Annotated in this window: 94 protein-coding genes; 79 read left to right on the top strand and 15 right to left on the bottom strand. The window is 52.2% G+C overall.

All coding sequences use genetic code 11. The features are described from left to right. Window positions 1-138: 138 nt before the first annotated feature. The 17 genes from CFI03_RS30075 (at window position 139) to CFI03_RS29995 (ending at window position 25,110) form a co-directional block, all read left to right on the top strand. Window positions 139-1,110 (top strand): ABC transporter permease, encoded by a 972-nt coding sequence (locus tag CFI03_RS30075; RefSeq protein WP_373312710.1) that lies wholly within the window; start codon window positions 139-141, stop codon window positions 1,108-1,110. 27 nt (window positions 1,111-1,137) lie between these two features. Further along, on the top strand, window positions 1,138-2,022 hold the full coding sequence (locus tag CFI03_RS30070) for a carbohydrate ABC transporter permease (RefSeq protein ID WP_201001937.1): 885 nt from the start codon (window positions 1,138-1,140) through the stop codon (window positions 2,020-2,022). 49 nt (window positions 2,023-2,071) lie between these two features. Continuing rightward, a complete protein-coding gene (locus CFI03_RS30065; protein WP_248762874.1) occupies window positions 2,072-3,661 on the top strand; it encodes an extracellular solute-binding protein in 1,590 nt (529 codons plus the stop codon). A 242-nt stretch (window positions 3,662-3,903) separates the two neighbouring features. Then, the gene (locus CFI03_RS30060) at window positions 3,904-6,165 is read left to right on the top strand and encodes an AraC family transcriptional regulator (RefSeq protein ID WP_349292501.1); all 2,262 of its coding nucleotides are present in this window, start codon (window positions 3,904-3,906) and stop codon (window positions 6,163-6,165) included. 125 nt (window positions 6,166-6,290) lie between these two features. Next, window positions 6,291-8,879 (top strand): exo-rhamnogalacturonan lyase family protein, encoded by a 2,589-nt coding sequence (locus tag CFI03_RS30055; protein WP_248762700.1) that lies wholly within the window; start codon window positions 6,291-6,293, stop codon window positions 8,877-8,879. 7 nt (window positions 8,880-8,886) lie between these two features. Continuing rightward, window positions 8,887-9,588 carry a YesU family protein gene (locus tag CFI03_RS30050; protein ID WP_248762699.1) on the top strand — a complete coding sequence of 234 codons (702 nt, stop codon included), beginning with the start codon at window positions 8,887-8,889 and terminating at the stop codon, window positions 9,586-9,588. Between the two features lie 34 nt (window positions 9,589-9,622). Continuing rightward, on the top strand, window positions 9,623-10,417 hold the full coding sequence (locus CFI03_RS30045) for a polysaccharide deacetylase family protein (protein WP_248762697.1): 795 nt from the start codon (window positions 9,623-9,625) through the stop codon (window positions 10,415-10,417). Window positions 10,418-10,456: 39 nt separating this feature from the next. Further along, window positions 10,457-11,725, top strand: coding sequence for an FG-GAP-like repeat-containing protein (locus CFI03_RS30040; RefSeq protein WP_248762696.1), 1,269 nt, complete (start codon window positions 10,457-10,459; stop codon window positions 11,723-11,725). 16 nt (window positions 11,726-11,741) lie between these two features. After that, window positions 11,742-12,848, top strand: a complete 1,107-nt coding sequence (locus CFI03_RS30035) for a rhamnogalacturonan acetylesterase (RefSeq protein WP_248762695.1) — start codon at window positions 11,742-11,744, stop codon at window positions 12,846-12,848. A 293-nt stretch (window positions 12,849-13,141) separates the two neighbouring features. Further along, window positions 13,142-18,220, top strand: coding sequence for an S-layer homology domain-containing protein (locus tag CFI03_RS30030; protein ID WP_248762694.1), 5,079 nt, complete (start codon window positions 13,142-13,144; stop codon window positions 18,218-18,220). Window positions 18,221-18,323: 103 nt separating this feature from the next. Beyond that, entirely contained in the window at window positions 18,324-19,136 is an 813-nt protein-coding gene (locus tag CFI03_RS30025) for a helix-turn-helix transcriptional regulator (RefSeq protein WP_248762693.1), read from the top strand. 82 nt (window positions 19,137-19,218) lie between these two features. Further along, window positions 19,219-20,178, top strand: coding sequence for a proline dehydrogenase family protein (locus tag CFI03_RS30020; protein ID WP_248762692.1), 960 nt, complete (start codon window positions 19,219-19,221; stop codon window positions 20,176-20,178). Between the two features lie 19 nt (window positions 20,179-20,197). After that, window positions 20,198-21,106 (top strand): sugar phosphate isomerase/epimerase family protein, encoded by a 909-nt coding sequence (locus CFI03_RS30015; RefSeq protein ID WP_248762691.1) that lies wholly within the window; start codon window positions 20,198-20,200, stop codon window positions 21,104-21,106. Window positions 21,107-21,234: 128 nt separating this feature from the next. Then, the gene (locus tag CFI03_RS30010; protein WP_248762689.1) at window positions 21,235-21,909 is read left to right on the top strand and encodes a DUF2238 domain-containing protein; all 675 of its coding nucleotides are present in this window, start codon (window positions 21,235-21,237) and stop codon (window positions 21,907-21,909) included. Between the two features lie 678 nt (window positions 21,910-22,587). After that, window positions 22,588-24,291, top strand: a complete 1,704-nt coding sequence (ilvB, locus tag CFI03_RS30005; RefSeq protein ID WP_248762688.1) for a biosynthetic-type acetolactate synthase large subunit — start codon at window positions 22,588-22,590, stop codon at window positions 24,289-24,291. A gap of 40 nt (window positions 24,292-24,331) precedes the next feature. Then, window positions 24,332-24,649, top strand: a complete 318-nt coding sequence (locus CFI03_RS30000; RefSeq protein WP_248762687.1) for a hypothetical protein — start codon at window positions 24,332-24,334, stop codon at window positions 24,647-24,649. Window positions 24,650-24,747: 98 nt separating this feature from the next. Then, window positions 24,748-25,110 carry an IDEAL domain-containing protein gene (locus CFI03_RS29995; protein WP_248762686.1) on the top strand — a complete coding sequence of 121 codons (363 nt, stop codon included), beginning with the start codon at window positions 24,748-24,750 and terminating at the stop codon, window positions 25,108-25,110. Window positions 25,111-25,141: 31 nt separating this feature from the next. Here the strand turns inward: CFI03_RS29995 and CFI03_RS29990 are convergent, their stop codons facing one another. The 3 genes from CFI03_RS29990 to CFI03_RS29980 form a co-directional block, all read right to left on the bottom strand. Next, entirely contained in the window at window positions 25,142-25,576 is a 435-nt protein-coding gene (locus CFI03_RS29990) for a hypothetical protein (protein WP_248762685.1), read from the bottom strand. A gap of 103 nt (window positions 25,577-25,679) precedes the next feature. Then, window positions 25,680-26,276 (bottom strand): restriction endonuclease, encoded by a 597-nt coding sequence (locus CFI03_RS29985; protein ID WP_248762683.1) that lies wholly within the window; start codon window positions 26,274-26,276, stop codon window positions 25,680-25,682. A gap of 290 nt (window positions 26,277-26,566) precedes the next feature. Further along, on the bottom strand, window positions 26,567-27,919 hold the full coding sequence (locus CFI03_RS29980; RefSeq protein WP_248762681.1) for a uracil/xanthine transporter: 1,353 nt from the start codon (window positions 27,917-27,919) through the stop codon (window positions 26,567-26,569). Between the two features lie 161 nt (window positions 27,920-28,080). Between CFI03_RS29980 and CFI03_RS29975 the strand changes: the two genes are divergently transcribed. From CFI03_RS29975 to CFI03_RS29960, 4 genes are all read left to right on the top strand, one after another. After that, entirely contained in the window at window positions 28,081-28,962 is an 882-nt protein-coding gene (locus CFI03_RS29975) for a LysR family transcriptional regulator (RefSeq protein ID WP_248762678.1), read from the top strand. A gap of 230 nt (window positions 28,963-29,192) precedes the next feature. Continuing rightward, window positions 29,193-30,803: a cellulase family glycosylhydrolase gene (locus tag CFI03_RS29970; protein WP_248762676.1), complete on the top strand. Its 1,611-nt coding sequence runs from the start codon at window positions 29,193-29,195 to the stop codon at window positions 30,801-30,803. A 141-nt stretch (window positions 30,804-30,944) separates the two neighbouring features. Beyond that, complete coding sequence (locus CFI03_RS29965; protein WP_248762675.1) at window positions 30,945-31,913, top strand: glycoside hydrolase family 25 protein; 969 nt, start codon at window positions 30,945-30,947, stop codon at window positions 31,911-31,913. Between the two features lie 92 nt (window positions 31,914-32,005). Further along, window positions 32,006-33,118 carry a GntR family transcriptional regulator gene (locus CFI03_RS29960; RefSeq protein ID WP_248762674.1) on the top strand — a complete coding sequence of 371 codons (1,113 nt, stop codon included), beginning with the start codon at window positions 32,006-32,008 and terminating at the stop codon, window positions 33,116-33,118. A gap of 41 nt (window positions 33,119-33,159) precedes the next feature. Here the strand turns inward: CFI03_RS29960 and CFI03_RS29955 are convergent, their stop codons facing one another. Next, complete coding sequence (locus tag CFI03_RS29955; RefSeq protein ID WP_248762673.1) at window positions 33,160-35,652, bottom strand: family 43 glycosylhydrolase; 2,493 nt, start codon at window positions 35,650-35,652, stop codon at window positions 33,160-33,162. Between the two features lie 183 nt (window positions 35,653-35,835). On the opposite strand from CFI03_RS29955, the gene CFI03_RS29950 reads away from it, so the two are divergent. Then, on the top strand, window positions 35,836-36,084 hold the full coding sequence (locus CFI03_RS29950) for a hypothetical protein (protein WP_248762672.1): 249 nt from the start codon (window positions 35,836-35,838) through the stop codon (window positions 36,082-36,084). Between the two features lie 83 nt (window positions 36,085-36,167). On the opposite strand, the gene CFI03_RS29945 is transcribed toward CFI03_RS29950, so the two are convergent. Further along, window positions 36,168-37,100 carry an ArsR/SmtB family transcription factor gene (locus CFI03_RS29945; RefSeq protein WP_248762671.1) on the bottom strand — a complete coding sequence of 311 codons (933 nt, stop codon included), beginning with the start codon at window positions 37,098-37,100 and terminating at the stop codon, window positions 36,168-36,170. Window positions 37,101-37,263: 163 nt separating this feature from the next. Here CFI03_RS29945 and CFI03_RS29940 point away from each other — a divergent pair, with 163 nt between their 5' ends. From CFI03_RS29940 to CFI03_RS29900, 9 genes are all read left to right on the top strand, one after another. Beyond that, complete coding sequence (locus tag CFI03_RS29940) at window positions 37,264-39,024, top strand: glycoside hydrolase family 2 protein (RefSeq protein WP_248762670.1); 1,761 nt, start codon at window positions 37,264-37,266, stop codon at window positions 39,022-39,024. A 400-nt stretch (window positions 39,025-39,424) separates the two neighbouring features. Beyond that, on the top strand, window positions 39,425-40,753 hold the full coding sequence (locus CFI03_RS29935) for an ABC transporter substrate-binding protein (protein ID WP_248762669.1): 1,329 nt from the start codon (window positions 39,425-39,427) through the stop codon (window positions 40,751-40,753). A gap of 79 nt (window positions 40,754-40,832) precedes the next feature. Next, window positions 40,833-41,726 carry a carbohydrate ABC transporter permease gene (locus CFI03_RS29930; protein ID WP_248762668.1) on the top strand — a complete coding sequence of 298 codons (894 nt, stop codon included), beginning with the start codon at window positions 40,833-40,835 and terminating at the stop codon, window positions 41,724-41,726. Window positions 41,727-41,730: 4 nt separating this feature from the next. Further along, on the top strand, window positions 41,731-42,555 hold the full coding sequence (locus CFI03_RS29925; protein WP_248762667.1) for a carbohydrate ABC transporter permease: 825 nt from the start codon (window positions 41,731-41,733) through the stop codon (window positions 42,553-42,555). Then, complete coding sequence (locus CFI03_RS29920; RefSeq protein WP_248762666.1) at window positions 42,552-44,291, top strand: family 43 glycosylhydrolase; 1,740 nt, start codon at window positions 42,552-42,554, stop codon at window positions 44,289-44,291. The genes CFI03_RS29925 and CFI03_RS29920 overlap by 4 nt, the downstream gene beginning before the upstream one ends. A gap of 84 nt (window positions 44,292-44,375) precedes the next feature. Then, a complete protein-coding gene (locus tag CFI03_RS29915; protein ID WP_248762665.1) occupies window positions 44,376-45,683 on the top strand; it encodes an ABC transporter substrate-binding protein in 1,308 nt (435 codons plus the stop codon). Window positions 45,684-45,695: 12 nt separating this feature from the next. Next, window positions 45,696-47,486: a cache domain-containing sensor histidine kinase gene (locus CFI03_RS29910; protein ID WP_248762664.1), complete on the top strand. Its 1,791-nt coding sequence runs from the start codon at window positions 45,696-45,698 to the stop codon at window positions 47,484-47,486. 15 nt (window positions 47,487-47,501) lie between these two features. Next, window positions 47,502-49,130, top strand: coding sequence for a response regulator (locus CFI03_RS29905; RefSeq protein ID WP_248762663.1), 1,629 nt, complete (start codon window positions 47,502-47,504; stop codon window positions 49,128-49,130). Window positions 49,131-49,262: 132 nt separating this feature from the next. Continuing rightward, the gene (locus tag CFI03_RS29900; protein ID WP_248762662.1) at window positions 49,263-49,814 is read left to right on the top strand and encodes a hypothetical protein; all 552 of its coding nucleotides are present in this window, start codon (window positions 49,263-49,265) and stop codon (window positions 49,812-49,814) included. 69 nt (window positions 49,815-49,883) lie between these two features. On the opposite strand, the gene CFI03_RS29895 is transcribed toward CFI03_RS29900, so the two are convergent. Genes CFI03_RS29895 through CFI03_RS29885 form a run of 3 tightly spaced genes read right to left on the bottom strand, consistent with a single transcriptional unit; the run spans window position 49,884 to window position 53,087 of the window. Then, window positions 49,884-50,933, bottom strand: a complete 1,050-nt coding sequence (locus CFI03_RS29895; RefSeq protein ID WP_248762661.1) for an ABC transporter permease — start codon at window positions 50,931-50,933, stop codon at window positions 49,884-49,886. Further along, on the bottom strand, window positions 50,908-51,918 hold the full coding sequence (locus CFI03_RS29890; RefSeq protein WP_248762660.1) for an ABC transporter ATP-binding protein: 1,011 nt from the start codon (window positions 51,916-51,918) through the stop codon (window positions 50,908-50,910). Before CFI03_RS29890 ends, CFI03_RS29895 begins: the two co-directional genes overlap by 26 nt. A gap of 2 nt (window positions 51,919-51,920) precedes the next feature. After that, window positions 51,921-53,087, bottom strand: coding sequence for a COG1470 family protein (locus tag CFI03_RS29885; protein ID WP_248762659.1), 1,167 nt, complete (start codon window positions 53,085-53,087; stop codon window positions 51,921-51,923). 181 nt (window positions 53,088-53,268) lie between these two features. Here CFI03_RS29885 and CFI03_RS29880 point away from each other — a divergent pair, with 181 nt between their 5' ends. Both CFI03_RS29880 and CFI03_RS29875 read left to right on the top strand, forming a co-directional pair. Further along, window positions 53,269-53,853: a sigma-70 family RNA polymerase sigma factor gene (locus CFI03_RS29880; RefSeq protein WP_248762658.1), complete on the top strand. Its 585-nt coding sequence runs from the start codon at window positions 53,269-53,271 to the stop codon at window positions 53,851-53,853. Beyond that, the gene (locus CFI03_RS29875; RefSeq protein ID WP_248762657.1) at window positions 53,850-54,620 is read left to right on the top strand and encodes an anti-sigma factor; all 771 of its coding nucleotides are present in this window, start codon (window positions 53,850-53,852) and stop codon (window positions 54,618-54,620) included. The genes CFI03_RS29880 and CFI03_RS29875 overlap by 4 nt, the downstream gene beginning before the upstream one ends. On the opposite strand, the gene CFI03_RS29870 is transcribed toward CFI03_RS29875, so the two are convergent. Then, window positions 54,604-55,455 (bottom strand): helix-turn-helix transcriptional regulator, encoded by an 852-nt coding sequence (locus CFI03_RS29870; protein WP_248762656.1) that lies wholly within the window; start codon window positions 55,453-55,455, stop codon window positions 54,604-54,606. The two genes, CFI03_RS29875 and CFI03_RS29870, sit on opposite strands and share 17 nt — an antisense overlap. 158 nt (window positions 55,456-55,613) lie before the next feature. Here CFI03_RS29870 and CFI03_RS29865 point away from each other — a divergent pair, with 158 nt between their 5' ends. The 4 genes from CFI03_RS29865 (at window position 55,614) to CFI03_RS29850 (ending at window position 65,067) form a co-directional block, all read left to right on the top strand. Continuing rightward, complete coding sequence (locus tag CFI03_RS29865; RefSeq protein WP_248762655.1) at window positions 55,614-56,981, top strand: MFS transporter; 1,368 nt, start codon at window positions 55,614-55,616, stop codon at window positions 56,979-56,981. Between the two features lie 131 nt (window positions 56,982-57,112). Continuing rightward, complete coding sequence (locus CFI03_RS29860) at window positions 57,113-63,733, top strand: S-layer homology domain-containing protein (RefSeq protein ID WP_248762654.1); 6,621 nt, start codon at window positions 57,113-57,115, stop codon at window positions 63,731-63,733. A gap of 172 nt (window positions 63,734-63,905) precedes the next feature. Further along, window positions 63,906-64,568, top strand: a complete 663-nt coding sequence (locus CFI03_RS29855) for an MgtC/SapB family protein (RefSeq protein ID WP_248762653.1) — start codon at window positions 63,906-63,908, stop codon at window positions 64,566-64,568. A 31-nt stretch (window positions 64,569-64,599) separates the two neighbouring features. Then, complete coding sequence (locus CFI03_RS29850; RefSeq protein WP_248762652.1) at window positions 64,600-65,067, top strand: nucleoside deaminase; 468 nt, start codon at window positions 64,600-64,602, stop codon at window positions 65,065-65,067. Window positions 65,068-65,145: 78 nt separating this feature from the next. Here the strand turns inward: CFI03_RS29850 and CFI03_RS31390 are convergent, their stop codons facing one another. Beyond that, window positions 65,146-67,350, bottom strand: coding sequence for an Ig-like domain-containing protein (locus CFI03_RS31390; protein ID WP_248762651.1), 2,205 nt, complete (start codon window positions 67,348-67,350; stop codon window positions 65,146-65,148). 353 nt (window positions 67,351-67,703) lie between these two features. Between CFI03_RS31390 and CFI03_RS29840 the strand changes: the two genes are divergently transcribed. The 13 genes from CFI03_RS29840 (at window position 67,704) to CFI03_RS29780 (ending at window position 82,766) form a co-directional block, all read left to right on the top strand. Continuing rightward, window positions 67,704-68,249, top strand: a complete 546-nt coding sequence (locus CFI03_RS29840) for an HAD-IIIA family hydrolase (protein WP_248762650.1) — start codon at window positions 67,704-67,706, stop codon at window positions 68,247-68,249. A 34-nt stretch (window positions 68,250-68,283) separates the two neighbouring features. After that, complete coding sequence (locus CFI03_RS29835) at window positions 68,284-68,754, top strand: GNAT family N-acetyltransferase (protein ID WP_248762649.1); 471 nt, start codon at window positions 68,284-68,286, stop codon at window positions 68,752-68,754. A 90-nt stretch (window positions 68,755-68,844) separates the two neighbouring features. Continuing rightward, the gene (locus tag CFI03_RS29830) at window positions 68,845-69,714 is read left to right on the top strand and encodes an AraC family transcriptional regulator (RefSeq protein WP_248762648.1); all 870 of its coding nucleotides are present in this window, start codon (window positions 68,845-68,847) and stop codon (window positions 69,712-69,714) included. An 18-nt stretch (window positions 69,715-69,732) separates the two neighbouring features. Next, the gene (locus tag CFI03_RS29825; protein ID WP_248762647.1) at window positions 69,733-70,278 is read left to right on the top strand and encodes a cyclase family protein; all 546 of its coding nucleotides are present in this window, start codon (window positions 69,733-69,735) and stop codon (window positions 70,276-70,278) included. 86 nt (window positions 70,279-70,364) lie between these two features. Further along, a complete protein-coding gene (locus tag CFI03_RS29820) occupies window positions 70,365-70,622 on the top strand; it encodes a hypothetical protein (RefSeq protein WP_248762646.1) in 258 nt (85 codons plus the stop codon). A 448-nt stretch (window positions 70,623-71,070) separates the two neighbouring features. Beyond that, window positions 71,071-72,003, top strand: a complete 933-nt coding sequence (locus CFI03_RS29815; RefSeq protein ID WP_248762645.1) for a carbohydrate ABC transporter permease — start codon at window positions 71,071-71,073, stop codon at window positions 72,001-72,003. An 18-nt stretch (window positions 72,004-72,021) separates the two neighbouring features. Next, complete coding sequence (locus tag CFI03_RS29810) at window positions 72,022-72,864, top strand: carbohydrate ABC transporter permease (protein ID WP_127497143.1); 843 nt, start codon at window positions 72,022-72,024, stop codon at window positions 72,862-72,864. 140 nt (window positions 72,865-73,004) lie between these two features. Beyond that, window positions 73,005-74,417: an ABC transporter substrate-binding protein gene (locus tag CFI03_RS29805; protein WP_248762644.1), complete on the top strand. Its 1,413-nt coding sequence runs from the start codon at window positions 73,005-73,007 to the stop codon at window positions 74,415-74,417. 72 nt (window positions 74,418-74,489) lie between these two features. Further along, the gene (locus tag CFI03_RS29800; RefSeq protein WP_248762643.1) at window positions 74,490-76,307 is read left to right on the top strand and encodes a sensor histidine kinase; all 1,818 of its coding nucleotides are present in this window, start codon (window positions 74,490-74,492) and stop codon (window positions 76,305-76,307) included. Continuing rightward, a complete protein-coding gene (locus CFI03_RS29795; protein WP_248762642.1) occupies window positions 76,300-77,901 on the top strand; it encodes a helix-turn-helix domain-containing protein in 1,602 nt (533 codons plus the stop codon). Before CFI03_RS29800 ends, CFI03_RS29795 begins: the two co-directional genes overlap by 8 nt. A 12-nt stretch (window positions 77,902-77,913) precedes the next feature. Next, on the top strand, window positions 77,914-79,755 hold the full coding sequence (locus tag CFI03_RS29790) for a hypothetical protein (RefSeq protein ID WP_248762641.1): 1,842 nt from the start codon (window positions 77,914-77,916) through the stop codon (window positions 79,753-79,755). Beyond that, window positions 79,756-80,916 carry a glycoside hydrolase family protein gene (locus tag CFI03_RS29785; RefSeq protein WP_248762640.1) on the top strand — a complete coding sequence of 387 codons (1,161 nt, stop codon included), beginning with the start codon at window positions 79,756-79,758 and terminating at the stop codon, window positions 80,914-80,916. Further along, a complete protein-coding gene (locus CFI03_RS29780; RefSeq protein WP_248762639.1) occupies window positions 80,907-82,766 on the top strand; it encodes a DUF2264 domain-containing protein in 1,860 nt (619 codons plus the stop codon). Before CFI03_RS29785 ends, CFI03_RS29780 begins: the two co-directional genes overlap by 10 nt. A gap of 198 nt (window positions 82,767-82,964) precedes the next feature. On the opposite strand, the gene CFI03_RS29775 is transcribed toward CFI03_RS29780, so the two are convergent. Further along, on the bottom strand, window positions 82,965-83,171 hold the full coding sequence (locus CFI03_RS29775; RefSeq protein ID WP_127497128.1) for a DUF1657 domain-containing protein: 207 nt from the start codon (window positions 83,169-83,171) through the stop codon (window positions 82,965-82,967). Between the two features lie 187 nt (window positions 83,172-83,358). Between CFI03_RS29775 and CFI03_RS29770 the strand changes: the two genes are divergently transcribed. The 7 genes from CFI03_RS29770 (at window position 83,359) to spoVAE (CFI03_RS29740) (ending at window position 88,110) form a co-directional block, all read left to right on the top strand. Next, window positions 83,359-84,219: a DUF421 domain-containing protein gene (locus CFI03_RS29770; protein WP_248762638.1), complete on the top strand. Its 861-nt coding sequence runs from the start codon at window positions 83,359-83,361 to the stop codon at window positions 84,217-84,219. Window positions 84,220-84,246: 27 nt separating this feature from the next. Next, window positions 84,247-84,732 carry a stage V sporulation protein AC gene (spoVAC, locus tag CFI03_RS29765; RefSeq protein WP_248762637.1) on the top strand — a complete coding sequence of 162 codons (486 nt, stop codon included), beginning with the start codon at window positions 84,247-84,249 and terminating at the stop codon, window positions 84,730-84,732. Between the two features lie 2 nt (window positions 84,733-84,734). Beyond that, on the top strand, window positions 84,735-85,754 hold the full coding sequence (gene spoVAD, locus CFI03_RS29760) for a stage V sporulation protein AD (protein ID WP_248762636.1): 1,020 nt from the start codon (window positions 84,735-84,737) through the stop codon (window positions 85,752-85,754). After that, on the top strand, window positions 85,751-86,101 hold the full coding sequence (gene spoVAE, locus CFI03_RS29755; protein WP_248762635.1) for a stage V sporulation protein AE: 351 nt from the start codon (window positions 85,751-85,753) through the stop codon (window positions 86,099-86,101). The genes spoVAD (CFI03_RS29760) and spoVAE (CFI03_RS29755) overlap by 4 nt, the downstream gene beginning before the upstream one ends. A 142-nt stretch (window positions 86,102-86,243) precedes the next feature. Then, complete coding sequence (spoVAC, locus tag CFI03_RS29750) at window positions 86,244-86,738, top strand: stage V sporulation protein AC (RefSeq protein WP_248762634.1); 495 nt, start codon at window positions 86,244-86,246, stop codon at window positions 86,736-86,738. A 1-nt stretch (window position 86,739) separates the two neighbouring features. Further along, window positions 86,740-87,753, top strand: a complete 1,014-nt coding sequence (gene spoVAD / locus CFI03_RS29745) for a stage V sporulation protein AD (protein WP_201001620.1) — start codon at window positions 86,740-86,742, stop codon at window positions 87,751-87,753. A 6-nt stretch (window positions 87,754-87,759) separates the two neighbouring features. Continuing rightward, entirely contained in the window at window positions 87,760-88,110 is a 351-nt protein-coding gene (gene spoVAE / locus CFI03_RS29740) for a stage V sporulation protein AE (RefSeq protein ID WP_015845598.1), read from the top strand. 57 nt (window positions 88,111-88,167) lie between these two features. Here spoVAE (CFI03_RS29740) and mprF read toward each other — a convergent pair whose 3' ends face one another. Further along, on the bottom strand, window positions 88,168-90,807 hold the full coding sequence (mprF, locus tag CFI03_RS29735) for a bifunctional lysylphosphatidylglycerol flippase/synthetase MprF (protein ID WP_248762633.1): 2,640 nt from the start codon (window positions 90,805-90,807) through the stop codon (window positions 88,168-88,170). A gap of 267 nt (window positions 90,808-91,074) precedes the next feature. Between mprF and CFI03_RS29730 the strand changes: the two genes are divergently transcribed. From CFI03_RS29730 to CFI03_RS29675, 12 genes are all read left to right on the top strand, one after another. Further along, window positions 91,075-92,031 carry an AAA family ATPase gene (locus CFI03_RS29730; RefSeq protein ID WP_248762632.1) on the top strand — a complete coding sequence of 319 codons (957 nt, stop codon included), beginning with the start codon at window positions 91,075-91,077 and terminating at the stop codon, window positions 92,029-92,031. A 4-nt stretch (window positions 92,032-92,035) separates the two neighbouring features. After that, window positions 92,036-93,280: a DUF58 domain-containing protein gene (locus CFI03_RS29725; RefSeq protein ID WP_248762630.1), complete on the top strand. Its 1,245-nt coding sequence runs from the start codon at window positions 92,036-92,038 to the stop codon at window positions 93,278-93,280. Further along, the gene (locus tag CFI03_RS29720; protein WP_248762629.1) at window positions 93,277-95,550 is read left to right on the top strand and encodes a transglutaminase TgpA family protein; all 2,274 of its coding nucleotides are present in this window, start codon (window positions 93,277-93,279) and stop codon (window positions 95,548-95,550) included. Before CFI03_RS29725 ends, CFI03_RS29720 begins: the two co-directional genes overlap by 4 nt. A 140-nt stretch (window positions 95,551-95,690) precedes the next feature. Then, window positions 95,691-96,215 (top strand): YqeG family HAD IIIA-type phosphatase, encoded by a 525-nt coding sequence (locus CFI03_RS29715; RefSeq protein WP_015845593.1) that lies wholly within the window; start codon window positions 95,691-95,693, stop codon window positions 96,213-96,215. Then, window positions 96,212-97,336, top strand: coding sequence for a ribosome biogenesis GTPase YqeH (yqeH, locus tag CFI03_RS29710; protein WP_248762628.1), 1,125 nt, complete (start codon window positions 96,212-96,214; stop codon window positions 97,334-97,336). Before CFI03_RS29715 ends, yqeH begins: the two co-directional genes overlap by 4 nt. Window positions 97,337-97,356: 20 nt before the next feature. After that, the gene (gene aroE / locus CFI03_RS29705; protein WP_248762627.1) at window positions 97,357-98,238 is read left to right on the top strand and encodes a shikimate dehydrogenase; all 882 of its coding nucleotides are present in this window, start codon (window positions 97,357-97,359) and stop codon (window positions 98,236-98,238) included. A 49-nt stretch (window positions 98,239-98,287) separates the two neighbouring features. After that, window positions 98,288-98,599: a ribosome assembly RNA-binding protein YhbY gene (gene yhbY / locus CFI03_RS29700; RefSeq protein ID WP_015845590.1), complete on the top strand. Its 312-nt coding sequence runs from the start codon at window positions 98,288-98,290 to the stop codon at window positions 98,597-98,599. A 31-nt stretch (window positions 98,600-98,630) separates the two neighbouring features. After that, window positions 98,631-99,221, top strand: a complete 591-nt coding sequence (gene nadD / locus CFI03_RS29695; RefSeq protein WP_127497098.1) for a nicotinate-nucleotide adenylyltransferase — start codon at window positions 98,631-98,633, stop codon at window positions 99,219-99,221. Beyond that, window positions 99,211-99,783, top strand: coding sequence for a bis(5'-nucleosyl)-tetraphosphatase (symmetrical) YqeK (gene yqeK, locus CFI03_RS29690; protein ID WP_248762626.1), 573 nt, complete (start codon window positions 99,211-99,213; stop codon window positions 99,781-99,783). The genes nadD and yqeK overlap by 11 nt, the downstream gene beginning before the upstream one ends. Before the next feature lie 3 nt (window positions 99,784-99,786). After that, entirely contained in the window at window positions 99,787-100,134 is a 348-nt protein-coding gene (gene rsfS, locus CFI03_RS29685; RefSeq protein WP_127497094.1) for a ribosome silencing factor, read from the top strand. After that, on the top strand, window positions 100,131-101,069 hold the full coding sequence (locus CFI03_RS29680) for a CvfB family protein (RefSeq protein WP_248762625.1): 939 nt from the start codon (window positions 100,131-100,133) through the stop codon (window positions 101,067-101,069). Before rsfS ends, CFI03_RS29680 begins: the two co-directional genes overlap by 4 nt. A gap of 4 nt (window positions 101,070-101,073) precedes the next feature. Then, window positions 101,074-101,835 (top strand): class I SAM-dependent DNA methyltransferase, encoded by a 762-nt coding sequence (locus CFI03_RS29675; protein ID WP_248762624.1) that lies wholly within the window; start codon window positions 101,074-101,076, stop codon window positions 101,833-101,835. 122 nt (window positions 101,836-101,957) lie between these two features. Here the strand turns inward: CFI03_RS29675 and CFI03_RS29670 are convergent, their stop codons facing one another. Continuing rightward, a complete protein-coding gene (locus CFI03_RS29670) occupies window positions 101,958-102,596 on the bottom strand; it encodes a thymidine kinase (RefSeq protein WP_248762623.1) in 639 nt (212 codons plus the stop codon). Window positions 102,597-102,746: 150 nt separating this feature from the next. Beyond that, window positions 102,747-102,968 (bottom strand): hypothetical protein, encoded by a 222-nt coding sequence (locus tag CFI03_RS29665; protein WP_201001600.1) that lies wholly within the window; start codon window positions 102,966-102,968, stop codon window positions 102,747-102,749. 318 nt (window positions 102,969-103,286) lie between these two features. Between CFI03_RS29665 and nrdI the strand changes: the two genes are divergently transcribed. The 7 genes from nrdI to CFI03_RS29630 all read left to right on the top strand — a co-directional run bounded on the left by nrdI (window position 103,287) and on the right by CFI03_RS29630 (window position 109,679). Continuing rightward, window positions 103,287-103,700, top strand: a complete 414-nt coding sequence (gene nrdI, locus CFI03_RS29660; RefSeq protein WP_127497084.1) for a class Ib ribonucleoside-diphosphate reductase assembly flavoprotein NrdI — start codon at window positions 103,287-103,289, stop codon at window positions 103,698-103,700. Next, complete coding sequence (nrdE, locus tag CFI03_RS29655) at window positions 103,633-105,717, top strand: class 1b ribonucleoside-diphosphate reductase subunit alpha (RefSeq protein ID WP_248762622.1); 2,085 nt, start codon at window positions 103,633-103,635, stop codon at window positions 105,715-105,717. The genes nrdI and nrdE overlap by 68 nt, the downstream gene beginning before the upstream one ends. Window positions 105,718-105,787: 70 nt before the next feature. Beyond that, the gene (gene nrdF / locus CFI03_RS29650; protein WP_248762621.1) at window positions 105,788-106,744 is read left to right on the top strand and encodes a class 1b ribonucleoside-diphosphate reductase subunit beta; all 957 of its coding nucleotides are present in this window, start codon (window positions 105,788-105,790) and stop codon (window positions 106,742-106,744) included. Window positions 106,745-106,903: 159 nt separating this feature from the next. Then, a complete protein-coding gene (locus tag CFI03_RS29645; RefSeq protein WP_248762620.1) occupies window positions 106,904-107,359 on the top strand; it encodes a GyrI-like domain-containing protein in 456 nt (151 codons plus the stop codon). 147 nt (window positions 107,360-107,506) lie between these two features. Further along, window positions 107,507-108,304 carry a PhzF family phenazine biosynthesis protein gene (locus CFI03_RS29640; protein WP_248762619.1) on the top strand — a complete coding sequence of 266 codons (798 nt, stop codon included), beginning with the start codon at window positions 107,507-107,509 and terminating at the stop codon, window positions 108,302-108,304. Between the two features lie 32 nt (window positions 108,305-108,336). Next, complete coding sequence (locus CFI03_RS29635; RefSeq protein ID WP_248762618.1) at window positions 108,337-109,020, top strand: YjjG family noncanonical pyrimidine nucleotidase; 684 nt, start codon at window positions 108,337-108,339, stop codon at window positions 109,018-109,020. Then, the gene (locus CFI03_RS29630; protein ID WP_248762617.1) at window positions 109,017-109,679 is read left to right on the top strand and encodes an HAD family hydrolase; all 663 of its coding nucleotides are present in this window, start codon (window positions 109,017-109,019) and stop codon (window positions 109,677-109,679) included. The genes CFI03_RS29635 and CFI03_RS29630 overlap by 4 nt, the downstream gene beginning before the upstream one ends. A gap of 61 nt (window positions 109,680-109,740) precedes the next feature. Here CFI03_RS29630 and CFI03_RS29625 read toward each other — a convergent pair whose 3' ends face one another. Continuing rightward, a complete protein-coding gene (locus CFI03_RS29625) occupies window positions 109,741-110,919 on the bottom strand; it encodes a GGDEF domain-containing protein (protein ID WP_127497070.1) in 1,179 nt (392 codons plus the stop codon). Between the two features lie 372 nt (window positions 110,920-111,291). Here CFI03_RS29625 and CFI03_RS29620 point away from each other — a divergent pair, with 372 nt between their 5' ends. The 3 genes from CFI03_RS29620 to CFI03_RS29610 all read left to right on the top strand — a co-directional run. After that, the gene (locus tag CFI03_RS29620) at window positions 111,292-112,422 is read left to right on the top strand and encodes a glycosyltransferase family 4 protein (protein WP_127497068.1); all 1,131 of its coding nucleotides are present in this window, start codon (window positions 111,292-111,294) and stop codon (window positions 112,420-112,422) included. 2 nt (window positions 112,423-112,424) lie between these two features. Next, window positions 112,425-113,693, top strand: a complete 1,269-nt coding sequence (locus CFI03_RS29615; protein ID WP_248762616.1) for a metallophosphoesterase family protein — start codon at window positions 112,425-112,427, stop codon at window positions 113,691-113,693. After that, a partial coding sequence (locus CFI03_RS29610; protein WP_248762615.1) for an AAA family ATPase occupies window positions 113,690-115,343 on the top strand: 1,654 nt, incomplete at its 3' end. The genes CFI03_RS29615 and CFI03_RS29610, both read left to right, overlap by 4 nt.

Genomic DNA, 115,343 nt, shown 5'->3' with positions numbered 1-115,343 from the left:
CCGGGTTTGCATTATCTTGATTTGCGCTTGCGGCAAGGCTTTTAAAGGGTTTTCTCAAAAATGTCCGATTGGCGGAAAGGCAAGGGAGGTTTAATAATGAGGTCATGCGATGCAACCCATACTTGGAGGTGACCTCAAATGAAGCAGGCGGCTGCTCCCGGCCAAGCAGAACGGATGCAGGCGACAACCATTCGTACAAGAACGCGACCTAACGTGCTGGCGAGACTCAAGAAAGACAAGTGGCTGTACTTGCTTTTAACTCCAGGCCTGTTATATTTCATTATTTTCAAATACGTACCCATGTGGGGCGTACTGCTGGCGTTCAAAAACTATCAGCCCTTCCTTGGCTTCTGGAAGAGCGATTGGGTGGGACTAGAGCATTTCCGGGTGTTCTTCACGAATCCCGAATTTTTCATGCTTCTGCGAAACACTTTAATACTTTCCTTGTACAATCTGGTGTTTTACTTCCCGGCGCCTATTATATTAGCTCTTCTATTAAACGAGCTGAGGCTGGCGTTTTTCAAAAGAATCGTACAAACTCTGATCTACATCCCGCATTTTATATCGCTTGTTATCGTAGCCAGCTTGACGTATGTCTTTCTGACGACAGAAGGCGGCGTGATTAACGAGTTTCTATTCAAGTATACGGGTGCCAAAATCGATTTTCTCGCCAGTCCGGACTGGTTCAGGCCAATGATTATTATGCAGACCATCTGGAAGGAAACCGGATTCGGGACGATTATTTTTCTGGCAGCGCTTGCAGGGGTGGATGTCGAGCAATACGAAGCGGCGATTACGGACGGGGCGAACCGGTGGCGGCAGCTTTGGCATATTACGCTTCCTTCGATCCGCAGCACGATAATTATTTTGCTGATTCTGAGGATGGGCGACGTGCTCGACAACGGCTTCGAACAGATCTTCCTGATGCTGAACCCGCTGAATAGGGAGTCTGCCGAAGTGTTCGACACCTATGTCTATATGATGGGGATCACGCAAGGGGCGTTCAGCTATAGTACGGCGGTTGGTTTGTTCAAAGCGGTTATTGGGGTCACGCTTGTGCTTGGAGCGAACTGGCTGGCCAAACGTTTCGGACAATCCGGCATCTATTAAAAGGCTGGAAGGAAGGAGGGATTAGCCGTGGCAAAACAATACAGAAGCGCATCCGGGACCGCATTCGATATAACGAACGTGATCCTGCTAAGCGTCATCAGCCTGCTGGCCGTGCTGCCTTTTATCTACATCATAGCGGGATCCTTCGCATCGGATGCGGAATTAACGAAGAGAGCCGTGTTCCTCATCCCGAAGACGTTCACCACCGCGGCTTACCAGTTTATTTTCTCGACCGATACGATTCTGCAAAGCATTAAGGTGTCTCTCTATGTAACGGTAGTGGGCACGGCAGTGAATCTGTTCTTTACGGTGACGATGGCTTATGCCTTGTCCAAGCGTAATCTGATGGGGCGAAATACGGTGCTTAACCTGATCGTATTCTCGATGCTGTTCGGCGGAGGACTTATCCCAACCTATCTGGTTGTCCGAGATCTTCATCTGCTTGATTCCTTTTGGGCCTTGATGCTCCCGGGCGCAATCAGCGCTTTTAACTTGATTATCGTGAAAAACTTTTTCCAGGAGCTGCCCGCCGAGCTGGAGGAGGCCGCCAGGATTGACGGATGTACCGAGCTGGGACTGCTGTGGAAAATCGTCCTGCCGCTTTCGATGCCGGTGCTTGCGACATTTACGCTTTTCTATGCGGTAGGGCACTGGAACAATTTCTATTCCGCCCTGCTGTACATCAACGATCCGCAGAAATGGCCGCTGCAGGTGATGCTCAGACAAATCGTACTGCTCTCGCAGACCGCCGCCGGCGACATCAATTCCATGGATCCGAATTTTGTGGCACCGCCGGATCAATCGATCAAGATGGCCGTTATCGTTATTGGCACCATTCCGATTCTGCTCGTCTATCCGTTCCTTCAGAAGCATTTCGCCAAAGGGGTCTTGATCGGTTCGGTCAAGGGGTAATACGGATTGCGATATAACAAATTAAAAATTAAGGGAGGCGTTGGTAATGATGAACAAAAAGACGCAGAAATGGGTAGCAACGGCAGCTCTCGGAACATTGGCCATAACAGCGATTGCGGGCTGCAGCGGCAACAAAGAAGATACGGCTAAGCCGGAACAATCGGCAGACGCGGCGGCAACCGCCGCAGCCACAACCGAGGCGGCCGCCGAGAAGCCGCTGGACATCAGCATCATGCTGCCGATCTTCAAGACGAATTTTCCTAAAGACGACGGTCCCGTAGTGACGGAGATCGAAAAGAAGACCAATACGAACATTCACCTGGAATGGGTGCCTAACGCCTCCTACGGGGACAAATTCAACATTACTCTTGCTTCAACGAAGCTTCCCGAAATTATATACGTACCAAGCTCCAAGGATCCCAGCTTTGTAAACGCCGTTCGTTCCGGCGCTTTCTGGGAGCTTGGCCCTTATCTGAAGGACTATCCTAACCTTAGCCAAGCGAATGAGGTTATCATGAACAATTCCTCGATCGATGGCAAAAACTACGGCATCTATCGCGGCCGCGCCCTTGGCCGCAACGGGATTGTCTACCGCAAGGATTGGCTGGAAGCGGTTGGCCTTCAGCAGCCGAAGACGATCGACGATTTCTATAACATGCTGAAAGCGTTTAAGGAGAAAGACCCGGACAAAAACGGCAAGGACGATACGTACGGCATGGTGCTGGTAAAATGGACCGGCGGCTGGGCAAGCGCCTTCGATACGATCAAGCTGTGGTTCGGCGCGCCAAACAAATGGGGGGTTGCAGACGGCAAGCTGGTGCCGGAGCATCAGACGCCAGAGTATTTGGAAGCTCTTAAATTTATGAAAAAGCTGTACGACGAGAAGCTGATCAACCAGGACTTTGCGGTATTCGACTCCGCGAAATGGGTAGATCCGGTCGTTAACGGCCAGGCCGGCGTTATCGTTGACGTAACCGATACGGCCGGACGGATTGAAGATAAGATTCACGCGGCGCTTGCCAAGGAAAACAAAGATAATCCGGATGCCCAATACATGGACAATATGATTGGCGTAACGGGAGCGGACGGCAAGCTGAAAGCGCTGCCGACATCGGGCTTCGCAGGCTTGCTGGCGATTCCGAAAGGGACGGTCAAGACGGAGGAAGAGCTGAAGCGCGTGCTGAAGTTCCTGGATCAAATGAATGATGACGATTTGACGACATTGGCCGGGTACGGTATTGAAGGCAAGCATTATACGCTGGACGGAGAATTTATCGTGCCTACCAAGGATGCTGCCCTGCTGGAATCCGAGGTGGAAGGCCTTAACCAGATGCTGCCGTTCATCCCGGCTGGCCGTGGGCGCGTCGTGCAGCAAACGCCGCTTCGTCTGCAAACGACGGAAATTCAGAAGGAAGCCGAGCAATACATTGTTGCCAACCCGGCTGAACCGTTTATCTCCGACATTTACTCGCAAAAGGGCCAGCAGCTGGACAACATCATCAACGATGCGCGCATCAAGTTTATCGTCGGTCAAACCGATGAAGCGGGTTTGATGGCGGCCTTCGAGACATGGAAGAAATCCGGCGGCGACGATCTGGTGAAAGAAATGAACGAGCTGTACGCAGCTTCCGCGAAATAAATAAACTGGCCGTTAGCACCCATCAAAATTCCTTCGGGAGGATGGGTGCTTTGGCATGACCGGAAAAAACTCTGAATTTCGTACAAAATAGTCTGATTTTCATGCTTCCCTTTTTTTGGAATCTATTATAAGGTCAACTTTATAACCGAAAGGAATGGGGGAATAGGATGCTCCATGGAAAGAAAATTTGGCGGAACCGCACGGATTCCGGCAAAGGACGCTTTTTTAGAAAAAGCTTAATTATGATTTTCATCGTTTCCGGCATTCCCGGACTTATTATCGGAGGACTTATCTATTGGATGGCCGGCGGCCGGGTAGAAAGCGAGCTGCTGCAGCTTCACTACCAGCAGATTGAACAACGTTCCGAGCAAATGGATGATCAGTTAAGCAACCTGGAGCTTCTGCTTTCCCACTGGGCATTCGACAACAAATTCGACTATAGCTTAAACGGACTTGATTTTGTCCGCGATTTCAAGAGAACCGACGATATAACAAAGACGCTGATCGCCATGCAGGGCTCGAACGCTTTGGTCAAGAAAGCCGAGCTGTTTGTTGGCGGGAAGAGCCAAGTATTGTTTAATCCTGAATATACGCCGCTGCAGGATCAGCAGGATTTAAGCCTATACAGCAAGCTGATACACGGTAAAAACCTGACTTATTGGACCCAGTGGGCGTTTGATTCCGAACATCCGGATCAGAAGGACCTGACGCTCGTGCACCATATTCCGGGCGGAAGTCCCAATCCGTTTGGCGTGCTGGTCTTCCGGTTTGACAGCGACAAGATTGCCAGTCTGCTTCAGACGATGACCCCGTATTACGAAGGCGAAGCGTTCCTGCAACAGAAATCGGGCGACCTTTTTGTTTCAGCAAACGGAAGCGCTTCCAATGATTCGTTCGTGGAGGCGCTGCGCGAGAAGATCAATGGCATGAAGTCGGAGAAAGGCTCCTTCTTCTTCGACTGGAAGGGTTCGACCTACACCGTGTCTTACGGCAGCCTGTCGCGAATCTCGGATGAATGGCTGTACGTCTCGGCCTCTCCGATCAACAGCATCATCGCGCCGGTGATGTTTATCTCCAAGCTTGTTATTACGGTAAGCCTGATCGCCTTGCTGCTGGCGGCTATGTTATCCTGGCTCGCTTCCCACCGGATCTATTCGCCGGTCAAGCGGCTCGCGAATTTGCTTGGAGGGTATTCCGGCGGAGCGGCATGGACGGGCAAGGAGGATGAGTTTGCGCTTATCGAGCAGCAATATCAGCATCTTCATAAGGAGCGGCTTGAGCTGAATTCGAAGCTGGCGGAGCAGCTTCCGCATGTGAAGGAAAGCTTCCTGCATCAGCTGCTGCAGGGTTATCTCTATGCGTATTCGGAGGAAGATTTGCTGCGCCGCATGGAAAAGTTCAAATGGGAGGTGCGAGGCCGTCATTTTGCCGTCTTGTTCATTCAGCTGAACGGTATCGCGAATATGGACGAAAAATTCCGCAGCGGAGACGAAGGGCTGATCACGTTTGCGGCCGTTAATATGATGAAGGAGCTGGCGTCCAAGCATTTCGAGCAAAGCGACACGCTGAACTTTCATGATTTAACGGCAGGCATTATGCTCTTTATTCCGGAAGGAGGCTCGTATAAGCAGGCGGTTGAAGCCTTCAGCGAGGAGCTGACGACTTCGGTGAACCGGATTCTGCGGATGAGGGTAACTATGGCGGTCAGCCGCCAGACTGCGTATATTTCCGATCTGCCGAACGAGTTCGAGCGGGTCAAGCAGGCGGTCAGCTACCGCAATTGCGATAATGCCAACCAGATTATCGATATGGAGCAGGGCGTGTTAGGCGGAGAAGCCTGGGCGGAGCCGCAGTATCCTTTTACCTTGGAGCGGGAGCTTATTCAAGCCCTTCGTACGGGCAAGGAAGAGGAAGCAAGCGAGCTGCTTAGCGCGTTTGTTGGAGCGTTATCCTGCGCCGGTGCCAAGGAAATCGACGTGCAGCAGGGGATGCTTCATCTGCTCGGCAATATCCAGCATGTCATCATGGTATCCGGGGTTAATCCGAACAGGCTGTTCCAGGGCGTTAATCTGTATGAGCAGCTTTCCCAAATCCGGGAGCCGAAGCGGATGCTGACCTGGTTCGGGGATAAAGTGCTTGCTCCTTACCAGAAGGAGCTGTCCTGCCGGGCGGGCTCCGAGGTTAAACGGCTGATCGAAGCGGCGATGATCTATATGCAGCAGCATTACAGGCAGGATATTTCGCTGGATAACTGCGCGGAACATATCGGCACCAATCCGTTTTACCTGAGCAAATCGTTTAAAGTGGTGACCGGAAAAAACTTCATCGACTATCTGACCGAGCTTAGAATCGAGAAGGCCAAGGAGCTGCTGCGTGAATCGGAGCTAAAAATCAATGACGTAGCCGAGCAGGTCGGTTATCAGCATAGCTACTTCAACCGGATTTTCAAGAAGCTGGAGGGCATGACGCCAACCAGCTACAGAGAGCAAAGCCAGCACCTGTAAGCAAGATCGTGCAAACGTTGCAATAATGTGCAAACCGTCGTGGAGCCCTTCCGCAATATTGTCTCATTGAGCGTTAATCCTCCAGCTTCTACAATGGGGCCAAACGACAAAGGAGATGAGGGCAAATGGCGGCTAAGATTCAGTTGCACAGCTTATCGTCAAATCAGAGTACAGAGCCGGTCGGGATGACGTGGGGAATTCCGTGGAAGGAAGGCGAGCTTGGGCGGGACGAGGCTTTGAGCCTTACAACCAGCTTGGGCGAGCCCGTGCCGATGCAGCACTGGGCGACCGCCTATTGGCCGGACGGAAGCGTAAAATGGTCCGCTCACGCAGCGGTAAGCGCTGACGGCGGCGCGGAAGCTTATACCTTGACGAAAGGGGAAGCGGCAGCTGCCCCTTTCACGGTTAAAGTGACGGAGACGGATGATGAGGTTCGACTGGATACCGGCGTCATCGTCTGTACGCTTGGCAAGCAGGGCAGCAGCTGGCTGCGCGGCATTACCCGGAACGGGGTAGAGCTATGCAGCGGCGGAGAGCTGGTCTGCATAAGAGAGAGCTCAAGCGAGGTATCCGGCGTCCGAACGGTCCGGCAGGAACCGTTTGAAAGCCGGGTGCACCGGTTAACTATTGAGCAGGAGGGTCCGATTCGCGCGGTTGTGAAGATCGACGGCAGGCACCGGAAAGCAGCCGCCGGTTCGCGGGAATGGCTTCCTTTTTCCATGAGGCTCTATCTGTACGCGGGACTTGAGACGATCCGGATTGTTCATACGTTTTTTTACGACGGCAACCCGAACGAGGATTTTATTAAGGGACTTGGCATTCGCTTTGCCGTTCCCATGAGGGGGGAGCAATATAACCGTCATATCCGTTTCTCCGGAGACAACGGACTATTCGCGGAATCTCCGAAAACCCTTCATACCCGGAGAACAAAAGGGAAGTACCGTGAGCTGTTCGAACGGCAGACTGCTGGCGGCAGAGTCGGCTTCGATCCTTCGGAGGATGCGTACTTCCTTGGTTTGCTGGATGACTCGGCGACATGGGACGGCTTCAAGCTTATGCAGCAGTCGTCCGAGCATTACCGGATTTGGAAAAGAACCGGCGAAGGCTGCAGCTGGGTAAAGGTCACGGATGGCCACCGGGCGGGAGGGCTTGCTTTTGTTGGCAGCGAAGGAGGAGGGCTTGCCTGCGGTCTGCGTCATTTCTGGAGAAAGCATCCATCGGGCTTTGAGATTCATGGGGCATCAGGAGACAAGGCTTCGTTTACCGTATGGTTATGGACGCCGGAAGGCGAGCCGATGGACATGAGGCATTACGATACGAAGACCCATGTGGAATCGTCCTATGAAGGGGCGGAGGAGCTGCGCGCAACGCCATACGGCATCGCCAACACGAATGAACTGACGCTTTGGTGTACGGAAGAAACGCCGGGGCCGGAGCTCCTGGAGTTCATGCGGCAGGAAACGGATCATCCGGCCCTGCTTATATGCGAGCCATCTTATTACCATGAAGCACGAGCTTTCGGCATATGGAGCCTGCCGGATCATTCGACCGAAGAAAAGCGGCAGCTTGAAGCGAGGCTGGACGGCATTATTGCTTTTTACCAGCAGGAAGTCGAGCAGCGCAAATGGTACGGATTGTGGGATTACGGCGATTACATGCACAGCTACGATGCGGTACGGCATGTCTGGAATTATGATTTGGGCGGCTGCGCCTGGCAGAACACGGAGCTTGCGCCCAACATGTGGCTGTGGATCATGTTTCTGCGAACGGGCCGCGAAGACATCTTCCGGATGGCGGAAGCGATGACCAGGCATACAAGCGAGGTAGACGTCTATCATTTCGGCGAATATGCCGGGCTTGGCTCGCGCCATAACGTGGTCCATTGGGGCTGCGGCTGCAAAGAAGCGAGAATCGGCATGGCCGGCTTGCACCGTTACTATTATTATCTGACGGCGGATGAGCGGATCGGCGATATGATGAACGAAACGAAAGACTCGGATTTTACAACCGTTAATCTTGACCCGATGCGGTATTACTTCCCGAAAGACGAGCATCCGACCCACATCCGGGTAGGTCCCGACTGGGCGGCCTTCAGCTCGAACTGGATGACGCAATGGGAGCGTTACGAGAGTGCGGCTTACCGGGACAAAATTCTGGTCGGCATTAACAGTATAAAAGGTGCCAATTACCGCCTTATCTCCGGCCCCACTTATGGCTATGATCCAAAGACCGGTGTCTTGACGCCGATGGGCGACGATAACTGGGGCAGGCATCTCGCGATTTGCATGGGCGGACCGCAGGTATGGTTCGAGCTGGCCGGCATGCTGAGGGATCCGGAATGGGAAGAGATGCTTGCGGAGCTTGGCGTTTATTACAACAAGACGCAGGATGAGAAGGATAAGCTGACGAAGGGCCAGATCAGCACAACGCATTTCGAGCATCCGGTGCTCAGCGCGGCGATTGTTGCTTACGGCGCTTATTACAGGAAGGATGAAGCAACGGCTCGGCAATGCTGGGACATTCTGCTTGGCAATCCGTTTGCGGCCGTGAATCTTCAGGAGGAGGCCGCGACGGTTGCTCACCTTGACGTTCTGCAGGAAATCGACTGGATGAATACGAATGAAGCAGCCCAATGGTCGCTGAATACGATTATCGCCTTGGAGCTGATCGCAGACCATCTGCCGAAGCTTCGGGAGCAATATCTAAGGAGTTGACTTGACGATGACAACAGCAACGACGGTAAGAAGCATGCTGATTCCGGCCGGATGGAGAATGATTTATAATAACCCGCTCTGCTCGGCTGAGGACGTATCGGATTTCCGGATGGAAGGGGATGCAGCCGTCACCTTCCCGATGGGGCGCATGCGCCTTGAAAGCACGCGTGACCCCGAAGAGGGACAATCAGCCAATCTGGTGTTCTGGTGCCCGGAGCAATTCCCGCCGGATTTCGTAGTCACGTGGGATTTCTGGCCGGTCCGCGAGCCGGGGCTAGCTATTCTATTTTTTTGCGCGGGGGGAATAGAAGGACAGGATTTATTTGATTCCGGATTAGCCGGTCGCAGCGGCATTTATGACCAGTATCATCACGGAGATATTAACGCGTTCCATGTGTCCTATTTCCGCAGGCGACACGCGGAGGAAAGAAGCTTCCATACCTGCAATTTGCGGAAAAGCTACGGCTTCCACCTCATTGCGCAAGGCGCGGATCCGATCCCGGACGCCGCGGATGCGGAGGGGCCATACCGGATGCAGCTGCTGAAGCAAGGGCCGTATGTGCAATTTGCCGTAAATGATCTATTGTTGTTCAGTTTTAAGGATGACGGTACCACTTGGGGGCCGCTGCTTGGGAAAGGCAAGCTGGGCTTCCGCCAGATGGCCCCGCTTATCGCGGAATACGCAAATTTGCAGGTGTATGCCCCGTAAGGGAAACATGCGATAGAAACGGGAGGTTAAAGCCATGGCGATTGTGATGTGTTTCCCGGAAGGAAGGCATAAGGCGCTGACTCTTAGCTACGATGACGGGCGGTTCGCCGACCGTCGTTTGGTCGATATTTTTAACCGGTATGGGTTAAAGGGCACATTTCATCTTAATTCCGGTCTGCTTGGAACAAACGACCGGATTGGTGCCGATGAAGTCAGAACGCTGTATGCCGGGCATGAAGTATCGGCTCATACGCTGACTCACCCGACAATTGCCCGATGCCCGAATGAGCAGATCGTATACGAGGTCATGGAGGACCGGCGTAATCTGGAGCGTATTGTTGGCTACACGGTCCGCGGAATGTCTTACCCGAACGGTTCCTATAACAAAAGAATCAAGGAGCTGCTGCCCGGTCTTGGCATCGAATATGCGCGTGTTGTTCCCAGCACGGGACATTACGGCATGCCGGATGACTGGCACGAGTGGCAGCCAACCTGCCATCATAACCGGGATCTGATGAAGCATGCGGAGGAATTCGCCGGACTTCAAAAATCGCAATATTTGTACCTCATGTATGTGTGGGGCCACAGCTACGAATTTGACAGCGACAACAATTGGGAGCTGATGGAACAGTTCGGACAATTTATCGGCGGTAATCCGGGGATCTGGTATTGCACGAATATGGAGCTTGTGGATTACGCGAAAGCTTTCGAAGGGCTGAAGTTTGCGGCTGACCTCAGCTTTGTCTATAATCCTTCCGCCATCAGCGTGTGGCTGAAGGTTGACGCCGAGACGGTGGAAGTGAAGGGCGGACAGCAGATTGCGTTGTAGTTAGCGTTATGGAATCTAATATTGTTGGGAGGCAAGAGGATGTCATCCGTATCCACTAAGGAGCCTTATTTGTTAAGCACCATAGATCTGCAAGCGGCGGGGGCAAACTGCAAAGTGCTGCTTGGCGACCTGAACGGCGACGGCCGGATGGAGCTGCTGCTGGTACAGCCGGATAACCGTCAGGATGTCCGATATATTCCCCATCAGGTGCAATGTCTGACCGCTTATGATCTCGAGGGCCATCTGTTGTGGCAGACCGGCAAGCCCGATCCCGGAGCAGGACGCCATGGCTCGGATTATCCGGCGCAAATTGCGGATATCGACGGGGATGGCAGGCTTGAGGTGCTTTGCGTCATGGATGACCGGCTGCATATCCTGAACGGGCAAGACGGCTCGGTTCAATCGACCCATGAGCTGCCTGATCCGCATGCCCACGACTGTATCATTGTTGCAAATCTTACAGGTGGCACGCATGCCGGCGATCTTATCTTGAAGGACCGTTATCACCGTCTGTGGGCGCTGGACCGTGAGTTCAAGCTGTTATGGACGCATGAGGGGAATCCGGGCCACTTCCCGTGGGTCTACGATCTGGATGGCGACGGAAGGGATGAGGTTATGGCCGGCTACGATCTGCTCGATCATGACGGCAAGCTGCTGTGGAGCTGTCATGATCTGGACGATCACGCCGACTGCATCTGGGTAGGGGATGTGAACGGAGACGGAGAGCCCGAGCTTGTCATCGGCGGCAGCGTAACGGTTATGTACGACCGGCATGGCAAGGAGCTGTGGCGTTATGAGGGGTCCGTTGAATCGCAGCATATCGCGCTGGGCCGGTTCCGGACCGATCTGCCGGGTCTGCAGATCGCCGGGCTGGACCGGCTTGTCCGGGAGGATGACGGCAAAGGCCTGGTCGGCAAGGACGCTTTGTTCCTGTTGGACAGCGAAGGCAAGGAGCTGTGGAAGGAAGACCGGAAGACGCCGGGCTGGCTGACCATTATTGAACCGTTAAGGGGCTGGACGGAGGATGCGCCGGACTATATTCTGGCTTACCGGCGCGGAGGAGGCGTATTCCCAACCTTGTACGACGGCTCTATGAATCCGGTGATCGAATTTCCATCCGAAGGGTATGCCGTACACGCCGACTTATGGGGGAGCGGCACGGAGCAGGTTATTATTTATTCGAATGATACGGCCTCCATTTATTCCAGCAAACAAATGAAATTGAGCGACTGCGTAACCGATTCTCCGCTGCCGCAGCCCAAACGGCTGTCCAGCTCAACCTTGTATCCCGGCGGAGAAATAAAGTAGAGGAGCTAGAAACGAAATGACGCGAAACTATCGATTTGATTTTGGCACAGGCACCCCGGCCGAGGGCTATACGAAGATTACGCCGCAATCCGTCTATGATTCCTTTACGGGATACGGCTTTACCCGGACGGACCGGATAAATGCGAAGGACCGCGGCGAACCGGGAGCCTTGCGCAGAGATTTCTGCATCCCGCTCGATACGGCTTTTTTGCTCGATGCAGAGGACGGCATTTACCGCGTCTCTGTCCTGCTGGGCGATGAAATTGCCGAGACCGAAACAACGATCAAAGCCGGTCAGGGACGCCTGATGGTGCATAAGCAGCGGACAGCTCCGGGCAGCTTCTCCCGGATCAGCTTTTCGGTATGGGTAACCGGCGGGCAGCTAAAGCTCTCATTCTCCGGGCTTGCGCCTCGCATTAACGCGATGGAGGTGGAGCCGGCGCCGCAAGCCTGTACGCTATTCTTAGCGGGAGATTCGACGGTTACGGACCAGCCGGATGACGGTTATCCGTACGCGGGCTGGGGGCAGATGCTTCCGATGTTCGTGAAGCAGGACGCGGCCGTAGCGAATTATGCCTTATCCGGCCGCAGCTCCAGAAGCTTCATCAGCGAAGGCGTGCTGGATCAAATTTGGAGCCGCATAAAGCCTTACGATTATTTGCTTATCCAGTTCGGCCATAACGATCAGAAGTTTGACGAAGAACGGCACACGGAGCCTTTTACCACTTACAAGCAGACTCTGAAGACTTATATCGACGGAGCGAGGGAGCGGAAGGCGATTCCGGTTCTTGTCACTTCCGTGCAGCGCCGTTTCTATGAAGAAGACGGCACGCTCCGTGATACTCACGGGGATTATTTGACGGCGGTCAGGGAGCTGGCAGCCGAAGAGGAAGTACCGTTAATCGATTTGGCGAAGGCTAGCAAAGCCTTATTTGAAGTACTAGGCCCGGAAGAGACCAAGAAGCTGTTCATGTGGCTGGCCCCCGGGGAATTTATGAACTTCCCGGACGGCACGGAGGATAATACGCATTTCCAGCAGCTAGGCGGAATCGAGATCGCGAGACTGGTCTACGAGGAGTTAAAGGCGCTGAAGCTGCAGCCCCTCTTGCTTTATTTAAGGTAACAGGATTTGAAATTTTTGAAATTCAACAAGTTTTGACAAAAATATCTCGAAAAACGACTAGAGTTAAGAAGAAAGTTGGTTGCCAATTGATGGGGAAAACAGTACAATTGGGGCAATGAAACCGCTTTCTTCTTTTTTGTTCGGAGAAGTCCCGCTGGATTTCATATTTTTATGCGTTTCATGAAACGGGTTTCATGAAACCGGTTTCCAAAACAAGGGGGGAGCTCGCAAGTTTTGCCAAGTATCATCCGCGTTTGATCGTACTCTAATCTATTTAAAGGAGCGAAAAGAAAGTGCGGAAAAAACCGATTGTTTGGCTTTTACTGCTGTCATTAGGTGTTTCCTTGTTCAACTTTACGCCGATTCCCAAGGTGTCGGCAGCTTCGGCTATCGATTTTCAAGATCATTTTACGGATGGGGATTATTCGGCTGATCCGGAGTGGACGGTTACTTCCGGTACATGGGCGGTAGCGGACGATCCGGCTGACGCAAGCAATAAAGTGCTTAGCCAGACCGATACGGGCGAAGGCATTATTACGACGGGAGATAACTGGACGGATTCCACGGTATCCATGCGGTTCTATACGGGAGCCGGCGGTGCTTATCCGGGCATATTGGCCCGCGTCCAAGACTATAAAAACTTTTACTATTTCCAGATGCAGGCTGCAACCGGGCTTACTCTGACCAAACGGGTCAATAATACGGATGCAACGATTAAAGGCTCCACCGCTTATACGCTGAGCAAAAATACTTGGTATACGCTGAAGCTTGTGCTTATCGGCAACTCAATGAAAGCTTATATCGTGGAGAACGGAAAGGATAAGCTTCTGTTTGACGCAGTCGATACAACGTTTGCGAGCGGGAAGATCGGCATCCGCAATAAATGGCAGTCGGTTCAAGTGGATGACGTTACGGTTACGGATATCCCGGCAGCTAATCAGGCCGTCATTCAATCGGATGCGAAGACCAATTCCTCGGTTTCCTTGAAATGGGATGCGGTTGAAGGAGCGAGCAGCTACAATGTATACCGTTCCACAACTTCCGGAAGCGGTTACAGTTATGTGGGCAACACTACCGCAGCCAGCTATACGGATACAGGTTTGAGCTCGGATACGGATTATTACTACAAGATCGCTTATTTGTACGGGGGGCTTACCGAGTCCCAGTGGTCGCCGGAATTTACCGTGAAGACAGTAGGGGTAGCGCCGGCTGCGCCAGCCAGTCAGACCGCGACGGCGGTTAACTCTTCGAAAATCAATCTGAGCTGGGCTGCCGTTGCCAAGGCAACCGGCTACAAGGTGTACCAGTCTTCGAATGGCGGTACGTCTTATGAGAACATTTACGACGGGACCTCATTAAGCTTCCAGGCTACAGGCCTGACAGCCGACAAGGCATACAAGTACCAGATTACGGCGTACAATGCCTTTGGCGAATCGGCGCCAGCATCCGTCCAAGCCACGACCTATGCGTTTGACGCGCCGGCTAACTTCAAGGCCGCATCCGCAACGGATTCCTCGGTCACGCTGACCTGGGATGCATTGCCGGGAACAGCCGTTGCTTATTCCGTCAAGAGAGCCGCGAGTGCTACGGGAACCTTTGCCGAAGTGTACAACGGTACGGATACAACCTTCACCAATACCGGATTAACGCAGGGCACGGGTTACTTCTATACCATTAGCGCAGTCGTAGACGGCGTTTCCTCCGCCGTATCCGATTTGCTTGGGGTCAGCGCGGTGCGTACATCCTTAACTCCGGGCGCGCTATGGGCAGATACAACCGGCAATCCGATAGACGCTCACGGTGCAGGCATGATGTACGACGAGAAAACGAAGAAGTATTACTGGTATGGGGAATACCACAAAGGCGGATGGCCGGCTGCAGGCGTCCGGGTATACTCTTCTACGGACCTCATGAACTGGAAAGACGAGGGCATGGCTCTTACGTTAATCAATTCGATGGATGATTTTACGAATGACCCTCTGATCTCCAAGCTCTATGAAGGCAGAACGGATACCGTTAACATCTGGGCGGATATCCGTAAAGGACGAATCGTTGAACGTCCGAAAGTCATATACAACGATGAAACGAAGAAATACGTCATGTGGGCTCATATCGACGGAGATAAGGATCCTTACAACAACAGCGCCAATTACGGCAAAGCTCAAGCGGGCGTGGCCGTAAGCGATTCGCCAACCGGTCCGTTCGTCTACCAGCGAAGCTACCGGATGGATCAGGCTCCTGCCGGCGAAATCGACTACCAGCCGGGCAACCCGGGAATGGCAAGGGATATGAACCTCTTCAAGGATGATGACGGTACCGCGTACTTGATTTATTCGAGCGAAGAGAACCTGACGATCTACATCTCCAAGCTGATGCCGGATTATCTCGATGTAACCGGCTGGCATAAAGACGGCAACGTGGACGAGAACGGAAACGCTGTACGCGATACTTCGTACAAAGCCGTAAACGGAGTTGACTATGTGCGGGTATTCCCGGGAGCCCAGCGCGAAGCACCGGCCATGTTCAAATATAACGGCCATTATTACTTAATTACTTCCGGCGCTACAGGCTGGTCTGCGAACCAGAACAAATATACGGTAGCGGATCATATCTTTGGACCATGGGCTCCAATGCAGGATCCGTTCGTCCGTACGTCGGCCAGCGACCCGGACCCGACGAAAGCTTTTAATACGCAATCGACGTATGTGATTCCGGTTGATCCGGAGAACGGCAAATTTATTTACGTAGGCGATATTTGGAACGGCGGCAACTTTGCCAATGACGGCGCCAAATATGTATTCCTGCCAATCGAGTTCGGAATGGGAACGGATATTGCGATTAAATGGTATGCGAGCTGGACACCGGATCTTCTGAATGCAATGGGTCAAGTGAACGTGACCACCAAATTCCCTGAAGCGGTTAAGCTGGGGGAAGTGCCTAGCTTGCCAAGCCAGGTTAACGTCTTGGGCAAAACGGGAACCGTATCGACTCCCGTAACCTGGTCTATTAATTCTCATGCCCTTACGGCAGCTGACTTCGCGAAGCCGGGTCCAATTACGGTTCAAATGACGCTGCCGGAGTATTACAACAAGGTGCAGAGCGTCAAGATGTACGTCGTGCCGGACAACGCGCTGTATTTCGTAAACGCAGGCGGTTACGCGACATCCGATTACAAGCTGCTCGCCTCTTACATGCAGGGCACGCTGGCGAACAAAACGGTAATCGAGCAAGCCTATAATGCAGCCGATGCTTCGCCTTGGGGTTATCTTGGCACAGACTCGCTGCCTTCCGGTTCGGCTGACGGGGATATTTTCTCAACGGTTCGTTACTTAAACGGCGGCAACGTATCCAATTCTCCGAAGGGTACGGACCTTGCTTATCAATTCTCCTTGGAGAACGGTTCGTATGATGTGTATCTGGGCTTTAACGATCCGTGGACGAATACGAGCAGAAAAGCAAACCTCCTTCTCAATGACGAGAATAAAGGCGCCGTTACGTTTACGCCAAGCAATACGATGGCATTTACCGGCGTAAATATTACGAGCGGATCGCTGAAAATAACGGTAAGGAATACGGCTGCGCAGGACCCGATGATCAGCTGGATTATGATTGTCGATCCGGATTTGACGCCAGCTGCGGATACAACAATGGGCCTTACGGCAGCAGCGGCATCTTCGACCAGTGTGAAGCTTGCCTGGAACAAAACGACCGGTGCGCTTGGTTATAACCTGTACCGTTCGGACAGTGAAGACGGCACTTTCACGAAAGTGTACAGCGGTACGGCCGGCACTTACACCGACAGCAGCCTTCCTTCGGAGCATACCTATTTCTACAAGGTTGGCGTGATTGACGGAACGGGCACGGAGTCGGCCTTGTCCACCGTGCAAAATGTTACGATTGCCCGTACGGTGAAAGAAATCGCGGATGGTATTACGGCGATTACTGCTCCAGCCAAGGACGCCACGACGATGACGCTGCCTGGAGTGCCTGCAGGTTATTCTGTTGCCATCTTGTCCTCGGACAACGAAGTGATCGGAACGGACGGCGTTATTACTCCGCCGGCAGCAGAAACTACAGTCAATCTGGTGCTTCGCGTAACAAGAACATCGGATAACACGACAGCGGACACGGCTTCCATTGCAGTGATTGTACCGGCCAAATCGAGCCAAAACAATTCCGGCAGCGGCAGTAATTCCAGCTCCTCAACCGGTCTGACACCAGTTGTTACAACGGATCTGGCAAGGCTTACGGTGAACGGAGTGATGGATTCGTCTACCAAAGTCGCGAAAGGTTCCGTAACAAGCGCCGACCTGACGAAAGCCTTCACGCTTGCCCCGGTACTGCGGGACGGCAGAAAAGTAGTTGAGATTGAACTGCCGCAAGTGGCAGGAGCGGAAGCGTATGAGCAGCAAATTCCGGCCAGCTTGCTTGGACAACTCGAAGAATCGCAAGAGATTCGGGTAAAAACGCCATTTGGCAGCGTAACGCTTCCGGCAGGCATGTTTACGTCCGCGCAGCTTGGTTCCGCCCAAAACGTAACTCTTCATATGGGGTCTTCAAGCTCTCTGGCGGAAGGAAAGCCGGCTGTTGATATTCATTTGCTGGCGGACGGCAAGCCGCTTGGCTTCCATAATGACCATGTTCAAGTTCTTGTAACCATTCCATACACGCCTGCCGCAGGCGAAAATCTGGATCATCTCGTCATCTTGTACGTGAAGGAAGACGGCACGACAGAGTCTGTACCAAGCGGCTATTATGATCAGGCAGCTGGCGTTATGGCGTTTACAACGACGCATTTCAGCAAGTATGCCGTTGCGTTCGTGCACAAGACCTTTATTGACCTGGCTGCCGTACCTTGGGCCAAAGCGCAAATTGAAGCTCTGGCATCCAGAGGAATCATTAAAGGCACTTCGGCCCAAACCTATTCGCCAAATGCGGCGATTACGAGAGCAGATTTCATTCAGCTTCTTGTATCCACGCTTGGTTTGACAGCCGAAGTAGATTCAAACTTCGCGGATATCCATACGACCGATTATTACTATCAGGCGGCAGGCATTGCGAAGAAGCTTGGCATTACGAACGGCATTGGCGAGAACCGTTTTGATCCGCGCGCAAGCATCAGCAGACAGGATATGATGACGTTGACAGCCAAGGCGCTGGTTGCGGCTAATAAGCTGTCTGCGATGAACGGTACAGCAGCTGATATCAGCGGTTATGCGGACGCCGATCAAGTAAGCGCGTATGCGGCAGAGAGCATCGCTACCCTTGTTAAGAACGGCATCATACAAGGGTCGGGAAGCCAATTGTCCCCTCTGGCGACAACAACAAGAGCGGAAGTTGCCGTTATGCTGTATAACATTTACAAGAATTAGAGATTAAGCGAGGACAATTCGGGAGCAGTCATTCTTCCGGGTTGTCCTTTTCTATGCAAAGGCTGATATAATAATGCTAGATTAAAGGAGGTGCTCGATACGTATGCCGGATGTCGTCTTTTACCGAGAACAGGCACTTCCGTTTCTTGAGGCTAAGCGATGCAGGAAGAGTGATTTTGCCTACCAGAAGCATTTCCATGAAGAGTATTCCATAGGGCTGATCGATACCGGGGAGACCCACGCATGGTGTGACGGAACGATGCACCGGGTGGAGGAAGGGCGCATGATCAGCTTCCCGCCAATGATGCTTCATGCCTGCCATCCGGAAGAAGGAGCGGACTGGAGCTACAAAATGCTGTTTATCAAGCAGGATTGGCTTCAAGGGCTGAAGCAGCGGGAGCTTGACCGGCTGCATATTCCTTTTCTGCTGGAAGAGGGCAAGAACAAGGCATGCCGGATCCGCATCAACCGGACTATGGAAGCTTTAGCGGGTGAAGGATCTCCTCTTGAGATCGAAACCTCGCTGATCGAGCTTATCGAGGCGATAGTTAGCTGGAATGCTTCCGACTTTGCGCATCAGCGCCGCAGAACCAGACAAGACCGTAAATACGTCAATCTGGTCAAAGAATACCTGCATGAGCATTATACCGAAAAGATTACTCTGGACGAACTGGAGAAGATGACGGATATCAGCAGATTTCATCTGATCCGGTTGTTTAAGCAATCGAGTCATCTGCCGCCTCATGCTTATCAGAACCTGCTACGGATTAATCACGCCAAGACGGAGCTTATGAAGAACCGGCGGGCGATAGCGGATATCGCGGCGGAAGCGGGCTTTTATGACCAAAGCCATTTCTCCCGCACGTTCAGCAAGATTGTCGGAGCTACGCCGCAGAAGTACGCGTTATCGCTGTAGCGAGAGCAATTTTATACAATACGGTCACTCTCTTATCTCTTAAAATGATTGCAATTCGGGAAAAGGGAGTGGCATCATCAACATGAATCAACATTTGGAATTGGAGCAGCAGTTAACAACAGCCTTAAAATCTATCGCACGCCGTTTGGATTTGAAAGCTTACGTGGAGCAGAACCCGCAGGTCAATCAGATTTTGCGTCATGCTGCGTTAAGGTATGTGGCGGGAGATCGTCTTCCGGAAGGATTGGAAGCCGGAAAAGAGATTTTGAGAAGGGGTTATTCTCTTTCTATCGAATACATTGGTGAGAATACATCGGATGCCAAGGAGTGCGAACAAGCCGCGGCGGAGATGAAAGCGCTTATTCAGCAATTGAAGCAGTCGGGACTTCCGGGGCGTGTATCATTTGATCTGTCGCATATCGGGTTAATGATAAGCCCGTCGCTTGCTTATGCCAACTTGACCGAGCTGGCCAGACAGGCGGAAGGAACGGAGATTGAGCTGTTCATCAGCATGGAAGAGTCGGGGAAAACGGATCCTATTTTATCCGTCTACAAGCAGGCTGCGGCCGAGTACTCCGGCATCGGCATTACCTTGCAGGCGCATCTCAACCGAACGCCGGCGGATTTGGCGTCGCTGACTTCGCCCGGCCGGGTCCGAATCGTAAAAGGGGCTTATCAAGAACCGGATCATCTGTCGCTTGCACGGTCTCCCGAGCTGAATGAGCGTTATTTGAATTTAGTTGAATTGGCAATCCGACAAGGCCATCAGGTCTCCATCGCTACCCATGACGACGCGATTATTAATGCCGTACGGGATAGAGGCTTGTTATCAGGCTCTCAAGCAGAGCTTGAAATGTTGTATGGCATTCGTCCGGAGCTGGCTAAACGGCTGCAAAGCGAGGGGAATCCGATTCGCATTTATGTTCCGTACGGCCGCGAGTGGTACCTGTATTTATGTCACCGGATTGCGGAATATCCGCCTAACCTGTATCAGGCTGTCATTGATATGGTAAGCGGTCAGGGAGTGAACAACAACTACTAGTATGGGAGCGTGAACGTAAATGGCATCTAACTTTCATCTGAACGACGGTTCTTCGCGTCCGCCAAGAATGGATATCCAGCAGTCCTGGTGGGCGATGATCGGCCTTGGCGAGAACGGCAGGGAATGGACGATGGAGGAGAAGTTCGAGAAGATTGCCGAAGCCGGCTTTACCGGCATTAGTGCCACAATGCCGCCAGAACGGGAATACGAGCAGTGGCACCGTCTGCTGGACAAGCACCGGTTCAGCTTCAGCACGATTGCTTTTCCGGCGAACGTAAAGGACATCCTGGATACGCTTGAAGCCGCCAAACATTTCGGCCGGGTTCAATACATCAATTCGCAGGTCATGGATGCCTTTATTATTGGCGATGAAGCCGTACAATTGCTGGAAGGACTCCTGGAAGCGTCTTCGGAAGCGGGTATACCGCAATTCATCGAAACCCACCGGGGAAGAATCACGCAGGATCTGCTTCGGACGACCGATTACGTTAGAGCCTTGCCGCAGTTAAAGCTCATTATCGATCTGTCCCATTACGTTGTTGGCGGTGAATTAGACGGCACGCACAGCCGCTCGGAAGCCGAGTTTGACGTGCTGCTTCAGCGGACGGCCGGAATCCATGGCCGGATCTCCAATGGTGAACAGGTTCAAGTGGATATGGTTAACGGCGACCATCCGATGGTTAAGCATTTCAAACGCTGGTGGCGCAAAGGGATGTTGAATTGGTATGCGAATGCCGTGCCTGGGGACATTCTTTCCTTTATCCCGGAGCTTGGTCCTCCAGGTTACGCGATTACGAGAGTGGTCGAGAATGGCCGCGAGGTCGAGACAACCGACCGCTGGCAGGAGGCTTTGCTGCTGAAGCAAATCGCCGAGGAATTATGGAATGAAGTTGTTGCCGAAGCGTCCAATCCGCAAGCCATACGGTAAAAGACATGAACGGCCTGCTATTCGGGTTTTTGCAAGAGGAGAGGGGCGACCCTCTCTTTTTTGCTATATAACTTGTGCCATTTGGGGAAAGATAATCCTCATCATGACGAGAAAGAGGTTGCACCCTCATGACAGACAAGTCCAAATGGCTGCGAAGCCATCTGATTCCGTTAAAACAGAATAGGCTCTTGCAGATCACGATAGCCGTGTTGGCCGTATTCTGGATCATCATGGCGATCCGTCCGTCAGACTGGAAAATATGGGCGGTCGAAAATTCGCTTCTGGTCGCCTTTGTTATTGTTCTGATTGTGGTGTACCGGAAGTTTCCGCTTAGCAATTTATCGTATTTGCTTATCGCAATCTTCCTGGCGATGCATGCTTACGCCGCGCATTACACGTATCAGGATACGCCGATCGATGAATGGCTGAAGCAGCTTTTTCATATCAAAAGAGGGTTCTATGACCGGATTGTCCACTTCGCCTTTGGCCTAATGATCGCCTTTCCCGTACGGGAGTCGGTTCAATATTTTCTGAAGCTGCGCAGGAAATGGCCAGCCTATATCGTGACTTTTACGATGATTATGACGGCAAGCGGTTTATACGAGCTGCTCGAAATGTGGTCCGCTTATCTGTTTAACAAGAAGATGGCTGCCAAGTATATCGGGCTTGAGGGCGATCCGTTTGATTCGCAGAAGGATATGACGTCGGCGCTTGCCGGAGTACTGATTGCTATCGTTATATTTCTGATTCTGCATAGAACGTTGAACCGCAGGAACAATAAGATCGGGAAAAATACGGATTGAAAAGCCGATTTTGATATGCTATGATGTGCAAAAGCAAAAGCGCAGAAGAGAATAACATGCAGGCGGCTTATGTTCAGAGAGCAGGGGGAATGCTGAAACCTTTGCCTTAAGCGTTGCATGAGGTCATCTCGGAGCTGTTGACTGAAGGCTGAAGTTCAGCTGCGTAGGCTCAACCGGATTGGCACACGTTACCGTGCAGCAGGTAAGCGGAAGCTTATCTCATGAGACCGGATTTGCAAGAACGCCGGTGAACCAGGGTGGTACCGCGAAGATAACCCCTTTCGTCCCTAGGCAAGTTCAGCTGTATGCTGACGCCTGTGGAAGAAAGGGGTTTTATGATTTTCATAAAAGAAGCGTGGAAGAGAAATAGCGGCATGCGGCTTATGCACAGAGAGCAGAGGGCTTGGTGGAACCTTTGCCGTAAGCGATGGACGCGGTCATCTCGGAGCTGTCGACCGAAAGCTGAAGTTCAGCCAAGTAGGCTCGACCGGAATTGCACACGTTAACGTGCAGCAGGCAGGAGCATTCCTGCCTCTTGAGACCGGATTCGCGAGAATTCCGGTGAACCAGGGTGGTACCGCGAAGACTAAACCCCTTTCGTCCCTTATGGCCTTGCAGCATTGCTGTGATTAGCCGGGGAAGAAAGGGGTTATTTTTTATTACGGGAGGCTGCCCATTATGGAACAAACAACAAAAACCTGGATGACTGGCTCGGAAGCATTGCTGCAAGGATTATTGGATGAAGGCGTGGATACGGTATTTGGTTACCCGGGCGGGAGTGCCTTATATATTTACGATGCGATGACGCAAAATAAAGCGTTCAAGCATATCCTTACCCGCCATGAGCAAGGCGCGGTTCATGCCGCCGACGGTTATGCGCGTTCCACCGGCAAAGTTGGCGTATGCATCGCAACTTCGGGACCGGGAGCGACGAACCTGGTAACCGGCATTGCAACGGCGCACATGGATTCCATTCCGATGGTTATCATTACGGCAAATGTCCCTACGTACATGATTGGGACGGATGCTTTCCAGGAGGCCGACATTATCAGCATTACGATGCCGATTACGAAGCATAGCTATTCGGTACGCGATGCGGCGGATATTCCGCGGATTCTGCATGAAGCCTTTTATCTGGCGAGCACGGGGAGGAAAGGGCCGGTTCTGATCGACATTCCGAAAGATATTTCCAATGCCAAGCTGGAGTATGAGCCGTATACGGCGAAGGTTAGACTCCGCGGGTATGAGCCTGAGCCGGCCATTGATGCAGAGCGTGTAGACGAATGGATGAAGGCGATGGCGGAAGCGGAAAGACCGGTTATCATTGCCGGCGGGGGAATCGTTCATGCGAATGCTTCCGAAGAGTTTATCCGGTTTGTTGAGCGGATGCGCATCCCGGTTGTAACAACCCTGCACGGACTTAGCGGATTTCCGAGCGGACATTTTTATGCGCTGGGCATGGCGGGCCATCACGGCAATTACGCGGCGAATATGGCCATTCAACAGGCCGATCTCATTATCTCTCTCGGCTCCCGGTTTGATGACCGGCTGACGATGAAGGTAGGGGGCTTCGCTCCGCAGGCCAGAAAGATTGTCCACATTGATATCGATCCGGCGGAGATCGATAAGATTATTAAAGCGGATATCAGCATCGTAGGCGATTTGAAGGAGATTCTTGCTTACGCCTTTACGGTGGCCGCACCTGCGAAAACTGAAGGCTGGATGGAGCAAATCAAGCAGGATCAATCTCGGCACCCGCTGCGCTACAACGATTCGGATAACGGGCTGAAGCCGCAATATGTCCTTGAGATGATTCATCAGACCTCCCATGGCGACGCGATTATTTCAACGGACGTAGGCCAGCATCAAATGTGGACGGCGCAGTTTTACAAATTTAATCAGCCGCGTTCCCTCCTGTCCTCGGGAGGACTTGGCACGATGGGCTTCGGTTTTCCGGCTGCGGTAGGTGCACAGATCGGCAATCCAGACCGGCTGGTTATCTCGATCAACGGCGATGGCGGAATGCAGATGTGCGCTCAGGAAATGGCGATTTGCGCGGTGCAGCAAATTCCGGTGAAGATCGTCGTTCTGAATAACCGGGTGCTTGGCATGGTAAGACAGCAGCAGGAGCTTATGTACGAGAACCGGCTGAGCCAGATTGATTTGGCGGGAAGTCCGGATTTTGTAAAGCTTGCGGAAGCTTACGGGTTAAAAGGGCTGCGCGCTTCGAATAAGGCGGAAGCGGACGCCGCCTGGAAGGAAGCACTGGAAACGCCGGGTCCTGTGCTCGTAGAGTTCGTTATTCCGATGGACGAGAACGTATACCCGATGGTTCTCGGCGGCACAGCCTTGGACGAAATGATTTTAGGAGATTTCGAGTAAAACTTCTCCCTTGCACTTACGTATAATGGGTATCACATACTTGCAGGATGTATTAAAAGAGCTGAAACCTGCCAACAATGGACAATACGCTCTTCATTTGTTTTACGGGAACAGCCTCCCAGTCAGTGAAACGACGGAACTGAACCGGTTCCAGAATTCAGACAATCGGATCACCGATGCGCTGATTAAAGTCCAGTTCTGGGATCATGATCAGGAGCGGAATGTCAAATGGGCGAAGGCGATTGGCATCAAGAACTTCCCGATGTATGTGATTGTGGACGCGGAAGGCATAGTTCTGGAGACTCCGTATCTCAGTCAGGTGAAGGAGTTCTTATCCGGGAAACTGCTGCATGAGTAATCTTTCCATTAGCCTGTTGACATCATTAACTGTATACATTATTATAACAGTAACAACTTAAGTTACAGTTACTTACTTCAATTAAGGCGGTGATGACCATGAGTATTGCAGTCAGCGATTGGGTGCAAGGTCAAACGATCAGCGGTGAATTTGTATTCGGCTATGTCGAGCATATCGACGTGGAACAAAATGTTGCAAAGGTTCATGTTGTAAAATCGGATAACGAGGATTCAGCCGGGCGTATGGCGCTTGCTAAGGTTCATCATTTGAGACAGCAGGCGGAGTGGGCTCCGGACGAGGAGGATATCCGCAGCTTGATCGATCTCGCTCTTGAGGCGCAGGATCAAGCCTGGTTCATGGAACTCAGCGGCCAGTTGAAGGACACGGCGCAAGGCGATTCGAAAAACCGCAAGTGGTTGTGGAACAATAACGGATCCCGTTTATCCCATATATTTGAGTAAAAATGAAAGGGTTCAAGTTCGCCGATTCGGCTTACTTGAACCCTTTCATTAATTTGAGCAGCGGATGATTTTTGCCGATATTGCCGAAAGGCAGGTTAGGCAAGGAACTCATGGCTGGCGCCGATGTTTTTTTCGCGGCAGTCGTTTTTCCGGTTGGCTTGCTTTTGCTAGTACTTTTGTTTGAACCTTTGCTTTTGCTAGTACCTTTGCTTCTTCCGTTGGTGACTTTCCCTTTGTTGCCTTTATTGCCGCTATTGCCATTAGTACTGCTGTCGCTGTTATTGCTGTCTTCCCCATTAGCTTGGTTTTCGGTTTCTCTCCCCGTTTCCTCCAAATCCGCCTCGGATGTCGTTGAGCCGTTGCCGTTGCCGACTTGAATGGATTCGGGAGCGATTTGTTTGACAAATCCAAAATGGATAATGCCGCTGTTATTTACGATAATGACCTTACCGATACAGTTAAACATGCAAGACTCGCATCCCCTCGCCGCGGAAGCTTATCTCATAGTTTATGGACAAAATGCCGAATCCGAATGGGTGTTTTAATAGGGGATAGAGCCTTTTTATGGCTCATGCATAGTCTGGTGTCACTGGGGAGCACAAAAGCAGTTCATCTTCCAATTTGGATATGCTTTGAATCCACAGTTCAAGAAATGCCTTTCCATCAATTAACCTCACATTGACCTCGTCTGCATATCTAATGGCAAAATCACTGTAAGAGCATGTCGAAATGATTGCTGCTTTTTGTGCCTGTTGTTTAATCATTTGACTATGTATAATAGCGACAGGCTCAAAATTAAGCTTTGCATTGGGATCGTAGCACTTAACTTGAATAAGTTCTATGCCGTCATTCGTGTAATGCAATATGTCTACCCCTCCATCATTGCTGGAGGGTGTCACGGTACATTTTCCTTTGTACAAAACTTCTAAGGTTTTTGCGACAAAGCGTTCGAAGTCATAAGGTGTATCTACTAACTTCCCTTCTTCTTTTTTAAATCTTTGATACATTCCGGCTAATAGAATATTATATACATCTTCTTTTGAATTAAGAAATTCGCTCAGTTTATGTTGATGTAATTGATCCTGTTTGTTTTTAAGGGAATAGAGGTGAAAAGCATAATAACCAATTCCAAATAACGTTAAGACTAGCAATGTTTCAGGAACCAAAACGAATCATCTCCTTTTCTTCGTTCTAGTATTAACAGAATAAGAGAAATTCATAATATAAATAAGGTTCAATTGATAGGTTATAGGCAAACGGAGTATTTTGATGATTCTGGAGAAGCGTTAGCGTTCGCTTTTGTGAAGGGATTCCAACCTTACCAACTTATTTCAAGGAATTCCTGAGCAATGGCGATCGGAAGAACATTAAAATACGCAGGTTGCTGTATAACCAGAAAAAAATGGACTGTGCCATCGTCATTTTTACGACTTATGGACAGTCCTTATTGATTTAATTATTGCCGCTGCATAACGATTTGTTGTGTAGGAGATTCCTTTTCCGCAATGAATGATTTACCTTCGAGTTTATTCCATTGGATGGCATTCTCCAGAATGATGACTAGGATAACTCCGATTATAAGTCCGTTAGAGAGAATTGGCGTCAGAAGCGGAGGAAACTCCGCAAACGCCGAAGCCGGAATATTCATGATGCTGATACCGGTCAGAACCGGAAGCGCAACCCGGTATATGGTCTTGGCATTAAACGTTGTTCCCTGGAAGGAACGGATCGCGGTACCGAACATCTGCAGATAAGCGACGAACAACACCGCATTTCCGACGGACAACGGCAGCTTAGCCAGCCAGCCCCCCAATGCCGGGAAGATTCCGACGATAATAAACATCGTTGCTCCGGCAATAAGCGCGGCACGGCGCAGTACCTTCGTATTTTCGAGAAACCCGATCGACGACGCGAAGGTTCCGAAAGGGATTAAGCCTAGACAACCGGCCAGAATCGAGAAGCCGTTCGTGAACAGGATCGAGCGCACGAACTGTTTGTTGGTTGCTTCCCGTTTGAAAAGCCTTCCCGCCGCCGTCAAGCTCGTAAGCGTATTGGTCATATTGACGAGCCCGGCAAGCAAGCCCACCATAATAATGCCAGGCTCAAAGCCCGGGGCTCCCCACGGCAGCCAGTGCCAGATGCCGATGCCTCCGCTTGCGGTTTCCATGCGGCTCTGACTTCCGAAAAAGATGGCGTAAGCAATCCAGCCTACAATAATCCCGCCCAGCAGGGAGAATTGTCCCCATTTCCCTTTGCCCTTCAAATGAATAAATGCAACAACGATAATAATAAACAGGGATAAGCCAGCCAGCTTCAAATTCCATTGGCCGCCTTGATCGTATCCGATCATCCCTTTGAAGAACGTATTGGCAAGCTGGAAGGTAAGCAGCAGCAGGAACACGCCCATAACCATCGGCGTAAAGATACGCCGCAGTACGTTCAAGAAGCCGCATAACGCAAGTATAATGACTACGCTGCTTGAGATAATAAAGCCGCTGCTAAGGCTTGCCGCCACCGTGCCGATATCCAGTCCCATCGCGGGTGCGGAAGCACAGATGCTGAGCACAAGCCCCCACCAGACGCCGGCCGGACCATCCATTAGCGCATAACGGTGCCCCCATACCGCCTGAACAATACAGAGCAGTCCGGTCAGGATAAAGGAGCGCTGCATCGAAGCCGCAATATCTTCCGGCGCAAGTCCAAGCGCATGGCCGATCGAGAGCGGCACCATAACCGTGTTGGTAAATATAAAGAACAGCCACTGCATGCCGGCAAGCAGTACGGTGAAGCTATCTTTTGATTTCAACATTACTATTCCCAGCTTTCTTCAAAATTTCCGTTCAATCGAGCTTCGTTTTTCTCCCGAATGCTTCGTATATGGTATCATGAGCATAACTATATTAAAAATATTAAATAAATTGCGAAAGCATATGAAAATCATATAGCAGACGTACGGGTGGGAACAAGAAAATGGATATTAAACAATTGCGATATTTTATAGCCCTTGCGGAAGAGCTTCAGGTGACATCGGCGGCGCAGCGTCTGCATATGTCGCAGCCTCCGCTCAGCCAGCAGCTGAAGCTGATGGAGGAGGAGCTTGGCGTGTCGTTATTTATTCGCAGCGGCCGCCAGCTGGAGCTGACGGCGCCGGGCAAAACGTTATATGAGCATGCTCTTACGATCACAAGGCTGCTGGAGGAAGCGAAGGAAGAAGTGAAGGAATCGGGTCTTGGGCTTCGGGGGAAGCTGTCGATCGGAATCAATACGTTGTCGGATGAACGGCTTCCGGTCGTGCTTAGCGCCTTTCGCCAGTTGTATCCGAAGGTTACGCTCAAGATTCAGCAGAATGAGACCAATACGCTGACGAAACTGATCAAGGACAAAGCCTTGGATCTGGCGATCGTCCGGCTTCCGGTCAGCCTGGAGGAATTCGATCACGTTATTCTTGGCGCCGAGCCTTTGTTTTTCGTGACCGGAGCGGCGGGAGATGAGCAGCTTGATAAGGTAACGTACGAATGTATCGCCAAGCACCCGCTTGTTCTCCCGAGTACCGAAGGGTTAGGGCTTTATCACTTGATCCTCGATCAATTCCACTCGCGCGGACTATCGCCCGCGATAATAGGAGAATGCTCGGATATCGGCATGCTTGTGGAGCTTATCGCTTCGGGCTTTGGCGCTTCGATTTTGCCGCGTACCTCGGTGAACCGTTATCAGAATCACCGTATCCGGGTTATGCCAATCGACGGGCCGGACGTTACTTCAAGCTCGGCGATTATTTGGCTGAAGCAGCATTATTTGAGCAAAGCCGCGCAAAAGCTAATTGATCTGATTGCCGGGCGCTTGCTCCCTTAGGAACATTCCCTTCCAGGACGGAAGGTTTTTTTTGTTAATCGGGTTAATTTTTCAAACCCTGAAAACCGTACAAATGAATCTGAAAAATAGCCAATGCTTTTTGCCGGACGGGTCGTTATATTAGTGTTTGTAATCGATTTCATAAAAGGGAAAGGTGCATACGAAGCAAGAAGCACCACAATTGGCCGGATAGGCCGCTAAGGCGACATTTCTATTAAGGAGGCTTGTTAATGAATTTGAAAAAAGTACTGACCTTGACCGTGACGGCATGTCTTGCGGTGGGAATGATGGGCTCCATCAAGGTACAGCATGCGGATGCGGCTATCGGAGCAAGCGATTTTCTGAAAACAAACGGCAAGCAGATTAAGAACAACAACGGCAACGGCAGCGTCGTCAGTCTGCACGGCACCAACCTTGGCGGCTGGATGATGGAAGAGAACTGGATGTCTCCGCTTGGCGGCACCGACGAGTGGACGGTCCGGGGAACGCTGATTAACCGCTTTGGTTCCTCCGCGGTGGATTCGTTGAAGGACAGCTATCAGGATTTGTGGATTCAGGCAAGCGACTTGGACACGATTACAAATATGGGTCTCAACTTTATCCGGGTGCCGATTTATTGGGAGAACATGATGAACCGCGACGGTACGATGAAGTCGGATGCCGTATCGTTCGGCAACCTGGATTGGCTTGTATCTAACGCGCAATCCCGCGGTCTGTATGTGCTGCTTGATCTGCACGGGGTACCGGGCAATATGAACGGCTGGCAAAGCGGCGGTCGCGAAGGCGCAAACGAGCTTTGGAGCAATACCACTTACCAAAACTGGGTTGTGCAGCTGTGGCAGCGGATTGCCGCACACTACAAAGGCAATCCGACCATTGCCGGCTACGATCTGCTCAATGAACCGGTTAGCAACAACGGCAGCCTGTCGATCAGCCAAATGTACGACCGTCTGTACAAAGCCGTCCGCGCGATCGACCCGGATCATATGATTTACGTGGAAGCTTTTGGCTACTGGAACAATATCGAGGCTCCGTCGACATACGGCTGGACGAACGTGGTGTACGAGGTGCACAGCTATGACTGGAACGATACGGACTGGAATAGCCAGAACAACAGCATCAACCAGTGGTTCTCCGATATGATCTGGCATCAGAACAACTGGAATGTGCCGGTCTACTCCGGCGAGTTCACGTTGTTCACGCATAACGACTTATGGGAGAAATGGCTGTCCGGCCTGGATGCGCTTGACGTATCCTGGACCAACTGGTCATATAAAGTAACGAGCGGCGGCAATTGGGGCTTGTACCAGAACAATACGAACCCGTTCCCGAACGTAAGCAGCGACAGCATTGCAACGATGCAATCGAAGCTGGCCAAATTCACGACAAGCAACTTTACGCCAAATACGACCCTTATTAATATGTTCAAAGCTTACGCGAAGCTGAATGCGCCTTCCAGCCTGCAGGCAAAAGCCAACAATCTGTACGTTACGGCCGAAAATACCGGCGCCTCGCCGCTTGTGGCCAATCGTACTTCCGTTGGCACATGGGAGAAGTTTATCGTGGTAACGAACGCGGACGGCACGGTATCCTTCCTGTCGCTTGCCAATAATAAATACGTCAGCGCCGATCTCAACAACAACGGCAGGCTGATCGCGCAGGCGCAGGGTATTGCGGCTTGGGAGAAATTCACCAAATCAACCAATGCCGACGGTACGGTATCGTTCAAGTCGGTTGCCAACAATAAATATGTCAGCGCGGATTTGAACCTTGGCATGCTGATTGCCAACCGAGACAGCGTCAGCGGCTGGGAAGCCTTCAACCTGATGGCTGCGCCGTAATGCCGGAATAAATAAGGAATCTTTAGAAGGCCGCCCTCCCGCAGGGCGGCTTCTTTGTGCCAAAATGCCGTGTCCCATCTAGCAGCGCATGAATCTACTAATAGAAAGAAGATACAGGAATGACCCGAAGGAGGGGATGTCGTGCAAGGAAGAACAAAAGGATATGCCCAAGGCATTGACGTATCCCATTACCAGGGAACGATTGATTGGCCGAAAGTAGCGGGCGACGGCATAACGTTTGCCTTTGTCAAAGCAACCGAAGGAGAGAACTATAAGGATCCAAATTTTCTGCAAAATGCCAACGGAGCGGCAGCGGCCGGACTTCTGGTTGGGGCTTACCATTTTCTGAGGGCCTCCTCCTCGGCTGAGGCGAAACGGGAAGCGCAGTATTTTTACCAGACGGCTTCACAGGCTAACAACCTGCTATTACCTCCCGTAATGGATTACGAGACGAACTCGGGTAACCTTAGCGATGCCAGCATGAGCGCGGTAGCGAAAGCTTTTTTGGAAGAGACGGAACGGTTATTTGGCGTAAAGCCGATTTTTTATACCGGTAACGCCTTTGCTAACCATTTTGACGCCTCGCTGGGCACCTATCCGTTATGGATAGCCAGATACAACGCCTCTAGCCCGCCCGATGATGCCAAGGCTTGGACCAGATGGACGTTCTGGCAATACAGCGACGGAAGCTCGGGCGGTACCTTGCCTAGCGGGACCCGGAAGGTGTCCGGCATTAGCGGTAATGTCGATCTGAATGAATATGCGGGGACGGAAGACGATTTGCTTAGAGCCTATGCGCCGGAGGAGGAAAAACCAATGACAGAAGCTGAAAAACATCAAATGGAGGAGCTTCAGCAGCGGATTGCCGCGCTTGAGACTCATGTGAATATTTCGGGCAACCAAACGCCGCCGGACTGGACGAAGACTTCGACTTCGGCAGCCATGAAAGCGGGTATTATTACTTCGGTCAACGATAAAGGAATGCCGGAGTTTATTACGATTCAAATGCTGTATAACGCAGGATTGTGCAATGCGGAGCTGATCAAATTTTTCAAGGAGTTCAGCGCCGACACGCGCAAAGCAATCGAAGATCTGCTGAAGAAAAAATAAAGAAGGCATACAATCCCTTTCCGGAAGTCCGGAAGGGGATTTTTGTTGTTTTGCGGGGGGCTGGCACAGTATAGTAAAAGTGGTGAGCGCCCTTGAAGGATATTCCGTTATACAAACAAATTCAGGAAGCTATCAAAACCCAAATCTCGCTTGGTAATTTGCGTCCCGGTGACCGGATACCGTCCGAGACGGATTTGGCCGCGCAGTTCCATGTCAGTCTGATGACCACGAAAAATGCTTTGGCCGGTCTCGCGGAGGAAGGGATTGTTGTCCGCTCCAAGGGGAAAGGCACGTTTGTTGCCGGGCAAGCGCCGTACAAATTGTTTTCTCCGGCAGGTGAAGGAAGCGGGATGATGCTGGAGCCGGGGCTTAGGGCAAACCGCCACTCGTCCAGCAAGCTTATCGGGATGATTATTCCTTCTATGCGTACGAAGGTGGAACAGCGCCTTTTGGATGCTATCGAGAATGCGGTTAACGGCTATGGCTATACGCTGGTGATCCGCGTATCCAGGGGCAGCACCGCCAAAGAGCTGCAATCGCTTGAGGATCTTGGCGTGCTTGGCATCGGGGGGTTAATCCTCTTCTCCATAGGAGCATGGCATGAACGCCAGACAGTTATAAGAGCGGGGGAGCTCGAATGTCCGGTAGTCTTGATCGACCGTTATTACAATGATATGCCGGTCGTCAGCGTCTGCTCGGACAATAAGGCAGGCGCGCGAAAAGCCGTATCGTATTTGTTCGGGAAGGGCCACCATCGCCTTGCTCTGCTGACGCCGCCCGTGGAGCATAGCGTAATGGCCGACAGGCTTGCCGGCTTCGACAGCGCAGTGACGGAATGCGGGCTGAAGCCATCATCCGTTTTACGGTATACCGTTCCATACGAGAGGTTTAACGTTTCGAGGAAAGATGGGGCGGAGCTGATCCATCAATGGATGCTTATGCATCATGACAGCTTCTCCGGCCTTGTTGCTACGGATGTGGAGCTTGCCCGACTGGCTTATCATGCCTTGAAAAGGATAAACGAGGCGGCAAATAAACAATTGGTTGCGTTTGACGATACCGAGATTCCGGAGGTTGCTTATATCCGTCAAAATGAAGCCGCAATCGGCGCCAAAGCCGTCTCGCTGCTGATGGGCCATATCACTCGCGGAGAGCAGCTTCAAGGCAGGTTCGTTATACCGACTCAGCTGATTTTGCCCTCATAAATAAGGAGGAGGCAGACCTATGATGGTCTGCCTTTTTTGCGTTACGGGTTAACTTTGAAATTATCGAACCGCGTATGATTATTCATCGTGCGCAAGCCAACCTTCCCGTGAGTAAACGGATTGCCGCTGTTATCGGTATAGGTGATTCTCGGAGTTGCCATATCGTTTACGTAGACTTTTATCGTCGTTCCCGAAGCGACAACCTTCATATGATGCCAAGCTCCCGCCGCCAGCGATACGGGGGAAGAGGCGACGCCCGCATAGTTGTAATTCATTTTGCCCAAGTAGACGCCATCCGGTTTGATAAAAGCATAGTAGCCTTGAAGATAATCCGGGTTGTTAACCAGCACGGTGCCGTTGGACGGATTATTTACTCTTACCAGGATGCCGGCGTCCCCGGTCGTGTCGACGAGCTTGATATCCGATTCAACCGTATAGTCCGCCCAACGCTCGTTGCCGATCGTTGTTTTGCCGAATAAGCCTCCGCCGGCAGAGTCCAGCTCGCCCGAATTGACGGACCAGTTGCCTTCGAATCTTGTCCAGCCGTTATCGTTGCCGTCATTAAAGTCATCCGGCAGGCTGGTGACCGCATCGCCTCGGGAGAAGGTCATGCCAGAGAAGTCGAATTCGCCTTTAACGAACTCAAAGCGCAGCTCATGATAACCGGCTGTCAGATACAGCCCTTTTTTGCTTGAAGTTGTCCACGTTTCCCAGTCGCCGGAGCTTGGCACGCCAACGACGCCGGTCAAGTCGGTAGCGCCGTCCCATACGCGGTAGCTTGCGTCGGTAAAGGTTGTCGCAAGACGCACATCCAGATCGTAATAGCCGGTCTCCGCCACATTCACGCGGTATTTCAGCCATTCCCCGGTCTGATTCCAGCCCACGACATTTTTGCCTTCGGCTGCCGAACTGCGGATATCGACCGATCCGCTGCGGTAAGCACCGCCGATATTGTCGGCCGTCAAATCATGATAGGCCGTTCCTTCGGCTCCGTTCATGTAATGAACGGCTTCGATTTTGCCCGGAAGAGGCTTGTAGGCATTCCACGCGCTGCTTCCGTTCACTTTGTTGCTGAAGGCGGTATAACCAAAGTCCGCGTGGGCATCCGTTGTGGTATAGCCGATCTTGCCTCCGCCGATGCCGCTGACGGTCCGGGTTTGTTTTTTCATGCCGTCCACATACACGGTGAAGCTGGTGCCGACTTTCTCGACACGGATCTGATGCCACTTGGTATAGTCGTAGCCGGAAGGCAGCGCGGAATATTGCCAGCCCTGGCTGACGCCGCCAACCACAAAGTTCGTTTCCAGCCGGTTCAGGCTCCGGTTCAAGACGGCTGTTCCATAGTTGCTCTCATCGGTATAGGAGAAGACGGTGCCGTATACCGGATTGCTGCTGGTACCCTGCTTCATCTGCTTAGTATTGAATTCCGCCGTATAATCGCCGGCAGTGCCCGCGCTGGTAACCTGGCGGTACGTATTGGTGTTCCCGATCGTATCCTGCCACATCAGCTCTTGATTGTAGATCCCCCAAGTGCCGCCCCCGATATTGGTCCAGCCTGTTCCGATGGAGGTGCGGTTAAAGCGGTCTTCGAAATCCGCCAGCTCCGGATTTTGCTGGGAAGCCGTTGTTGGACCAAGGACCAGTAGCTTGTCTCCGTTCCAGGCGATGCGGTCCAGATTCATTTTGCGGCCCGGGTAGGTCACATTGCCATCCGATGCATGGCTGTGGTAAACCATGAAATCCGAATCCAAGTCAGGACCTTTGATCACGCTGTTATGGCCAAGCCCGACATTCGAGCCTTCCGTGTCGATCAGAACCGGGTTCTGGTTATCCGCCGGCGCGAAGCCGGTCGTTGGGCTTGCGCTGGTTGCGTAATTGACCCGGTACCCGGTGCTCCATACATGATTGCCCGTGTAGGTCATATAATATTTGCCGTTGCGTTTGAAGGTTGTGGAGCCTTCCGTCCAGCCTGCCATCGACAAGCCGGTGCTGACAGCGGCGCCAAAGGCCGTAGGGCTTGTCATCGGCCGTGCGTTAATCGTATTGGAGCCGGTCGAGTAGAAATACCATTTGCCGTCATCGTCAATAAAGACGTTGCCGTCGATTCCCATGCCCAGATTGCCCGTTGCAACCGTAAACGGACCTGTCGGACTCGTACTCTGCAGCACGTAATGACCGCCTCCGCCGGGGGAGGTGTACATATAGAACATGCCGTTCCAATAGACGACTTCAGGCGCGTACGCCGCTTTGGTAACCGCTTCCGTCGTGCACAAGCCGCGATAGCTCCAGTCTACGAGATTCGTCGAGGACCATACTTTAACGCCGCTCTGATCGTCGACGGTACTGACGTAAAGATAATAGGTGCCGTTAAATTTCAAAATATACGGGTCGCCTTCGCCATAGAAATCGTTGTTCGCCCAATGCCAGGAATCTGAAATCGTAATCGGATTGCTGTACGCGCTCACGTGAAGCGGCATCAGCATAACGGCTGCGGCCGCTCCGACGAGCAGGGTTTTCCATTTTTTCAACCTCATTCATCTCCTTACCTTATTATGATCAACGCTTTAGTAAGCGCTTTCAAAATGTAGTATAGCAAACGTATCTTGCAGTCTCTTATATCTAATTAGATATAAAATATAAAAGCCACTTACCCGCCTTACCATGACTGGGAGCTTTACCCGCAATCTCCATGGAATTATGGCGTGGAGCTTAGCGGGTTGACACTTGCCGATCAGAGAAGAGTACGGGAAGAGGAAATTCGGAGGCAGCCGTTTGCCGCAGACAATCCACCGCTGCGAATGAGGGTACGCGCACGCAGAATTCCGCAGTGGACGATGGAGATGAACTCCGCGGGAACGCCCCCGGTAAGTCCTGTTGCCAGCAAGGAACCGCTCGAAGAAATTGAACTGGTTCCTTATGGCTGCGCAAGGCTGCGGATTGCGGAATTCCCGGTTCTTCAGCGCTAGTCTATTTAAATCATCAGCATAAAAAAGCCGATCATCGGTAGTCCCTGTTTAACCGGGACTTGCCAATGATCGGCTTTTTTCTATTATTCGGTTCTGATCTTATCCTTGTAATAGACATTGACCATAATATCCTGCTTGTAGTTGCCGAAGTGTCTGCCGAACAGGCTGATTCCGCCGCAATGGCGGGCAGTCTCGAGAGAAGCAAGCTTAAAGCGGAAATCCTCGCCAAGCTTCAGGCCGACATCCTCGAGTGTGACCTCGGACAGCTTGACGCCATCGAGGAACGTACCGGTCGCCTGAACGGACAAGCTTTTGAGCAGACCGTTTTGAGTGCCAAGCTGCCACCAGGAAGGCGTCAGAGCTCCGCGTTTGCTGCCGAAGTCCCCCGGGCAAGTCCATATGCCAACCTCAATGTCATTGATGTAAAAGCTGATATCGGAAGGCCAATTTTCGTTGTACGAAGGGGCTTCCGAACAGAGCTCGAGCGAGATGTCCAGCTGGGAAGCCGCTTGTCCGGCATGCAGGTAATTCGGAACCCGGTATTCGACATAACCGCTGCCGAACCACAGATGCGACGCATTCATTCGTTCCGGATCGGAGAAGTACCTCGGATCATCCACAAGCCCGAGAATCTTGCTCTCCGATGCAAGGCCGCAGGTTGGCTTAACCGCATAATCCGAATATTGGCCAATTGGGATTTCCACCGTATATTTGGTTTCCTCATTCAACGCTTTTTCCGAAGAAGAAGTGCGGAGCTGCAGGGTAAGCGAGTCGATAGCAAGCGAGCACATTTTGGGGCTCCCCCGGGTTCCCGACAGGCTTTCGGTCATGATCAGGCCGCCTTCCTCCATCTTCTGAATATGCTTCGTTACGATTGCCGACGACAAGCCTAACGTTTCCGCGAGCTCTTTGATGCTCATCGGTCCGTTATTAAGCAGCTCGATCATCCTCACCCTCGTCTCCGATGAAAAACATTCGAGCATCGTCATATATTTGGTGCTGACTTGTATATGCACGCCGGTTTCCTCGCTTTCCGTTGTCTTGGCTATTATATAACCTAATTGTTAATAAAACAACTTTTTAGTTGACGGTTAATAGGGCAGGCGATAAAATAGGCAACAGATTCATATGGTTTTGTTAATATAACAACTAACTGGTTAACTAATGGAGGCGTAACAGATGACAAACTTGCCAAGAGCCGAATACCCTAGACCTCAATTCAACCGTAACGCATGGGAATGCCTGAACGGGGAATGGGAATTTGAATTCGACGATGCGCGCGTAGGCAGTGCAGAGGGCTGGCATTCGGGCAGCAAGAGCTTTTCGAAAAGAATCCAGGTGCCTTTCAGCTTCGAGAGCGAATTAAGCGGCATTGGCGATCCGAATTTTCACGATGTGGTATGGTACCGCAGAAAGCTGGAAATTCCGAAATCCTTCCAAGGAAAACGGGTTGTGCTTCACTTCGGCGCTGTAGATTACGAAGCTTATGTGTGGGTGAACGGCCAATTGGTAGCTTCCCATGAAGGCGGTCATACCCCATTCCAGGCTGACGTTACGGATGCTTTGCGGGCTGACGGCGACAACACGCTTGTGGTAAAAGCAGTCGATCACGGCACGGATGTATTCCTGCCGCGCGGCAAACAGTTCTGGGAAGAGAAATCCCGTTCGATCTGGTATACCCGTACAACGGGCATCTGGCAGTCCGTGTGGATGGAGGCGGTATCGCCGGTGCATCTTCGCAAAGTGAAGTACGTGGCGGATATCGATACGAATGAAATTCAGATCCGTTCGTTCGTCGGCGGATTTGCGCAAGGAATGAAGAATGTCAGCCTGTCGGTAAAGATCTCCTTTGCCGGAGAGGTTGTGTCGGAAGATACGTATCAAGTGCGTGCGGGAGAAGAAAGCCGGAAGATAAAGCTAAGCGGCTTGAATGACCATGGCATGGACCGGTTCTGGTGGCCGGAGCGTCCAAACCTATACGACGCGGAATTCGTGGTGTCAGTTGACGGTGCGGAAGTCGACCGGGTGACAAGCTACTTCGGCATGCGGAAAATCTCGCTCGAGAACGGCAAGTTTAATCTGAATAACCGTCCTTACTACAGCAAGCTTGTTCTGGATCAAGGCTACTTCCCGGACGGCAACCTGACGCCTCCATCGGATGAGGCGATCAAGCAGGATGTGGTGCTGATGAAGGAGATGGGCTTCAACGGCGCGCGCAAGCATCAGAAGGTCGAAGACCCGCGCTTCCTGTACTGGTGCGATAAGCTGGGGCTGATCGTATGGGGCGAAATGGCGAACGCTTGCGACTATTCCGAAGAGTACGTCCGCCGCATTACGAAGGAATGGCAGGAAGCGATCGACCGCGACTTTAACCATCCATGCATCGCGGTATGGGTACCGCTGAACGAAAGCTGGGGCGTGCCTAACATTCAGGTCGACGTTCGTCAGCAGCAGCATGCGCTTGCGATGTACCACCTGACCAAGTCGATTGATCCGACTCGCCTTGTCATCTCCAATGACGGTTGGGAAATGGTTGCAACCGACCTGTACAACATTCATGACTACGAGTGGAGACGCGAAGTACTGGAAGACCGTTATGGAAGCGTGGAAAAAGCCGTATCGGCTATGCCGGCTAACCGCCGCCTTAGCGTAGCGGGCTACGAATACGATGGGCAACCGATCATCGTCACCGAGTTCGGCGGCATTGCCTACAAAAAGAGCGATTGGGAAGGCTGGGGCTACTCCGGCGCATCGAACGACGAGGACTTTGTTGAACGCCTGCGCAACGTGATTCAGCCGCTTATCTTCTCCGGCGTAGTCCAAGGCTACTGCTATACGCAGTTGACTGACGTCGAGCAGGAGATCAATGGTCTGCTAACGTACGACCGCAAACCGAAGGTGCCGCTTGAGCTGATCAAAGCGATCAACGAAGGCAAGTAATCAGGCATCGGCGGCAGCTGGTTGATGTGATCGTCCGTTTTCCGCAGGAAATGGCCGAGTTTCGGCCAAAAAGGCACTTTTGAGCTAGCTTAACGATGCGTCGCATCGTAAAGGTCTGCGAAAAAGCCGGATTTCCGGCCAAAAAGGCATTATTGAGCTGGCTTAACGATGCCGCACATCGTAAAGACCGGCGCATCCGCCGCTTACTGACAAACCCCGGACAGAACGAGAAAATTCTCCCAGCTGTCCGGGGTTTTGCGTTCAGGCGAGGGGACATTTTTTTCGCAACGATCTAAAAATATGTCCATTCCTTCTAAAAAAGAGACATGGGCGCGTGATCCCCGGCCAGCTAGAATGAGTATCAGAAAGAACGACACACACATTCTAGGGGGAAGCGAACATGAAGAAATCGATGAAGCTTTTGGGTACTTCGCTAATCGCGCTTAGCCTTGTAGCGGCAGCAGGCTGCGGAAGCAACAGCAGCAATAGCAACAACGGAGGCAAAGACGCGGGAACAAACAACCAGGCAAACAGCGGCACAAACGCGGATGCGGGAAATAGCGGAGACGCGAAAGCGGAGAAAGCCGACATCCTGTTCTGGACACCGTTCTCCGGTGCCGACGGCGAGTTCATGAAGAAGATTGTAGAGAAATACAACTCTTCCCAAGACACGTACAAAGTGAAGCTCGTCATTCAGCCGAACGGCGAATACTACAAGCTTCTTGACGTAGCGATGAGCGCGGGCAAAGACCGTCCGGACCTGGCGATCATGCACGTTGACCAAATTCCGACTTACGTGAACAAAGGCCAGCTTCAGCCGATGGACGATCTGGCGGGGGCAGCTTCGATTAATAAAGCGGACTATGTAGAAGCTCCGGTGAACTATGAGACAATCGACGGCAAATGGTACGGCATTCCGCTCGACATCCATCCGCTCGTGATGTACTACAATAAAGATTTGTTCGAAAAAGCAGGAATTGCGGCTCCGCCAACCAACCGTGCCGAATTCGAATCCGACGTGGAGAAGCTGACGGACAAATCGAAAGGCGTATACGGCTACGTTGTTCCAACGCTCTGGCCGCAGCAATTTATTTTCCCGACGCTGGTATGGCAAAATGGCGGCGACCTGTGGAACGGTACGGATGTAGCCTACAACTCGCCTGAAGCGGTTGAAATGGTGCAATGGATGCGCGGCCTCGTAGACAAAGGCGTATCGCCGGGCAACGTTCAACAGGACGGAGAAAATACGCTGTTCCTGCAAGGCAAAAACGCGATTCAATTTAACGGTCCTTGGATGAAAGGCCAATTCGACGAAGCGGGCATCAACTACGGCGTAGCTCCGGTTCCGCAAATCGGCAAGGCAAAACAAGCGGTATACGCAGGCTCCCATAACTTCGTACTGCCTAAAGGCGTAACAGACGCAAACGTCGTGAAAGGCATCGGCGACTTCCTGAAATACGTATCGACCAACTCGATGGATTGGGCGGCTTCCGGCCAAGCGCTTGCTTCCAAGCCAATGCTGGAAAGCGCGGAATTCAAAGCTCTCGACATGCAAAGCAACGTGGCGAAATCGTTCGATTACGTTCAATTCGCGCCAAACGTCCTGAACTGGGGAACGATCTCCGATCCGATCTGGGGCGAACTGAGCAACGCGCTGCTTGGCAAGAAGGACGCACAAAAAGCGTTGGACGATGCCGTAGCGAAGTCCAGACAAGCGATGAAAAAATAAGCAACGGCAGGACGAAGAGGCTGACAACCAGCTTCTTCGTCCCTCTGTTTATACCTTTAATCCGAATGGAGGAGCTGTAATGGTCAAGAGCTCTTTGCAATCCCGCTTAACGTCAACCTTGTTCGTACTGCCGTACCTGCTCAGCTTTTGCGCTTTTCTGCTGATCCCGATTTTATACGGCATTTATATCTCGCTTCATAACTTCGAGCTGCTGTCGGATACGCATAAATTCGTAGGCTTCGATAATTACGTTAAAATCTTTACGCCCGGCTCTTATTTGTTCGAGCAGTTTACGACCGGTCTATGGAATACGGTGCAATTCGTTCTGTATTCGGTTCCGCTGCTGGTTGTTCTTGGCCTTGCGCTCGCTTTGCTGCTGAATCAGCTGCCGAAGCGGATCCGCGGGCTGTTCCGTACGTTTTACTTCATGCCATACGCGATATCCGGTTCGGTAATGGCCGTGATCTGGCTGATGATGTTCGATACGAACGCGGGCTTCCTGAACGGGTTGCTGGCCAAGCTTCATATCGATCCGGTTGCATGGCTGACGGATCTGCCGTGGGTGTGGGTGTCGCTCGTATTAACCACGCTGTGGTGGACGATTGGCTTTAATATGATTATTTTCACCAATGCGTTGAACGAAGTGCCGGAGGATTATTACGAGGCGGCTTCGATTGACGGCGCGAATGCGTGGAAAAGATTCGTCAGCATCACCTTGCCGTCGATCCGCCCGGTTATGCTGTTTATCATTATTACTTCGACGATTGCCTCGTTTAACGTGTACGCGCAGCCGTTCCTCCTCACGCGGGGCGGACCCGGCGACAGCACCAAGGTCCTGCTTATGAACGTGCTGGATGAAGCGTTTAAGGGCAAGCAGGTCGGTTCGGCTTCGGCGATGGCGATTCTGATGGCGCTTATCATTATTATCGTGTCGGCTGTCCAGTACAAAATCGCTTACGGAAGAAAGGAGTAGAAGCATGAAAAAAACATTACTTGTTCTCGTTGCAGTCATCATGGCGGTTATTTTCCTGCTTCCGCTCATCTGGATGTTGTCCACTTCCTTCAAGAACGATTTCGAGGCTCTTGCCGGGCAGATGAGTCTGATTCCGAAGAAACCAACGTTCGAGAATTACCTGGACGGGTTAAAAGGCAACCTGATGAACGTTCCGATTACGCGCTGGATCTCGAACTCCTTGTTCGTAGGCGCCGCGGGCACGGCGATTGTGCTGCTCTTCTCGTCAATGGCGGCCTACGCGCTTGCCCGCCTGCAGGATTTGCCGTTTAAAAAACTCATGTTCCCGATGTTTATCGGTTCGATGATGATTCCCGGCGTCCTGACGTTCCTGCCGATGTACATGGAATTTAACGCGCTTGGCTGGATTAATACGTACGCGGCGCTTATTCTTCCTTATTCGTCCGGCGCATTTGGCGTATTCCTGTTGTTCCAGTTTTTCACAGCGTTTCCGAAAGAGATCGAAGAGGCCGCACGGATCGACGGCGCAAACAAATGGCAGATTTATTCCCGCATTCTGCTTCCTGCTTCGGTATCCATTATGGTTACGCTCGCGATCTTTACGTTTATGGGCATTTACAATGATTTCGTATGGCCGCTTTATTCCACAACCTCGCCGGAGATGCGCACGATTACGGCCGGCATTGCGATGATGGCGCAAGGCAGCTATACGCAGGCATACGGCAAGCTGATGTCGATGACGGTTATTGCGACGCTGCCGGTATTCATCATCTTTATCGTAGGCCAGCGCTCCTTCGTTAAAGCCATTACGCAAGCAGGTGTGAAATGAACGCAAAACGATGGGCTGTCCTGACAGCAGCGGTGCTGCTGGTCGCGGCGGCTGGTATAGGAGTGTGGGCAATGAAAGATAACGCAAACGAAGCAGGCCGGATCGCAGCCGATTACAAAGGCCATGGCGGCACGTTCAAAAATACGCTGGCGGAGATCGATACGCCCGACCCCGCCGTTGTATACAAGGATGGCTACTATTACATGACGTTTACGCATAACGGCGCGGATGTCATGGTCATGAAATCCCGCACCATCGATTTCAAGCAGGCTGAGCGGAAGGTTGTCTGGTATCCGGACATCGGAACCAATTATTCGGCCGAGCTGTGGGCGCCGGAAATCCAGTTCATTCAGGGGAAATGGTACATCTATTTCGCCGCTGACGACGGTCAGAACGAGAATCACCGGATGTTTGTCTTGGAAGCGGACACCGATGACCCGATGGGGAGCTATACGTTTAAAGGCCAGGTGAAGGATGACACCGATAAATGGGCGATCGACGGACTTGCGATGGAGCTGAATGACAAGCTTTATTTTGTATGGTCCGGCTGGGAAGGCGATATTAACCTGCAGCAAAATACGTACATCGCACCGATGAGCGATCCGCTCACCATCAGCGGCCCCCGCGTTCTTTTATCCGAGCCCGACCTGGAATGGGAGAAAGCCGGAGGCCCTCCTTATATTAATGAAGGACATTCGATTCTCCATCATAATGGCCAGGTTCACATCGTGTATTCGGGCGCTGGCAGCTGGACGCCGTTTTACGCGCTTGGCATGCTGTCGCTGAAGGAAGGCGCGGATCCGCTGGTGGCTTCGAACTGGACAAAAGCGCAGGAGCCGATTCTGAAGATGGACGAGGAAGCCGGCGTTTACGGTCCGGGACATAATTCCTTCGTAACCTCGCCGGACGGCACGGAGCAATGGATCGTTTATCACGGGACTACCGCTCCAACGGACGGCTGGGGCAACCGGAAGGCTCGCGCGCAGAAGCTGGCATGGGATGAAGCGGGAAATTTGCGGATCGGAAAGCCGTTAAGTTTGGATACAGCCATTGAGGTTCCTGCGGGCATGGGGGTCTTCAAGGCGGCGGCTGCCTCTGCTGACGTAAGCTTTGACCTGATTCCTTCTACTATTCATACTACGGCACCTCTTCTTATTCATTATCGGAATGATACGGGCGAAAAGCTTCAAGCAAGCGTTAGCGTTAATGATGAACAAACCGTTGATGTTGTGCTTCCCGAAACGGATGGGACGGGTTACGCTTATGCCGACGTTTCGCTTGCGGCAGGCATGAATGAGGTTCATATCGCGATTGCCGGAGGGCAAGGCAAGATTGATGCCATTGAGCTCCCGAGATATGAAGCGGAGTATGCAGCTGCGGGAACGAAAGGCGAAGCGGAGGAGAATTTGTTCTCGTCAGCGGGAGGCAAAGCCGTGATTACGCCGGGTGAAGGAGAGGGTTTGCGTTTTGCCAACGTTCAAGTGCCTGTGAGCGGAGCTTATGAGATTAGGCTAGCGGGCGCTAACACCTCTGGCGATAACGCGGAGCTTCAAGTTCGCGTAGACAGCGGCAGTAAAGCGAAAAGGGTTGTTTTTCCAAACGGAAAACGCAACAATTACCAGATTCAATCGGTCATCTTGCAATTGAAGGTGGGCAAGAACGCCATTATACTTGAGAATGCGACAGCAGAAGTGCATATCGATTATATGGACATCTTGAGAAGTTCCGCGCAATAGCGATTACGCTTACGAAGCAAGAATTGATCAGCAATTCTACTAACATAACATGCATCACATCATTCTTTTTAGGAGGCGCTGGTCATGAGAGGCTTGTCCTTTCGTTCTTATCTTACAGCAGGCCTAAGCATCATCATCGCGGCAAGCCTTACCTTGACTGGCTGCAGCCAAAACCATAACGACGCCTCGGCATCCGCCGAGCCTAAAGCATCCGCTATCCAGCTTAATTATTGGACTCCCTTTAGCGGGGGAGATAATTTGTTTATGACCGAGATGGTCGATCAATTTAATAAAGAACACGAAGACATTCAAGTTGTCCAGATGAATTCCAGGCTGGACGACTATTACTCGCGGCTGCGAACGGCCATACTTTCCGGCAACGCGCCCGATGTGGCCATTATTCACGCAAGCTCCCTGCCTCAGTTCGTACAGAACGGTTACATTGAAGATTTATCCGGCGCGGCGCAAGAAGCGGGTCTGGATTGGAACGTATATAACAAAGCCGGGATGAAGGCGGTCTCTTTCCAAGGTAAGCCTTATGCCGTACCGCTGGATACCCATATGCTTGTCATGTATTACAACAAGACATTTCTGGAGCAAGCCGGTGTTCTTGACGCGCAGGGCAAGCCGGTGCTTCAAGGCGGGGAAGCCGGCTTTAACCATTTCTTACAGCAAATCAAGCAGTCCATCCCAAACGATGTCGCTCCGCTTGCCCAGCCAAGCACCCGGATCGACGCCGTATGGTTGTGGTGGAGTCTGTATAACCAGATTCAAGGCGGCGGGAAGTTCTATAATGCGGAAGGCACAAGGGCCGTGCTTAACAATCCGGCTGCCTTGAAGGCGTTGAACTATGTAGAGGAACTGTATAAGAGCAAGCTTATACCCCCTAATATACCGGATTCCTTCAAGCTATTTAATGAAGGAAAAGCGGCAGTTCTCATTACGGGCGTATGGGCAACCGGCGCGCTTGAGAAAAACGATGCCCTGAACTTTGGCGTTGTGCCGCTGCCAACGATCTATGATAAGCCCGCAGCCTGGGCGGATTCCCATACGCTGGCGATTCCGTCGCAGCATGATATGTCGCAGGAAAAGCGGGATGCGGCGATGCTGTTCATGAAATGGCTCGCCGAGCATGGCGCCAAATGGGCGGAAGCGGGTCATGTTCCAAGCGCCAGCGCGGTGATGGATTCGGATGCGTTCCAATCTCTGGATTACCGCAGCGATTATGCGGCCGCCGCCAATTCCGTCGCCTTCTGGCCGAAGCATACAAAGCAGCATAGCTTTATCGAAGTCATTATTCGGCAGTTCGAACGGATGATCTACGGTCAGCAGACACCGGTGCAGGCACTCCGGGCAACCGAAAAGCAAATCAATCTTGAGCTGTCGAAGTAAGCGGGGTGAGCGATGATGACAATCTATGGGCGCTTACAGCAATGGTTCAAAAATCTGGCGCTTGCCCGCAAGCTTATTCTCGTTAACGTGCTTCTTATCGTAGTACCGCTGGGAGTGATCGGTGCGTTATCCTTCTCGATCTTTGCCTCCAAGATGGAGGAGCAGGTCGGCAAGTATCAGCTTCAGATGCTGAAGCAGGTGACGCTGAATATCGATACGTATATGAATGAGCTGAACCGGCTGTCGCTAATGCCGTATCAATATCAGGAGATTCTGGATTTTCTCGCAACGTCCAGGAAGCCCGGCGAAGCCTTGTCCCTGCAGGAAATCGACGATTTGAACAACTTTGTCTCCAAAGTATTTCTGAACGGACGCGTTGATATTATGGGCATTTCCTTGTTCGGCGAGCATGGCGCTTCTTATGTCGTGCTGCCGGAAAGCCAATACATGACGACGTATCAGCTTGGCGGCAACACCGAATGGCTGGAGAAGGCTAAGGGCCGCTTCGGCCAGCCGACTTTTATAACAACCCATGAAGTTAAGTCGACAAGCGGGACGGCTTATCAAGTTTTCTCGATTGCCCGCGAGCTGAGGAGCTTCGACAGCGGAGATACGCTTGGTTATATCGTGATTGACATCGATCCAGCGGAAGTTCGCAAGCTGCTGTCTCAGGTCAGTCTGGGGAGCAAGGAATCGCTGTATATGACGGACAGTGCCGGAGATCTGGTGCTGCGCAAGGAGAAAACGGCCATTTATCCGGTTATCGAAGGCTTGTCGGACGAGGGCGTCTCCCATCATAAGGTGGACGGAAAAAGCCTGCTTGTCGCCCATGTCAGCTCGGAGGTAACGGGCTGGACCACCGTTGGCGTCGTACCGGTATCGGTGCTGATGAAGGACAGTCTCGTTGTCCGCAACTCGATTATATTGATCGGCGGCATTTGTATCGGACTTGCCGTGTTGCTGTCGGTTTTTATCGCGTTCAGGATTACGAGTCCGCTCCGGATGCTTCGGTCGCTTATGCGCAAGGTGGAGAGAGGCGATCTGAAGGTATCGTTCCCCGTCCGGCAATGGGACGAGGTTGGCCAGCTGGGCAATGCCTTTAACATGATGGTGTCTCATCTAAGCGAGCTCGGATACCGGCTGTACGAGACGGAAATCAGGGAAAAGGATGCCGAGATCGCCGCGCTCCAGAGCAAGATTAATCCGCATTTTCTGTACAACACGCTTGGTTCGATCTCCATGTACGCCGAGGTGGAGGGCAATAGGGAAGTGGTTACGATGACGAATAATTTAAGCCGCCTGCTTCGGTATTCGTTAAGCGGGCGCAAGGAAACCGTAACGCTGCGCGATGAGCTGGACCATGTAAAAGGGTATATGACGATTCAGAAGATGCGTTACGACGACCGGATTGATTTTCGCCTTGAGGTGGATGAATCGTTGCACGGCTGTCCGGTTATTCCGCTTATGATTCAGCCAATCGTAGAAAATGCCATTAATCACGGGCTCGATAAAGGGATTGGCGAAGGAAGGATTCAATTGTCCTGCTATCAGGATCAGGGGTTGCTGACGATCGTCATTGAGGACGACGGCATAGGCATGACCAGCGAGCAGCTAAGCGCGATGCGCAAGCGATTGGATAAAATCCATGACCTGGGAGGCACCTCCGGCAATGGCCTCATGAACGTTCATCGCAGAATTCGTCTTCATTACGGCGAGCAATACGGCCTGCAGCTGGAGAGCATGCCGTTCCAAGGATTAAAGGTCATCTTAACGATGCCAATCGCTTTTTCCATGACGGGATAGGGAGGAGACTGGCACATGCCAAGCATTCTGATTGTCGACGATGAGGCGATATTCCGCAGGGGGCTTCGTAAAATCATTGAGTCCTCTTCCGGCAGCTGGGAGGTTGCGGGCGAAGCGAAGGACGGGTACGAAGCTCTGGAAATGGTGGAGAGCCTCAAGCCCGACGTGTTATTAACGGATATCCGGATGCCCCGGATGGACGGGCTGCAGCTGATTCAAATCGCGAAGGAGCGGTTTCCGAAGCTGCTTGTTATCGTTCTTAGCGGCTTTGACGAATTTACGTATTTGCAGCAATCGCTCCGTCATGGAGTCAGGGATTATCTGATGAAGCCCGTGGAGCGGGAGGAGCTGTTCAGGACGCTGGGGAAGCTGGAGACGGAGCTTGCCAGGTCCCGGCAGCATGTAACCGAGCTGTATACGTCGGAGCCGGCCGATGCGCGGATCATCCGCCAGCATGTGAGCGAGCATCTGGTGGCAGGGCTGCTGAAAGGCTACGTGAACGAGACGGATCTGGCCTTGCTGGCGAGAATCGGCGTTACTTTCCAGGAGCCGTGTTTTGCCTGCATGATTATCAAGCTGGATAAAGATCTGCTCGACAAGGAGCGGTACGAGAAAGCGGACCCAAGCTTGTTCCAGCTGTATATTCAACAGATCGTCCAAGAGCTTTTGGACCAGCGTGCCAAAGGTTTCTCGTTTATTCTATCCGAGACCGAGGTTGTAGCGCTTGTTAATCTGCCCGGTCAGCCGGGGGCGGGAGAGCCGCTGCTTGCGCTGTCGGAAACCATTCGCAAACGCATGATCTCACTGTCGAGATTAACCGTAACGATTGGACTGGGCAGAACCGTGGGAGGAATCAAGGAAATTCCGCAATCGTTCCAGGAGGCGAAGATTGCCCAGCTGCACCGTTTAATCGTGGGCGGCGACCGCGTGATCAGCTATTCGCGCATGAAGGAAGGCGAAGAGGAGATGGCTTGGAGCTCGCTGCTTGAGCTTCCGCTTGAGCTTCTCGAGTCTTCGATTCAGGAAGGCAAGCCGGAGCGGACAAGACAATACGCGGCTTCGTTCGTAACGGCCCTCTGCTCGCAGGCGAGAAGTCCGGAAATGATTCACCAGCAGATTTGCAAGCTCCTGATTCACGGGTATGAGGAAGCGGAGAAGCTGGAGCTGACGCAAAGCTGGTTGGGCGACCGCACGATCCAGGCGGTGCTGCTGGAGATTTGTTCCCTCACTTCCCGCACGGAGCTGATCGAGTGCTGCTGCGCTTATCTGGAGAAGCTGGCCGCATGTATCTCGAACGGGCAGAAAAACTTCGACCAGGATCCCATCGAGAAGGTCATACGGTACGTGAACCAGCATTATCACGAGCCTTTATCGCTGACGCAAGTCGCGGAGAAGGTTTATCTGAACCCGGCCTACCTGTCGACGTTGTTCAAGCAGCGGACCGGGAGTTCGTTAGTCGAGTACTGGACGGAGCTTAGGGTTTCCGAAGCGAAAAGGCGACTGGTCTCCTCCAACGAAAAGGTAACGATGATTGCCGAGAGCACGGGCTTCGGGAATATCCGCCATTTTAACCGGGTATTCAAAAACGTTACGGGCTTTGCCCCCATTGACTATAGGGAACAAGCCAGATCGGTGAAGGTTTAGAGAATAAACAGCCTGCGGAACCGTTTATGTTCTGCAGGCTGTTTTGTTGTTCGCAGGAAGGCAGCTTTCCGCAACAAATCGATTTCCTTTGCGTCTGTAAAGTGGGATTATTTGGAGGGAGGCTGCGTCGTCTTGGGTATTAAATCAAAAATAGTGCTGTTCGGCTTCATCATAGCGTTATTCATTTGTACCTTAATCATCATTCGCCAAAGCGGCGAGCAAGGAATGGAGAGGGCCGCGCTTTCCATGGACCAGCCGATGGCAAGGATTGCTCATATCGAAAAGCTGGGGAAGAAGAACGCCATTGTGTTTTATGACTGGGGCACTAATCCGCAGTATTTCGGAATCGCGCGATTGAAGAAGAATATATTCGGCTGGCATTTGACTGGCGGTTCAACTTCAGCCGAGCCCAAGGAGCATAAGTTTGGCTGGTCTTTTAACGGTTTAAAAGGCGATGTTCCGCATTACGCAGGTATGTATTCGGGGAAAATCTATGATCCCCAGATTGCAAGCATGTGGATTAAGAGCAGGTCGAGCGGTAAGGAACTGCCCTGCCAAATTATTGAATACAGGGCCGGAGAGAAGTTCTGGTTCTATTTATCGGAGCAAGAAGAGGGGCCGGATACCGTTATCCTTGCGCGTTCACAGACGGGCGAGATTTTGGAGCAGTATCCCAGCGAATAAGGAAAAAAGCTTTCCCAACGCTTCTATTAATAGAGCGTAGGAAAGCTTTTTTATGTTTATGCGGTCTCGTTATGCCCGTGAACGGATTTCCTGGCGCATAAACAGCACATAAGAGATAGCAAAGCAGATTGCCGTCTCGGCAATCATACAAATAAGCTGCGGCCAGGACAGCAGAATGCTTTGCGTTAGGGGCAGAGGACTTGCTATCGCCCCGACAACCTGCTCGGTTGTCAGCGGGCCAAGCGACCTTACGCCAGGCATTAGCAGCGTGCTGGTGGCCTCCGAGAACAAATACGAAGGCGAGATCCGGTTAAGCAGAAGCATCCAGTTAAAATGGCTAATCTGCTCACCGATACCGGCCGAATCGGCAGGCGCAGTCGCTTTGTCAATCAGTCCGATAATCATGCTGTAGAACACCGAGAAGAAGATCCAAAGCGCAATACCCGATAACGCGGATGTAGCCGTCTGTCTGAAACGGATCGAGAAGATAATCGAAAGGCTCAGCCAGAACCCGACATACACAACGGCTACGACGAGGAAGCAAAGGACGCGAAGCACTTCCTCCGGTGTTGGCGGGTAACCGATAACAAACAGGCCAAGTCCCATGACAAGCAGTCCAAGAGAGAACAGAACCACAGAGATCAACAGCAGCGATGCCGTGAATTTCGCCAGAATAAAATCATCCCGGTATAAAGGCTGCGAGAGCAGCCTGCTTAGCGTTCCTTTGCTGCGCTCCGTATTGACGGCATCAAAGCCGAGAGCAATACCAATCAACGGCCCCAGAAACGAGACAAAGGTGACGAAAGTCGGCAGCGAGCCGTCCGAAGCGGTGAACATTTGCAGGAACAAAAAGGAGGTATCGGTCTGCTGCGATTTGACGCCCGCTTGAATAGCGGTCACTGCGGCATAGATGGAGCCAATGCAAGCCAGCGTAATAATGCCGATCAGAATGGTAAAGCGCCAGCTCCGCAGATGATCGCCAAATTCCTTCTGGACAAGCACCCAAAAGGGAGAGTAGTTGCGGCTTCCGCTTTCAGGCGTTTGATCCGGGCGGCTGTTTATTAATCGGCTGGTAAGCTTTTTCCAAAAGCCGTTATTGAATGCCGTTGCTGCGTTCAAGCTGTCCCCCTCCTTCGAAATAACGGTGATAAATATCATCGAGACCGTATTGCTTGCGGCGAATGCCGAACAAGGATGCCCCGCAGTCCAGCACGATTCGGGCCGCCTCCGAGGTTAGATCGCGCGTGCCCGTGATTACGGCGTCCAAAGGCAGAAAGCTGCTATAAGCATGATCCGAAACATCAGGACCTTTGTAGGTAAGAAGACCATCCAGCCCGGAGAGGCGTTCATCCAGTTCCTTGGACCACGGGGCTGCGGACAGCTCGACCGTGACGCTGCCGTCATCGTCCAGCTGTTTTGCCAGGGATTCGATGTTGCCCGAAGCAATCAGCTTGCCTTGAACGAACAAGCCTACCCGGTCGCATATTTGCTGAACCTGATGAAGGTGATGGGAGGACAGCAGGACGGTGAGTCCTTCGTTCCGGCTTAATTGTTCAATCAGCTCCAGCAGCTCGCGTACCCCTTCCGGGTCAATGCCAAGCGTTGGCTCGTCGAGAATAATAATTTCCGGCTTCTTGATTAGCACGTCGGCAATGCCAAGCCTTTGCCGCATCCCTCTTGAGAAAGCGCCAACCCTCTTGGTCAGCGTATGCTGAAGGCCAACCCGCTCAAGCAGCTCCAGTGCCTGAATCCTGGCATCCTGGATAGGAATGCCGTTTAGTCTCGCCGTTAGAAGCAAATTGTCAAGCGCCGTGCGGTCTTCATAAAAGCCTACATCATCCGGCATGTAGCCGACTCTTCGCTTAACCTCAAGCGGCTGCCTTGCCGGATCAAGCCCGCATACCCTGACTTTGCCGGAGCTTGGCTCCGTCAGCCCCAGCATCATCAGAATGGTTGTTGTTTTGCCCGCGCCATTGGGGCCGAGAAGTCCGTATACTTCCCCTCTGTGAATCGTCAGATCCAGCTGGCTCACGGCAGTTTGCTCGCCGTATTTTTTCGTCAGCCGGGACATTTCGATAATCGGTGCCTGGGCGAATGACTCCATTGTTACCGCCTCCCGAATTTACGGAATAAGCCGTAGATCGCCGCGATAACAGCCAGAATAATGACAATGCCGATCCAGCCCCAGAGGACCGAGGATTTCACGGCGACGCGGAATTGCGCGTCGGCGGATTTTTCCGGGGCAGCAGCATTCACGTTCACCACGTAGTCGCCTGCGAGTGCTTTTTTATCCGCTTTAATGGTGGCTTGAACATGGGCGGTTTCTCCCGGCTTGATGGAAGCAATGGTCGAAGGCTCGAAGGTGACCTCCCAGTCGGTTGGGCTTTCCGCGGTCATGGCCACTTGCTTAAGCTCCGCCGATCCTTTGTTCGTGACGACAAGGTCAAGCTTGCGCGTGGAGCCGGCGGTCACCTTTGTGCTTAATAGATCGTTAGGAGTGCTTAATGCCAAATCGTAAGTGCCGGTTACCACGGCTTCTACCGTTGTGCTGCCGTTTGTAGAGTTGTTGGAAGCGGATATAGGGATGTCGTAAGTACCGGCCTGAACCGATTGAGGCGGTTTTGCGCTAATCGTAATCGTCTTCTGGCCGTTGGCGTCAACCTCGACCGAGGTCACGCTGTTGCTTCCGTCGCTGAACGTCACATCCCAGCCGGCAGCGGCTTCGGCGGCAAGCGCGTACGTTTGTTTTTCGGCCGTGCGGTTGCGAAGCGTTGCGCTGAAGGTAAAGGTAGAATCCGAATGCCCCTGCATATTGGGCTGATCCGTCGTTAGCTCGGTCCGGAAGGTACCCTGCTCGGAGACTTGAACGGCAAGCGGCAGAACACTGCCGTCCGCATTCATTTGAAACTGGTATACGCCTTTGTTAATTTCGAGCGGAACATCCAGCTGCAGGTTTACCGTCTGCGATTCACCCGGTTTAACCGCGATTTTGCTTACGGTACGCCCTCCGGCCGTGAGCTCGTAATCCCACTTGTTGCCCTTCTCGTCGAACCCAAGATCCACCGTCTGAGTAGACGAGCCGTGGTTGATAATATCCACCGAATAAGCAATCGAATCCCCCGGCGGCGCGGACAATTGAAGATACGGCGTATACAGCTCTACCGCCGCTGCTGCCGAGACCGGCATTGCGCCTGCTCCCAAAGAGACGGCACCTAATGTCATTCCTAGCGCAAGCAAGTATTTAGCGCTTTTTTTGCGGCATGCTTGAAGCATGCGATCCCCTCCTGTAGCTCTGAAATTTGGACTGCATCGCCTTGAGGCGTACGTAATCGGTACGAACGGAAACGGAAATTGGATTTACGAACCTGAAAAAAAATTTATTTTTCCTCCGGCGAAAAATCTGGTACAACGTTAGGTAGATAAGGTTGATCCGGTTAACGGGGGAGGAATGGCGATGAGCCGCTTGGAGGATATGAGCGAGGTTCTTCGCGGTATGTGCGAAGGCGAGGTTGATGCCTTTGACCGGTTTTATGCCCGATATGCACCGCTTGTCATGCAAGTTGCGCTGCGTATGCTGGGAGAACGGATGGAGGCTGAGGATGTTTGCCACGATGTGTTTCTTGAAGTACTGAGGCGGGGGAAGGATTATAATCCCGGGCGCGGATCGATAGAGGCGTGGCTGGCGGTGATGACCAGGAGCCGCTGTCTGGACCGTCTGCGCAGAGCCAAACGGATCGCCGAGAAGGGAAAGCAGCTTGGGCAAGACGCCGCTAGCAGCAGAAGCTCGGAGGAGATTGCCCTGCGGCATTTGGAGCTGGAAGAATTAAGCGAAGCGCTTAAGAAGCTGCCTCGCAATCAAAGGGATGCTGTCGCATACAGCTATTACAGCCCGCACACGCAGAAGGAGTTGTCAGATGCCTGGAACGTTCCGCTTGGCACCGTGAAGTCCTGGGTGAGATACGGATTAAACAATATGCGGAAGCATCTGGAGCGAAGGGAAAGCGACCGGAATACCGGAGTAGAGGAGGGACGGAGATGAGCGGAAGGCCGGAAGAATGCAGAGTCGGATTTAGCGAAGAACAATGGATTGACTGGCTGCTCGGGAAGCTGCCTGGCGTGCTTTACGCCGAGATGGCTGATCATTTAAATAAATGCTTTGCCTGTAGAGAAAAAGTATCGGAATGGCAGTCTATTCTTGCGCCTGCCGCCGCACATGAAGGAGTCTCCGAAGCCGCGGAAGACACGCTTCCGCCGGACCGAATCCGCAGGAGCTTGAGATCGCATGTTCGTCGGCGCGGTATAATGAAACGGCTTCGGACCGGCTGGACGTCCCGCAGCAAATGGACGGCTGCGCTAGTCTCCGGTGTCATCGTAGTCGTCTGTGCTGCCTCGCTCTACGGAAGCATCCGGCAGCCGGTTGATCAACGCAATGATTACGTCGCCGCGCACGAGCCGGAAGCATTGGACTTTATAAATGCGCCAGAGACGGCCGGCTATAAAGTCCATCCGTTTAACAACGAACTTGGGGAAGGGTATATCTGGTTTAACAGCGACTCCGGCGAAATGCTGGTGCTGCTGGACGGCATGTTGTCGAGCCGCGATTACGACATCCAGGCATGGGCGCTGGAAGGCGGCAGCCGCGTCAATCTGGGTTTGCTCGAGCAGTCGGAGAAGAAGCATGCCCATCTTTATGTGAAAGCCGGGGCATTGGTGAACGCAAGCCAGCTTGCGCTTACGATCGAACCATCCGGCGGCAGCGTGGAGCCAACCTCGCCGGATGCATTCTTGTTTAAGATGGGGCATTAGCATCGGAATCGAGTAATAGCTGCTCCATCTTGGAGACGGTCTGTTCATCAGCCGGGAGGTTAACGGTGACGGTAAAGTGGGGGGAGTCCGATACGATAAAGGAAAGCTGGTTAAACTCGAGAGTTCCGGCTTTCGGATGATAATTAATTTTTTTCCCTTCCGGTCCGTTCAGCACGTCATGCTGCGGCCACCATTCCCGGAATTCGTCGCTTGTTCGCTGCAGCTCGTCAATCATCTCCAGCCACCAGGCGTCGCCCGGGAATTTGGCGTAACCGGCACGGAATTGGGCAAGCCTGTGCCGCGCATGCTTCTCCCAATTCTCCTTCAGGAGCTCCCGGACGCCGGGCAAATGGAAAGAACGCCATATGGTGTTGCGTTCCCGTTCCGACATGGATTCGAAGGGGCCGTATAGGAGATCTGCGGCTTTATTCCATGCTCGGATAATCAGTCGTTGATCGGTTATAAAGGCCGGACTTGTGCCTTGCTTATCAAGGAAGCTTTGCAAATTGCCGCCGATCACGCTCTCGTCCAAGGACGGGTCAGCCGGAACCTGCTGAATCGCCAGCAGGAACAAATGCTTCCGTTCGTCGGCATCCAGCCGGAGCGCGCGGCTGATGCAATCCAGTACTTGAGCGGACACCTGAATCGGCCGTGCCTGCTCCAGCCATGTATACCAGTCCACGCTTACGCCTGACAGCATAGCTACTTCCCCGCGTCTTAGCCCGGGTGTCCGCCTTCGCCCGCTGGCCGGCAATCCGGCTTGCTCCGGAGACAGGCGGGCTCTCCGCGTCTTCAGAAACTGCGCAAGCTCTTTTAATCTTACCGAGTCATCCATGCTTCAGAACCTTCTTCCTTCTTCCCGTTATGAACTGCTTATTCAAATCCTATCGTAGGAGAAAAACTCCTAGGATAAGCTCTCCTCTTAATCTCTTATCGGATTCATTATACACTCTATGGGAATTCGACATGAAGAGTAAGGTAGGGGAAAAGATAATGGAGAAAGCTTTGCAACAAGTATCAGGCAGAAGCCGGCTTCTGCTGCTCGGACTATCGCTTGGCTATTTTATGGTGCTGCTGGATATGACCGTCGTAAGCGTTGCTCTTCCGGCCATCCACGAGGATCTTGGGGGAGGGCTCATTGATCTTCAATGGGTCGTGAATGCTTATACGATCGTATTTGCAGGGTGTTTGCTGTCCATGGGAGTATTCGCAGACCGATTGGGGGCAAAACGGGTTTATATCGGCGGTCTCATCCTGTTCTTTGCCGCTTCGGCTGCATCGGCAATCGTATCGACTACAGGTGCGCTTATCGCCTTGCGGGCCATTCTTGGGATCGGAGGAGCGGCTTTGCTGCCGGCCTCGTTAACCTTATTGTCCCATAGCTACCCCGTGCCTGGAGAACGGGCCAAGGCTCTAGGAATATGGACGGCCGTTACGGGAGCCGCGATGGCGGCAGGGCCTGTGGTTGGAGGAATACTCGTGGATTCTTTTGGCTGGCGGAGCATTTTTCTGCTCAATGTACCGATTGCCGCAATAAGTCTGCTTCTGACTTGCATGCAGGCAGAAGAGACTCCTCGATCCGCGCAAAAAAGCTTTGACGCAGTCGGACAGGTAACCGCTTTGGCGGCCATAGCCGCGTTATCCTTCAGCTTAATGGAGGGACAGGACTACGGCTGGGGTTCTCCCGTCATTTTGGGAACGGTTGGTTTAGCGGCCTTGTGTATCATCCTGTTTGTCGTTATTGAAGCCAAAGGGCAGGCTCCGCTGTTTCCTTTAAGCTTGTTCAAGAACAGTACCGTTTCCACGGGGCTGATTACCGGAATGGTCATTAACGTAGGATTGTCCGGGGTGCTGTTTGCATGGCCTTTATACTTCCAGCAGAGCAAAGGATTATCGGCTCATGCGGCCGGCCTGTCCCTCCTCCCGATGATGCTGCCGCTGGCCTTTAATCCGATTCTGACCGGGCGGATCGTCAGCCGGATTGGAGCCCGGAAGCCTATGGCGGCAGGATTCGGCCTTGGAGCAGCAGGAACGCTGATTCCGGCATGGACCCATTCCGGCACAAGCTATGCATGGACTTTTATTGGCTTGCTGTTAATAGGCTTTGGAGTTTCTCTTGTCATTCCTTCGCTGATGGCGGCGGTGATGGCCTCCGTAGCGAGGGAACAGACCGGCGCGGTTTCCGGGGCGATTAACGCAAGCCGCCAACTGGGATCGGTTCTTGGCGTTGCCTTGGTTGGAGCGGTGCTGAACGGCAGCGAGTCGTTTCTTTCCGGCATGCAGGTTTCTTTTATCCTGATTGCGATATTGCTATTCGGGGGTTCCGTTCTGACCTTTGCCGTGTTCGGCAAGAGGAGATAAGCTGCCTATCGGCTGGCTAGCATCATAATATAACACCTAATATTCCCAATAATACACCTCGTCCTGTAAACCCTTACATTCTAAGATGGGAGATGCAACTAATCCTTGACGAGACTTATGGGGGAGTACGAATGGCACGAAGCAAGGCGATGCTGTCCGCATTAATGGCGCTGCTGCTGCTGTTGACGGCGTTTCCGGTATATGCGGCGGACAATGGCAGCAACGAAGCGGTTGCCGCGGTTGGCAGCGGGTCAGACAGCTATGTGCGGATCAAGAACAAATGGAAAAGCAATTATTTGTATGAGGGCTCGGACGGCGTTGTTCGTTACGGCTTTACGGCGATGGACAACGAGAGCTCCCATTGGCTGATTGAAGACAGCGGCGGGGTGAAGCGGATCAAGAACCGCGCGACCGGCCATTACATCACGATGGAGGATACGAATCAGCGGCGTGATCCTCTCTACAGCCGGAGCATTGCAACGAGCACAACTGCTGATCAATGGATCCTTGCGGATTCCAGCCGGGCCGGTTACGTCATTATCAAGAATGCCGGCGACCCGTCCGCGAACCTGGTTATTCACCAGGAGGACCAGCTAGGATTCGCGGAAGTGAGCGGCGATATCAATATCACGTTCGAAAGCCCGCAATGGGCGCTGGAGCCGGTTGATCCGGCAGGCGTTCCGGTACGAATCGTTAACCAGTTCAAGGCCGGGCAATATTTGTACGAGGATAAAGACGGCTTTGTCAAATTTGGCGCTGCCGGCGGTATCACCGATCCCATAACCCATTGGTATATGGAAACGGTTGAAGCTAAAGAAGACGGAAGCTCGGTAATCCGCTTAAGGAACCGCGCGACCGGGCATTACATTACGCAAGGCGATGAAGGCTGGATGCAGCTTAAAGCAATCGCGCAAGACGGCACGAAAAGCGAATGGACGATGGCGGCAGCATCAAGCGCTGGCTTCGTTACTTTTACTAACGTATTTGCGGCACAAGGAGAAACTCCGTTAAATTACGTGCTGAATACCCAGTTCCCGGATGATACCAATGTCCGTGCCAATGACTGGGCTCAGCCGGCATGGGGAAGCGCGCAATGGCGGATCGATATGGCGGCGGATGTTCAGCCCGTCCGGATAGCAAGCTATTCCGACGATCCTGCGGGAGCTTCTTATTTGTACGAGAATAACGGCGTTGTGCAATACGGAGCATTGGACAGCTCGAATGCCGGCAGTTACCTCTATCAATGGATTATGGAGGACTTTGACGGCAAGACGCTTATCCGCAACGTGGCAACCGGCCATTATATCCGAGGCGGGTCGGCTCAGCCGACGGATCCACTGACGGCGGATAAACCGGCAGCTATCGAGGCTTCTTACGAGTGGACAATAGCATCTTCAAAGATCTACGACGACTATAAGACGATTCAAAGCGCAAGCGGGGCCAATGTATATCTGCATAACGCGGATGCAACGGGCTCTGCCCAGGCAGGCACGGTGGATCCGGATACGAATCCGGCGCAATGGCTGCTAGCCGATCCATCGGCGGCAACGGACGGGTCTCCGCAGTTTGTGCGAATGATGAATGAATGGCAATCCATGTATTTGTACGAGGATTCCCAGGGCAATTTGAAATACGGCAATATTCGCGAGGACGATCAGCGCGATCAATGGGTTGTTGAGCGGTTCCAGGGCCGCAAGCGGATCAAGAACCGAGCGACCAACCATTATATCAATCTCCAAAATGTAACGGACGGCCATATCAAAGTATCCGACGTGGAGGATGACTGGAGAAGCGCCGTTTGGGTCATCGAGGATAAAGGCGGCGGCTCCAGGCTTATTCATAGCGTTCTGGACGCAAACGACGCAGAGGGCTCGCAAAAATACATCAACTTGCAGAACCTGACTAAATATGCCGAGTACGGCATTATTAATCCGAACTGGGGCAGCCCGCGCTGGCGCTTTATCAATGTGCCGGAAGCCGCGCCAAGCAATCTTCGGATCAAGAGCAAGTTGACCGGCGATTATCTGTACGAAGTGACGGAAGCCGGCGCGGATCTAGGCAAATTGAAATTTGCCTACGTTCCTGAATCCGATACCTCGTCGATCTGGTTCCCGGAAGACGCCGGCGACGGGGTTGGATCGGTTAGGCTCAAAAACCTCGCAACCGGCCATTACGTCTCGATGGAGGGCGTAGGCGGTTCGGTCGAGCAGGACGCGCCGGACTTCAAGCTGGTTGCGGAAAGCATCTATCCGCAATGGGGCAGTGCCAAGTGGTACCTGCAGGATAGCGCAAATGAAGGCTATATGAATATCAAAAGCGCATGGGCCGGCCACTTTGTCTATGAAGCGAGCGGGGACGATGCAGGGTATGCGAAAGTAAGCAAGCTTGTTGCGGGCAATGATGAAGGGCAGTTCGCGGCGGAACCGGTCGAAGTGCCGGAAGCGCCTCTGCCAGCCGTTCCCGTCCGGATCAAAAATGCCGCAACCGGCCAATTTCTTTACGAGAACCACGGCGGTGTCGTGCTGTACGGCAATACGGAGGCAGATAACGGCTACTCGCATTGGCTGCTTGAAGAAGATAACGGATCGTACCGTATCCGCAATCGCGTAACCGGTCATTACGTCTCGGTAGACGATAATTACCGGTACATCACGAGCGGAGCATTGGAAGCAGCTGCGGCAAAAGCGGATTGGTCCATCGAGCCGCAAGGCACGACCTATTTGATCCGCAGCTTATACGGCAGTTTTGACGATGAATACATCAATGTGCAAAATAGTGCGGGCTACGCGGAACGCGGCTTGTTCCCGGCATCCTACGGGACGCTGCAATGGAGCTTTGACAACGCGCCCGTTGACTTTAGGGCGCCGGTCATGGGCGATGAACGGAACGAAGTAACCGGGACTCCGATTTTTAACGATACCCGTTACATCACAATAACGGCCGGCGGCAAAAATCTCGCGGAATCAAACGGCACGGCGGTTGTAACGGCAAGCTCCGGTGCTGGTAATACAAGCGCGGAATGGCTGCTGCAGGACTACAACGGCCGCAAACTGATTAAGAACCGTGCAACGGGCAAGCTGCTGTCGCTGGACCTTTCTCTGAAGGATAGTGCGGCCGTAACGGATGCCGAGCAGTGGGTTTTGGAAGAACGCCTGGGGCATTTTGGCCTGATTAATGCGGCAGATAGGAACGGAGCCTTGCTTGTAGAAGGCAGCGGGTTGCAGTATGGCGAAGCGGCTTCTCCTGCCGTGTGGAGCTTTACTCCGGTGCATGACAAGGTTGTTTACGAAGCGGAGAACGCCTTCCACAGTCAAAGCATCTCCGCGGCAGCTTTATCGGAAGGTTATACGGGCACGGGTTATCTAGCGGGCTTGAGAAATAAAGACGACCTGATCCGCTTTGTTGTTAACGCGGAAGAAGCAGATGCTTACGAGGCTTCCATCCGTTACCTGGGAAGTCAATCCGGTACCCTGAAAGTAACGGTTAACGGTATTCCGTCTGCTGACGTAAACCTCCCTGCGGGTTCGAGCTGGAAGAACGCCGAGTTGTCGCTTGATCTTCGCGCAGGCGTAAATACGGTTACGGTACAGGGAGCATCAGGCAACAGCGGCTATTCCATTGATTCGCTTTCCATCAATCATGCGGTGAATCTGGCTTATCGCGGAGCGACAGTTCCTTACGTCACTTACGAAGCTGAGCATGCGGCTACCAATGCCGCGCTGATTGGACCATCCCGAGTGTACCGCGACATAGCCTCCGAAGCATCGGGCAGACAGGCGGTTTCGCTTAACGAGACTGGCGATTACGTAGAGTTTACTCTCGCACAGCCTGCCAACTCGATTGTCTTGCGTTATGCGATTCCGGACAGCGCTGACGGAAGCGGCCTGCAGGAAACGCTAGGTCTTTACGTAAACGGCAAATTTATGCAAAAGCTGAACCTGACTTCGAAATATGCGTGGGAATACGGCAGCTATCCGTGGTCCAATGATCCGAAGCAGGGCAGCGCTCATCGTTTCTTTGACGAGATTCATGCGCTGATCGGGGATGTTCCCGCGGGTGCAACGATCCGGTTGGAAAAAGACGCGGACAGCACGGCGGATTACTACGTGATCGATTTGGCCGACATGGAGCAGGTTGCGGATCCTTTGACGATGCCGGACGGCTTCCTGTCCGTTGCCGATTACGGCGCCACCGCCGATGACGGCGCGGATGATACGGCAGCCTTTAACGACGCTATGGCAGCAGCCAAATCCGCAGGCAAGGGCGTCTGGTTCCCGGCGGGTACCTTTGAGCTTCGCAGCAGCCTGCTGCATGTCAGCGACGTCACGATCCGCGGTGCTGGCATGTGGTATACCACGCTTCTTGGAGCTAGATTTATCGGCGATGGCGGACATACCGAGGTGTATGACCTGCTCGTTGACGGCGACTTGAATGTGCGCGATGACGAAGCAAGCACGCATGGCTTCGAAGGCGAATTCGGCCCAGGCTCCGTGATCCAGAACGTATGGATTGAGCATTCCAAAACGGGGCTTTGGCTGACACGTCTGAAAGGAGGCGCCGGCAATACGGACAGCTTGCATATGGTTGGTCTCCGCATGCGCAACCTGATGGCGGACGGCATTAATTTCTGCGTTGGAACGAGCAATAGCCTGCTGGAGCAAAGCGACATCCGTTATCCGGGTGACGACGGCATTGCGATGTGGTCGGCGGAAGGCGTAGCCAGCGTAAATAATACGGCTCGCTTTAACACCGTATCTCTTCCTTGGTTGGCGGATAATATGGTTATTTTCGGCGGCAAAGACAACAAGCTGACCGACAATATCGCCAAAGACACCATTACTAACGGTGCGGGCGTAGCCGTATCGACACGTTTCAATCCTGTGCCGTTCAGCGGTACAACGGTGGTTGAGCGCAATACGCTGATCCGCACGGGCAGCTTCGATACCGGCTACGGCGTGAATCTTGGCGCGATCTGGGTATTTGCAAGCGAGAAGGATCTGAATGGTACCGTATATATTCGGAATAACACGGCGCTCGACAGCACGTATGCCGGACTCCTTGTTCATGGCGATTTTAACGTGAGCGGCGTCTCCATCGAAAATACGGTTATCGACGGTACGGGTACAAACGGGGTAGAGGTTACTCCTAACGTAAAAGGCTCCGTTAACGCGGATAACATCATCGTTCGCGGCGAACGAATCTCCGTTTTGAACGATTCGAATCCGGGCTTTGCGTTCGAGGAGCAGAACGAGGGCTTCGCAAGCTTAATGAAGCCGTTCCGGTTCGCGGTAGGAAATGACAGCTTCGGACCATTCGAGATGGAGAAAAGGGCCTCGGAAGCGGTTCACGTCTATAACCGCAGCGGGGAAGACGTGACGGGAGAAGCGGTTATAACGACGGATAATAGCAACATTGCTTACCTGGAAAACGGGCAATTAGTGGCGGCACGTCCAGGGTATGCCCAAATCTCCGTCACTTATAACGGCACCAAGCGAGTATTTACGCTTCAAGTGACAGGCGTGGAAGACAGCGGCACAGGTACAAATCCGGGTAACGCTGGCCATGCAGACAGTAACGGAACGGATGTCATTACGGCAGTGTCGAAGCCGGAAGACAATGACCTTGCCTTGAAAAACAAAGTAAACGACGGACATTCCGTCGTAACGTTCGATATTAGTGCTTCAGCGGCATCAGGCAAAGCGGCTTTTACGGTAAAAGCATTGCTGGAGCTGGCTGGCTCCAAGCCGGATACGGTCTTGGTCGTGAAGAGACAGCAGGGAAGCTACACGTTCCGGCTGAAGCAGCTCGCTCAGATTTTGAAGGCTAACGGTATTACGGATACAGCAAACGCGATATGGACGTTCTCTATCCAATCGCCTGCGGCAGATCTGACAGCCCAGCTGAATAAAGATGCGGCAGATCAAGGCGTAACGACGGTTGGCTCTGCGCTCGACTTCAGCATCACGGTTCAAACCGGCGCGCAAACGGTTGTTATTACTAGCTTTGGCGGCGTTTATGTGGAAAGAGCCATTACGGTAGAAGGCGTGCAAGAAGCAGGCCAATTAACCGTATTGGTCTACGATCCGGCAACGGGTATGTTTAGTTCGGTACCTGCCCTTGTCACGGTGAAGGACGGAAAGACCGTTGTGACCATTAAAAGCATGGGCAACAGTGTTTATACCGCAGCAAAGCTTGAACGTACCTTTACGGATACGGACGGTCACTGGGCTAAAGCGGACATTGCTCTCCTAGCCGGCAAAGGCATTCTGAATGGCGTATCCGCAGGCAGGTTTGAACCGGAACGCGCGGTAACCCGCGCCGAGTTCGCCGCAATGCTGGTTCGCGCGTTGGGCATTCGCCAGATTGGCGAGGCACGTGCCTTCAAGGATGTTCCGGCTGGCAGCTGGTATGAGGAGACGGTGAAGCTCGCATCGGGTGCAGGCATCATTAATGGCTATTCGGACGGAACCTTCCGTCCGAATAATAAGGTATCCCGCGAAGAAATGGCCATGATGGCCGTCAAGGCCATGGAGCTGGCAACAAGCAGCAAGCTTGTTGCAGCAGACTTGAACTATAAGGATGCCGGAGAAATCTCCAATTGGGCATCCGATGCCGTAGGCAAAGCGACTGGTGCAGGTTTATTAAAAGGCATGCCGGACGGTTCGTTTGCACCGGCAGGCAGCGTAACCCGCGCCGAAGCGGCAACGCTTCTGAAGCGTATGCTGGTAGCGGCAGGATTGTTGAACGGATAATTCAATGAGCAAAAAAAGCGACTGTGCTGACACGCACGGTCGCTTTTGTTATAGTTGCAGGTACTAAAGGTGTTGCCAGAAGAAGGGAAATGGCGGCCTGCAAGGAACTTTTCTAAAAGGTGGGTGAATTCGTTTCAATAACAGTAATGCTGCTAGAAAAGGAGGAAACAACATGGAATACGGATTTTTATTGCGAATTGTTTTGGCGGGCGCGTGTGGGGCACTTATCGGATATGAACGAAAGAGCAGGATGAAGGAGGCAGGCATCCGAACGCATTTCGTAGTAGCAGCCGGAGCGGCGCTGATGATGTTAATCTCTAAATACGGTTTTCAAGACATGATTGGAAAAGGCGATATTGCGCTGGATCCGTCGCGAATTGCGGCTCAAGTGGTCAGCGGCGTGGGCTTTCTTGGAGCGGGAATGATCTTTATGCAACGTCAAACGATTAAAGGGTTGACTACGGCTGCAGGTATATGGTTAACTGCGGGCATAGGCATGGCGATTGGCGCAAACCTTTACATTGTGGGAATCGGCACAACGATTCTTATTCTTGCCGCGCAAAAGCTGCTGCATAGCAAGATTAATTGGCTGGCCGCGCCAAGGACGGAGCAATTATCGCTCCGTTTGCGCAACGAGCCGGATGCTCTGAACTATATTTTAGAGTTTCTCAAAGAGAGAAATATCTCGATTTTACATTTCCAAACGGAAAAGCTTGAAGACTCTTCTGAACTTGCACTGGACATTACCGTAAAGCTGCCGACAAACTTCGAAATCGAAAAAATGCTTCCACTAATTCAAGAAGTATCTTATGTAACCGTTGTTGAGATTCAATAGTTTTTTACATAAAGGAGAAGGAGAAATAAATATGACCCAAGACGAGATTTTTATGAGAGAAGCGATCAAGCTTTCCAAGCTAGCCGTAGAGAATGGCAATGAACCTTTTGGAGCGGTATTAGTCAAAGACGGAGAAATCGTATATTCCAACGAGAACCAGATTTATTCGGCAACGGATCCAACGTTCCATGCGGAAGCAGGCTTGCTGCGGAGATTTTGCGCAGAAACGCAAATAACCGATTTGCGGGAATACACCATGTATTCCAGCTGCGAGCCTTGTTTTATGTGCAGCGGGGCTATGGTATGGACGCAGCTCGGGCGTCTGGTATACGCGGCTAGCGATATGGATTTATGCGGCCTTTTGAATGAGAAGGGAAGTAAATGCTCGGAGATCGTCTTTGAACATTCGCATCATAAACCCGAGGTCCTTGGGGGCGTATTAAGAGAGGAAAGCTTAAGCGTATTAGCCGACTATTTCTCGCAGCATGCCAAAGGGTAACCCATATTCACTTATAAAAAAACCTGCTCAGCAGCTTCAAAAGCTGTAAGCAGGTTTTTTCGATTTAAAGAAACGCGGTTACTTCACGGAGACGCGAATGGAGGCTGTTTTACCTCCGAAGGCTGCTTTGATTGTTGCGCTGCCTTTGCGTACGGCTGTAATTTTGCCGTCCTTAACGGTTGCGATGGACGTGTTGGAGGAAGTCCATGTTGCGCTGCTCGTCGCGTTCACCGGGTTTCCTGTATAGTAGATGGCTTGCACGCTGATCGTCAGAGTGTCGCCGACCGACATCTGCACGGATTTACTGGAGAGCTGCAGCGATTTCAGCTTTGGCGTAACCGTGACCGGTACTTCAACCGTTTTACCTTGGTATTTGCCCGTTACTTTGGTTGTACCGACATCAATGGCCTTAATGGAGGATGAACCGTTTACCGTGGCAACATTTTCGTTCGCAGCAACCCAGTTCATTTTGGTACCGATGGAAACCTTTTTGCCGTCCTTGTAATATCCCGTGACCTTGATCGCCTTGGATCGTCCCGGATTCAGCTCAAGCTTCGTTGGCTCCACAACCATCTTTACGATTTCGTCTTCGATCTTAACGCGAACGGAGACGGATTTGCTCAGATAGCTGCCTGTTAAGGTTACGTTTGACGCTTCAAGACCTTTTAACGTCTTTTCCAGCAAAACGATATTGTCGGATGTCGTATTCCATTCGATTGCTTCGGAAATATCGGCTTCCGTACCATCCTCATAAACGACCTTAACGTTTGGAAGATTCGTTTCTTTGCCCAAAATAATACTCATGTCTTTAGCTTCGGCTAAGAGCTTGATAGGCTTCAAATGCACAACAAGCTTTACCGTGGCCTTCAGATCCTGCACGGTTCCCGTGAAGGTCGTCTCGCCAAGCTGCTTGGCAGTCCAGACGCCATCCTTAAGCTCGGCAATTTCATCGTTCGCAACAGTCCATTTCACCAGCTTCGAGACATCAACGCTGGAGCCGTCGAATGTGGTTGCCGTTACTTTCGGAAGCTCGCCTTCGATCCCTTTATAGCCGTCGATTGACGTTTTTTCCGCTTTTAGCTTAGTAATGCTTGGGTATACCGTCACATCGATACTGCGGCTTACGCCTCGGTAGGACACGGTAATCTTGGTCGTGCCAACCGCTTTCGGAATGACTTTGCCTTGATCCACGGTAGCGATAGTAATATCGGAAGACGTCCATGTGCCTACCGTTGTGATGTCCGAAGTGACGTTCGAATTGCTGAGTACCTCTGCTTTGATCTGGAGAGGAGCGTCCTGCAATTGCATATGGAATTCCTTCTCCGGAGCAATCTTGATGGACTGGTAAGGCGTACGGACGACAACCGTCAGCGTATCGGATACTCCCAGATAGGAGACTGTGACGGTTGTTTTGCCTGCGCTGACGGCAGTGAGGACGCCTTTGTTAACCGTAAGGATCTTGGTGTTAGCGCTTGTCCATTTGGCGTCGGTTGTTACATCCGAGGTTTCGCCGGATTTCAGTACGGCGTCTGCTTCCAGCTTGTAATCATCGCCGCCAATTTCAAGCTCCAGCAGATCGTTTGCCGCTTCCGGAGTAATTGCGATGGATTTGTAAGGCGACGAGATCGTCAGTTTAATAGAGTCCGACTTGCCTTTGTATTTCGCCGTGATCGTAACCGTGCCGGCACCAACAAGAGTGATGCGGCCGTCATCGACGGTAGCCACGGACGAGCTGGAGGTTGTCCATGTCGCATCGTCGGTAACGTTCTCGCCGTCTCCGTCAAGCGTAAAGACAAGCGATTGCCCAAGAAGCACATCGGTTAAGGCAGCGGGAGCTGCTTGTCCGTTTTGCATAATGGTAACCTGGTTGTATACGTAATCCGAAGTCGCTTTGATCGATAAGGAGAACCCTTTAAAGGTAGCGGTGATGGTGGCTGTACCTTTTCCAATACCGCTTAACACGCCTTTATCAACTTTGATTATGGAGCTATTGGATGATTTCCAAGTTACCTCGGTCGTTACGTCTTTTTTGGATGTTGCGCCCGAAATGGATGCAAGCACGGTAAGGTCAACAGTGCCGTCTTCGACGTACATTTCCAGCGATGATGTGCTTGGATTGTAATCCGACTCCGCGTAGCTCCATTCGATGCCTGTCACGGTATCCGTCGTCGCCGCCTGCGCGACTCCATCAAGACTAGTCATGACAAGCGTCATGGCAAGTACGGCTGCGAGCCAGCTACGGACCAGCTTGAACGACAGAATTCCTCTGATGTTTTCCTTCACTAATTCCCTTCCCTTTCCTTGGAAAATGTTTCTTGCTCTCTTTTGTTAACGGTATTGGAGAGGGAAAAATAAACCCTAACCGTTAAATTTACTATATATAAACATAAAGAAGAAACCGATGGCCGGCTTCTGCCTTATGGGAAACTGAATATGAACAAAGAAATAATTGGTATTTTGCTATAAGTCTCTTAACGAAAAGTGAGTAACTTTAGTTGCAGGAATATGGAAACATTTTGATTTTAAACTCGTTAAAGTGAAAATCCGTCAGCTATTCTTACCAGGATGGCAGGATAAGTTTTCCGCTTTCCGAATACGTAATAGAACAATATGTGAATGAATGAGGTGGTAGTAGTTTGTCGTTATTCAATAAGTTACAAGCTGTTTTCATAGATAGAGACGGGACGATTGGAGGCACTGACGAAGTAACCTATCCAGGTGCATTTCAATTATTCTCTTATACAAAAGAGTCTCTGGATACGCTCAAAAACGCCGGTGTACGAATATACTCGTTTACGAATCAACCTGGAATATCGCGTGGAGAGGGTTCGATTGCGGATTTTCGGAACGAACTTTATTCATTTGGTTTTGATGACGTATACATATGCCCGCATCAACATGAAGAAGGGTGTTCATGCCGAAAACCTTCACCCGCATTACTTATTCAGGCGGCGCGAGAATACGGTCTGGAGCTGGGGAATTGCGCTGTAATAGGCGATAGGTGGACAGACATGCTTGCTGCCCATAGAGCAGGATGCGTGAAAGTATTAGTGACAACAGGCTCCGGTGAAAAGGATTTATCGAAATTCCAATCCAACCAATTTTTTGGCGAATGGCTTGGGGCTGCCCCCGACTACGTGGCTGAAAATTTATTAGATGCTGTCAACTGGCTGTTAAAATAAAGGATCAATCGATGGAGATTGGAGGAGGTCTGATTTGAAATTAGAAGTTTTATCATTGGATAGATCTCATATTCCAGATGTGAAATTTTTATTAGCCGGTTACTTGAATTCCTCCTCTAACGGGATAGATGAAATCGAACCCTCACCGGAATTGCTCGAACAATGTGATCAAATCCTGATCAGGCTTCTTCATGACGACGCTGCCTTTTGTTTTGTGGCAACGCAAGAACATGAATTCCTTGGTTTTATCGTTCTTTCTTGGAGTTTTTCAATCAGCAAAGGGTATCCCGCATTGCGTATTGAAGCTTTATATACATCATCCAAGCATAGAAAAAGAGGCGTAGGCAGGAGACTTTTACAATACGCAATTGATTTAGCCGCATCCAAAAATGCAGCACGGCTGCAGCTCGAAACAGACGAAGATAATGCACCAGCTCGTGCTTTATATAATCAACTTGGATTTACGTTAATCCAAGGCAAGGATGTGTACATGTCTTTTTTCTGAAGTCCACCCTGCAGAAGTTGAACTGGAACTGTCGGATGCTAGCAGCATACTCCTGCTATTCTAAAGAGGAAGGGAGGTCATAGCGAAAATATGCTGGAGCATTTAAACGGAGCGTTAGACTATATCGAACAAAATCTTGCTAACGAGATTGATGAGCAAGAGATCGCAAAGCGTGCTTTTTGTTCCGTGTATCACTTTAAGCGAATGTTTGCTTATTTGGCAGGTATACCTCTACAAGAATATATCCGTCGCAGACGTCTGACGCATGCGGCGCTGGATTTGCAGGACAAAACCGTTAAAGTAATCGACATCGCTGTAAAATACGGTTACCATTCGCCGGACTCTTTTACGCGGGCCTTTCACAATCTACACGGCATCACGCCAACGGAAGCGAGAATGGCTAACCGCTCATTAACCTCATATCCTCCAATGACCTTCCGAATATCGATAGGAGGCAGTGAGCCGATGAGATACCGAATCGAGCAAAAGGAAGCATTGCAGCTAATTGGAGTAAGTAACCGGGTTGTGGCAATTGATCATGGAGAACATCCAGGCGTAGAACAGGTCTGGAAGTCTACAAGCGAGAGAACGTATACCCGGCTTAGGTCGTTAAACAATGCAGAGCCGCAAGGAATTTTGCATGTAAGTTTCGCTGAAGGTGGTCGCACGCAACGCGAATACGATTATTACATGGCGGTTGCTTCCACTGAACAATGCCCAGAGAACTTGTCTCATTTGATTGTGCCGGCTATGACTTGGATTATATTTGAGGTAAAGGTTCCTTGGGAGAAGGAAAAGTGGCATCGTATTTACGGAGAATGGTTTCCTTCCTCCGGCTACGAGCAAGCTGAGGGGCCAATGATTCAGGTAGGGCCAGACATAGAGGTGAGCTTGGAGAAACAGGTATTTACCGAGGAAATAGATGTAGAGTTATGGATACCGATCGTTAAAATCAGCTAAAAGGAGCAATCAGCAACGGTGAAAGTCATTGATTTATCTTTACCAATAGAAGATGGTATGCCCGTATATCCCGGCGATCCGGAGGTCCGTGTCAAGATTGCACATACTTATGAGAGTCACACCTGGGAATTGCGGCATCTCTCCATGGGCAGCCACTCCGGAACACACGTGGATGCTCCGTCGCATATGCATGCCGGTGCGGCCACCTTGAATGAGCTGCCGGTGGAACGATTTTTTGGTGCTTCGCGTTTAGTTCGGGTTGGAGACTCGGCATGGCCGGAAAAGCGAGGGTTATTTTTCTGCGAGCCGGCAGGATTGGATTGTTTTGAACGCCTTGCCTCTCTGCGGCCCCCGTTTGTTGGCGGTGAATTGACGGAAGAATTGGAGCGGGCATTGCTCGGGATTAACATCATAACTTATACGGGGCTGCAGGGACTGGATCGTCTTCCCGTTGAAAGTGACTTTATGTTTTACGGGTTTCCGCTGCGGATTGCGGGCGGCGACGGGTCGCCGGTTCGGGCAGTTGCCGTAATAGAAACGGGAGAGAAGGAGGGGCAGTCATAAGGACAGCTCCTCTTTGTTTAGAAAGGCTGGACAGACTAACCTGTGGTATTCTGAAGTTAATATTCAATAAAAGGAAGGGAAATAGGATGAATCAAGATAATCCGGTTATCATCCTGATTCAAATCGCTGTCCCGCTGGTTTTGACCTTTTTGTTAGTCTACAAGTACATCGATTTCCGTACCAAAACCACGCATTTTGTCTGCCCGGCATGCCGTAGTTCATTTAAGTTATCCAAAAAGGATTTCGCGGTTGCCTTAAAGACGGGAGTACTCAACGAACGGATCGTTACTTGTCCCGTTTGCGGTTATAAAGGCAGTATGCCGATTGTAAAGGACCGAAGCTAGATCATCTAGCGGGATATTAAGAGTTTCCCCTATAAAACAGCCCGAGGCTGCCCCATCATGGGGCAGCCTCTTTTGCTAACGAAACGGCATATCGCTATTCGCTCCATATAGGAGACTTTCTATTTCTAGCTACGAAACTACGCATTGTTATTCCCGGATTTTTCCCTGTGTTTAGCCTCGAAACGCCTCAATAGCGATACGTAGTTTCATTAGATCAGCAAAACCGCTGTTTTTCGCTAAATAACGTTACCACGTTTCGTTAGAATCCCCAAGCCTACCCTGATCCCCGGCCGCCCCCAAAAACGCAACGTTCAGCGACTCTCCAGCCAAGAAGTCAATTCTAACAAGAAAAAAGTAAAAATAACGGCATAGGTCGCGCTTTCTCATTCTCTATAATAAAAACAACTTCACTACTTCCTACTATTCTAAGAAATTCGAGGTGCTTAAGATGGAGACTTCACCGCAAGTGATGGGCAAGCTGGAGAAGCCGAAAAAAGTACGCTCGCTGCAAAGCGGAGAGACACTGGCCGGATGGCTGTTCGTGAGCCCGATGCTCATTGGCGTATGTATTCTCGTTCTTCTTCCGATTGTTGCGACAATCGTGCTCAGCTTCGCCGACTGGAACTTTGTTCAGGGCTGGAAAGGGATTGATTGGGTAGGCTTCGGAAACTTCAAGAAGCTGTTCCATGACGATCAGTTCATCCGCTCGGTTCGCAATAACTTTGTCTTCCTGCTAGCCGTACCAATCTATATGATCATTTCCATGGTGCTCGCCGTTATCATTGACCGCCATGTTTACCTGAAAAGCTACTTTAAGGTCGCTTACTTCATGCCTTACATTTCCAGCATCGTTGCCGTAGCGATCGTGTGGCAGGTCTTGTTCCAGCCGTCTTACGGCCCGATCAATCAGATTCTGCATACGCTCGGAGTCAGCAACCCGCCGAAGTGGATCGCGGATCCGCATTTCGCGCTTGCTTCCATTATGATGATAGTCGTATGGACATCGATTGGCTTCAACATGATTATTTACATCGCGGGTCTGCAGTCGATTCCGAAGGATTTGTACGAAGCCGCCGATATCGACGGGGCAAACGGCTGGATCAAGTTCGCGCGAATTACGTTCCCTTTGCTGTCGCCAACCTCCTTCTTCCTGCTTGTAACCGGCATCATCTCGACCTTTAAAGTATTCGACATTATCGCGGTTATGACGCAAGGAGGACCAATCGGCTCCACATCGCTGATGGTATGGTATTTGTACGATACGGCCTTCGTGAATCTGAAAGTCGGTTATGCTTCATCAATCGCTGTTATGCTGTTTATCTTCGTCCTTCTCATTACGTTCGGACAATGGTTTGCGCAGAAAAAATGGGTTAATTACTAACGGAAGGAGACCAACCTCATGGAGACATCTAACACAGCTTTCAACTGGCGCAAAGGCGTTCTTACCGTCCTTATGTTTGCCGTCAGCATCTTGTTCCTGCTTCCGTTCATCTGGATGCTTGTTACTTCGTTCAAGATCGAGAAAGACGTCTTTGTTTACCCGATCGAATGGATTCCGCGCCACTGGCACGCCATCGAGAACTATAAGGAAGTATGGGTAGGGGACTATCCCTTCTGGAAATATTATTTGAATTCCATCAAAATAGCAGTCATTACGACCTGTATCTCGGCGCTGTTCTCATCGCTTGCCGCCTACGGCTTCTCGAAGATCAAGTTCAAGGGCAGCAATTTCGTATTCCTGATCGTGCTTGCGACTTATATGGTGCCAAGCCAAGCGATTCTGATTCCTCAATTTATTCTGTACCGTCAAATCGGCTTGTTCGACAGCCATTGGGGCTTGATTATCCTTAGCAGCTTCAGCGTATTGGGAACTTTTATGCTGCGCCAGTTCTTTATGGGGATTCACCAGGAGTTTATCGAATCTGCTAAAATAGACGGGGCCAACCATTTCCGGATCTACTGGAGCATCGCCTTCCCGCTGGTGAAGCCGGCCGTTGCGACCTACGCGATTCTTCGTTTTATCTGGACCTGGAACGATTACCAGAACCCGCTGATCTTCCTTCGCACGGACCGGCTGTTCACGATTCCGCTGGCTATGCAGAAGTTCACGTCGCTCAGCGGCGAGTTCTACTCGCTAATCATGGCGGCTGCCGTATCGGCGATCCTGCCGCTCCTTATCATCTTCATCATCGGTCAAAAAAGTGTTATCGAGGGTATCGCATTAGGCGGCGTAAAAGGGTAACCGTCATGAAAGCGTTAGCAAGAAAGTCGAATTTGTTGCAATTTAGGTAAAGATAGTTTCATCCTTACCGGATTGCCGCTCACTATAATGAAAACTATCAACATCCTATAACCTTGCATTTCAGAGAGGGGCATTTAGAAATGAAAAAGAGATGGGCATCGGGATTGGCGATTAGTTTATTGCTTACAGGAGTTCTCGCAGGCTGCGGAAACTCCAACAACAATGATTCGGGCAACAAGAACGCAAGCGCGGCTCCTTCGACGGAAGCAAGCACGAGCGCTGGCGGCAGTGCTAGCGGAGATCCGGTCAAACTCCGCCTCTACACGTACGGCACGGAGCAAGCGTACAACTGGAAAGCAACGCTCGATGCTTACCATGAGAAGAACCCGAACGTAACCGTTGAGCTTGTACAGCTGAGCGAAAAAGGCGACACGCAGGAATCGATGAAAAAGCTCGATCTTGCCGTAGCATCCGGCGAGCAAATCGACGTGATGATGTTTAGCGACGCGGCGGGTTACGCGCAGCGCGTAGCGCTTGGCATGGCAGCTCCGCTTGACGACTTCCTTGCGAAAGACGGCTATAAGGTAGAAGAGGATTACAAGGTTGATACGCACCTGAACGGCAAAGTGTACTCGCTGCCGGGCAAATTCAATCCTTGGTACGTGCTTCTGAACAAGGACAATCTGGATGAAGCGGGACTTGCGGTTCCGACGGACTGGACTTGGGACGAATACGCGGACTACGCGAAAAAGCTTACCAAAGGCGAAGGCGCGACCAAGCGTTACGGCACTTACTTCCACGGTCCGCAAAACGGCGGCTGGATGGAATACCTGAAGCTGATGATGGAGAACCAGCCAACCGGATCCGAATTCCTGAAAGCGGACGGTACGTCCAACCTGGATGATCCTAACTTCAAGAAGACGCTTGAGCTTCGCGTAAAAATGGAGAAAGAGGATAAGTCCTCCGTTCCTTACTCGGATATGATCTCGCAAAAGCTGGCTTACCGTAACCAATTCTTTAACCAATCGGCTAGCATGCTGACAATCGGCTCCTGGATGAATACGGAAATCGGCGGTACGGATACTTTGCCTCTGACATTCCATGTAGCGGTTGCACCATTCCCGAAAAACAATGCAAGCGACCAATCCGGAATTACGCCGGTTACGACGGACTATGTAGCGGTATCGGAAAGCTCCAAGAACAAAGAAGAAGCTTATAAATTCGTTCGCTGGTACACAACCGAAGGCCAAGTCGTTCAAGGCAAGAACATTCCGGCTTGGAACGGCGTAAGCAACGATCAAGTAGCGGGTATTATCGATACGATTCTTGCCGGCACGAAGAACCCTGAGCTTGTTGACAAGGAAAGTCTCGTAAACACGCTTGTGAACTCGAAAGCAACGGAAATTATCGCTCCTGCTTCTTATCAAGCCGAAGTGTACAAAGCAATCAACGAAGAGTACGAGAAGCTGATTCTTGGCAACCAAGACGTCGATACGACCGTTGCCAACTCCAAGAAACGCGTGGACGAAATTATTGCGGCGAACAAAAAATAATAAGGTATAATAAATATCCAAAGGGGACGGGAGTTACTGTCCCCCTTTTCTATCTAAGGGGGACTTCACGCGATGTACCGCATCAGGTCTTATTTTCATTCCATCCGAGGAAAGCTTTCTTTAGTAGCGGTTATATGCATTCTCATACCAGCCGTTCTAACGATGCTAATCTACAACTCGCTAACTCGTGAAGCCGTAGAACGCCAGGCGAAGGAAAATGCGACGGATTCCATGCAGCTCGTTAACGGCTCGATCAATAATCTGTTTCAAGGCATGCTCAACACGGCGAATTATTTGCAGGCAAACGCGGATATGAAAGCAAGCTTTATCAAAATGCTGAATACGGATTTGGATCCGTACGAGAAGTTTACGGCAACGAGCCGGATTATGCAGCAGCTTGAGACGTTGACTTATATAGGGGAGAAGAGCTACATCACCATTATTCTCACCAACGGGGAGACCTTTACGAACTACTCCAAGGATGAAATGGATCCGCTTACTTTCCAGAAGGAGTCTTGGTTCAACAGCCTCAAGCAGCTGACGGGGCTGCAGTCTTATTGGGTGAGTACTTCTCCGACAATTTTTCCTTATGACCGCATAAACAGCCCGTATCAGATCTCCGTTGCAAGAACGCTCCGGTTCGACAGCACCCGGATTTACGGATACGTCATCGTGACGATGATGGAGAACAAGTTCAGCAAGATCCTGGGCAGCCTGACGGGCAGCCAGGAGGTCGTCCTTGTAGACGGCGACGGCAAGATTTTGTCATCGCCCCAGCTGGAGCAAGTGAACGGGAAGTTCGAATACAGCAAGCAGATGGCGGAACGGGATCCACGCGTCGCTTCGTCCATTATTAAAGACGAAGACAAGAAGCTGCTGCTGACAACGGCGGATCTTTCCTTTAATGACTGGCATCTGGTAGCAACGGAGCCTTATCAGGATGCGATCGTGAACATCAGCTCGATTTTTAACCGGGTCTTTTTATTCCAGATCGTATCGTTTATCGCCTTTCTCGTGGTGCTGCTTCTATTGATGAGACAGCTGACCAAGCCGCTGATCAAGCTGGGGAAGGTAGCTTCAAGCGTCCAGCGGGGCAATCTGGAGGTTCGATCCAGTATACGCGGCGCCGACGAGATCGGCAGATTGGGTTTTCTGTTCGACCAAATGCTCGACCGCATTAAAGAGATGATTACGGAAGTATCTCTCAACCAAGCGCGCAAGCGCAAGGCAGAGCTTGCGATGCTGCAGGCCCAGATTAATCCGCATTTTCTGTTTAACGTGCTGAATTCGATCCGGATGAAAGTGATGCGGAGCGGCGACCAGGACAGTGCCAAAATGATTGCCTCTTTGTCCAAGCTGCTGCGAATGACGATCAGCCGGGATGAAGACGCGATTATGCTGCATGAAGAAATCGAACTGCTGACGCATTACGTCGAGCTGATGAATCTGCGGCAGAAGGAGGAAGCACGGCTGCTGGTGGATGCGGATGTAACCTCCTTCGATATTCGGGTCCCGCGGTTTATTTTGCAGCCGCTGGTGGAGAACGCTTTAATACACGGCTTTAACCAAAGTGCCGGAACAATCCGGATTACGGCAGAGAGAAAGGATCACTTCCTTGAGCTATCGGTGGAAGATGACGGAGTTGGAATGGATGTTGAGCAATTGGAACGGTTGAGAGCGCGCCTAACGGCTGCGGGATCAGGGACGGAAAAACTTCAAGAAACCGGGCGTTCAACAGGACCGGGAATGTCAGGAATCGGCGTGGCGAACGTCGCGGAGCGTATGCGGATTATGTTTGGAGATGCCTTTCATATTACCGTCGAGAGCGAACAAGGAACACGCATTATGATGCATATCCCTATTCGGGAGGAGGGGCGTCCTCATGTATAAAGTGATGCTAGTGGATGATGATTATCCGGTAATCGAGTTGTTATCGGAAGTAGTGGATTGGAAGGAGCTTGGTCTTGTTTTATCCGGTAAGCATGAGAACGGACTCGCGGCATGGGAGCATGTGCAGGAGGAAATTCCGGATATTCTCGTGACCGATATCGGGATGCCGAAGATGGACGGTCTGGAACTCGCGCAAAGGGTGAAAAAATTAAATCCTTCGGTGAGGATTGTCATCCTCTCCTGCCATAGCGAATTCCAGTATGCTCAACAGGCAATGCGGCTGGATGTTCAAGATTACTTGCTTAAGGATCAATTGGATCCGGAGGAATTGATTGGGCTGCTGCAGAAGTTTAAGGAAGGCTTCGACGGCGAACGCCAGATGTTATCCGAGCAAAACAAGATGAAGCGGATGGTCAGCGAAACCCAGGATTTGCGCAAGGAGAAGCTGTTCCGCGAATTTGTCCAGCAGCCGCTAATTTCCGCGGAGCAATGGCAGCGCGACTTCGGCTCCTACGGGTTGTTCCAGCCCGGCGAGCTTTGTCTTCCCGTAGCCGGCTTTATGGAGAACTATAATCTAATCAAACACCGGTTCGATTCGGATCAGACGCTGCATTTCGCGATCAGCAACGTGATGGAGGAATTGCTGGCCGAACTGCCGCTGCGCGTCGTGCATATCGGTTACAGCAGCCGGCAATCCTTGCTGCTCTTCTCTTTTAAGCCGGGTCTCAAGCAAAACGTTTACGATCAGGTACAGGCGAGCATTCAAACCGTGCAGCGGACGCTTGGTCAGGTGCTGAAGATTCAGATGGCCTTCCTGATTGGGACGAGCTGCGACAATCCGCAGCTGCTGAAGCAGGCCTTGTGCAACTTGCTTAAAGCCGATGAACAGCGGTTCTATTTGTCCAAAGGGGAAACCGCCAAATGGCAGAAGGGCACCCAGCCTTCCTCCGGGCTTCTTGCGATGTACGACCAGGCAGCCGCGGAAATTCGCGAAGCGATTATGGCGAAGGACAGCGATAAAATCAGAGCGCTTGCCGGCAAATGGGAGGCGCATATCCGTAAGGAGCAATACGCTTCAGAGGAAGTAAGGGATTGGGTGCTGAAGCTGCTTATCGATATGCGGCTCAAGCTGCATGCCATGCTGTTTGCCTCCCAGACCTTAACCGCAGAGAAGCTGCACAAGGAAATCGTTTATTTCGATTCTCTGCGGGGGCTGTTCGAGTGGTTCCACACGCAGCTTCAGTCTTACATCGCAGCGAGAGAAGAAGCCTTGCCGGTGAGCAAACGCCGAGAAGTATCGGAAGCCTGCAAGTATGTCTCGATGAATCTGGGTAAACGGATTTCGCTGGAGGAAGTAGCGGCTCATCTGCATATGAATCCAAGCTATTTCAGCCGGTTCTTCAAGAAGGAGACCGGCCTGACCTTTATTGAATATGTGACCGACCAGAAGATTGAACGGGCAAAGGAATTGCTCGATCAAACGAATTATTACGTAAGCGAAATTTGCGAAATGCTCGGCTACGACAACCAGAGCTATTTCATCAAGACGTTCAAAGCGCAGACGGGCTTAACGCCAACCGAATATCGCGGTTAGGAGGAGAGAAACTTGCGGACGAATTACGAATGGCCGAAGGAAGTGCTGGAAGGGTGGCTGACCGATCAGTCAGCGGCGGCCAGCGATGTATATACGTACTCCGGGAACAAAGCGGACTGGAGAGGGATAGCGGAATCCCCGGCTTACTCGGACATGATTGGGGAGGTTCGGGCAGAGGGGGAACGCCTGCTTGACCGTCCAATTCCCGTTCTGTCCCGGGACATATACGATCTGTTCGAGACGAACGGGAACCGCCTTATTTACGAAGGACTGTATTTCGAACGCAGGAGCCGGCTTACTTCCTTTGCGCTGCTGCATTGCCTTTTCCCCGATTCAGCGGAATATCGCCAGGCCCTGATCGACACGATTGAGGCGGTTCTGGAGGAGATGACCTGGTGCTTGCCGGCTCATATGAGAGGGAATTCGGTTGACCGCCATATTGATCTTTTTGCATCCGAAACCGGATTTGCGTTGGCTGAGATTCTGACGATTACGGAACAATCGCTTCCTTCCGCGCTGCGGGAGGACATTCGGGTACAGATCGAGCGAAGAATATTTGCCCCTTATCTGGATGACCGATTTCCTCCCTATCATTGGGAGACAGCCGATCATAACTGGGCGGCGGTATGCGCGGGGTCGATTGGGGCAACAGCCCTTTTGCTAGGCATCGACAAAAAGCGAAGAGCGGCTATCCTTCACCGGGCAATCGGAACGATGAATCATTATTTATCCGGCTTTGGGGAAGACGGGGCTTGCGCGGAAGGTCCGGGTTATTGGAATTACGGTTTTGGTTATTTCGTTTATTTCGCCGATCTGCTGAAGCGCGCCACCGCCGGAAGGACGGATTTGCTTGATTCAAGGCACGTACGGACCATCGCCGGATTCCAGCAAAAAGCGTATCTCGTGAGGAACCGGCCAGCCAACTTCTCGGATGCGTCGGATCATGTAAGCGTAAACATCGGCTTATCCGATTATCTTGCCTTTCACGTTGAGGACGTAGGCTACGCACCATTAACGATACGGGCAGGCTTTGCGGATGATCATTGCAGCCGCTTCGCCCATGCTTTGCGCAATTTGCTATGGTTCAGGCCGGAAGCTCCAAGACAATCGGATTGGTCAAGCGGAAGCTGGTATTTGGCGGATGCCCAGTGGCTTATTTCTCGCGTAAGCAATGCTTCTGGCAGCTTTGGCTTTGCGGCCAAAGGCGGGCATAACGATGAACCGCATAATCATAATGACGTGGGCCATTTTATTCTGATTGCCGAAGATGATCCCGCGTTTGCCGTGGATCTTGGGAGCGGGGAATATACAGCGCAATACTTTGGCGAAGGCCGTTATGAATACGACTGCACGGGAGCGCAAGGACACTCCTTGCCGATTGTGAACGGTCAGCTTCAGGCCCATGGCGCGGAGAGCAAGGCTTCCGTGGAATGGGTAGAGCAGGGAGAGCTTGCGGACCGGCTTAAGCTGGAGCTTGCAGCTTGTTACCCGGGCAGCGGACTTGCAACGTTTGAGCGCGAATTTGTCTGGCATAAAACCGGACTTCCCGAGCTTGAGTTAACGGACACCTTCCGATTCGACGAGGAAGGCGGGACCATTACGGAGGTTATCGTCAGCCAATGCCCGCCATTCGTGCGGTCGGAAGGCCAGATTGCCTTGAAGGGCTGCCGGCATTCGGTTGTTTTGTCCTATGAACCTCAAAGCCTGGAAGTCTCCATTATAGAACGAACGTATTCCAATCATTCGGGTCAGGAAGAAAGCTATTATCGCATTAATCTTATTTCGAAAGAGGAAGCGTCCCTTGAAAAGACGTTTAAATTAAACTTCAAATTTCAGGAACAGGTGGAATCTTAAATGACAAATACAACGGCTGCTAACCAGCTCGGAACCGCATCATGGGTAAAGGAAGCTTGGGAACAAACGGTGCAAAAGGTATTGCGGACAAGCGCCCGTATCGGTGCGGAGTTCCCGCATGCGAGCCAAGCCGGCAAATATGTGCTTGAAGCTCCGCACTGGTGGACGGCAGGATTCTGGCCGGGACTGTTGTGGTTATTGCACGAAGGCGAAGCGAATGCCGACCTTCCTTTCCGCCAGATTGCGGAAGAATGCGAACGGAAGCTGGACCTGGTGCTGGACGGTTTTGACCGACTCGACCATGATATCGGCTTTATGTGGATTCTGACCAGCGTGATCAATTATAAGCTGAATGGCGGAGAAGAGTCCCGCCGAAGAGCGCTGAAAGCTGCGAATTACTTGATGGGTCGCTTTAACCTGAAAGGCAATTTCATTCGCGCTTGGAACCCTTGGACTGAAGGGGAAGACAACAGCGGCTGGGCGATTATCGACTGCGCGATGAACGTTCCTCTTCTGCAATGGGCAACGCGGGAGACAGGCGATCCGAGATACAGCCATGTTGCGGAAGCCCATATGGGTACCGTGTTGAATCACTTTATCCGTACCGACGGCTCAGTCCGCCACATTGTCAGGTTTGATTCGTTGACCGGCGATGTTGCCGAGTTTATTGGCGGGCAAGGCTATGGACCGGAGTCCGCTTGGTCCCGCGGCACTGCTTGGGCGGTTTACGGTCTGACTTTGGCCGCCAAGCATACAGGCCGTCAGGACCTTTTGGATGCAGCCAAGCAAGTATCGCATTTCTTCCTGTCGCAGCTGCCTGGCGATAGCGTGCCGGTATGGGATTTCCGCGCGCCGGAGGAGACGAAATGGCTGCGAGATTCTTCAGCCGGGGCATGTGCGGCATGCGGTCTGCTGCTGCTGGCCGAGCTTGTGCCTTCGCCGGAGGCATCCAGCTATCGCGGCGCCGGAGAGCGGATTTTGAAATCCCTGTACGAGAACTACGGTTCGTTTGGGGAGGATGAGGAAGAAGGACTTATCCTGCATGGAACCAGCCATTATCCGGAACGAAAGAACATGGATGTACCGCTTATTTACGGCGATTATTTCTTTGTGGAGGGTCTCGCGCGTCTTAAAGGAGGCGTCACGATTCCATGGGAGTAAATGCGGCAACCGCTTCGAATCCGCTGCGAAGCAAAGCAGACCTAGAGCTGGCTTTCAACCAGCTTACTAAGCCGCTTCTGCCGTATTATTCAGCCGGTGGAGCACGACTGGATCTGAACGGATCCGGCGCCGGACAAGCTCCGGAAGTTGCGGGGATGGAAGGCTTCTCCCGTATAGTCTGGGGGCTGGCGCCGTTTGCGGCAGGCTTGGACAAGGTGGATGAGGAGCTGCTGCAGCTGGCGTTGAAAGGAATAACAAACGGCACCAATCCCGAGCATGAGGAGTATTGGGGCGAGGTTGCCGATTACGATCAGCGCCTGGTGGAGATGGCTTCGCTTGGCCTTGCGTTAGCTATTGCCCCTGACCGTTTGTGGGAGCCCCTCGGCGCAGAGGCGAAGCAGCACTTCTATAATTGGCTGAATCAAATTAACAGCCGCCGGGCTCATGATTGCAATTGGCTGTTCTTCCATGTCCTTGTTAACGTAGGCTTCCATAAGCTTGGTCTTCCTTACGCGAAGGATCAGCTTGAGGCAAACCTGAACCGGCTGGAACAGTTTTATCTGAAGGATGGCTGGTACGAAGACGGAGTAAACGGTCATAGCGACTATTACGTGCCCTTGGCTTTTCATTACTGCGGACTTCTCTATTCGGCACTGATGAAGGAAGAGGATCCCGAACGTGCAGCGCGCTTCGAAGAACGCAGTGTGTCGTTCGCCGGGCAGTTCGTGAACTGGTTCGCCGAGGATGGCAGGGCTCTTCCTTACGGGCGCAGCTTGACTTACCGATTCGCGCAGGGAGCTTTGTGGGGAGCGTATGCTTTTGCCGATATGCCGCCGTTTGAGCTTGGCGTTGTCAAAGGACTGTATTTACGCCATCTGCGTTGGTGGTTCAGTCAGCCGATTTTCTCGCCAGATGGCGTATTAACGGTTGGATACAGCTATCCCAATCTGATTATGGCTGAAAATTATAATGCGCCTGGATCCGTCTATTGGGCGTTTAAAGCCTTTCTGCCGCTCGGTTTGCCGGACGAGCATCCGTTCTGGCAGGCAGAGGAGCTCCCGCTGCCGGAGCTGCCGGCTATTTCGGCACAGCAGGCCCCTCATCTTGTTGTCTGCAGGCATAGCGAACGCGATCATGTTGCGGCTTTTAACGCGGGCCATCCCGGAACCAACGAGCATACTCATACCTCGGCGAAATACGAGAAGTTTGTTTATTCCGCATCCTTCGGTTTCAGCGTTCCGCGTGCGGAGTGGGGGTTGTCCCAAGGCGCTTACGACTCCATGCTTGCCTTAAGCGAGGAAGATAACCTGTATCGCGTTCGCCGGAAAAACGAAGAGACCAGCATCGATGGCGACATCCTTATCTCTGTCTGGAAGCCGTGGCGGGATGTCACGGTGACGACTTATCTGATCGCCGGATTGCCTTGGCACTTAAGGATTCACCGAATCGAGACCGCAAGAGGGCTGGATGCGGCTGAAGGGGGCTTTGCTCTTCCGCTTGACGCAACGCTTGGAGTCAATAAGCAAACCTGCAGCTTGATCGGTCGGACCGGCTTCGGAGGCAGCGGCATCTCGGGCATTCGGGGTTATGAGCGGGCCGAGCTTGTTCAAGCCCAGTCCAATACCAACCTGATGCATCCGCGAACGGTTATTCCTACGCTTCAGGCAAAGCTTCAGCCGGGGACGCATATTCTGATTGCCGCAGTCTACGGAGAGCCGGCCGCATTGGAAGAGGCTCTGCCTGAGCATTGGCAGCAGTCTATCCAGCTGTCCATGCAGGATGATTGGATCCGGGCGGTTAGCCCTTCCGGCAAAGAAGTCATCATCAGTCTAAAGGGCATGAACCGCTGACGCCCAAGCCGCATACGATAATGGCAGAAGCCTACTGGGGGAATGCCAATGAAAAGCGTTGCAGTATCAAGCGGCCGCCGGCCTTCGATTACGACCTTTGTTCTTGTCCTTTACGTGCTTCTTGTGATCTTATTGTTTTTCTGCTTTTAAGAAAAATTGGCCGTGCGACTGTATTCGCACGGCCATTTTCATTCCCTCTTAGAAACCTACGTACTGCGGCTCTTCGTTTTCCAGCTCTTTTACGCGGCTGGCCACTTGATCGACGATGGTTTGCGTTTGTTGCGCCGCCTGCTCGAACATTTGCTTCGCAGCCTTGTTTTCAGTGGACAGAGCAAATTGCTCCAGGCTTGCCTGCGCGCTCTTTAAAGAGGCAACGCATGTTTTTACATCGGATGCTACGGTCATATCCAACACCTCCTTAAGAACTTGACAACAAAACTAATATGTCAGCCTTTGTCTTCTGGCATTCATGGGAATTAATAGAAATTGGACCTGAACCATTTTCCTGCTGTGGAAAATGGTTATTCGTGTTGGGATCTGCCTTTTGACAAATAATCTAAACGTAGAAACAAGCGACAGGGGGAAAAGAATTGTGCAGGACTGGTTAGAGGTTACTCTACGCACCTTACTGTCGATATTTGTCCTGTTCCTGCTTACAAAGTTAGTGGGTAAACGGCAAATATCCCAGCTTTCGTTTTTTGAGTACATTACCGGTATCTCGATCGGCAACCTGGCTGCATATGTATCGCTTGATCTTGAGGCAACCTGGTATTTGGGCCTGATCTCGCTTGGCGTATGGGTGGCGATTTCCATTGGCATTGAATTTTTGCAGCTGAAGAGCAAGAAAGTCCGCGATCTTATCGATAGCAAAGCTACCGTATTGATTAAGGGCGGCAAAGTGCTGGAGGACAACCTGAAGAAAGAACGGTTGACTTCCGATGAGCTTCTGGAGCAGCTGCGCAAGAAGGATGTCTTCCGCGTTGCGGATGTCGAATTCGCCATTATGGAGCCAAGCGGAGATATCAGCGTGCTGCTGACGCGGGAGAACCAGCCCATTACTCCTGCGCATCTCGGCATTAAGGTTGCGCCGGAACATGAACCTCAGACGGTTATCATGGACGGCAAAATCTTGGATGAGCCGCTCTCGACCGTTGGCCTTAATCGGAGATGGCTTGCAACCGAGCTCGAGACGATCGGCGTAACGCTCGAGAACGTCTATATCGCGCAGGTTGACGCATACCGTCAGCTGTACGTTGACCTTTACGATGACCATATTAAAGTTCCGCAGCCGCAGCTTAAAGCCGAGCTGTATGCCTTATTGAAGAAAATCGAAGCGGATTTGGAGTTGTTTGGTCTCTCGACGAAAAACAAAGAGGCTAAGCATATGTATGAACGGTGTGCGCAGGAAATGCGGCAAGTATTAAAGGAAATGAAGCCTCTGCTGCATCATTAACTACAGTAGTCAGGAGGTAAGGGGAACATGTCGAGCAATAAGAAGAAATTCACGCCGGTTCAACGGGAATATCAGGAGTTAGCCAAAAAACACGAGCCCAAGCGGCCCGTATTCATCAATTGCCTGAAGGCTTTTCTGGTTGGCGGTATCATTTGCATTATCGGTCAAGCCGTGCAGGAGATGTTTGTTCATTGGGCCGGCTTTGACGAGAAGAAGGCCAGCAATCCGACGGTAGCGGTCATGATCATTCTGTCGGTTGTCCTTACGAGCCTTGGCGTTTACGACAAAATCGCTCAATGGGCGGGGGCCGGCTCGGCCGTACCCGTTACGGGCTTCGCCAATACAATGTCGTCGGCAGCCATTGAGCACCGGAGCGAAGGACTTGTTCTTGGCGTAGGCGGTAAAATGTTCAAGATCGCGGGTCCCGTTATCGTATTTGGCGTCGTTGCGGCTTTTGTTGTAGGTCTGGTTCACCTGATCTTTAATCCTCATGCGGTTGGGGGAGGACATTAATCATGCTGAAAGGCCATCAAAGCTGGCTCTTTGAGAATCATCCCGTCATTGCCGGGACGGCTGCTATCGTCGGACCGTTTGAAGGACTAGGCCCGCTGGCGCATGATTTCGATATTGTCCACGGCGATCTCCGCCTTGGACAAGACAGCTGGGAGAAGGCGGAACGGACTTTGCTCGAGGAAGCGGCGAATCTGGCCATCGAGAAGGCCAAAATAACGAAAGAATCCATCAACTTTCTGGTGGGCGGAGATCTGATGAACCAGATCATCAGCTCCACGTTCGCCGCAAGAACGCTGCAAATACCGTATCTCGGCGTGTTTGGCGCTTGTTCGACTTCCATGGAAAGCCTTGCCATCGCGGCTAATCTGATCAATTCCCGTTCGGCTAAATACGTCATGTCCAGCGCCTGCAGCCATAATGCTACCGCCGAGAAGCAGTTCCGTTACCCGACGGAATACGGCTCCCAGAAGCCGCCGACTGCCCAATTCTCCGTAACGGGAGCGGGAACCTGCGTGTTGACTCAGCAAGGCGGCGGTCCGTATGTTACGTCAGCTACCATTGGGCGCGTCGTGGATATGGGCATCAGCGACCCGTTTAATATGGGGGCGGCTATGGCACCGGCTGCAGTGGATACGATACTGGCGCATTTCCGCGATTTTCGCATGGAGCCCGGTTATTATGATCTGATTGTGACGGGGGATTTATCCAAGGTTGGTTATGCGATTGCAAATGAATTGTTCGAAAAACATAAATTCCCCATTCATCAAACCGTCTATAAGGATTGCGGCATGATGATTTATGACTATGAGAAGCAGCAGGTGCAAGCAGGCGCCAGCGGCGCCGGATGTTCGGCAACCGTTACTTACGGCCATCTGCTCCGGCGAATGCGCGAAAAGGAGCTGAACCGCATTCTCGTCGTAGCGACAGGAGCTCTTTTATCGCCGATCTCCTTCCAGCAAGGAGAGACGATACCGTGTATCGCGCATGCGGTTTCCATTGAGAACGAGGTGAGGAAGCTATGATTTTCTTGTGGGCTTTTCTTGTAGGCGGCGCGATATGCGTGATCGGCCAAATCTGCTTTGACGTCTTTAAGCTGACGCCTGCTCATACAATGACTCTCCTTGTTGTGCTGGGCGCGATTGGGGACGGTGTCGGCATCTATGATCCGCTGATCAAATTTGCGGGCGCCGGCGCATCGATTCCGATTACAAGCTTTGGCAATGCACTGGTTCACGGTGCCTTGGACGAGATGAAGAAGACAGGCTGGATTGGCATCATTACCGGCATATTCAAGGTGACAAGCGCCGGGATATCCGCGGCGATTATCTTCTCCTTCATTGCCGCCTTGTTCGTTAAGCCGAAAGGTTAAACATACTTAGCTGTACGGACCTTCGCATCCCTGCGGAGGTTTTTTTATTGCCGATAGGGCATTTCGCCCTCCGATACATATCCTTTCTTCCGTTGACAAATAATGTACTTACCATGTGTACATAAAAAAGGAGTGTAACGTTATGGCAATAAAAAGCGCCGGAGGCGGAAAATACCGCAAAATGTCCATGTCGCCGAAGGAATATCAAGCCTTTGCGAAAACTCGCGAGCCTTCGCGTTCGATTTTCGGCAATTGCATTCGTGCGTTTATTATCGGCGGTGCCATCTGTGTGCTAGGACAAGCTATTCAGCAGCTCTTTATCCATCTGGCCCATATGAAGCCCGAGGATGCCAGCAATCCAACCGTTGCCGTGCTGATTATTATTTCCGTCATTTTGACGAGCATCGGGGTTTATGACAAAATCGCCCAGTTTGCCGGAGCAGGCTCCGCCGTGCCGGTAACCGGGTTTGCCAACTCCATGTGCTCCGCCGCGCTTGAGCATCGCAGCGAAGGGCTGGTGCTAGGCGTGGGAGGAAATATGTTCAAGCTGGCCGGCTCCGTTATCGTGTACGGTACCGTTGCGGCGTTTTTCGTCGGCATCGCCCATTTAATCTTTGGGACGGGTGGTGCTCATTAAGATGCTGCAGGGAAAACAAACATGGAAGTTTGAGAACCGCCCGGTCATTATCGGGGCGGCTACCGTTGTCGGTCCCGACGAAGGGGACGGACCGCTGGCCGGGGATTTCGATCTCGTGCATCCGGAGCTGGACATGCAGCAGAAAAGCTGGGAGAAAGCCGAACGGCTGCTGCTGGAGCAGGCATCGGAATTTGCCCTGAACAATGCCAAGATCGCCAAGGATCAGCTGCAGTTCTACGTCGGCGGCGACCTGATGAATCAGATTATTAGCAACAGCTTTGCGGCAAGAACGCTGGGCGTGCCTAATCTCGGCGTGTTTGGCGCTTGTTCGACCTCGATGGAGTCGCTCGCGATAGCTTCCTTAATGGTAAATTCGGGTGCCGGACAATACGTGCTTGCCGGGACCTGCAGCCATAATTGCACGGCGGAGAAGCAGTTCCGCTATCCGACGGAATACGGCGCGCAGAAGCCGCCTACCGCGCAGTATACCGTTACCGGCGCTGGCGCCGTTGTTGTTGCCGCCTCAGGCGAGGGTCCGGTCGTTGAATATGCGACGATCGGCAAGGTTATCGACCTGGGAGTCAAGGATCCGTTTAATATGGGAGCGGCTATGGCGCCCGCCGCCGTGGATACGATTCAGGCGCATTTTAACGATACGGGACGCACGCCCAAGGATTACGACCTGATTGTAACCGGAGATCTCGCTAGCGTCGGGCACCCGCTTGCCAAGGAGCTGCTCATCCGTGACGGGGTTCCCATGGATGAAACGACATTCAAGGATTGCGGATTGATGGTTTTTGACGTGGAAAAGCAGAAGGTGCAGGCGGGAGGAAGCGGCTGCGGCTGCTCGGCCGTCGTAACCTACGGCCATATCCTCAAAAAAATCGCCAAGGGGGACTTGAAGCGCGTACTTGTCGTTGCGACTGGCGCCTTGTTATCCCCGCTTTCCTTCCAACAAGGGGAGAGCATTCCTTGCATTGCACATGCCGTTGCGATCAGCGGCGGAAAGGAGTAGAGCAGCATGCAATTTCTATGGGCATTTGTTGTGGGAGGCGCAATTTGCGTCGTTGGCCAGCTGCTGTTTGATGTCGTGAAGCTGACTCCGGCACATACGATGGCTACGCTTGTTGTGGCAGGGGCTATCATTGACGGTCTCGGCTGGTATGAGCCGCTTGTCAGCTTCGCCGGCGCGGGCGCAACCGTACCGATTACCAGCTTCGGCAACGCGCTTGTGCACGGCGCGTTGACCGAGCTTCAAAATTCCGGCTGGATTGGCGTCATCTCCGGAATATTCAAAGTCACAAGCGCCGGTATTTCCGCGGCGATCATATTCTCCTTCCTGGCGGCGCTTGTCGTCCGTCCGAAGGGATAAAGGTAAAGCAGGCTTGCCGCATTGGGACAAGCCTGCTTTTTCTTTGCAGTACGATATTTATCTGCCGTTTCCTGTCCCGCGGGAAATCATTCTCGTTACTTGAACAATAAGTCTCAGGAAGAGGCTGTTCTGGGGAAAGGCCAGATAACGCGGTTCCCATTCCGGGTCGAACTTGTCCTTGAAGCGACGGATACCCTGGAATCCATAGAAGTGGCCTCCTTTTAGGAATACCCACCTCGCCAGCTGTTCCCCCCGGTACGAATAGACCGATTCCCCGACGCTCGATAGGGGCGCCATCCCCAGATTGAATATTTCGTAGCCCTCAGCTTTCGCCCATTGCAGCAGATGAACGAACAGGACATCCATAACGCCGCTGAGACCGTCACGATGGCGCATCAGGTCAATGGAGACGGATTTGTTGCGATCGTACACCGGCATAATGCTGGCAAATGCGGCGACGCGGTTCTCGTTATCCCGCAGAACGGCAATGGGAGCCAGCTCAAGGTAAGATTCGGAGAAGGTGCCCAGCGAGAAGCCCTTTTCCTTGTCGCCATCCAGCCATTCGTCGGATACCGCCTTAAGCTCGGATAACAGCATGGTACTGAATGGCGGCTTGACGATATCAAACGCAAAGCCATTCCGTTCATACCGGTTGCAAGCCGCCCGCAAATCCGCCTTTCGCCGGCCGGACAACTGGAATTGGTCTAATGGGACGATCGCTTCCTCTCCAAGCTTGAAGAACCGGTAGCCGTATTCATGATAAAGCGGCAGGTGTTCGGCTTTTACCTGGTAGAAGACGGCTGTCGCCGCGTAACGATCCGCGTAATCGCGGAATTGACGCACGAGCTTTCGGATGGAGGCAGGATCTCCGATCGGATCGCCGAGTGCCACAAGGGTTTTGCCAGTGCGGCCATAGGCGAGCACCGCTTGGTAGTCGGGCGTCCACATAAAGCTTTTATCGCCCATATACAGCAGATGGGTCAGGAAATTGCCGGGATGCTTGGCGAGCAGTTGCTCCAACCTTTCCCAATCCTGCGGCCCCGGTTTAGGGGCGGGCGGGAGGCTTGGCACGAATATTCTCCGGACCGTCAGCAGAATCCAGCTGACCGCGAGTGCAATGATGCCTTCGCGCAGCAGCTCTTCGTTCTTCAACGTATAACGGGCATGCCACTTGGCATGATGAAGCACGCCGGGCGGAAGCTCGTTGGTGGATATTCCGACAGACAGGTACAGCAGCATGACAACAAGCGAGATGCCTGCCCAGGCAATCGTTTTGCGCAAGGTGAAGATCGCTTCTTTCCGGTTGAACCTGTCTTTGGACAGCCATAAGAGCAGGCAGACGAATAGAAGGAAGATCGCTTCCTCGATTTCAAAGCCTTTCAGAATCAAAGCGAACGTACCGCCGATCAGCAGAATCATCGCCAGGAAATAAGCCCGTTTGACGCGGAAACGGATGCCCTCGGAAACCATCAGCATTAATAAACCTATGAGAACAGCCAATTGATGGGAGCCCTTCATCGTAAAAGGCGTTACGAACTGCTCGAGCAGGTGCATCCGGTGCCAGCTGCCCGGTGTGGCGGATGAGAGCAATAGCAGTATGCCGCTAATGAATACAAGAGCAGCCAGCGCCCAAGTGCTAATATCGCTAAGGACAGCCGTTTGGCTAGGCCAATTCCAGACCGTATGCCAGCGTTTGATAGCGGGCTTCAGAACCTGCTCCTGCGTTTGATTCCATCTTTCCTTATTCGGAATCCATTCCGTTGTCGCAAGCGCAAGCCCGATCGCCCACGGAAGGAAGCAATAAAAGATCCGGTAGAGCACAAGCACGGCCAGCCCCTGGTCGGGGGATAAGCCGAGATGCTGGAATGCCAGCAGGACGATCGCGTCAAAGGAACCGAGACCGCTCGGTACAAAGCTCGCAACGCCGGCAACGGCGGCCACGACAAAAATGCTCATCGCTTCCCGGAATCCGATAGGCAGATGCATCAAGTGGATAATCAGCCAGAAGGAAAGTCCAGCCATCAGCCATTCCGCCAAAGATGCCGTTATCATGCGAAGGGCCGGGGGTTTCGTCAAGGAAGCATCATCTTCCTGTTCCTTGTCGCTCAGCCCAAGCAGATTGCGGAGCCGGGGCAGTCTGCCGAGTAAAGCGAACAGCACCGCGTACAAGGCAATCAGGATGACGGCAAGATACAGCCAGAGATGATGGGCAAGCAAGCTGCGGTCATTCCAGACGCCAACAAGCAGCAAGATGGAGAGAATAGACAACCCGGTAAGGGCGGACAAGGACTGGTACACCAGCGACCGCAGCCATGCCGGGCCTTGAATGCCCCATTTGCGGTACAGCGTGATGCGAAGTCCTGCTCCCGTTAGCCCGGCAAAGCCCATGGCATTGTTGAAGGAATTGGCGATCCAGCTTATTTTGAACACGGCAGTCCAGGGCATTCGCGCCTGATTCCATCTGACTAGTATATAGTCGTATGCCGACATGACGGCAACCGCCAGGAAACAGGCGGCGGCAAGCTGGAAATGGTCGCTCCAGCGCAAATGCTTCAGCAGGTGAAGAGCCGCAGCCGGCTTGATCTCTTTGATGAAGCCGCTTGTTTGCGTATACAGAAAGAGAAGAATGGCAACGGGGAACAGCAGTTTGAATACGTTTTTGAACCGGTTAGTAAAGCGGGACAGATGAGTCAGCAAACGATGGCACCTTCTTAAGGGAAAGTTTTACGGCGAACAGAACCTTTTCGTTCCTTCGTTCGTCTAAAAGTGAAGATATTGCCAATATATCATATGAGAATACCGATTCCCACTTTTTGCGACAGAAGGCGACTCGGCGCCCGCGTTATGTGGAATCCTCCAATTTTTTTCGGCAGTTCGTTCATTTGTGCTACCCGAAGGTGCTGCTGTAAAATGGTACTAAATCCCCTTATTTTTTGCATCCATTATTCCGCAGGAGGTATGTCCATGGAAACACGCCTTGCCGATATGCAATTATGCACCTTAATCCTAAATAGCTTGAATGAATGTATCCTTGGAAAACAAAGCGAAATAGAACGTTTAATGATAGCCGTCCTTGCAGGCGGCCACGTATTGCTTGAGGATGTTCCGGGCACGGGTAAAACCCAGCTGGTGAAAGCGCTGGCGAGAACCATCGGCGGCCAATTCCGCCGTATTCAATGCAATCCCGACCTTCTCCCGACCGATATTACGGGCGTGTCGATTTATCATCCGAAGCAGGAGCAGTTCATATTCCGTCCGGGACCGGTCATGACCAACGTCCTGCTCGCCGACGAGATCAACCGGGCGACAACAAAGACGCAATCCGCCCTTCTGGAAGCGATGGAAGAGGGGCATGTCACCGTTGACGGCGATACGTATATGCTCCCTGCCCCCTTTATCCTGCTCGCTACGCAAAACCCGATCGATTTCGAAGGCACGTATTCCCTGCCGGAAGCCCAGCTCGACCGCTTTATGATGAAGCTGACGTTAGGCTATCCTAACGAAGCGGATGAGCAGCGGATGATTCTGGCAAGAGAGTCCGGCCATCCGTCGGACCGCTTGGAGCAGATTACTTCCATAGAAGATATCGAACGAATCCAGCACCAGGTACAAGCCGTTCATATCGATGATGCGGTCGGCAATTATTTGATTCAGCTTGTACGCGCTACGCGATCGCATCAGCATGTCCTGCTTGGCGCAAGCCCTCGTGCCGCAATAGCGTTATCGCGCGCGGCGAAAGCCAGCGCGTTCCTTGCCCAGCGTACGTTTGTCACTCCGGACGATATCAAGCAATTGGCGCCGTATGTTCTATCCCACCGTCTGCTGCTTCACACGGATGCAAGGATGAACGGTCTGCGGAGCGAAGATATTATCGCCGAGGTTCTGGAGAAGACAAAGGTTCCCGTAAGACTGGAGCGGTGATCCCATGAATGCGGTGAAAGAGACGAAGACCCGTAAACGCTGGAGGCTTATCGCAATCATTTATGGCGCCGCATTGCTTTATTTATTGTTTCAGGGCGGCAAAACGGCATTGATGCTGTTTATGATTTTGAACGTACTGCTGATTTATTTGGCTTTAGGCCGTTGGAGCGGGATCAGCCGCGTGTCCGGCATCCGAAGCTATAGGCAGACCGGGGCATCCGCTGGCAGCGACCATTCGCTCACGGCAGGCAGCACGCTGGATGTTCAATTATCGGTAAAGGTTCCCGGCGTTTATCCGATCCCTTATGTATTGGTCAGAGACAGGCTGCAGCGCCATAACGGCCAGCAGCTGCAGTTCGAAGCCTCTTTCGTCCCCGGCTTCAAGCGTTCCGGCGATGTACTTTACCAGACGCCGCCGCTTCAGCGGGGAGAGTACCGCTTCGTCACGACCGAATGCATTTCCCATGACATATTCGGCTTGTTCGAGCATTCCGGCCGGTTCGGCTCGGAGTCGGCATTCAGCGTGTTGCCTCAAATTGTTCCGCTGCGGCAATGGCATAGCATACAAAGCGGCTTCCGGGGGCCCTTCTCCCATGCCGCAGCTCCGCGTGCCGCAAAAGAAACGACGCAAATCAACGGCGTGCGGGAATATTTGTACGGCGACAGGCTGTCGCGGATTCACTGGAACGCAACGGCGAAGACGGGCGACTGGAAGTCGAAGGCGTTCGAGAGGGAGTCATTGCCTCGTACGCTTATTATTCTTGACCGATATGCCGGGGATTACCCCGCTCCGGGCGCGGAACGGTTCGAGCTGGCGGTATCTACAGCAGCTTCGCTTATTGACAGCGGCTTGAAGGGCGATACGGCTATCGGAATCATGTCTGCAGGCAAGAAGTTGACGATTCTCCCGCCCAAGTCCGGCGTGGAACAGCGCAACGCGCTAATGAAGCATTTGACCTTTGTAGACGCCGATGCCGAGCAAGGGCTGTACAAGTCTCTCGTGGCAGCCGACTCCCGGCTGGAGCCAGGCTCCTTCGCAATCGTGATTAGCGGAACTTCCGGCAGGGAAGCCATCCGTTCGATGGAGTGGTTGTCCCGTAAAGGACTTACGCCATGCCTGATGCATATCGGCGGCGACAGGCGGCTGGAGGAACAATGGCGCCTGATGATTCGCGGCAAGGGCTGGTCCTTATTCGAACTGAAGCAGCTGCAGGAGCTTCCTGCCGTGCTTGAAGGAGGCCGGGTATGAGCCTCTTGCCGCGTTTGTTTACTTTCTGCCGAACGGTGATAATCACGGTTACGCCGAATTGGTATACGAAGCTCTCGCAATTATTTATTGCTCTTATGCTTATTCATACAATCCGGATCTTTGAAGGCTTCTGGTGGAGCGAGACCTTCTACGCGGTCAGCTTCACGCTGCTCTTCGCTGTTGCTGCCGATTGGCTGCTGCCGCGAAGCATGCGGGTGCTGCGGATTGTTGTTCAATTGTTGCTTGCGGTAGGCGCGACGGCTTATTTTGCCGATCTGAAAAAAGTCGCATCCACGACCGTTCCCGATCAAGAGAACCGGCTTGGCGATTTATTCCGCACGTTGTGGGGGTATGCCGAGCAGCTGCATCCCTTTATATGGATTTGCGGAGCTCTGCTCGTTTTGTATATTATGTTTGATTTGTGGATTACAACAAGATTGCGCCTATTCGGATTTATAAGCGTCAATATTCTCGTTCTGACCATTGCGGATTCTTTTACTCCCATCTGGTTATGGGATGAAGTGGCCTGGATTGTCTTTTTGGGTCTGCTCTGGCTGGTGGCCAATCATCTGCATAAGCTGGCAAGCCATCATCCAAACAGCTGGAGGGAGCTTACGGAATATCCGCTGCAGCTGCTGATGCCAATCGTTATCGTATTGTCCGTGCTGATGACAGCCGGCATTCTGATGCCGACCGTATCGCCGATTATTCAAGATCCTTATACGATGTGGAAGGAATCGAAGGGCGAGACGGTTAACGTATTCCTCGGAGACAAAGGAATCGCAGCTCCCGTTGACGTGAGCAGCAGCAATACCAAGTCCGGTTACGGACGCGATGATTCGGAGCTTGGGGGCGGATTCGATTTTGACTATTCGCCCGTCATGACGATTACAACCAACCATCGGAGCTACTGGAGAGGCGAGACGAAAACGGAATACACCGGAGCGGGCTGGACGGTGAACGACGAGACGGAACGGAGCCGGTTAGCCTCGGTAGGGAAAGACTGGGAGCTGCCGCTCATCGAAGGACGCGAGAAGGCGGAGACGATGAAGGTGGACCAGCAGGTCAGAATGTCCAATAATAATATTTATCCGGTCTTGTTCGCCGCTTCTCCCATTACCGCGGTTCATTGGGTGGATGATCCGGATGCATCCGTATTGCCGAAAAGCTTAATGTGGGCGGTTAACGAGCAGGAGCTGATCTGGTCCGACAAGCCGCTGCGCAGATATCCGCAAAGCTATGCGGTAACCTCCGAAGTCACCATATTAGATGAAGAAGGACTTCGCAAGACGGAAGCCGAGCTGCCGGATCCGGCGGAGACGAAGCAATATTTGCAGCTGCCGTCTTCCTTGCCGGGCCGCGTAAGGTCGCTCGCCGTATCGCTAACGGCTTCGGCCGTGAATGATTACGACAAGGCGAAGCTGATAGAGACTTATCTCCGCCAGAACTTCATGTATACGAATGAACCGGATAAATCAAGGCTGACCGGAGACAGCAAGGATTTCGTCGACCAGTTCCTCTTCGAACTGAAGGAAGGCTATTGCGATTATTTCTCGACGTCGATGGCGGTCATGTCCCGTTCTATCGGGTTGCCTACCCGTTGGGTAAAAGGCTTCGCCCCGGGCGTGCTTCCCGTTTCGGAATATGTTCCTTCTGCCGGCGGGATTCCAAGCGAAGCGGAATTAAATCCGGATGGTGCGGGCACGTATACCGTCCGCAACTCGGATGCGCATTCCTGGGTAGAGATCTATTTCGCCGGCTATGGCTGGATTCCGTTCGAGCCTACGTCGGGCTTCACCTTCCCTTATTCCGTAACGGAAGTGCAGCAGGAAGCATTGCCGACGCCTACCGCAGCGGTTGATACCGATCCGGTACAGGAGGAAGTAACCGACAGCACGGGAAGCAATCATTCCGCTATCATCTGGGGCTCGGTATCGGCAGCTGTTCTTATCGTGCTTGTGCTTGTTATTATCCTGCTGCGTACGCCATGGATCCGTTCCAGATACCGGGCTTATTCCGGCAATGACCGGATTGTATGGGAGACGGAGAAGCTGCTTCGTCTCTGCCGGCGCAAAGGCTATGAGCGCGGGGAGCATGAGACGCTGCGCGAAGCGATTCAGAGATGGTCGCCTAGCCACAAGCGGCTGAACAATCTGTTCCGCGAAGTGCTCGATGAGTTCGAACGCGCGAAATACAGCTCCGTCCAGGCGACAAGTTCGGAGACCGACCGGTTTATTTTAAAGATCAAAGCGATTAAAGAGGAATTGTAGAAATTTGCGTATATTATATAGAAGGAAAATTCGCCGCTCGCATTGCGCGGGCGGTATTTCTTTTGCAACAAAATCCGAATATATGGTATAGTTTCGTAAGATAGCAGGAGATGAGCGAAAGTTCGAGGGGGCAAGGCAGCATGTTCGAAAGATTATTGCCGCATTTACGAGTAAATTCGGTGTACGATATTCAGCTGGACGAGTTATACAAAAAAGGTGTCCGCGGAATTATCACCGATCTTGATAATACGCTCGTTGGAGCGCGTGAGCCGCTTGCAACGCCACAGCTCACGACATGGTTGGAACAAGTTCGGGATTATGGCTTTAAAGTTGTCATTGTGTCGAATAATAACAGGACGAGAGTGTCCAAATTCGCCGATCCGCTGGGCATTCCGTTTATTCATGCCGCGCGCAAGCCGGCGAATAAAGCGTTCCATAAAGCATTGAGCGTGCTGGGGCTGCCCGTGGAGCAGACCGTTGTGCTCGGCGACCAGATGCTTACGGATGTACTCGGCGGGAAACGTATGGGCCTTTATACGATTCTGGTTACGCCGATTGCTCCTGCTGACGAAGGAATAATGACCCGCGTGAACAGAAGAATCGAGCGTTTTGTTCTTTCCCGTTTGCGTAAAAAAGGGACATGGTATGAGGGGGAGACCAAGTGAGAGAAGAGCAGCATAGTCAGTCGCATGCATGCGCAGGCTGCGGAGTTAAGCTCCAGACGGAGCATCCGGAAGAGTCGGGCTACCTGCCCGAAGCGGCGTTAAACCGGGAGCCGGTTATTTGCCAAAGATGCTTCCGTATTCGTAATTATAATGAAGCTTCATCGATAACGGTTGATCAGGACGATTTCTTGCGCCTGCTCGGCAGCATCGGGTCGACGGACAGCCTGGTTGTCCATATTGTCGACTTATTTGATTTTGAGGGCAGTCTCATTTCCGGTCTGCAGCGTTTTGTAGGCAATAATCCGGTTGTGCTGGTGGTTAACAAGGTTGATCTGCTGCCTCGTTCTGTAAATCTGAACCGTCTTCGGAACTGGGTTCAGAAGCAGGCGAAGGCGGAAGGGCTTCGCACGGTAGATATCGTGCTCTGCAGCGCCAAACGGAATATCGGCTTCGAGCATGTCATTGAAGCAATCGAGCATCACCGGAAGGGCCGCGATGTATACGTGGTTGGCGCAACCAATGTCGGCAAATCGACATTGATTAACCGTCTGATCCATGATTACAGCGATATGGAACGCGAACTGACGACTTCCCGTTACCCGGGCACTACGCTTGACGCGGTCCATATTCCGCTGGATGACGGCAAGTCGATAATCGATACGCCGGGGATCGTCTACCCTACCCGGATGACGGAGATCGTTCCGCGCGGCTTCCTTCAGGCTTTGCTGCCGGACAAGCCGATCAAGCCGCTGGTTTACCAGTTAAACGACCAGCAGTCGTTGTTTATCAACAGCTTGGTCCGGTTCGACTTCGTTGAGGGCGAACGTCAATCGTTTACGTTCTATATCTCCAACGCGCTTAGCGTACACCGCACGAAGCTGGAGCGGGCTGAACAACTGTACGCCGACCACCGCGGAGAGCTGCTTGGCGGTCCTTCGCGCGAAGAATTGGATGAAATGCCGGCTTGGACCCGCTATTCGATTCGCATTCCGCGGGGAGCGAAGAAGGATATTTTCGTATCCGGCATGGGCTGGATTCAGGCGAATGGCACTTCCGGCGCGATCGTGGACGTATATGCGCCTAAGGGCATTAAGGTCTTGCTTCGCGATTCGCTTGTATAGAAGAGAGGGGAACGGGAACATTGACGGTATCCGCGCTTGACAATGGGATTACGGGAAACCGGATTGACAGCCAGACGGTATTGTATGGCGTAATCGGAGATCCGGTTCGCCACTCGAAATCACCGATTATGATGAATCGCGCTTTTCGCGAGACGGGAATCAACGGAGCCTACATGGCTTTTCATGTTACGCCGGGCAAGCTTGGAGAATTTGTAGCTGGCATTCGGGCGATGGGCGTTCGGGGAGTCAATGTGACGATTCCCCATAAGCTGGATATTATGAAGTATATGGACGAGATTGACGCGGGCGCGCAGGCGATCGGAGCCGTCAATACGATTGTGAACGATAACGGCCGGTTGACCGGTTATAACACCGACGGAATCGGTTATGTCCGGTCCTTGAAGGAAGAAGCGGAGCCGGAGCTTGCGGGCAAACGGATTCTCGTCATTGGCGCCGGCGGCGCATCGCGCGGAATCGTGTACGCGCTCGCCGGCGAGCAGCCTTCGGGCATTACGATCGCTAACCGTTCGGTGGAGCGTGCCGAGGAGCTTGCGCAATCGTTCCGGTCACTGGCGGATATCCGGGCCATTGCAAACGATGAATTGCAGGCTGCATGCGGGGAAGCGGATATCGTTATTAACACAACCTCGGTTGGCATGCATCCTCATACCGATGCAACACCGATAGATGCATCTTGGCTGAAGCCGGGCGCCGTCGCAAGCGATCTAATCTACAATCCGCTGCGCACGAAGTTCCTGTTGGACGCTGAGCAGCATGGCTGCCGCGTGCACGGGGGACTCGGCATGTTTATTTATCAGGGGGCTTACGCCTTCGAATATTGGACAGGGCAGCCGGCTCCGGCAGCAGCGATGCGCGAGACCGTTTTGCAGTCCCTTGTCTAGTTCAACGCAACCATATCGACAACCTACAGAGATGAAAGAAGGAACTACCATGTTAACAGGCAAACAAAAACGTCACCTCAGATCGCTGGCTCATCATCTTCAGCCGATTTTCCAGGTAGGCAAAGGCGGCACGAACGATCAGCTTGTCCGTCACATTGAAGAAGCGATTGAAGTACGGGAACTGATCAAGATTTCGGTACTGAACAACTGCATGGACGATCCTAGGGAGATCGGCGCGGAAGTGGCGGAAGCTGCCGGTGCCGAGCTGGTACAGGTCATCGGAAAAACGATCGTTCTGTACAAGCAAGCAACGGAAGAGAAGTACCGCAAGATCGAGCTGCCTAAGGCTGCGGCGAAATAACGCCGTAACCGAAAAGGATGGGTAGCGTTTAATGAGCAAAATCGGCATTATGGGCGGAACGTTTGATCCGGTTCATACCGGACATCTGATTGCGGCCGAAGCAGCCCGTGACGGCTGCGGGCTGGACGAAGTATGGTTTATTCCGACTTATCAGCCGCCGCTTAAGGATAACGAGCCGGGTGCAAGCAGCAAGCTAAGACTTCAGATGGTCCAGGAAGCGCTCGGAGGAAACCCGGCCTTCAAAGTACTTGATATCGAGCTGGAGCGCGGCGGAATGAGTTATTCCATCGACACGGTGCTGGAACTGAAGAGGCGGTACCCGGATAAAGCTTTTTCCTATATTATCGGTTCGGACCGGATTAACGATCTGCCCAAATGGCATCGTATAGAAGAACTGGCGGAGCTGATTACCTTCATCGGGCTGGAGCGGGAAGGGACGGCGGTGAAGCTGGATGAACTGCCGGAATTCCTTCGTCGGCGCGTGACGATGGCGGACATGCCGCCGATCGGCATATCGTCCACGGAGATCCGAAGCAGAGTGCATGCGGGGCGTTCGATTGCTTATCTGGTGCCGGACACCGTTCATCAGTTTATAAAGGGGAGAGGGCTTTATGAATCGTGAACAAATGATCGAATCGGTCAAATCGCAAATGCCGGAGAAGCGCTGGAAGCACGTGGAAGGGGTTATGGAAACCTCGATTATCCTTGCCGGACGGTTTGGGGAAGACCCGGTAAAAGCGGAGCTTGCGGCCATTCTGCACGACGTGGCCAAATATTGGCCGATTGCCAAGATGGAGCAGATTATTCGGGAGCAGCAGCTTGACCAAGGCCTGCTGAACCATGATAAGGCGTTATGGCATGCCGAGGTCGGCTACTGGGTAGCCGAGCATGAATACGGCGTAAAGGATCGGGAAGTACTGGATGCCATCCGGTATCACACTTCCGGGCGTGTAGGAATGACCAAGCTGGACAAAGTGGTTTGTCTGGCCGATTATATGGAACCCGGACGGGACTTTCCCGGGGTCGACCGCATTCGCGAACTGAGCGAGACCAGCCTCGAACAGGCGCTAATCGCGGGTTTTGATTCTACGATTTCTTTCCTGCTCGAGAAAGGAAATCGGATTTATCCCCTTACGGTGGAATCCCGCAATGACTTAATTGAACAGCAAAAACAAGGAGGCTGAGCTATGACCGTACATTCGGATGAATTGCTGCAAATTACGGTGGCGGCTGCGGAAGACAAGAAAGCGCATCGCATCGTAGCATTAAACTTGAAAGAAATCTCGCTGGTGGCCGATTATTTCGTTATCTGCCACGGTAATTCGGATACGCAGGTACAAGCGATTACGACTGAAATCCGCAAGCAGGCTGAAATGCGCGGCGTACGCGTAAAAGGCATCGAAGGCATGGATTCGGCGCGCTGGGTACTGATTGACCTTGGCGACGTGATCGTCCATGTGTTCCATCGCGATGAACGCGATTATTATAATATCGAACGCCTGTGGTCCGATGCGAAGGTAGTGGAATTCGCATGAGTCTGACAGCCGGCACGATTGTAACTTTAAGGGTGGCACGCGAAGTGTCGCCCTACGGCTATTTCCTGACCGATGAAGAGTCGGAGGTGCTTCTGCACTATACCGAGCTGGTAGGCAAGAAGCCGAAAATGAACGATGAGGTAGAAGTCTTCATTTTTTATGATTCCGAGGACCGGATTGCCGCAACGATGAAGCGTCCAAAGCTTCTGCTTGGAGAGATGGCGCGCCTGAAGGTTGCCGACGTGCATCCGCGTCTCGGCTGTTTCCTGGATTTTGGGCTTGGACGGCAGCTGCTGCTTCCGATTTCCGAGCTGCCGGAGAAGGTGGAGTTCCGTCCGCTGCCGGGCGACGAGGTCCATGTTGTGCTTGGTCACGACAAAGCCGGACGATTGCTCGCCAGAACGGCTGGCGAGGACGAGCTTGGACCGCTCGTATTCGAGGCTCCGCAGTCTTGGCGCAACCAGTGGGTGGAAGGCTGGGTCACCAAATCGCTGCAGATGGGCTCGTTTGTGCTTGTTGACGGCGGCGTGGTTGGATTTGGCGTATACGGACTGATTCCGGCACCCGAGCGCGTCCGTCCGCTTCGCCTTGGCGAGCGGGTATCCGCGCGGGTAACGTTCATCCGAGAAGACGGACGCGTAAATCTGTCGATGGCGAAGCTGAAGCAGGAAGGGCGGCTGGAGGATGCGGACCGCATTCTGGCGTTCCTGAAGGAGCGCCCGGGCGGCGGCATGCCTTATTCCGACGAAACGCCTGCGGACACGGTCAAACAGCGCTTCGGCATCAGCAAATCGGCTTTCAAGCGCGCTTTAGGGAAGCTGATGAGGGATGGTCTGATTACGCAAAAAGGAAGCTGGACTTACCTGGCGGATCCGGCCAAAGCGGACAATGCCGGTTCGGATGCCGCTGCATCCGCCAAGCCGTCGGAGGAATAACGGCATGGATGCATACGGTCAATTCGCATCGGTCTACGACCGGCTGATGCAGGACATGCCTTACGAAGACTGGCTGCAATTCGCCCATGACAGCTGGGAGCGTTACGGCATGCCTAAGACGGTTGCGGATCTCGGCTGCGGGACGGGCAGCATTGCGATTCCTTTGGCCTTATCCGGGCTGGAGGTATACGGCATCGACCTGTCTGCCGATATGCTGACCGTTGCGCGCAGCAAATGGGATGAAGCTGCCTCGCAATTGGCCCGCGCCCGGGGGAATGTGACCTGGCTGGAGCAGGATATGCGGGACTGGACGCTTGCGGAGCCCGTCGATACGGTGATATCGTTCTGCGACTGCGTGAACTATCTGACCGAGGAAGAAGACGTGGAGGCCGCCTTTAAGGCGGCTTACGATAATTTGCGCGAGGGCGGGCTGTTCTTGTTCGACGTCCATGATCCGAAGGTGTTCCTTCGTTACGCGGAGGAGCAGCCTTTTGTGCTGGACGAGGACGAAGTCGCTTATATATGGACTTGCGAGCTCGACGAGTCCCGGCTTCAGATCGAGCATCATCTGACCATATTCGCCGAGGAGAAGAGCGGGAAGTTCGAGCGTTTCGAAGAAATGCACGAACAACGGGCGTATGGCCGCGGCTGGATGGAAGCAGCCTTGAAGCGTGCGGGCTTCCGTACGGTTGACTGCTATGCGGACTTTGAACTCGAGCCGGCTGGTGACCGTTCGGAGCGGTTGTTTTTTGCGGCAGTGAAATGATGAGGCTGGTCAATTGAAAGCAAACAGGGTTGTCTTCCGTCACTTCGAGTGACGGGAGACAACCCTGTTATTTTTCATCCGCGCAACGTGAGCAGCTTCTTTCTGAAGGTAGCTCAGGCTGTTTACGCTTGAGACGCCGTAATCGTGTCTGTAAGCTCTTCCGCAGTGTCGTCCGTCACTTTGTGCGGAGGGACGAAGCAGGAGCGGCAGCGGGGCTCGTAGCTCTCCGTATCGCCGATGAGGAAGACCGGTCCAAGCTTGGCCGGTTTGCCGTTGACGATACGCTGCGTGAAGGTCGCGTTGGCATCGCCGCAAACGGCGCAGAACGAAGTCAGCTTTACGATTTCGTCGGCAATCGCCAGCAGGCCGCCGATGTAGCCGAATTCTTTGCCCCGGTAGTCCATATTCAGACCGTCCACGATAATATGCTTCCCTTGGTAAGCCAGCTCCTCTACCAGAGCGATGATAGGCTTCCCGAAGAAGGACGCTTCATCAAACGCCACGACGTCCGCATCCTTCGACTCGAGCAGGATTTGCTCCACCGATGATGCCGGGAGCGCGCGCGGCACGCTTGTTGCGGGAAGGCGGTAGCCGATCCGGCTGACGATCTCTTCGTTGCTGAACCGGTCATCCTCTGCCGGCTTATAAGCCATGACCTGCTTGCGGCCGTATTTCATCAGCTTCTGGCAGCGCCGGATGAGCTCCCCCGACTTCTCCGAAAACATCGGTCCGATAATGACCGTTATGAACCCTCTATCCATGACTTATCCCTTACCTTTACTTCAATGGTTGTATTATTTTATCAGAATAAGTCGAGGATGCAACAGGGGTATTCGACATAATTTTTAACCGGCGAACACTAGATATAGATTTTGCTATTCATCTTTGCCGTCCAAATTCCGATCTATTAATTACTCCCTTAAAGCGTCTTTCAATCTGCTGTTCATAGAATCCGAGGAAGCCGGTCCGCGGGCGGCCGCCAGCCTCAATCGCTTTAATTCCTGCTTCAGACGATCATTCTCCTGATTCAAACCATCTATGTAAGGCAGCAGTTCGGGTACGGTATATCCGGCATCCCGGAACAACTGGAGCACCGCTTCGCGCAGCTGCTCCGGCGTTATTTGCTTGTCCATTTGTACCTCCATATTAGCAATAAAATGTCACTATCCCATCATATCTTCATCTGTTAAAATAGTCGAGTGTCGAAAAAGGCCAAATAAATAATTTCTCCATAATTTGCATTGACGAGACCTATATCTTGATGTAGAATCAAATTCATCAACTACATATTGAGTTGTGTAGTCAGATTTCAACGATTTTGTCAACTAGCGCATTTGACATCTTTGCTGTCAGAAGCGCTTTTATATTGCTGAAATTTCAGTGATAGACGTTGCTAGATCGATGCTTACGAAGCAAGAATTGCCCTGCAATTCTTTTAAGGAGAGAGAAACATGCTGGTAGTCTACGATTCAAGAACAGGCAATGTGAAACGCTTTATCAATAAATTGAATATGAGAGCGGTGCCCATTGGCGAGCTTGATATAGTGGACGAGCCTTACGTGCTGGTTACCTACACGACGGGATTTGGTCAGGTACCGGAGCGCGTCATGAATTTCTTGAACCGAAACAGTAATTATCTTCAAGGGGTATCCGCAAGCGGCAATCGGAATTGGGGAGACGGCTTCGCGAAGAGCGCGGATACGATCTCTAGCCTGTTCGACGTGCCGGTCATATCGAAGTTTGAATTATCCGGTACGAATCAAGATATGGAATACTTTGTCGAAAGGGTGCGAAATATTGAAACACATCGAGCTGAACAACGAATTGATGCAACGAGGAGCGGACGGCTTCTATCAATTGGATAAAGATAAAGAGGCGGTAGCCGCATTTATGGAGGAAGTGGACGCGAAAAGCGTGAAATTCGGTTCCCTCCGCGAGAAGCTGGACTACCTCATCGAGAACGATTTTTACGAGAATGTATACGAGAAATATACATATGAGGAGATCGAAGCGGTGTTCACGCTGACCGAGAGCAGCGGCTTCCAATTCGAATCGTATATGGCGATCTCGAAATTCTACAAAGACTACGCCATGAAGACTAACGATAAATCGAAGTACCTGGAGCAGTATCCGGACCGCGTAGCGATCGTTGCCCTGAACCTCGGCGAAGGCGACGGCGCCAAAGCGCTCCGCATCGCGGAAGCGATGATCGAGCAGCGCCTGCAGCCGGCTACTCCAACGTTCCTGAACGCCGGCAAGAGCCGCCGCGGCGAAATGGTATCCTGCTTCCTGCTTGAGATGGACGATTCCTTGAACTCTATCAACTACGTTCTTGGCACATGCATGCAGCTGTCGAAGATCGGCGGCGGCGTAGCGGTTAACCTGTCCAAGCTGCGCGGACGCGGCGAGGCCATCAAAGGCGTGGAAGGCGCCGCAAAAGGCGTCATGCCGGTGCTGAAGCTGATGGAGGACGCCTTCTCCTACGCGGACCAAATGGGTCAGCGCAAAGGCTCCGGCGCAGGTTACTACAACATTTTCGGCTGGGATATCATCGAATTCCTTGATTGTAAGAAAATTAACGCCGACGAGAAAACGCGCATCAAAACATTGTCGATCGGCTTGATTATACCTAATAAATTTTATGAGCTGGCTGCAAAGAACGAAACGCTGTACGTCTTTGGTCCTCATTCCGTTCATAAAGCATACGACAAGCATCTCGACGACATGGATATGGACGTTATGTACGAAGAGCTTCTCGCTAACGATAAAGTCGTGAAAAAAGCGGTCATGAACGCCCGCGACATGATGACAAAGATCGCTTCGATCCAGCTGGAATCCGGCTATCCTTACATCATGAACAAATCGAACGCTAACCGAGTTCACGCCTTGAAGGATATCGGTCAAGTCAAGATGTCCAATCTCTGTACCGAAATTTTCCAAGTGCAAGAGACTTCGACGATCAACGACTACGGCATGGATGATGTCATCCGCCGCGATATCAGCTGCAACCTGGCATCGCTGAACATCGTTAACGTCATGGAACGCAAGAAAATCAAAGAATCCGTCCATGTCGGCATCGAAGCTTTGACGACGGTTAGCGACGTATCCGAGATCGACAACGCTCCGGGCGTGCGTAAAGCAAACGAAGAGCTTCACTCCGTTGGCCTTGGCGCAATGAACCTGAACGGCTTCTTCGCGAAGAACAAGATTGCTTACGAAAGCGACGAAGCGAAAGAGTTCGCGAGCGCATTCTTTATGATGATGAACTACTATTCGATCGAGAAGAGTATGGAAATCGCCAAAGAACGCGGCGCAAGCTTCAAGGATTTCGACCGTTCCGAATACGCGAAAGGCACTTATTTCACCCGTTATATCGAAACGGACTTCCGTCCGGCATCGGATAAAGTAAAAGAACTGTTCGAAGGCATGGAAATCCCGTCTCCGCAGGACTGGGCTGAACTGAAAGAGAAAGTGCAAAAATACGGTCTGTACCATGCTTACCGCCTGGCTATCGCGCCAACGCAAAGCATCTCGTACATCCAAAACTCGACTTCGAGCGTTATGCCGATCGTAGAGCATATCGAGACTCGTACTTACGCGAACTCGACGACGTATTATCCGATGCCTTACCTGGCTCAAGATAACTACTTCTACTACAAATCGGCTTACAATATCGATCAATTCAAGCTGATTGACCTGATTTGGGAAATTCAGCAGCACGTGGACCAAGGCATTTCGACCGTCCTTCACGTGAACAGCAACGTAACAACCCGCGAACTGGCGCGCTTCTACATCTATGCCGCTCAGAAGGGGCTCAAATCGCTCTACTATACGAGAACGAAGCGTCTTTCCGTCGAGGAATGCACAAGCTGCGCCGTATAATTCGAACTAATGACAAGGCTGCCGGAAGAGGAGAATCGGAAAGCAGCCTTTAACCAAAGGAGCAGGATTGATGAAAGCAGTAAACTGGAACCGTCCGGATGACGATTTTACGCTTACCTTCTGGCAGCAGAACGTGATGCAATTCTGGACAGACGAAGAAATTCCACTTTCCGACGATAAAATGGACTGGATGGAAATGAGCGACACCGAGCGCACCGTATACAAAAACGTACTGGGCGGACTGACGCTTCTCGATACGATTCAAGGCGGCGTAGGCATGCCGAAAATTCTCGAGCATGTGGACGGCCTGCAGCGCAAAGCGGTACTCGCTTTTATGTCCATGATGGAGCAGATCCATGCGAAGTCGTATTCCAGCATCTTCACCACGCTGGCTTCGACGGAAGAAATCGACGCCATCTTCCAGTGGGTAGAGACTAACGAGCAGCTGCAGAAGAAAGCAACCCTGATCTCTTCCTGGTACCAAGGCATTGAGACGAAGCAGCAGCTGTACAAAGCGATGGCCGCTTCTGTATTCCTGGAGAGCTACCTGTTCTACAGCGGCTTCTTCTACCCGCTTTACCTGGCTGGCCAAGGCAAGATGACAAGCAGCGGCGAGATTATCGACTTGATCCTCCGCGATGAAAGCATCCACGGCTTGTATGTTGGCGTTCTGGCGCAAGAGCTGTTTAACGAATTCACGCCGGAAGAGCAAGCTCAGCTGAAAGAAGAAGTGTTCGCCCTTCTGAACACGCTGTATGAGAACGAAGTGGTGTACACGGATAACCTGTACAGCCCGATTGGCCTGCAGGAGGACGTTAAAACTTACGTCCGTTACAACGCAAACAAAGCTTTGATGAACCTGGGCTTTGAACCGTACTTCCCGGAGGAGCCGGTCAACCCGATCGTGTTCAACGGCATCAGCACGCATACGAAGCAGCATGACTTCTTCTCGAAAAAAGGCAACGGTTATGTGCGTACCGTTCATATCGAGCAATTGCGCGACGAAGACTTTGTCTTCAATATGTAAGAGCATTTACAGCCGGCTTCCGAAGCCGGCTTTTTTTGTTTGCGCATGTTCGGAAAAAACAATTAAAATACTATCCTGAAAATGGTAATTCGTGATACACTAATGGCGAAATAAATGCTCATCCCAGCGTAGACCTACAATTATTTAGGGGGAGTTCGCTTGGACAACTGCTCTATCATTACGAAGCCTGCTATTCATTTGGCCGGCATCAGCTATTGCGGTCCTTATTCCGCATTCCCGGATGAAGCGATCCGGCTGCAGAGCGAGTTTTTATCCCGCAAGCATGAATTAAATACCGTATCCAAATCACCTGTTCTGTACAGCCCGTATTTCGGCAATGAAGTATTTGCTTCTTATTGGGCCTGTTATGAGGTGAATCATATGGAGGAGCTTCCGAAGGGCATGGTCCAGTTCACGATTCCGGAACACCGTTATGCCATGGTAGCAACCTCTAACAAACGGATTGGCGAAGCCTATGAGCAGCTGTTTGCCTGGATGAACGAACGGAAGCTGAACAAACACGACAGCGCGCTTGCGATTGAAGTATTTTACATTAACGAACGCCAATGGGAAGAGGAAGAAGTCGAGCTTCTAATTCCGCTAAAGGATGAATAATTAGATTACAACCTGCCTCTATTCGCGGCTGCTCCTCTTCGAGACGCGGCGATAGAGGTTTTTTCATATCTGCTGCCGCTTCTCCCAAGGAAGGATGCAGTCGTTTGCGGTTGTCGTTTATAATAAGGATAACAGGGAGGGCGGAAGATGAAACCGATTTATGTGGTGGATGCTTTTACAAGCGAGCCATTCCGAGGGAATCCGGCAGCGGCGTGCCTATGCGAGAAGCCGGAGGATGAACGGTGGATGCAGCAGGTGGCGGCGGAAATGAACCTGCCCGAGACGGCCTTTCTGGTTCCGATTGCTGACGGCTATGACCTTCGTTGGTTTACTCCGGAGACGGAAGTTGACCTTGGCGGGCATGCCACGCTGGCAGCCGCTTATATGCTGTGGCATACGGGGAGGCTGGGTTTCGATCAGACGGCCAGGTTTGTAACGAAGAGCGGGGTACTGACCGTGACTTACGATACCTTTGACGGCTGGATGACGATGGACTATCCGGAAGAGATACCAAAGCCGGTGAATGCGCCGGAAGCTCTTATCCAAGGTCTGGGGTTAATTCCGCGTTATACGGCCAAAAACCGCCAGGATTATGTCGTTGAGGTGGATAGCGAACAAACCGTGCGCAGTCTAAGGCCGGATCAGCAGCAGCTTGCCGCGGCAGGCGGAAGAGGAATCATTGTAACGGCCAAGGCAGCAGCCGGTGCGCCTTATGATTATGTAGCGCGCGTCTTTTTCCCGAATGCGGGTATAGTGGAGGATTCGGTTACGGGCTTAGCCCATTGCGCGCTTGCGCCGCATTGGACCAGGAGGCTCCGCAAACAGGAGCTGACGGGTTATCAGGCTTCGAAGCGCGGCGGCATCGTGAAGGTGGCCGTGAGCGGCAGCCGCGTTCAGTTGGCCGGCCAAGCGAAGATGATTTTGCAAGGAACATTGGAAGTTTAAGACTATTGAAGAACAAGGAGAGTTTGACTGCAATGAATTACGACGTGATATTATTCGATGCTGACGATACGCTATTCGACTACAAGAAAGCGGAGGACTTCGCCCTGACAAGCGTGTTCGAAGAATTTGGGGTTCAATCGCCGGATACCGACTATGTAGCCCTTTACCGGACCATCAATCAGGAGCTGTGGAATGATTTCGAAAAAGGGGCGATCTCGCTGGCCGAGCTCCGCGTAGAACGGTTCAGCCGGCTATTCGCCGGAACGGGCCTTACGATTGGAGCCGAGGAATTCAGCAACCGTTATCTCGGTTACCTTGGGGCAGGTGCGTACCTGATCGACGGAGCTGTGGAGCTTGTGGAAGAGCTCCGTTCGAAAGTAAGACTGGCGATTATTACGAACGGAATCCGGGAAGTGCAGCTGTCGCGTTTTTCCAAGGCTGGCGTGGATCACTATTTCGAGCATATTATCGTGTCGGAAGATACGGGTTATCAAAAGCCTCATATCGGCATCTTCGATTACGCGTTTAACAAGCTTGGCATTACCGATCCGGCGAGAGTGCTTATCGTTGGAGACTCGCTGACCTCCGATATTCAAGGCGGGCTGAACAGCGGCATTGATACTTGCTGGTACAATCCGCATAACAAGCCGAATGCGACGCCTGTTAAGCCGAAATTCGAAATCAAACAACTATCCGAGGTGCTGACTCTTCTATGACAAAGACGTATTCGTCGATTTTATTCGACCTGGACGGGACGTTAACGGATCCCAAGCTGGGCATTACAAGCGCTATTCAATATTCTCTAAGCAAATTCGGCATTCAAATCGATAATCCGGACGTGCTTGATCCCTTTATCGGACCGCCGCTTGCCGGCTCGTTTAAGGAGTTTTACGGCTTTACGGACGAGATGTGCACGGAGGCGATCAAATACTACCGGGAGTACTTCGCGGAACGGGGCATGTACGAGAACAAGCGGTACGAAGGCATTAAAGAAGTGTTAGCTGCCTTGAAGGAGCAGGGAGCTTCCTTATATGTGGCAACTTCCAAGCCTACCTTTTTCGCGAAAAAAATCATTGCTTACTTCGAGATAAGCGAATTTTTCGAGTTTATCGGCGGCAGCAACCTGGATAATACCCGCGTCGATAAAGGCGAAGTGATCGAGCATGTGCTGCTCTCCTGCGGTCTATCCGCGGAAGATGCTATTATGATTGGCGACCGCAAGCATGATATTATCGGGGCGAAGCGCCATGGCCTGGACTCGGTTGGCGTTGGCTACGGTTACGGCAGCGAAGAAGAGCTGAAGCTGGCTGAGCCGACGTATTTGGCAGCTACGGTGGAAGATTTGGGGCAGCTGCTTGCGGGATTGGTCCGCTAAAAATTAAAACAGGGTCTGGCCTTAGTGGCATGCTGCCATCCGAGACCAGACCCTGTTTATTTTAGGTAGATAATGCCTTCTTCTTGCTGGACGGCAGAGAGCTGAATAAGGAAACCTTGTTCTTGCCGGTTGTTTTGGAATGGTACATGGCTTCGTCCGCCAGCTTGATAAGCTGGATGACATCCTTGCCGTCTTTGGTGGTGCTGACGCCAACGCTCACCGTAACGATGGTTTCCTTTTCCACGCGGCTGCGGATCGACTCGGCGACACGGTCCGGCTTTACCCGGTCGGTCGAGATGCAGGCAAGCAGCTCCTCGCCTCCGTACCGGCCTGCAGCGCCAATGCCCGCCGATTCTTCCTTCATAATCTCCGCGACCTGCTTCAGAACGCCGTCGGCCTTATGATGGCCTTGCGTATCATTTAGCTTCTTGAAGTTGTCGATGTCGCAGAAAATGACGGCGAGACCTTTTTGTCTCCGCATAATCTGTTCGGCCTTGGATGTGAAGTGCCTCCGGTTGTACAGGCCCGTCAAGCCATCCGTAATCGAAGATTGATAAGTCATCATCAGACGTTCAATGACCCACTCGAACAGCAGAAGGAACAGCTGCATGAAGTAGACGATCGGAAGGAAATAACCGAGCAGTACCAGCCAATCCACGGAACCGTGAAAGACGTAGCCGTCAGCAATTCTAGACAGATCGAGAATAAAATAAGTAATAAGGCTCGCCGAAAATTTGCCGTTCATCTCGGCGCCTTTGCTGCCAAGAAGGATCATGAAGGTTACGATCAAAGAATAGAAATCGAGTCCAAGGAGACGGTATTGCCCTCCCGGCAGCAAAGCGTCATCCGAAGGATCCATAAACACGGACTGCACCGCGGCAATAACAAAGGTTAAGACGATCAGCAGAACAAAAGGCATAACTTTTATTTGCGCGCCGCGATGAGTATATAATTTCATGTATACAAAGTTTATAATGATAAAAGAGACGATCTGCAAAATCATTGAAACGATATGCAGCCATGGCGGAAGCTTCTGCCCGGGATAAGCAAGCATGGCAAGTATGGTGTTCTGAACCATAAACAGCGGGATCGTCAGGGTAAGATACCGGTAGATGCGTTTGTTCCGGTAGCTGGTATACAACCGGGTTGACATGAAGAGCATCAATATAAGGATGATAATGACACAAGCGGAAGAGATAAGTTGGCCATTAGGCCCGGTTAGCCAGGTTAAGATTGTCATAATGTAGTATCACCATATCCTATGGAGTGTTGCTTTACAGAAACATATGTTCTAATATATCATGATTTACGTGATGGTAAAAGCATGACCCAAGAACGATTCTGTTAATAAAGCACTCTATCTAATAATTAAGATATCGGATTTTGACAGGGTAAATGTAAAGACGTACAGCTGCTTCCACGAAAGAAATACGGAGGCTTGCGAAGTAAAAATCATCACAATAGCAGGTAAACCATGCTATTGTGCGACAATTTTTAAGCGGATGCTTACGAAGCTAAGAATTGCTTCACAATTTATCCTTACGAAGTAAAAATCATCACAATAGCAGGTAAACATGCTATTGTGTGATAATTTTTTTTAGGAGGAAGGACATTGAATATACTGCAGGCTTTGTTTTTTCCGCCGGAACAACCGGGCGGCGTGTCCTCCATGGTGCCCTATATTCAAGAGCGTTTTTTGAAACTAGGCTGGCAAATGGAATTATTCTCGCTTCCGAAGCGGGTAAGAGGAAAAGGACAAGAGGAAATCGTGTTTGAAACCTTCGATGTGACGCCGTTTCTCGGTGATCCTATCGTAGATAAATACTTGCAGACGATGCGGGACTACATTTGGTGGACGCGACTGCGGTTGAAGCGTTCCTATGATATCATTCATGCGCATCACCCGATTGCGGCGCTTGTCATGAAGCAGCTGTTCCCGGATACGCCGGTCATGATGACGATTCACTCCTCCTTCGAACGGGAGCTTGTCCTGAACGGTAAAATCGAGGAAAACAGCATTGCGCACCGCTTCCTGACTTCCATCTACGGCGAGTTGGAAGCCAAGCTGGACCGTCTGCTGACGGTATCGGATTCTTTCCGGACTTATCTATCTCCTTATATGAAGGATTCTTCCGCTATTAAGGTTATTCCTAACGGCTTCGACGAAAAGCGGTTTAAGCCGATTGCCCACGAGAATGCCGTTCCGCAGTTCATCACGGTATGCCGCCTTGTACCTGCGAAAGGTCTGGATATTCTGCTGCACGCCTGCGCGGAATTGAAGCATCGCGGTCATCCGTTTGTCCTGCATATTATCGGGGACGGTCCGATTCGGGAAGAGCTGGAGCAGCTGGCGGTCGAGTTGGATTTATACGACGATATTATCTTTTACGGCTACATGCTTCATCCGGAAGAATTCATGCCGTTCTTCGACGTCTTTGTTCTGCCGTCGCGCGCGGAAGCTTTCGGCTCCGTGTTTGCCGAGGCGGCCTTATGCTGGCTTGCCTTGGTCGGAACCAATGTCGGCGGTATCGCCGAGCAGATCGAAGACGGCGTAAACGGCCTGCTCGTACCGCCGGAAGATGCGCCTGCCCTTGCGGATGCGCTTGAGAAGCTGGTAACGGATCCGACCTACAGGTACAATCTGGCGCGTACAGGCTGGGACAAGGCGAAAAAGGTCTATTCGCTTCAGCGGGTAATCTCGCAGATGAAGAAAGTTTACTTATCGTTGAAACCGGAGGAATAATCGTGACGGTTCCTTTTCGATTTATACACGCGGCAGACCTGCATCTGGATAGCCCTTTCCGCGGCATGAGCAAGGTGCCGGATGCGCTGAAGGAGAAGCTTCAAGCTTCGACCTTCGGCGCATTGCGGCGGTTAACGGATACGGCCATTCGGGAGCAGGTTGATTTTATCGTCATCTCCGGCGACTTGTATGATGAGGCGGACCGCTCGCTGAAAGCGCAGTTTCTTCTATTAAAAGAGTGGGAGCGGCTGCAGCATTACGGAATATCCGTTTTTGTCATACACGGCAATCATGATCCGCTGAACGGCGCAAGGGCGGAGCTGAAGCTGCCGTCCAATGTGACGCAATTTGGCGCAAATGGCATGGAATATCGGCCGGCTTACTGCAGAAACGGTGAGCTGGCTGCTTTTGTTTACGGGATGTCCTACGGGAAACGGCATGTAACGGAAAATTTGGCTGCCCGTTATTCGCCGGTTGAAGGGGCGCCGTTTCATATCGCTATGCTTCACGGCAACGTAAACGGAGATCCATCCCATGATCCTTACGCGCCGTGCTCGCTGGAGGAGCTAACCGGCAAAGGCTTTGATTATTGGGCGCTTGGCCATATACATACAAGGAAAGTCCTGCATGAATATCCGCATGTCGTGTATTCAGGCAATATACAAGGCCGCAATCCGCGGGAGACCGGACCGAAGGGCTGTTACCTGGTAGAGGTTTCAACTTCACGGGCGGTTGAGCTGACCTTTATTCCGCTAGATGATATTCGCTGGCTGGACGCGGGACTGTCGATTAACGATCTGCATACGGAGCAGGAGCTGCTGCAGCGCTTGGAAGAACAAGCGGAGCAGCTTGCCGCCCGGGGTGACGGACGGACCGCTATGGTTCGACTAACGCTGGAAGGGCAAGGTCCGCTGCATCCTAAGCTATCGGAGACGATTACCGTGCGGACCTTGTTGGAGCAGCTGCAGTTAGGCTCGCCGCATGCATGGATCTATGCGCTTGAGGTCCATACGCGAGCGGGGCTGCGTTTGACGGAGCTTGAGGACGAGAACAGCTTTGCCGGCGAGCTATACAGGCTGACGCAGCGGTTGGAGCAGGATTCGGACGCTTGGAGACAAGAAGCGGCAGCCGCCGTGGCGCCGCTCTCCGGTCATGCCAAGCTGGGAAGACTTCTCCGCGGGCACTGGGACGAGCTGCCCGAGCAATGGCTGGAGCAAGCTAGGGAGCATGTGCTTGGATTGCTAGCCGCGGAAGGGAGGAAGGACGAATGAAGCTGCTGGAAGTCCGGGTCGACGGCTTTGGCCAGCTGCAAGGATTACGCTGCAGGCTGGACGGTCCTTCCGTTGTTTTATTCGGCATGAACGAGGCCGGAAAGAGTACGCTGTTCGGATTTATCCGGACGATTTTATTCGGTTTTGCAAGGCGGAATCAGCCGGCCGAACGGCAAGAACCCGTTAATGGGGGCAACCACGGAGGACAGCTGGTATTCCAGGATACGGAAGGCTATACCTTCATAGCGGAGCGCTATGCGCATGTGAACGGAGGCCGCCTCAAGCTTAGGCGGATCAGCCAAGAGGAGCATGATCTTTCATCCGATGAGGAGAGCTGGCCAACCCAGGAGGAATGGGAGCAGCGGTTTCTTGGCGGAACCAGCGAACAGCTGTTCCGCGAGCTGTATGCCATCACCTTAACGGAGCTGCAGCAGGTTGGGGCGTTATCGCATGAGGAGCTAGGCCGGTATTTGTACCATGCCGGATGGGAGAATGGCAAGGCTATTGCGGCGGCCGAGAAAAAGCTGCAGCTTGAAATGGAGCAGCTGTTCAAGCCGCGCGGGGCTAACCAACAGATTAACAAGCAGTTGAAGACGCTGGAAAAAACCGAGCAAGAGCTTCGGGAGCAGGTTGATGCGATTCAGGCATACAATGGGCTCCAGCAAGAGCTGGAACGGCTTGACAGGGAACTGGAACGGCTTGAGGAGGAGCAGCCGCATCGGCAGTCTGCTCTTCAGCTGGCAGGAAAAGCCCAAGCGATAAGACCGTTATGGCTCAGGCAGCTTGAGCTTGGCCGAGAGCGGGAAGGGATTGCGGATGCCCAGCGGATTACGGCGGAAGCGGAGCATAGCTGGAATGAGCTGCGGAAGGAGCAGAGAAGCCGTGCGCAAGAGCAAGAACAAGTAGAGCAAGAGCAGCAGCTGGTCGCGCATAAGCGCCAGTCCATTCAGGTAGACATAGAGCTGCTGGCTCGAAAAGAGGAAGCCGAAGCTTTGCTGCTCGAGAGCGAACGGATGCAGCTTTTGAGAGAGGAAAGAATTACGCTCGCGGCCGAGCTGCAATCGGACGCAGAAGCTTTAACCCGGCTGCTGGGCCGCATTGCCCCGAATTGGGGAGAGCAAGAGCTGCTGAACCTGCAGTTAACCGTAGCCGACCGGGAATATGTACGCGGGCAGAGACAGCTTGAGGCGGAAGCCGGACGAAGCTCGGAAAGGCTCAACGCTGATCTGCAGGGTGTTATCCAGCAGGAGAGGGAGGCCGCGCAGCAGCTTGCCGAGGCGGAAGCCGAGCTTGCGCGCGCGGAAGTAGCGGCAGGCGGGCGCAGCGTACTGGGCAGCGCCGCGTTCCTGCCTCAGACGAGCGACGCTATGCGCGCAGCATGGAACAGCTGCGACGCCGCGCTGCGCGAGTGGGAACTGGAGCGGCTGCAGGCACCAGCCGCCCGGGAGGAAGCGGGCCAAGGCTCAGCCGGCCCGCTATGGATTGGCGCGGCGCTGGCGGGAGGCGCCGCCGTTGCCCTTGGCGCCGCCTCGCTTAGCGGCGGCGCTTTCCCCGGCGCAGCCGGCGCTGCCGCTGCGCTAGGCGCGCTCGCGCTGGCGCTGGCGGCGCTAGCCGCGGCCCGCGGGCGCAGCGCGGCCGCTAGGCGCAGGC

It is taken from the genome of Paenibacillus sp. ATY16, assembly GCF_003399985.2.
GTDB lineage: Bacteria > Bacillota > Bacilli > Paenibacillales > Paenibacillaceae > Pristimantibacillus > Pristimantibacillus glycanilyticus.
The sequence above is the reverse complement of the archived record's forward strand: the minus strand, read 5'-3'. Positions and strand labels throughout refer to the sequence as shown.

Coding starts and splice junctions, on each gene's coding strand:
- CFI03_RS30075 (WP_373312710.1), top strand. CDS start 139: ATGAAGCAGGCGGCTGCTCCCGGCCAAGCAGAACGGATGCAGGCGACA.
- CFI03_RS30065 (WP_248762874.1), top strand. CDS start 2,072: ATGAACAAAAAGACGCAGAAATGGGTAGCAACGGCAGCTCTCGGAACA.
- CFI03_RS30060 (WP_349292501.1), top strand. CDS start 3,904: ATGATTTTCATCGTTTCCGGCATTCCCGGACTTATTATCGGAGGACTT.
- CFI03_RS30055 (WP_248762700.1), top strand. CDS start 6,291: ATGGCGGCTAAGATTCAGTTGCACAGCTTATCGTCAAATCAGAGTACA.
- CFI03_RS30050 (WP_248762699.1), top strand. CDS start 8,887: ATGACAACAGCAACGACGGTAAGAAGCATGCTGATTCCGGCCGGATGG.
- CFI03_RS30045 (WP_248762697.1), top strand. CDS start 9,623: ATGGCGATTGTGATGTGTTTCCCGGAAGGAAGGCATAAGGCGCTGACT.
- CFI03_RS30040 (WP_248762696.1), top strand. CDS start 10,457: ATGTCATCCGTATCCACTAAGGAGCCTTATTTGTTAAGCACCATAGAT.
- CFI03_RS30035 (WP_248762695.1), top strand. CDS start 11,742: ATGACGCGAAACTATCGATTTGATTTTGGCACAGGCACCCCGGCCGAG.
- CFI03_RS30025 (WP_248762693.1), top strand. CDS start 18,324: ATGCCGGATGTCGTCTTTTACCGAGAACAGGCACTTCCGTTTCTTGAG.
- CFI03_RS30020 (WP_248762692.1), top strand. CDS start 19,219: ATGAATCAACATTTGGAATTGGAGCAGCAGTTAACAACAGCCTTAAAA.
- CFI03_RS30015 (WP_248762691.1), top strand. CDS start 20,198: ATGGCATCTAACTTTCATCTGAACGACGGTTCTTCGCGTCCGCCAAGA.
- CFI03_RS30010 (WP_248762689.1), top strand. CDS start 21,235: ATGACAGACAAGTCCAAATGGCTGCGAAGCCATCTGATTCCGTTAAAA.
- ilvB (WP_248762688.1), top strand. CDS start 22,588: ATGGAACAAACAACAAAAACCTGGATGACTGGCTCGGAAGCATTGCTG.
- CFI03_RS29995 (WP_248762686.1), top strand. CDS start 24,748: ATGAGTATTGCAGTCAGCGATTGGGTGCAAGGTCAAACGATCAGCGGT.
- CFI03_RS29990 (WP_248762685.1), bottom strand. CDS start 25,576: ATGTTTAACTGTATCGGTAAGGTCATTATCGTAAATAACAGCGGCATT.
- CFI03_RS29980 (WP_248762681.1), bottom strand. CDS start 27,919: ATGTTGAAATCAAAAGATAGCTTCACCGTACTGCTTGCCGGCATGCAG.
- CFI03_RS29975 (WP_248762678.1), top strand. CDS start 28,081: ATGGATATTAAACAATTGCGATATTTTATAGCCCTTGCGGAAGAGCTT.
- CFI03_RS29970 (WP_248762676.1), top strand. CDS start 29,193: ATGAATTTGAAAAAAGTACTGACCTTGACCGTGACGGCATGTCTTGCG.
- CFI03_RS29955 (WP_248762673.1), bottom strand. CDS start 35,652: ATGAGGTTGAAAAAATGGAAAACCCTGCTCGTCGGAGCGGCCGCAGCC.
- CFI03_RS29940 (WP_248762670.1), top strand. CDS start 37,264: ATGACAAACTTGCCAAGAGCCGAATACCCTAGACCTCAATTCAACCGT.
- CFI03_RS29935 (WP_248762669.1), top strand. CDS start 39,425: ATGAAGAAATCGATGAAGCTTTTGGGTACTTCGCTAATCGCGCTTAGC.
- CFI03_RS29930 (WP_248762668.1), top strand. CDS start 40,833: ATGGTCAAGAGCTCTTTGCAATCCCGCTTAACGTCAACCTTGTTCGTA.
- CFI03_RS29925 (WP_248762667.1), top strand. CDS start 41,731: ATGAAAAAAACATTACTTGTTCTCGTTGCAGTCATCATGGCGGTTATT.
- CFI03_RS29920 (WP_248762666.1), top strand. CDS start 42,552: ATGAACGCAAAACGATGGGCTGTCCTGACAGCAGCGGTGCTGCTGGTC.
- CFI03_RS29915 (WP_248762665.1), top strand. CDS start 44,376: ATGAGAGGCTTGTCCTTTCGTTCTTATCTTACAGCAGGCCTAAGCATC.
- CFI03_RS29910 (WP_248762664.1), top strand. CDS start 45,696: ATGATGACAATCTATGGGCGCTTACAGCAATGGTTCAAAAATCTGGCG.
- CFI03_RS29905 (WP_248762663.1), top strand. CDS start 47,502: ATGCCAAGCATTCTGATTGTCGACGATGAGGCGATATTCCGCAGGGGG.
- CFI03_RS29890 (WP_248762660.1), bottom strand. CDS start 51,918: ATGGAGTCATTCGCCCAGGCACCGATTATCGAAATGTCCCGGCTGACG.
- CFI03_RS29885 (WP_248762659.1), bottom strand. CDS start 53,087: ATGCTTCAAGCATGCCGCAAAAAAAGCGCTAAATACTTGCTTGCGCTA.
- CFI03_RS29880 (WP_248762658.1), top strand. CDS start 53,269: ATGAGCCGCTTGGAGGATATGAGCGAGGTTCTTCGCGGTATGTGCGAA.
- CFI03_RS29875 (WP_248762657.1), top strand. CDS start 53,850: ATGAGCGGAAGGCCGGAAGAATGCAGAGTCGGATTTAGCGAAGAACAA.
- CFI03_RS29870 (WP_248762656.1), bottom strand. CDS start 55,455: ATGGATGACTCGGTAAGATTAAAAGAGCTTGCGCAGTTTCTGAAGACG.
- CFI03_RS29865 (WP_248762655.1), top strand. CDS start 55,614: ATGGAGAAAGCTTTGCAACAAGTATCAGGCAGAAGCCGGCTTCTGCTG.
- CFI03_RS29860 (WP_248762654.1), top strand. CDS start 57,113: ATGGCACGAAGCAAGGCGATGCTGTCCGCATTAATGGCGCTGCTGCTG.
- CFI03_RS29855 (WP_248762653.1), top strand. CDS start 63,906: ATGGAATACGGATTTTTATTGCGAATTGTTTTGGCGGGCGCGTGTGGG.
- CFI03_RS29850 (WP_248762652.1), top strand. CDS start 64,600: ATGACCCAAGACGAGATTTTTATGAGAGAAGCGATCAAGCTTTCCAAG.
- CFI03_RS29830 (WP_248762648.1), top strand. CDS start 68,845: ATGCTGGAGCATTTAAACGGAGCGTTAGACTATATCGAACAAAATCTT.
- CFI03_RS29820 (WP_248762646.1), top strand. CDS start 70,365: ATGAATCAAGATAATCCGGTTATCATCCTGATTCAAATCGCTGTCCCG.
- CFI03_RS29815 (WP_248762645.1), top strand. CDS start 71,071: ATGGAGACTTCACCGCAAGTGATGGGCAAGCTGGAGAAGCCGAAAAAA.
- CFI03_RS29810 (WP_127497143.1), top strand. CDS start 72,022: ATGGAGACATCTAACACAGCTTTCAACTGGCGCAAAGGCGTTCTTACC.
- CFI03_RS29805 (WP_248762644.1), top strand. CDS start 73,005: ATGAAAAAGAGATGGGCATCGGGATTGGCGATTAGTTTATTGCTTACA.
- CFI03_RS29800 (WP_248762643.1), top strand. CDS start 74,490: ATGTACCGCATCAGGTCTTATTTTCATTCCATCCGAGGAAAGCTTTCT.
- CFI03_RS29795 (WP_248762642.1), top strand. CDS start 76,300: ATGTATAAAGTGATGCTAGTGGATGATGATTATCCGGTAATCGAGTTG.
- CFI03_RS29785 (WP_248762640.1), top strand. CDS start 79,756: ATGACAAATACAACGGCTGCTAACCAGCTCGGAACCGCATCATGGGTA.
- CFI03_RS29780 (WP_248762639.1), top strand. CDS start 80,907: ATGGGAGTAAATGCGGCAACCGCTTCGAATCCGCTGCGAAGCAAAGCA.
- CFI03_RS29775 (WP_127497128.1), bottom strand. CDS start 83,171: ATGACCGTAGCATCCGATGTAAAAACATGCGTTGCCTCTTTAAAGAGC.
- spoVAC (WP_248762637.1), top strand. CDS start 84,247: ATGTCGAGCAATAAGAAGAAATTCACGCCGGTTCAACGGGAATATCAG.
- spoVAD (WP_248762636.1), top strand. CDS start 84,735: ATGCTGAAAGGCCATCAAAGCTGGCTCTTTGAGAATCATCCCGTCATT.
- spoVAE (WP_248762635.1), top strand. CDS start 85,751: ATGATTTTCTTGTGGGCTTTTCTTGTAGGCGGCGCGATATGCGTGATC.
- spoVAC (WP_248762634.1), top strand. CDS start 86,244: ATGGCAATAAAAAGCGCCGGAGGCGGAAAATACCGCAAAATGTCCATG.
- spoVAD (WP_201001620.1), top strand. CDS start 86,740: ATGCTGCAGGGAAAACAAACATGGAAGTTTGAGAACCGCCCGGTCATT.
- spoVAE (WP_015845598.1), top strand. CDS start 87,760: ATGCAATTTCTATGGGCATTTGTTGTGGGAGGCGCAATTTGCGTCGTT.
- CFI03_RS29730 (WP_248762632.1), top strand. CDS start 91,075: ATGGAAACACGCCTTGCCGATATGCAATTATGCACCTTAATCCTAAAT.
- CFI03_RS29725 (WP_248762630.1), top strand. CDS start 92,036: ATGAATGCGGTGAAAGAGACGAAGACCCGTAAACGCTGGAGGCTTATC.
- CFI03_RS29720 (WP_248762629.1), top strand. CDS start 93,277: ATGAGCCTCTTGCCGCGTTTGTTTACTTTCTGCCGAACGGTGATAATC.
- CFI03_RS29715 (WP_015845593.1), top strand. CDS start 95,691: ATGTTCGAAAGATTATTGCCGCATTTACGAGTAAATTCGGTGTACGAT.
- yhbY (WP_015845590.1), top strand. CDS start 98,288: ATGTTAACAGGCAAACAAAAACGTCACCTCAGATCGCTGGCTCATCAT.
- nadD (WP_127497098.1), top strand. CDS start 98,631: ATGAGCAAAATCGGCATTATGGGCGGAACGTTTGATCCGGTTCATACC.
- yqeK (WP_248762626.1), top strand. CDS start 99,211: ATGAATCGTGAACAAATGATCGAATCGGTCAAATCGCAAATGCCGGAG.
- rsfS (WP_127497094.1), top strand. CDS start 99,787: ATGACCGTACATTCGGATGAATTGCTGCAAATTACGGTGGCGGCTGCG.
- CFI03_RS29680 (WP_248762625.1), top strand. CDS start 100,131: ATGAGTCTGACAGCCGGCACGATTGTAACTTTAAGGGTGGCACGCGAA.
- CFI03_RS29675 (WP_248762624.1), top strand. CDS start 101,074: ATGGATGCATACGGTCAATTCGCATCGGTCTACGACCGGCTGATGCAG.
- CFI03_RS29670 (WP_248762623.1), bottom strand. CDS start 102,596: ATGGATAGAGGGTTCATAACGGTCATTATCGGACCGATGTTTTCGGAG.
- CFI03_RS29665 (WP_201001600.1), bottom strand. CDS start 102,968: ATGGACAAGCAAATAACGCCGGAGCAGCTGCGCGAAGCGGTGCTCCAG.
- nrdI (WP_127497084.1), top strand. CDS start 103,287: ATGCTGGTAGTCTACGATTCAAGAACAGGCAATGTGAAACGCTTTATC.
- nrdF (WP_248762621.1), top strand. CDS start 105,788: ATGAAAGCAGTAAACTGGAACCGTCCGGATGACGATTTTACGCTTACC.
- CFI03_RS29640 (WP_248762619.1), top strand. CDS start 107,507: ATGAAACCGATTTATGTGGTGGATGCTTTTACAAGCGAGCCATTCCGA.
- CFI03_RS29635 (WP_248762618.1), top strand. CDS start 108,337: ATGAATTACGACGTGATATTATTCGATGCTGACGATACGCTATTCGAC.
- CFI03_RS29630 (WP_248762617.1), top strand. CDS start 109,017: ATGACAAAGACGTATTCGTCGATTTTATTCGACCTGGACGGGACGTTA.
- CFI03_RS29625 (WP_127497070.1), bottom strand. CDS start 110,919: ATGACAATCTTAACCTGGCTAACCGGGCCTAATGGCCAACTTATCTCT.